The following is a 95045-nucleotide window of genomic DNA, read 5'->3' on the forward strand; positions in this document are numbered from 1 at the left end:
AACAGGGCGTAGTCGGCAGCCGTCGTCCACAATCCCGCCGCGGCCTGTTCAGGGTAAACGTGCCACCGCGCCCCGAGGCTCTTTCCATCTGCGCCGTGGGCGCGCGCTGTCTTGTGCTGCAAGGCCTCTGGCAAAGGCTGCTCGAAACTTGAGTGGCGCATCCCGATCGGCGCCAGAACCCAGTCGTCCATGATTTTCGCAAAGGGCAGTCCGACGGCGTCCGTCAGCGCGAGTTGCTCGATCTGGACCGCGCCACCCGAGTAATGCGAGGCCGTCAACGGCGGCCGAACCAGCCTCACGGGACCGCGCACTGACGGCTCCCTGCCATCAAGGATCTGTTGCTGGGTTGGTAGTGCCGCGCCGGGCAGGTAACCAGGAAAGCCGAAACCGTCGCCTGTCCCGGAGCTATGACTCGTCAGCATTCGAGGGGTCACCGGCAGTCCGCCGCCGAACGCCCCCAGCGGCAGCTTCCAGCTCTTGAGAACAGTATTGATGTCTTGATCGAGACCAAATTTGCCGAGTTGCACCGCCTTGAGCGAGGCCATCGCCGCCACCGGTTTGCTCATCGATCCTGCCTGGAACAACGTGTCTTCATTGATAGTGGCGCCGGTCTCGACGTCAGCAACGCCATAAGATTTGGTCCAGTGAATCTTGAAATCCTGAATGACGGTAACGCTGATACCAGGAACCTTGAAGCGCTCAATCAGCTGCTGGATCGTGAATGCGTCGGTGCCCTGGCGGTTGGGCGATTGGGGTCCTTCCACGCGCGCTATTTGATCGCTGATTGCGTCAGCACTGGCTGGCACACCGTGGGCCAAAATCACGGCAAGAACAAAGCACGTTGATGTTCGGATCATTGCTTACCCCCCCGGGTGTAGCCGCCAACGGTAGTTGCAAACCTCTGAGATGTCTAATGGTCGCCCAGAGGCTCACTTATCCCTTCGCTTTATCGGGTCCCTTGGGTTGCCTCCCCAACAAGTGAATGGCTGGTTTTGTCAGGAGCAGACGTGCGGGCCGACATCGCGGAACGGCTTGAAGTGGGTCGACAGCGGCCGTGATGACAACGGCTAAGACAGCGGCAGCTATCCTCAAATTTCATTCCGAAAGCGGTCAGTCGGCTGACGGCCCAATTGTCGCTGTCTAATCGGCCCGCGAGTTCGCTGCTATGACATAGAAAACTCAAGTGATTGCGACTGAATAATTTCTTTCTCTCAACAGTTGCAAAGAGATAGGAGCCGTAGCTGAATGGCGCCTGCCTTCCCATGGGAGCGAGAGCGTGATGCGGTGGAACTGTTGTCAGATGGCAACGTCGTAAAGAATGTATTGTCGGAACAAGGTGAACTGGCTTACCTTGTGGCATGGTCGAGCAGTGGGTTTCAGCTCAGAGAGCATATGAATTGTTCTCGAATCCCCCTGTTTTGTACAGCCGCCTTAGCGCTTCCTTGATTGCTGCCCGTGCCCGGCTGTTTCAGTCAGATACGGAAGTTGTGCATGATTGCGAGGTGCCCAATTGGTTCTGGTTGCCTGAAGGGCATGTGGCCCTACAGGCTGATTGGACTACAGGTGACTTTTCCAAATGGATCGAGCCAGGGGTTCAATGCCAAGCGTTCGGTGTTGAGTTTGGCTTGAACGGATTGCTTGAAATGTTGCCTGCAGAACGACGTGCAGGCGTCATTCGTGAGTTTTCGGTCGCAGGTAACCCTGATTGGATCAGCGCGAAGGACGCGCGCCTTTTGGCGTACACCGATTTGCGATTTCAGCCGGCAGTAGCGGGAGACGCTCTGATTGAGCTTGGTCGCCAAGGCCTCATAACGGCGCGGGCTGTCTTGGCCGAAGGGCAGACGGAACAGCTGCCTGCCGGCGGTGCGAAGTGGGATAAACGCGAATGGGATATCCCGACTTGGTTCTGGACCAACTTCACCGGGCATGGGACGAGCCGTCAGGACTGGGAACTTGGAAAGTTTGCAGGTAAGGGCTTCGCGCAGCAGCGGCCCCAAAAGATCACGCTATCGGGGGTCTACTTCCTGCGGAGTTCACTTCTGCCGATTCCCGCGCTCGAAGCTATGACCTTAACGGGAGCCGAGGACAAAGGTACCCGGGGCCGTAAACCGTCTTATGATTGGGAAGCCTTGGTGAATGCTATCTGGGGCGCAATCTACCGTGGCGACTTCGACCCGGGCAGCCAGGCTGAGATCGAGCGTGAGATGCAGCGGCGCTTGACCAAGGGTGAAAAAGAGCCGGCTGAAAGCACCGTTCGCCCACACGCTAGCCGTGTCTGGAACGAATTTTTGAAGGACTGAAATTCGCCCCAGTTGAATTGCCGGCCTATTTTCGGCCTTTTCGTCCGACACGCAGACCGGATTCGCTGATGCTTCTCCGCGCTCGCTGGTGCTCACCAGCCGCACAGGAGAAGCCGAAATGGAACGCCTCGCCTATTCCATCAATGATACTGCCAAGGCGCTGAGCCTTGGCCGCACGTCCATCTATGCCATGATCGCCGATGGCCGGCTGGAGGCCTTCAAGCTGGGTCGCCGGACCCTGATCAAGGCTGAGTCCATCCGCCGTATCGTCGAGGGCAAGGCGTAATACCGATGCCGCGCCGCCGCGCCTCTGCCTGTGGGGTGAAAATCCATCGCAGCTATATCATTGCCGAACTGGCGACATGCTGCGGGGTGCATCGCAACACGGTGCGCCACTGGATGAAGCTTGGCCTCGAGCCGCTGGATGATAGCCGCCCCCTCTTATTCCACGGTGCCACCGTGAAGGCATTTCTGGGCAAGCAGCGCGCCAGCCGCAAACGTCCGAGCCCGCATGGCATGTTCTACTGCCTGCGGTGCCGCGAGCCGCGCAAGCCGGCGCTGGGCATGGTCGATTTCGTGCCGATCACCGAACTCAGCGGCAACCTGCGCGCGCTGTGCGAGGTGTGCGAGACGGTGATCTACCGCCGCGCTCGCCAGACCGATCTGCCTCGCATCATGCCCGATTGCACCATCCAGATTGTGGAGGAGTAGCCACACTTAAGTGGGCGTCCTCCTCCCTCCCTGCATTGTGATACGGAAAGGCAAACCAGATCATGGCTAAGCACAACGCCGCGAACGAGCGGATCAAGCGCGAATATCTGCATTATCTGAAGGAGGCCAAGGGCCGCGATGAGGCAACGCTCGACGGGGTGGCCAAGTCGCTTGCCCGCTTTGAGGAGTCGACTGGCTGGAAGGCCTTCAAGCGCTTTCACCGCGAGCAGGCGGTGGCCTTCAAGAAGCGGTTGGCCGATGCCCTCAGCGTCCGCACCGGCGAACGGCTGGCCAAGGCGACGGTGCAATCGACCATGCGCGACTTGAAGGCCTTCTTCTTCTGGCTGGCGCACCAGCCTGGCTACAAATCGGTTATCACCTATGGCGATGCCGACTACTTCAACCTCTCGGAGCGGGACGCTGCCATCGCCCGCGGCAGGCGTGAAAAGGCGGTTCCGTCACTGGAGCAGGTGCATCATGTCCTTGCCACCATGCCCGCCAACACGGTCTTGGAGCGGCGGGATCGCGCATTGATCGCTTTCACCGCGCTCACCGCCGCGCGCGTTGGCGCGCTGGCGACGTTCCAGCTGCAGCATGTCAATGTTGTCGAAGGGTATGTGGAGCAGGATGCCCGCGTGGTTGCCACCAAGTTCGGCAAGACATTCCGCACCTATTTCATGCCGGTGGTCGGTGACGCGCTTGCCATCTTTGGGGCGTGGATTGCTGAACTGCGTCACGAACATCTTTGGGCGCCGACCGATCCGCTTTTCCCCGCCACGCGCATGGGACTCAATGATGCCGGCGTGTTCTCTCCGCTGGGACTGGAGCGTAGGGCCTGGGCCACGACCCAGCCGATCCGCGACGTTTTCCGCCGGGCCTTCACCGCCGCCGGCCTGCCTTATTTCAACCCGCACAGCTTCCGCGACATGCTGGTGCATCATGCCATGAAGCTGAACCCGGCGCCTGAAGAGATGAAGGCCTGGAGCCAGAACCTCGGCCATGCCGATGTGCTGACCACGTTCACCAGCTATGGGCAGGTGCCCACCCATCGGCAGGGCGAACTGATCCGTGCGGCAGGCTACGCGCACGCGAATGAACCGCTTGATGATCCGGACATCCTTGAACTTATCAAGCGCATCAAATCCCGGCGCTGAGGCCCGGCTCCCGGCAATCGTCTGTTGGTTCGCATGGACCTGCAGGCTGGAGCACGGTAACAAGAGCCAGACTATGAACCTCATCAAATCCAAGCAACGGGTAGCCGACCATGGCGAGGTGTTCACGCCGCCTTGGCTGGTGGAGAAGATGCTTGATCTGGTGAAGGGTGAAACGGAGCGGATCGATTCCCGTTTTCTTGAACCCGCCTGCGGCAGCGGCAATTTCCTTGTGCCGATCCTCCAGCGCAAGCTGGCGGCTGTGGAAGCCAAGTACGGCAAGACCGATTTCGAGAGGCGCCACTACGCGCTCGTTGCGCTCGCCAGCCTCTACGGAATTGAGCTGCTGGCAGACAACATTGCGGAATGCCGGGTCAATATGCTCGATGTTTTCGCGCAATATCTCGGCGTGACCGAGGAGGATGACCTCTACCGCACAGCCAGCCACTTTCTTTCGACCAATCTCATCCACGGCGATGCGATGACGATGAAAGACGCGGTCGGCGGGCCGATCACCGTTGTCGAGTGGAGTTACATCGGGAAGGGCAAGTTCAACCGCCGGGACTTTCGCCTTGATGTGCTCACGGGGATGGCCAGCTTGCGCGAGGAACGGTCGCTGTTTGCCGGGCTTGGCCATCATGAGATTTTCCAGCCGACTAAGAGCTATCCGCCCATGACGGTGCGCGAACTGGCGGCGCTCGATCGCGAGGAGGTGCAGGGATGAACGACCAGGTGGCTTTCACCCTCAAGGGCCGCAATCCGGACGTGTTGAGCTGTATCGCCAACCTGTCGAACGATGAAGTCTTCACCCCGCCGGAGTTTGCCAACCGGATGCTCGACACCTTGGAACAGGCCTGGGCGTCCAGCAATGACGGGGCAAGCATCTGGGCGGACAAGACGGTTACCTTCCTCGATCCCTTCACCAAGTCGGGTGTGTTTCTGCGCGAGATCACCAAGCGGCTGATCAAAGGGTTAGAGCCGGAAATCTCCGACTTGCAGGACCGCGTCGACCATATCCTGACCAAGCAGGTGTTCGGCATCGCCATCACCCAGATCACCGCGCTGCTGGCGCGGCGGAGCTTGTATTGCTCGAAGCAGGCCACCGGTCCGCATAGCGTTGCCTGCAGTTTCGGCGACAATGATCACGGGAATATCTGGTTTGAACGGACTGAACATGTCCGGGAAGGAGATCGTTGTCGATTTTGTGGTGCGGGTGGAGAGTTGCTTGAGCGCGGCCCGGACGAGGAAAACTACGCATATGCGTTTATCCATACCATAGACAGTAAGGCTCGGGTTGCCGAGTTCTTCGGAGGCAAGATGCAGTTCGACGTTATCATCGGTAACCCGCCCTATCAGCTCACTGATGGCGGGGGAGGCACATCCGCGGTCCCGATTTATCAACACTTTGTGGAACGCGCCAAAGAGCTTGAACCCCGGTTCGTGTCGATGGTCATCCCATCGAGGTGGTTTACTGGCGGCAAAGGCCTCGACGATTTCCGAGAGGCAATGCTTAAGGATGATCGATGCCGCCGTATCGAAGATTTTCTAAGCGCATCCGAGGTGTTTCCGGGTGTCGGTCTCAAAGGTGGGATATGCTATTTTTTGTGGGACCGAGATAATCAAGGTGATTGCGAGGTAAGCACACACTTTCAGGCGTGGCCCTCTTCTACTGCTGTTCGACCACTTCTAGAAAAAGGGAACGATGTATTTATCAGATTCAATGAGGCTGTAGCGATCTTGCATAAGGTGATGGCCCATTCCTTGCCTAGAGCGCCTACATTTGAAACGCTAGTAAGCTCGCGCCGACCTTTTGGGTTCGACTCAACCTTCCGAGGCAAAGCAGTTCGCTCTGAAGGCGATGTTGAGATTCTACAAAAAGGCGGAAAGGGCTATGTAGCATTGAACAAAATTGAAAATGGTAAGGAATTGATCAAGAGCTGGAAACTCTTTGTAGGATTTGCTGCGCCCGGAACGGGCAATAAAGATAGCTACCCCCACAAAGTAATTAGCACCCCATTCTTGGGTTATCCGGGGCAGATTTCAACAGAAACTTATTTGGCGATAGGTCCATTTGAATCCGAATCTGAGGCGCTTAACGCGCTTTCTTATTTGCACTGCAGATTTACAAGATTTCTCATTCAACTCCGGAAGGCTTCGCAAAACACAACTCGAAAGGTTTATGGATTCGTCCCAATCCAAGACTGGTCGAAGGCGTGGACTGACGACGAGTTATACAAGAAATACGGGATCACTGACGAGGAGGTGGCCTTCATAGAGCGACTCGTTCGACCGATGGGTGATGTTGATGATTAAACCCACTATCGACGAAATTCTGCTTCCCAAGCCCGAGAGCCGTCTGCGTATCTATGCGTGGACACCCAATGAGCCGCCGCCCGCCTATACCGGACTGATAAAGGTCGGGCAGACCACGCAGGCCGACGTCAATGACCGCATCCGCCAGTCGCAGGGGCAGATGCAGCAGGCCTACACGCTCCACGTCAACGAAGTGGCCGAACGCGAGGACGGTTCCATCTTTCGCGACAGCGATATGCGCTCTCGCCTGATCGAGAAGGGTTTCGAGAACGTCACCATCGGCTCTTCACGCGAATGGATGCGCTGCTCGCCGGCGGACGTGAAGAGTGCCATCACCGAATTGCGCAAGGGTCTGCGCTTCGAGCCCGCGCGGCACGAAAACTTCCCCATGCGCCGCGAACAGGCCGAGGCGGTCGAGGTCACTCACGACTACTTCCTGTCCCGCTGGGCAGAAGACCCCAAGTCCGTCCCCCGCTTCCTCTGGAACGCGAAGATGCGCTTCGGCAAAACCTTCACCGGCTATCAACTGGCGAAGAAGCTTGGGGCAAAGCGCGTGCTGGTCGTCACCTTCAAGCCCGCCGTTGAGGATGCTTGGGAGGCGGACCTCAAGAACCACGTCGATTTCGACGGCTGGCAGTACATTTCCCGCAATGCCGGAGGCAGCCCGCTCGATGTCCCCAAGGATACGCCGCTGGTTTATTTCGGCTCGTTCCAGGATCTGCTCGGCACCGATCGCTATGGCAACATCAAGGCCCGCAACGAGTGGATTCACGCCATCAACTGGGACCTGGTTATCTTCGACGAATACCATTTCGGTGCATGGCGCGATAACGCGAAGGAGTTGTTCGAGGGCGAGGACACCGAGGTGGCGAAGAAGGAACTCGCCTACGTCTCCGGTCTGGAGACCGTGAACGAGGACCTTGAAGACCTATCGGAAACCGAGGCCGAATTCCTGCCGATCACGACGCGGGCGTATCTCTATCTGTCCGGCACGCCGTTCAAGGCGCTGGCCACGGGCGAGTTCATCGAAGAGCAGATTTTCAACTGGACCTACACCGACGAACAGCGAGCCAAGGCCGATTTCGCGGTGGATCATCCCGGGGAGCGTAACCCCTATGGCGCGCTGCCCCAGATGCGCCTGCTAACCTACCAAATGCCTGACGAACTACTCGCCATCGCCAGCGGCGGGGAGTTCGACGAGTTCGATCTTGGCGAGTTCTTCGCGGCGAGCGGCAAGGGCGTGATGGCGACCTTCAAGCACAAAAATGAGGTGCAGAAGTGGCTCGACATCATTCGGGGGAGCTACGCGCCGCAGACACTTGATGCGCTGCGCGCCGGGGGCAAGCCGCCCTTTCCCTATTCCGATGTGCGGCTGCTACCCTATCTCAACCACGCCTTCTGGTTCCTGCCCAGCGTTGCCGCCTGTGAGGCGATGAAGAATCTGCTGGAGGAGAAGCAGAACGTCTTCTGGCAGAAATACCGGGTCATTGTCGCGGCGGGGGCAAATGCTGGCCTCGGGCTCAATGCGCTCCCGCCTGTGCGCAAGGCAATTGGCTCCGGGCACGATACCCAGTCGATCACCCTATCCTGCGGCAAGCTCACCACCGGGGTGACGGTGCCGCAATGGTCTTCGATCCTGATGCTGCGCAACCTGAAGTCGCCTGAGACCTATTTCCAGGCAGCGTTCCGCGTCCAATCGCCGTGGTCGATCAAGAACCCGGACGGGGATGATCCGAACCGCGAGGACGTGCTGAAGCCCGTCTGCTTCGTGTTCGATTTCGCCCCGACACGGGCGCTGCGACAGATTTCCGAATACGGCATCGGCCTGTCTCCCGGGGAAGCGAACCCGGAAAAGGCCGTGGCCGACCTTGTCTCATTCCTGCCGGTGCTCGCCTATGACGGCGCAAATATGGTGCAGATTGATGCGGGCGGCATTCTGGACATGGCAATGGCGGGCACATCCGCCACGCTCTTGGCGCGCAAGTGGGAATCGGCGATGCTGGTCAACGTCGACAACGATACCCTTCGCCGGGTTCTCGCGAGCGAAGAGGCCATGGCGGCAGTCGAGCGGATCGAAGGCTGGCGTGCTCTTGGCGACAACGTGATCGAGACGATCATCAACAAGAGCGAGAAGATAAAGGATATCAAGAAGAAGGCCAAGGAGGCCGACCTCTCCGAGAAGGAGAAGCGAGAGTTGACCGCCGAGGAGAAGGAACACAAATCGCTCCGCAAGGAGGTTCAAAAGAAGCTGATCAAGTTCGCTACCCGCATCCCGGCCTTCATGTATCTGACCGACTTCCGCGAAAACACCCTGGTGGACGTTATCACCAAGATCGAGCCGGACCTGTTCCGCACTGTTACCGGGCTAACGGTCGGCGACTTTAACTTGCTGGTCGATCTTAAGGTGTTCAACACGGAGCGGATGAACGCTGCCGTGTTCGCCTTCCGAAGGTACGAGGATGCGTCGCTTCGCTATACAGGGATCGACAGCCATGTGGGGCTGACCCGAATTGGCGGTTATGACACGGTGGTAGCGAAGGAATGATGCGGGTCCAACAGCGCCAGTTGCGCAAAAAAAATCTGAGGCGGAAGCGCAGGGTGGGGGCCTATTTGGGGGCCTTTGTAGAAGAGAAAACATAATATTATTGTTTATCAATTACTTACATGATTGCTTCGAGTCCTCTTCTGGCACCATCACCCCGGCCGCCAGCGGCCGCCGGGGATTGAAAAAACCCTGAAAATCAGCGAGTTTAGCCACAGTAAGCACCTGTGTTCGCCGTGATCCGTCGGCAACCGCAGTTTTCCGGGGGTCTCTTTCCGGGCGGTCTTGCAGCCAGGCTGCGAGTGTGAACCAATGGCGCTGACAGATACCATGATCAAGTTGGCCAAGTCCGGCGATGCCGATCGCAAGCTGGCTGACGACAAGGGGCTTTATCTGCTGGTCACGACCAGCGGTTCGAAGCTGTGGCGATGAAAGTATGGGATCGATGGCAAGGAAAGGAAGCTGGCGCTGGGCAGCCATCCTGATGTTGGCTTGAAAGAGGCGGCGCCCGTCGCGACGCTGCCCGCACGGCGGCAGAAGCCGGCAATGATCCAGCAGCAGCCAGGCGCGAGGCGCGCATCGCCCGGAAATTTGCTTCGGCCAATAACTTTGGCGCGCTCTTGCGGGCGGTCGATGCACATGCCGGTCAGCCGGTAACACAGCTGGCGCTGCGCTTTACGGCTCATATGTTTCAGCGGCCTGGCGAAATCCGCAAAGCAGAATGGGCGGAGATCGATTTCGACAAGGCGGTCTGGACAATCCCGGCGGCGCGCATTGGGCGGAGCGGGTGGAGATGGCGCAATGGCGGACGGACCATCTCGATGTCGTCCGCAATAGGGCGGAAGTGATGCCAATGAGGGCGCTCAGTTCGCAACGGGTGACATCGTACCCCCTGCTAATCCTTCCGCATCGCGCCCTCATTGTCGCCATACAGCGGTGAAGGTTACGGTGCCATATTTGGTCTCGAACAAATTAAGCCAATGCAGGTCGGTGTTGGGCGTTCCAGCACTTGATCGCTGTTCGTTGATTGCCGACCGCCAGCGAGTGCGGGACTCGCCAGCGGTCGGACATCTTCAGCCTCGGCCGGAAATCAGAAGCGGTACGACGCGCCCAGCAGCACTTGCTGGCGTTCGAAGGTGGCGCCCTTGCTGGCTGCGTCGATGTAGCGATATTCCAGCCGGGCGTTGATGTTCCTGGTCACGGCATATTCGATGCCGCCTCCAGCCAGCCAGGCATCGAGATTGTCGCTCGACGCTGCCGCCGCCGTGCTGGTGCGAACGCGGACATTGGCATAGCCGCCGCGCACATAGAGCAGCGCCTTTTCCGTCACCAGATAACCGGCGCGGGCCGAAACTTCGAAGGCGTGCTTCGGATCGATGCTCACCGCGGTGGTGCCGCGCGTACCGGCAAGCGTGTCGTCGGCGCCGATGCTGAAGGCAGCTTCGGCACCAATCACGAAGCGGCGGGCGATCAATTTGTCGTAACCGGCATTGATGCCGAACACAGCGGCATCCTGATCGGTGCTGCGATTGAGCGGGGCGGCGCCTTCGAGGCCGGGGCCGACCTTGTCGTGATTATAGCCAGCGGTGATGCCGACGAAGGGGCCGTTGAAGCTTTCGGCAGCGGCCGGCGCGGCGATGGCGGTGGTGGCAACGGCAAGCGCCAGCAGCGCGGAACGGAACTTGGTGGTCATGGTGCAGTTCCTTTGGTTGGCTCCGGGGGATCCGGATGCCGTCCAAATGAACCCGCCGATCTTTTATGATAATCGGGCAAACACGGAAGATACTGTTCCATTTCGCGAAATGGTGGGGACGACGCTCCGTTCCGCCTGCCGGAACAATCCATTTCGAATTTCGGCCATTAATCCGTCGGGCATCAAGGCCTAGTTGTTGGGGGTGCCGGACGAGCTGGCACCCACAGACCAACGGCTCGCCACTCTTCCCGATCCCCTCACGGCGAACCCCAAAGGAGACAATGACATGAACACGAGGACCATCCTGACCGCACTGGCCGCCATCGGCCTCAGCGTTGGCGCCATGAGCGCCGCCACCTCGCCGGCTTTCGCCCTGGTGCCCACCTCCGCTTCCGCGGTGAACACAGATACCGCCGGCATCGCCGTCCATGGTTATGACGTGGTGGCCTATTTCACCGAAGGCAAGCCGCGCGTCGGCAATGCCAGCCACACCACCACCTATGAAGGCGCACGTTACCAGTTCGCCAGCGCCGCCAATCTGAAGGCCTTCCAGGCCAATCCCGCCGCCTATGCGCCGGGCTTCGGCGGCTTCTGCGCCATGGGCGTGGCGCTGGAAAAGAAGCTCGATGGCGATCCCAAGGTCTGGAAGATCGTCGACGGCAAGCTCTACCTCAACGTCAACAAGGAGGTTTCGGTCGCCTGGCAGCGCGACATCCCCGGCAACCTGGTGAAGGCCAACGAAAACTGGCCGGCGATCAAGGACAAGGCCCCGGAGGCGCTGAACTGAGGCGCTGAACTGATCGCCAACTGACCTCTCCCCCTGGCGGCCGGCGCAAGCCGGCCGCCACCCCCAAGGAAAATCCGATGGATATCTCCCGTTCCGCCTTCCTGGCCGGCGCGCTGGCCACAGCGGTAACTGGCCTTGCCACCACCGCTGCCGCTGCCGACAAGCCCGCCCGCGAAAAATGCTTTGGCGTGTCGCTGGCAGGCTACAATGATTGCGCCGCCGGGCCCGGCACGTCCTGCTCCGGCACGTCCAAGGTCGATTACCAGGGCAACGCCTGGAAACTGGTGCCGGCCGGCACCTGCACCACCATGGTGTCGAAGACCTCCCCCACCGGTCACGGTCAGCTGGCGGCCTATACCCACGCCAAGCGCCGCTGATCCAATGACGGCCGCCGCCTCTTCCCCGCTGCGTTTGCCGCCTGCGGCTGAATTGGGCCTGCCGCCGTCTGCGGGGCTCGGCCTGCACCGCGAACATCTCGATGAGGTGCTTGGCCGTGCAGGCCGGCTCGGCTTCATCGAGATTCACGCCGAAAATTTCATGAGCGAAGGCGGCCCGACGCTGGCCCTGCTCGACCAGCTGGCGAGCCAATATCCGATCTCCCTGCACGGCGTCGCGCTGTCGCTGGGCGGTGAGGAACCGCTGGACCCGGCGCATCTGCAGCGCCTGCGCCGCATCATCGATCGCACCCGGCCCGCCAGTTTTTCCGAACATCTGGCTTGGGCCAGCCACGACGGCATCTATTTCAACGATCTGCTGCCGATCGCCTATGACGCGACGACATTGTCGCGCGTCGCCGATCATGTCGATGAAGCGCAATCGGCGCTGGGCATGCGGCTGCTGCTCGAAAACCCGTCCACCTATGTCAGCCACGCGGCAAGCGACTGGGATGAAATCGATTTCCTGGCAGAGATCGCCCGCCGCACAGGCTGCGGCCTGCTGCTCGACATCAACAATGCCGTCGTTTCATCGGTCAATCACGGCTGGGACCCGCAGGCCTATCTGCAGCGTTTCCCACTGGCGCTGGTCGGCGAGATCCATCTTGCTGGCCACAGTGAAACCCGCGACGACGCCGGGCAACGCCTGCTGATCGACAGCCATGGCGAAGCCATCGCCGAGCCAGTGTGGTTGCATTATGCCGACGTGATCGCCCGCGCCGGCCCGCTGCCGACCCTGATCGAGCGCGACAACGACATTCCCGCCTTTGCCGTAGTCGCCGCCGAAGTGGCGCAGGCCGCCGCCATTCTTGCCCGCCACGCCAGAAAGGCCGCGTGATGACGCCGCTGAAATCCTTTTCCATCGCCGTGCGCACCCCCGATGGCGTGCAGCCGATGTTCGTCAGCGCCGCAGGCGGCCGTTTCACCATCTACCAGCGCAACCATGTCGCCAGCCTCACCGCCGCGTTGGCCAAGACCTTCCCGGTGGTCCAGCGCCTGGTGGGGGAGCCCTTCTTTGCCGCGATGGCCGCGCGCTTCATTTTCCAGTCGCCGCCGCGTGTCCCCATGCTGGCCGACTATGGCGCCGATCTGGCCGATTTCATCGCCGCCTTCGAACCGGCGGAGAGCCTGCCGTTCCTGGCCGATGTCGCGCGGCTGGAATATGCCCGCGTGCGCGCCTGGCACGCCGCCGATCACGCATCGCCGCCACTGGACGGTGCCGACGCCGTGGCCGCGCTGCTGCCGCACCGTATTGTGCTGCACCCATCCGCCACCCTGATCCAGTCCGATCATCCTGTGCTGGCGATCTGGGCGGCCAACCAGCCGGAAACGGCAGTGCCGGTGGAAGACTGGCAACCGGAAACTGCGCTGGTGCACCGCTCCGGCGATGTCGTGCTGAACACGCCAATCGATGCCGACACAAACACGTTTCTGGCGGCGCTGCTGACCGCCGAAAGCCTTGAATCCGCACTGCTCGCCCTGCCCGACCCTGACACCGCCGGCGCTGCCCTGCTGCACGTCCTGCAGCTTCTGCAGGCTGGCGCATTGATCACAACTTGCCACGAAGGAACCCTGCCATGACCACCGCTCCCGCTCTCTTCCGCACCCTGCCCACACTGCTGGACCGCGTGCCATCCAGCCTGGCGCAACTTGTGTTGCGCTTCGGTCTCGCCGGCATCTTCTGGTCATCGGGCCGTACCAAGATCGAAGGGCTGCTGACCATTTCAGACGACACCTATTTCCTGTTCGAAGAAGAATATCAGCTGCCGTTGCTGTCCGCCCAACTGGCGGCGCAGCTTGGCACTTATGCCGAACATCTGTTCCCGATCCTGCTGGTGGTCGGCCTTGCCACCCGCCTGTCAGCACTGGCGCTGTTCGGAATGACGCTGGTCATCCAGATCTTTGTCTATCCCGATGCGCTGTTCGCCACCCATCTCGGCTGGTTCGCGCTGGCGCTGGCGGTGGCGACAGGCGGGCCGGGCACGTTGTCGCTGGATCACCTGCTGTTCCGCAAGCGGGACTAATTGATGTGCCGATCGGCGCGCAGCCGTTCGACGACGAGATCGACAAAGGCCCGCACCTTGGCCGACGCCCGCCGGCCTTCCGGGTGGACGACGTGGACGGGCAGGGGCTCGAGCTCGTAATCCGACAGCACGGTCTGCAAGGAACCCGATTCAAGCTGGGCGGCAATCTGGTACGACAAGGGCCGCGCCAGCCCCCAGCCTTGCGCGGCCGCCGCCACGATCGCTTCATAGGTGCTGCACGACAGCCGCGGCGTGACGGTCACGCCGATCTTCTCATCCTTGCCGAACCGCCAGTCCAGCGACGACCAGGAACCAGTCGAGGCAATGATGCGGTGGCCCGCCAGATCGGCTGGGTGCTGCGGCACGCCGTGACGATCGAAATAGGCCGGCGATCCGCACACCACCCGGCGCACCGTGCCAACTCTGATGGCACTGTAGCTTGAATCGGGCAGATGGCCGATGCGGATGGCCACATCGATGCCTTCATCGACGATGTTGACGACCCGATCGACAAAGATGGCGCGGCCGCTCACCTGCGGATTGGCATCCAGAAACTCGCGCAGGATCGGCATGATGTAATTGTTGCCGAACAACACCGACGCGGTGACGCTGAGCGTGCCGGTGGGCGTGGTGTAGGAACCCGATGCGGCGGCTTCGGCTTCGGCAATGTCGGCCAGGATGCGGCGGCAATCCTCGAAATAGCGTGCGCCCGGCTCGGTCAGCTTCACGGTGCGGGTGGTGCGGGTCAGAAGCCGGCTGCCGATCAGTTCCTCCAGGCTGGCCACCGCGCGGGTGACGGCGGGCGGGCTCATGTTCAGCTGGCGCGCGGCCTCGGCAAAGCCGCCGGTTTCGGCGACGCGCACAAACACCTGCATGGCGTGCAATCGTGACATTGTTCATTCCCCCAAACGGAACAATCCATTTCCGATTATCGCAATTCTGCCGCCTGGCAAATGAAATTACCAAGTGGGCCATGATCCACGCCCTCACCCACCAGCTGCATAGCGATGGCGCCCCTGCCTCCCTCCACCGGGTCTGGCAGCTGGCGACCCACATTCAGGCCATCATCATCACCGCTGCCGCCGGCGGCTCGGTTTCCACTGCGATTCCGCCGCTGGCGGCGCTGGCCATCAACGTTGTCCGCCATCGCGGGCCGGGATCATTCCACATAACGCAATAGTCACTTGTCGCGTTCGAAGCTTCTGCCCGCCGGGCTTTCCCCCCACTCTTCTCCCCGTTCGGCACGCCCCACTGAAGCTGAACCAATCCCTCGCAAAGGACCCATGATCATGAAGCTCCACTACCACCCGCTTTCCGGCCACGCCCACCGCGCCCGGCTGTTCCTGTCGCTGATCGGTGCCGATTTCGAACTGGTCGAAGTCGACCTGGCCAAGGGTGCCCACAAGGCGCCGGCCTTCCTCGCCCTCAACCGCTTCGGCCAGGTACCGGTGCTGGAAGATGATGGCGTGATCATCGCCGATGCCAACGCCATCCTGATCTATCTCGCCAAGAAGTTCGGCAAGAGTGATTGGCTGCCGGCCGATCCCGTTGGCGGTGCTGCCGTGCAACGCTGGCTTTCGGTTGCCGCCGGCCAGATCGCCTTTGGTCCGGCCGCGGCCCGCCTGATCACCGTGTTCGGCGCCGGCTTCAACGCCGACGAAGTCATCGCCCGCGCCCATGCCATCCTGAAGATCCTGGAAGCCGAACTCGTGAGCCGCGACTGGATCGCCGCCAGCCACCCGACCATCGCCGATGTCGCGCTCTACAGCTACATCGCGCGCGCGCCGGAAGGCAATGTCAGCCTCGATGCCTATCCGGCCGTGCAGGGCTGGCTGAAGCGCATCGAAGCGCTGCCGGGCTTCGTGCCCTTCGTCAGCACACCGGTTGGCCTGTCGGCCGCCGCCTGAACCCCCATCCCCCGGGGCTGGCCATGCCGGCCCCGGGGCTCTGCTGAAAGGCGCGCGTGATGGCCGGCCATGGTTCGATCGAAATGCCCTCCCCCTGGCACGCCGGCGAAATCACGCTCCAGCAAGGCCTGGGCGTTGCCGAACGCATGGCGATTGCCGGCCAGAAGGTCATCCGCGATCACATGCCCGATCAGCACCGCACCTTCTTCGCGCAGCTGCCGTTCCTGGTCGCCGGCGCCGTCGATGCGGCCGGTGATGTCTGGGCCACGCTGCTCACCGGCGCGCCGGGCTTTGCACAGTCACCCGATCCGCGCACCCTGGCCTTCGCGCTGCCACGCGACGCCGCCGATCCGGCCAACGCTGGCCTGAATAATGGCGATGCCATCGGCCTGCTCGGCATCGAACTGCACAGCCGCCGCCGCAACCGCATGAACGGCCATGTGCGCCGCACGGGCGAAGCCGGCTTTGCCGTCCATGTCGAACATAGTTTCGGCAATTGCCCGCAATATATCCAGCTGCGCGACTGGCAGATGCTCGATCAGCCCGCCACGGCGCCGGGCATGGTGGAGCGGCAGGATCATCTCGACGCCGCCGCGCGCGCCATGATTGCCGCGGCCGATACCTTCTTCGTCGCCTCCTATCTGGATGGCGACGCCGGCCGCCAGGTTGATGCCTCGCATCGCGGCGGCAAGCCCGGCTTCGTGCGCATCGATGCCGATGGCGCGCTCACCATTCCGGATTTCGCCGGCAATCTGCACTTCAACACGCTGGGCAATTTCCTGCTCAATCCGCGCGCCGGGCTGACCTTCGTTGATTTCGCCAGCGGCGACCTGCTCCAAATGACCGGCGAAGCCGAGGTGATCCTTCAATCCCCCGAAATCGCCGCCTTCCAGGGCGCCGAGCGGCTGTGGCGCTTCCGGCCGCGCATCGTCGTGCGTCGCCCGGCGGCGCTGCCGCTGCGCTGGACGTTCCGCGACTGGTCGGCCAATTCGTTGATGACCGGTTCCTGGGAAGACGCGGCGTCGCGGCTGCAGGCGCAGGCGCTGGCAACGCAGTGGCGGCCGTTTCGCGTCGCCCGCATTGTCGAGGAAAGCGCGGTGATCCGCTCCTTCCACCTCGAACCCGCCGATGGCGCCGGCATCACCCCGCACCGCGCCGGCCAGCATCTGCCCATCCGCCTTGCCATAGCGGGCGAAGCCAGGCCCGTCATACGCACCTACACGCTGTCAACCGCGCCGTCCGACGGCGGTTATCGCATCAGTGTGCGACGGCAGGGCCTGGCTTCGGCATTTCTGCACGACCAGATTGGCGTTGGGGATCTGATCGAGGCGCGCGCGCCTGCCGGCGATTTCACCATTGATGCCGCCGAACGCCGGCCCGCCGTGCTGATCGGTGCCGGGGTCGGGGTGACGCCGATGCTCGCGATGCTGCGTCACGTGGTTTATGAAGGGCTGCGCACGCGGCGGGTGCGGCCCACTATGTTCATCCAGGCGGCGCGCACCCGCAGCGAACGTGGCTTCGATGCGGAAATTGCCGAACTGGTGGCGCGCGCCGAAGGCAAGGTGCGACTGGTCCGCACGCTCGATGACACGACCGACGGCGCGCAGGCCGGGGTGGATTATGACGTCGCCGGCCGGGTCGACATGGCGCTGCTGCGCCAGCTGCTCGGCTTTGACGATCATGATTTCTACCTGTGCGGCCCACCGCCGTTCATGCAGGCGCTGTATGACGGGCTGCGCGATCTCAACATCGCCGATGGCCGCATCCATGCCGAAGCCTTTGGCCCGGCCTCCATGCGCCGCCGTGTCGATGCCGCTGCCGCGCCCGCCGCCCAGCCTTCGGCAACCCCGGTGCCCGTGGCCTTCGCCGCCTCGGCCAAGGAAGCGCGCTGGGCTCCGGGCAGCGGCAGCCTGCTCGATCTGGCCGAAGCCCGCGGCCTGGCACCGGAATATAGCTGCCGTGGCGGCAGTTGCGGCACCTGTCGCACCCGCATCATCGCCGGCGCCGTGGCCTATGAAACCCCACCATCGGCCAGCGTTGGCGCCGATGAAGCCCTGATCTGCTGCGCCATGCCGGCGGACAGCGCCAGCGGTGGCAGCGACCGCCTGATCCTCGATCTCTGAAAGACCTTCCGATGACCAAACGTGTCTTGCTGCTCCTCGCCGACGGGTTCGAACCGATGGAGGCCGCCGGTTTCACCGACGTGCTGGGCTGGGCCAATATCGATGGCGACGAACCGATCGAACTGGTGTCGGCCGGCCTGCGCTCGCCGTTGAAGGCGACATTCGGCTTTTCGGTCATCCCTGATGCGCTGGTCACCGATCTTGATCTCGACAGTTTCGATGCGCTGGCGGTGCCGGGCGGCTTTGGCAGCGCCGGCTTCTACACCGATGCCCTGTCCGAACCGTTCCTCGCCGTCATCCGCCACTTTGCCGGGCGCCAGCAGGCGGTGGCATCGGTGTGCGTCGCCGCGCTGGCGCTGGGCGCAGCCGGCGTGCTCGAAGGCCGCGTTGCCACCACCTATCATCAGGCCGGCGGCAAGCGCCGCGCCCAGCTCGAATCCCATGGCGCCCACTTCATCGATGAAGCCGTGGTGGTGGATGGCAATCTGATCAGCTCCACCGGGCCGGGCACCGCGGTCGAGGTCGCCTTCACCCTGCTCGCCGACCTGACCTCGGAACGCAACAGCGCGCGCATCCGCGATCTGATGCGGGTGCCATGGCCGGCGCCGTCGTGGTGGACGAGCCCGCAGGTGCCGCCAACATGAGCCCGACCGATGTTGCCTTCACGCCGGCGGTCAAGGCCGTGCAGGCGCGCAAGGGTTCGCGCGCCATCTATGCCGGCATGGAAATGGCGTGCGCCATCGACGAAGACCTGGCCGCCTTCATCGCCGCGCGCGACAGTTTCTACCTCGCCAGCGCCAGCGCCGATGGCCAGCCCTATATCCAGCATCGCGGCGGCCCCAAGGGCTTCCTGCACGTGATCGACGAACACACGCTGGGCTTCGCCGATCTGCGCGGCAATCGCCAATATGTCTCCACTGGGAATTTCGCCGAAAACCCCAAGGCCTTCATTTTCGTGATGGATTATGCCCGGCGGCAGCGCGTCAAGATCTGGGGCACGCTGCGGGTGGTGGAGGATGATCCGGCGCTGATCGCTTCGCTGCTGCCGGCCGGCGCAAAGCTGCGGGCGGAATCAGCCATGCTGTTCACCGTCACCGCCTGGGATCCGAACTGCCCGGCCCACATCCCGCAGCTGTTCCCCGCCGCCGATGTGGCCGCTGCGCTGGCCGCGAAAGACGCCCGCATCGCAGCGCTCGAAGCCGAACTGGCCGCACGCCGCTGAATTCCGCAAAATGGAATAATATATTCCGTTTTTCCGCCATTCTGCCGCAGCCCGCGCCGGTGCATAGCCACTTCATCGGGCCCGCCGCGGTGGTGGGCCCCAAACACCAACAGCCTGAACGAGGTTCCGGGCACCATGATCGGCTTCCCCGGGCCCATCATGCACTGCCGGACGTCGTGGCGGGCGGGGCGACCCTCCATAGCCCCGCCCGCCCTTCACCTGGAGACACATGATGACCCGCCCGCCTCTGCCCCCCTTCACGCTCGCCAGTGCCGCCGAAAAGGTCCGGCTGGCCGAAGATGGCTGGAACAGCCGCGATCCCGCACGTGTCGCGCTGGCCTACACGCCGGATTGCAGCTGGCGCAACCGCGCCGAATTCGTCACGGGCCGCGCCGAGATCGAGGCCCTGCTCACCCGCAAATGGGCGCGCGAGCTGGATTACCGCCTGATCAAGCAACTCTGGGCCCACGATGGCAATCGCATCGCGGTGCGCTTTGCCTATGAATATCACGACGACAGCGGGCAATGGTTCCGCGCTTACGGCAACGAGAATTGGGAGTTCGACGGCGATGGCCTGATGCGACGCCGCATCGCCAGCATCAATGAACACCCGATCAGTGCCGCGGATCGCAAGTTCCACTGGCCGCTGGGTCGCCGCCCCGATGATCATCCGGGCCTGAGCGACTTCGGCTTCTGACGCCCCTTTCTGCCGGAGACTCCCCATGAAGATGCGTTCAACCTGTCTGGCCGACGACAAGCCCTGGCTGCTGCGTTATGCGCTCGCCTTTGCCGCCATCCTTGGCTTTGGCGGCTTTGCCTTCAGCCTTGGTGATGGCGTCGCGGCCTTCCGGCTTCAGGCTGTCTTCTTCGTTCTGCTGTTCAGCGCCATCCTGCTGCCGCTGTTGGAAATCTGGTGGCGGGATTGCCCGACCAGGCTGCACCGGTGACCGAAATGCCCACGCCAATCCTGCTGGATGATCGCATCCGTATCCAGGTCGAACTGGCGCTGACCAGTGCGGCTGGCTGTGCCCAGGTGCGGGCGACGCAGGAATGCACGGCTCGCGCCGCCGGGCTTTCAGGCGCCGAGATTGATGCCGCGCGCGGCCGCCGCTGCTTTGACCGGCGCGCCCAGGCCGCCGTGGCGCTGGCCTGCACCCTGGGCTCGGCACTCACGCCGATCAAGGAGCTGCTCGCCTCGCCGTTCGCCGCCAAGGCGCGCCGCGATGGCCTTGCCGACGATGAGATCGAAGCCATCCACGCCATGGCCGCCCTGGCCTGCACCGCAACGGAGATCCCATGATGACCATCGCTCCGCTCACCACGCTTGCTGCCCGCCTGCTGGCACCGCGGCGGGCGCCGGCTGCGCCCTGCCCGCCGCAGGACGCTGGCCCGACCGACGATTGGGCGGCATCGGTGCTGCAATCCATCCGCTGCGAACTGCCGCTGATGGAATCGATCATGCGGATGATGTGATCCCCGCCTCACCAAAGGAACATGCCATGATCGAAGTCTTCACCGCCAACACCCCCAATGGCATCAAGGTGCCGATCGCGCTGGAGGAACTGGGCGTTCCCTAAACGATCCGGAAAATGGCCCTGGGTTCGCCCGATCTGCGTTCGGCCGATTATCTGCAGATCAATCCCAACGCCCGGATCCCGGCCATCCGGCACCATGATGGCGGGAACCAGCCTGTCACCATCTTCGAATCCGGTGCGGTCCTGCTCTATCTCGCCCAGACCTATGGCGGCCTGCTGGGCACCACGCCGGCGGCGCGCGGGCAAACACTCAGCTGGCTGTTTCTGCAAGTGGCGGGGCTGGGGCCGATGATGGGCAACGCCGGGCATTTCCGGTCGCTGCCGTCGCCTGATCCTTACGCCCTTGGTCGCTTCGTTGGTGAGGCTGGCCGTTATCTCGGGCTGGTCGAAGCGCGCTTGCACGAAGCGGACTGGCTCAATGGCGAATCCTACTCGATTGCCGACATCGCGCATTTCTCGTGGATCCGCAGTGCCGGTTATGCGGGCTTTGACCTCAAGGATTTTCCCGCCTTGCGCGCCTGGGTCGATCGGATCGCCCAGCGCCCCGCCACCGTGCGTGGGCTGCAGAGCCTCGCCTGAGCCGGCACCCGGGTGCTGCCAGAGCGGCCGTTCACACCTGCGCGCCGTGAAACCAGGCGGGATCAGGGGTCGGCACGCGCATGCGCAGGCGCAGCTCCTGCGCAAACGCCGGTGAAGACAGGCGTTCCAGAAGCTTCAAGGCCAGTTCGATGCCGGTGCCTGGCCCGGTTGATGTCATCAGATGGCCGTCAATGACCAGCGGCTCGTCCACGAAAATGGCGCCATAGCCTTCCAGCTCGGCCTTCCGCGTGCCGCCGATCTGATGATAGACGGTTGCGCGCTTGCCGCTGAGCACGCCGGCCGCGCCGAGCGACAAGCCACTCACGCAGACCGCCGCAATCGGCGCCTGCCGCTTGTCGAAATTCCGGATGATCTCGAGGAAGGGTTCGGACAGCGCCTCTTCATAGAAGCCGGCATCACCAAAGCCGCCCGGAATGACCAGGGCGTCGAAATCCTCGGCCTGAATGTCACCCAACAGCGCTTCGGGGATCACGTCGAACCCGAAGGTGGACCTGACCGGGCTGCGTAGCCCGACCGAAAGCTGGTCAAAACGAACATCGCCGTAGATCGAGGCCCAGCCGAAGACCTCGGTGAAACAGCCCGCCTCCATGACTTCAAAGCCATTGGACAGCAGGATCAGCACCAGCTTTTGCATCAGCACCCCCACTGACAGACACGAACGTCTGCCCCCCTGCGCTGATGTCAAGCTACAACCAAAACATGACAGTTGGCCAATGCCACCGGACAGCGCACGATTCCGATCTGGTCGTGAAGCTGCCAACCGATCATTTGCGGGGCGTACGTCACCCCCGGCCCTTGCCGGCCTGCTACTTCGCGGCGTCGAAGGTGCCAGCCTTCACCGCGACAGGCTTCGCCGTGGGATAGAACTGCACGAAGGTCGTATCGACGGCACCACTGGCCTTGTGACAGGAATAGCACTCTGCATCGCCGGGGATCATTTGTGCGGGCTGGCCGTCGCTGTGGACGAAGAAGGCCCATCCATCCTTGAAGCGCTTGGAATCCTTCACGTGAACTTCAAGGCCAAACACCTCCTCGGTCTGGAACGTGCCCCCCTTGCTGATCGAACCCTCGTGCGCACCCATGCGCGGTTCCTTGATCAACATGGTGCCTTCGGGCCACTTGCCGGTTTTCTTGAACGCCTGCCACGAAACCGGGTCCACGAAGACATTATCGACCATATCATGGTTCATTCCGCTGGCCTGCTCGCTGTAGGTCATGTTCACGCCCGACGTCAGGAAGACCCATTCGCGATAGTCTTTCGGGAAGATCAGATCGCCTGATGCCGTGTATCGTGCCGCGGCTTCCGGCAATGAATTCGTATAGGCAGCTGCCCCGAAACCGGCGACGATCAGAGTAGCCGCGCCAATGAGAATTGGGCCATATTTCATGGTATTTTCCTGATTGTTGTTCGACAATGATCGATCTTCTAGCGATCTGTTTGAATCTGATTGCTTCACGCCTTGATCTTCTTGTCCAAGACCAGGATCGTGGATTAATTGTTGCGGCAAATCCGGTAAATAAGCGTATTTGGAAATGGTGAATTCCGTTTTCCGGAATAGTAGCCGTCCACCCGGGAGGGGAGTTTGGCGTCTATTATTCCGATTTCCGGCACAGAGTGTTTCATCTTTGTGCGATTGTTGATATTTTCCTGAAGGCCTAGTTCTCGCCCATCAACTGATCGAGCGAGAGTGTCATGCCACAGACCAGGTCCATCAAAGCCGACGTCGTCATCATTGGTGCGGGTAGCGCGGGCATGTCCGCCTACAAATCGGCACGCCAATTCACGGACTCGATCCTGGTGATCGAGGAGGGGCATTACGGGACGACCTGTGCCCGCGTTGGCTGCATGCCGTCGAAGTTGCTGATCGCGGCGGCCGAAGCGGCGCATCACGTCCAGCACGCGGGCCGGTTCGGCATCAAGGTCGCGCAGCCAGAAGTCGACGGCAAGGCCGTGATGGCCCGGCTTCGCGCCGAGCGCGACCGGTTCGTCGGCTTCGTTGTGGAGGACGTCGAAGGCTGGCCAGAGGCGCACAAGATCCGGGGTTCGGCGCGCTTCGTTGCGCCTGGCCGTCTGATTCTGGACGATGGAACCGAAATCGAAGCCGGGCGCGTGGTGATTGCGACCGGCTCGCGCTCGGTCTGGCCGTCGGCGTGGAATGCGCTGGGGGATCGGCTCATCATCAACGACGACGTGTTTTATTGGGATGATCTGCCATCATCCGTCGCGGTCTTTGGCAATGGCGTCATCGGGCTGGAACTTGCCCAGGCGCTCCACCGGTTGGGCGTGCGGGTCAAGCTGTTCGGGCGGAGCGGCCGCGTTGGTCCGCTGACGGACCCTGATGTCGCGGCGGCGGCGCTTGCTGCCTACGCCGCGGAGTATCGCTTCTCGCCTGCAGCGCAGGTTGCTGCTGTCGAGCGCCAGGGAGACCAAGTGGTCGTGGCCGAACGCATTGATGGCCAGGACGTGGAGGAACGCTTCGACTATCTGATCGCCGCCACCGGCCGCCAGCCCAACCTCGATCGGCTCGGTCTGGAACATGCCGGCATAAAGCTAGACGAGCGCGGCACCCCGGTGGGCTGGGATCGTCGCACCGCCCGGATCGGCGAGAGCCGCATCTTCCTGGCCGGCGATGCCGCGCCCGATGCGCCGCTGCTGCATGAAGCGTCGGATGCCGGGCGGATCGCCGGGGAGAATGCCGCACGCTTTCCCGACGTGGCGCCCCGCCATCGCCGCACGCCAATCGGCGTTGTCTTTTCCGACCCGCAGATCGCCATGGTCGGGCAAAGCCACGCCCAGCTGACCAAGGCCGGGGCACGATTCATCACGGGCACGGTCGATTTCACCGGGCAAGGTCGCGCCCGGGTGGCGGGGCGCAACATCGGAAAGCTCGCACTCTATGCGCACCCCGAAACCGGAAAATTCCTCGGAGCAGAAATGGCCGGCCCTGCCGCTGAACATATTGCACATTTGCTGGCCTGGGCGATCGAAGCAGATCGTTCAGTCCAGCAGATGCTCGACAGCCCGTTCTATCACCCGGTCATCGAGGAAGGGGTTCGCACCGCGCTGCGGGCAGCGCGCGATGCGATGCACGAAAAGTCCCCGGCCCATCGCCCTTGTCTCGACTGCCGAGCAGCGGCCTGATCGACTACGAACCTGAGCGCGATTGCCTGCTCCCGAAGAGGCATATGTTCGTGCAGAACCCGAGCCATGGACGTCCCAGGGCCGGTTGCGGACGGGCTGATCTGGCAAGTCCGGGGCGCGAGCGCTGCCATCGTGGGCCAGCGCCTGTGGCAAGGGCGCGACTATGCGGCAGGATGCGATTCACCCATCCGGGCGCAGCCCGCGCACAGATGGCAGCGTCTTGGCGATCACGGCTGCTTCGGTGCGGTTGGCAGCGCCCAGTTGATCCAGAAGCTGCGCCACATAGGTTTTCACTGTTTCCGGCCCGATGCCCAGTTCGCGGGCCATTTCCTTGTTGGTCATCCCGTCGCCAAGCAGGCGCGCGATGTCGGCAAGACGGCCCGTCAGCGGCACAGGCGATGCGGCTGGCGATGACGGGCTGGACGCCAGATAATCGGGGCAATAGCGCCCACCCGCCAGCACATGATCCACGGCCGACAGCATCATGGCCGGCGCCGATGTCTTGTGCAGGAAGCCGGCGGCACCCGCCGCCATCAGCTCTGCCACCAATTCCGCATCGCGCATGCCGCTGACGACGACAAGGCGCGTGGATGGCGCCGCCTGCATGATCGCCGCGATGCCGGCTACGGGCGCGGCGCCCGGCATGTCCGCATCGATCAGCGCCAGATCAGGCGGGCTTTCGGCGGCGGCGGCGATGGCGCCTGGAAAATCGCAGGCCAGGCGCATGCGCGCTGCGGGAAATCGCGATCGAAACAAGGTTGCCAGCGCTTCCGCCACCAGTGGATGATCATCGGCAATCAGCAATTGCTGCGGTTCCGGCAGGGGGGTGATCATGCCGCCACCGCCTGCACTGCCGTGTCTGCCGGGGGCAGCCACAGACGGAAAGCCGCGCCCTTTTGCCAGCGCGGATCAAGGCTGGCCTTGCCGTGCATCAGGGCCAGCAACCGCCGAACCGAAGCCAGCCCGATGCCGAAGCCGCCGCGCCCGGCGTTGCTGCCCTGGGCATAATCCTCGAAAATCTCGTCCTGATCGGCCGGTGCCACGCCGCAGCCATCGTCAATCGCCCAGATGGCGATGCCGCCGGCAGCGCGGCGGGCGCCCAGCAGCAGCCGCTTGCCGCCGGAATGGCGGATGGCATTGGCCACCAGATTGTCGATGGCGCGGCGCAGCAGGGCGGGATCGGCGGCGGCAACAAGGCGGCTGGGCACGACCCGGATCGCAAGACCGATCTCGGCGGCGGCCGGCGCGCTGGTTTCGGCGGCGGCCAGCAGGATCGGGCCAACCGGCACGCCGCCGATGCGCGCCACTTCCGCGCCGGCTTCCAGCCGCATGTGATCGATCATCGAATCCACCAGGCCGATGGCCGCGGAGAAGGCCTGATCGGCCTTGGCCGTTGCCTGCAACTGGGCCGGACCAGGTGGCGTATCCTGGCTGATGCGCGACCACAGCCGTGCGGCAGCCAATGGCTGCTTCAGATCATGGCTGGCACTGGCGATGAAACGTGCCTTGGCCTGGCGTTCGGCCGCCGCCACGGCCAGCGCCTGGCGCACATCGGCCGCCGCGGCTTCCACGGCCAGTTGCCGGGTCACGGCATCGATCACGTTGCGACGCGCTTCGCTGCGCAGAGCCACCATCGAAGCACAGGCAACGAGCAGGAACAAAGCCCACAACAGCCCGTGCGGCATGCCACTGTAGAGCGCGAAGGCAGCGCCGGAGAGCGCCACCGAGGCAAGACCAATGGCCGGCACCGGCTGGGCGGCGCTGGTGGTCAGCACGCTCACCGCCAGGCTCCAGGGGATCAGCGCAATGCCGAGCATCTGCGCGGCCGGCGGTGCGCCGCGCATCAACACCCAGGGGCCAAGCACCAGCATCAAGGTCATCATCGGATAGAGGATCAGCATCGGCAGCAGCCACTTGCTGTTCACTTCGGTATCGGAAGGGCGCTCGCGCAGGAAAATCCGGATCAGCACGAGCAGCGTGGCATTCTGGATCAAGACGGCCGCCAGCCACACATCGGCCAGCCAGCGCGGGCTGGCAGTGGCGCGGAAGGACAGCCACAGCCCCGTCGCCGTCACCGTCCAGATCAACAGGCCGATCAGTCCCAATGGCGCCTGGGCGCGCATTTCCGACGCGACCACCGCCTGATTGGTACCCTCGGCTGGCAACAAAAGTGCCACGCGACTCCCTCAGTCATCCCCCGATTGGGGGATACAATAACGGCGGTAACAGGCGATACAATAAGGGAGTTTGGGGACTTTGTTGGCAATCTTCAAAATTTCTTAATCATTCTCGGGTTAAAAAATGTTTCTGGGGCGTTCGCTCGGCCACCGTGCCGCGCGTTTTGATGGTCGGGGGTAAGCCATGAGCAGTTCCAAGGGCGTGTTCCGTTCGGAAATCATGCGCGCCTCCTCGATATTTGCTGTCTCGGCAGCCATGGCATTGGCGCCGCTGGCGCCACTGACGGCGGCCACCGTGCTGTGGGTGCCCGATGCCGATGGCTTCTGGGATGTGCCCGGCAACTGGAACTTGGGCCTGCCTGGTTCCGGCGATGATGTCGTCATCAGCGTGGGCGGTGCCGCCGTTCGCACCATTACCTTCCGCACCGGCACAGTCACCATCAACTCGCTGGCCAGCGACGAGGACTTTCTCGTCACCGGCGGCGAACTCATCATCAACAACGCCTACACCAACACCCAGGCCACCCGCATCCAGGGCGGCACGCTGCAACTGAACGGCACTTCCACGCTGGCCAGCCTGAACCACACCGGCGGCACGCTCACCGGCAGCGGCATCGTCACCGTCACCGGCAACGCCAGCCTTTCCGGCGCCAACCTGCGCGGAACCGGTCAGACGATCATCCAGGGCAGCACCAGCTTTGGCACTGGCGGCGTCAACATCGATGATGGCCGCGTGCTCGAACTGCGTGGCGGCGCCACCACCGGAACGAGCTTGAGCATCAACCTCGATGCGTTCAGCCCCCTGAACGGCGGCACGCTGCGCAACGCTGCCGGCTCCACCTTCGTCGACAGCACGTCTTCATTCGCCAACATCGCCAGCAGCTTCACGGGCGGCAGCTTCGATAATCTTGGCACGTTCCAGAAGACCGGCGCCAGCACCACCACCATTTCGGTCGCCTTCACCAACAGCGGCAGCCTGCAGATCGATGCCGGCGTGCTGGCACTTGGTGCCAGCAGCACGCAGAATGGCACCATCAGCCTGGCCAATGGCGCTATCCTGTCGCTCACCGCTGGTACGCACAGCATTGCCGGCGCCAATTTCACCGGGGCGTCCGGCGGCATCGTGCGCGTGGCTGGCGGAACGGTGGCCTTCACCGGCGCCACCAGCCTGCCGATCCTGCAGTTGCAATCCGGCACGCTCACGCTCGATTCGGCGACCAGCGTGGAGAGCTTCAGTCATTCTGGCGGCACGCTGCTGGGCACCGGCGTGGTGACGGTTGCGGGCGCGGGCGTGCTCAACAACGCCAGTTTGCGGGGCAGTGGGCAGCTCATCATCCAGGGTGCAACCAGCCTGGGCGCCAGCGGCATCAACATCGATGATGGCCGGGCGGTCGAGCTGCGTGGCGGTGCCACCACGACCACCAGCTTCAGCATCAACATGGATGCGTTCAGTCCGCAGAACGGCGGCACGCTGCGCAACGCGGCCGGCTCCACCTTCGTGGACAGCACCAGCTCGTTCGGGAGCATCAGCACCAGCTTTGGCAACGGGTCGTTCGAGAACCTCGGCACGTATCAAAAGACTGGCGCCGCCACGACCACCATCTCCACCGCCTTCATCAACAGCGGCAATTTGCAGATCGACGCCGGCACGCTGGCGCTGAATGGTGCCACCACCCACAATGGCACCATCAGCCTGGCCAACGGCGCCACCCTGACCTTTGGCGGCGGCACCCACACGCTGGCCAGCGCCAACATCACCGTTGCGCCGGGCGCAACCGTGCGAACCACCGGCGGCACTGTCAGCTTCAACGGCGCGATCACGATACCGGTTCTGCAGGTGCAGGGCGGCAGCATGGCCTTCGATGCCGCCACCAGTTTCACCAGTGTGGCGCTCAGCAGCGGCACGTTGCAGCTCGACGGCGCATCTACGGTCGGGTCGCTCAGCCAAACCGGCGGCACCCTGACCGGCAGTGGCGTCGTCACGATTGCCGGCGCCGCCAGCTTCAACAGCGCCAACGTTCGCGGCACTGGCCAGGCCATCGTGCAGGGCGCCGGCTCCATCGGGGCCAGCGGCATCAATATCGACGATGGCCGCGTGCTGGAGTTCCGGGGCGGCCTCACCTCAACCGGCACCAGCTACAGCATCAATCTCGATGCGTTCAGCCCGCAGAACGGCGGCATCCTGCGCAATGCCGCTGGCTCCACCTTCGTTGATGGCACCACCTCCTTCGCCAATATCGCCAGCAGCTTCGGCAATGGCACATTCGAAAATCTGGGTACCTATCAGAAGACCGGCGCAGCGCAGACCAGCATCTCCACCGCCTTCGTCAACAGCGGCGCCTTGTTGATCGACGCCGGCACGCTGGCCTTGAGCAACAACGGCACCCACAGCGGCACCATCACCCTGGCCAATGGTGCTACTCTGACGTTCGGCGGCGGCACTCACAATCTGACCGGCAGCAATTTCACCAGCGCGGCCGGCGGCATCGTGCGCGTCACCAGTGGTACGGTGGGCTTCAATGGCGCCACCTCCATGGCGATCCTGCAGATGCAGGGCGGCACGCTGACGCTGGATTCGGCGACAAGCGTTGCCACGTTGAGTCATACGGGCGGGACCATGAACGGTTCCGGCATCGTCACGGTGTCCGGCGCAGCCACGTTCAACAGCGCCAATCAACGTGGCACCGGGCAGACCATCGTGCAAGGTGCGACAAGCTTCGGCGCCAGCAGCATCAACATCGATGATGGCCGCGTGCTCGAACTGCGCGGTGGTGCCACGACCGGCACCAGCCTGTCCATCAACCTCGATGCGTTCAGCCCGCAGAACGGTGGCATCCTGCGTAACGCGGTGGGCTCCACCTTCGTCGACAGCACCACCAGCTCGGCCAATATCGCGACCAGTTTCGGCAACGGCACGTTCGAAAACCTGGGCACCTATCAGAAGACCGGCGCGGGCACGACCAGCATCTCTTCCGAATTCATCAACAGCGGCAGCGTGCAGATCGATGTCGGCACACTGGCATTGTCGGGCAACGGCACGCACGCCGGAACGTTCACCTTGGCCAATGGCACGGTGTTGGCCTTCAATGGCGGCGTGCACAGCCTGGCCGGCAACAGTGTCACGGGCTCGGCTGATGGTATCGTGCGCATCACCAGCGGCTCAGTCGGCTTCACCGGCACAACCGGGCTGCCAATCCTGCAATTGCAGGGCGGTACGCTCACGCTCGATTCGACGACGAGCGTTGTCAGCCTCAGTCAAACCGGCGGCACGCTCACCGGCACGGGCATTGTCACCGTCGCGGGTGCGGCCACGCTCAACAACGCGACCATGCGCGGGACGGGCCAGACCATCGTCCAGGGCGCGACCGGCATCGGCACGAGCAGCCTCAACATCGATGATGGCCGCGTGCTCGAACTGCGTGGCGGCGCCACGACGGGCACCAGCTTCAACATCAACCTTGATACGTTCAGCCCGGTCAATGGCGGCACGCTGCGCAATGCAGCGGGTTCCACCTTCCTCGACAGCACCACCAGCAGCGGCAATTTTTCCAGCAGTTTTGGTGGCGGCACGTTCGAGAACCTGGGCACCTACCAGAAGACCGGCGCCACCACGACCACGGTGGATGTGGCCTTCACCAACAGCGGCCTCATCGATCTCGATTCCGGGGTCATGAACCACACGCGCAATTCGACCATCGGCGGCACCGTCGATCTGGCCAGCGGCGCGGTGCTGCTGTTCAACAGCAATACGCACACGATCAACGGCGCCACCTTCATCGGATCGCCGGGCGGCATCGTGCGCATCGGTTCGGGCACGCTCAGCTTTGCCACCAACACCAGCCTGCCGACGCTGGAAGTCGTCAATGGTGGGCGGCTGGAAGGGCCGGGCACGGTCACCGCCAGCAGTGCCTTCCTCAGTTCCGCGACGCTGATCGGTGCTGGCACCGTCATCGTCACCGGCAACACCAATTTCGGCGTCAGCCAGGTGCTGATCGAGGATGGTCGCGTGCTGGAACTGCGCGGTGGTGCCACCACCGGCGCCAGTTTCAACATCAACCTCGATCCGTTCAACCCGACCGGCGGCGGCACGCTCCGCAATGCGGTTGGGTCAACCTTCCTCGACAGCACCAGCTCGTCGGGCACGTTCGCCCGCAACGTGAATGGCGGCCTGCTCGAGAATCTGGGCCTCTATCAGAAGACCGGTGCCGGCACGACCACGGTGGATGCGGCCTTCACCAATAGTGGAACGGTGCAGGTGGAAGCCGGCATCTTCCGCATGCTGGGGCCCGTCACCGGTGCGTCAGGCACCACGCTGACCGGCGGCACCTGGAACGTGATCGGCTCGGCGGGCGGTTCGACGATCGATTTCGACGCCGGCACCGGCCTGACCAGCCTGGTCACCAACGCCGCCGATCTGCGGCTGGCGGGGGCCAACAGCAACATTGTTTCGGGCCCTGGCAACACCGGGATCGAGGCAACACTGACCACCAACGCCGCTGCCGGCGCGCTGCGCATCGGCAGTGGCCGCAGCTATGTCGCGACGGCGGGCGGCGGGGCGTTCAGCAATGCCGGCCTGCTTGATCTGATCGGCGGCAGCTTTGGCGCGACTTCGCTCACCAACAGCGGCACCGTGCAGGGCTTTGGCAGCGTCACCGTCGCGATCAGCAACTCGGGCACCGTGCGTGCCAACGGCGGCACGCTGGCCACGCGCGCCATCACCGGCAGCGGCGCGATCCAGATCGACAGCGGCGCCACGCTCGACGCCAGCGCCGCGGTGGCCGATCTGTCGGCCGGCAGCCTCACCCAGAATGGCGCGTCGCTGAACCTGGGCACACGCACCATCCTGATCAGCAATGATTATCAGAATGCCGGCTTCGGCAGCGGCAACAGCTTCAACGCCCGCGCCAATGTCGCCGGTACGGGCCTGATCAACGCGGTCAGCGCCACACAGGACCTTTCGGCGACGGGGCTCACCGGCAACACGCTCAATGTCGGCAATATCCGCATCGGCGGCAGCACCCAGATCGCGCTGACCATCACCAACAACGGCACCGCCACAACCCTGCGCGGCGCCGTGCAGAACGGCAATGCGCCGGGCGTTTCGCTGGCCAACGCGGATTTCGTTGCCGGCCCGAATGGCGGCAGCGCCGTCACCACGATCAGCTTCACCAGTGGCACCGCCGGCTCACTGGCCGGGCAGAGCATCATCGTCGCCAACAATTTCGACAATGTCGCCGATGCCACGATCAATCTGGCCGGCGCCGCCTTCAACCGCGCGGTGGGCAGCGTCACGCCGACTCCGATCAACCTCGGCAACGTCCGCGTCGGCAGCACCGCATCGGGTGCTGTCACCATCGCCAACACGGCGCCCGCCGGCGCCTTCAGCGAAGGCCTGCGCGTGACCGGCACCGATACCAGCGGCGATGCCGGGGTAAGCGGCGTGCCCACGGGCATCATCGCGGCCGGCAGCAGCGCGGGCGCCACGGTCTCGATCTCCACCGCAGCGGCGGGCGCACGGTCCGGCACGGTCAACTTCATCCTGGCCACCAACGGCACTGGCACCAGTGGTCTCGCCGAAGAAGCCATCGCCGGTGGCAGCGTGGCCGTGAGCGCCAATGTGTTCGCGCTGGCCAATGCCGGCGTCACGTCGTCGCTCAACTTCGGCAACGTGCGCGTGGGCGCTACCGCCAACCGCACGGTCACGGTCACCAACGCCGCCCTCGCCGGCGTGCCACAAGGCTTCCAGGAAGGGCTGGACGCCAGCATCGGCAGCACGCCGGCCGGTTACAGCGGCAGTGGCAGCGTGACCAATCTTGCGGTCGGCGGTGAAGGCTTGCTCACCATCACCCTCGATACCGCCACGGCCGGGGCCCGCAACGGCCAGGCGGTGATCGCGCTGGCCAGCAATGGCACCGGCACCTCCGGTCTGGCCAATCAGGCACTGCCCGATGCCAATGTCGCGCTCACCGGCGCGGTGTTCAACCGCGCGGTCGGCAGCGTCACGCCAACGCCGGTCAACCTCGGCAATTTCCGCATCGGCAGCACGGCTTCGGGCACCGTCACCATCGCCAACACCGCTCCGGCCGGCGCCTTCAGCGAAGGCTTGCGGGTGACGGGCACCGGCACCACTGGCGATGCCGGCGTGAGCGGCGTGACGGCAAGCGTCATCGCCGCGGGCGGCAGCGGCGGCGCTACTGTGTCCGTGGCCACGGGCACGGCCGGCGCCAAGTCGGGCACGGTCAACTTCAATTTTGCCACCAACGGCACTGGCACCAGCGGCCTGGCCGAAGAAGCCATCGACGGCGGCAACGTAACCGTGAATGCCAATGTGTTTGCGCTGGCCAATGCGGGGGTCACGTCGTCGCTCAACTTCGGCAATGTCCGCGTTGGCACCACGGCCAGCCGCACGGTGACGGTCACCAACGCTGCCATCGGCGGGGTGCCGCTGGGCTTCCAGGAAGGGCTGGATGCCAGCATCGGCAGCACGCCGGCGGGCTTCAGCGGCAGCGGCAACATCACCAACCTCGCTGCAGATGGCAGCGGCGCGCTCACCATCAATCTTGATACCGCCACCGCCGGCGCCCGCAGCGGCCAGGCGGTGATCACGCTGGCCAGCAATGGCGCGGGCACCTCGGGCCTCGGCACGCTCGCCTTGCCGGATGCCAATGTCGCGCTCAGCGGCGCGGTGTTCAACCGCGCGGTCGGTTCGGTCACACCCACGCCGGTCAACCTCGGCAATTTCCGCGTTGGCAGCACGGCTTCGGGCGCAGTGACGATCGCCAACACCGCACCGGCCGGCGCCTTCAGCGAAGGGCTGCGCGTCACCGGCACCGGCACCACCGGCGATGCCAGCGTGAGCGGCGTGCCGGCCGGCGTGATCGCGGCGGGCAGCAGCGGCGGCGCCACCGTTTCAGTGGACACCAGCAGCGCCGGCGCCAAGTCGGGCGGCGTCAATTTCGGCTTTGCCACCAACGGCACCGGCACCAGCGGCCTCGCCGAAGAAGCCATCGCGGGCGGCAGCGTGACCGTGAACGCCAATGTGTTCGCGCTGGCCAATCCGATCATTTCGGGCCTGCTGCAGTTCGGCAATGTCCAGCAGGGCAGCACGCAGATCCGCAGCATCACGGTGGAGAACCGCCTGCTCGCCGGCGTGCTGGCGCAGTTCCAGGAAGGCCTGAACGCCAATTTCGGCAGTGTTGCCGGCGATGTCCAGTCGGTGGCCGGCAGCATCCTCAATCTTGGTGCCGGCGCGAGCGACACCAGCACGCTCACCGTCCGGCTCAACACCGCGACAGCCGGCGCCAAGAGCGGTTCGGTGGAAATCCTGCTGCAATCCAATGGCACCGGCACCTCCGGCCTCGGCAATCTCGACCTGCCGTCGCAGAATGTCACCGTTCTGGGCCAGGTGGACGCAGAAGGATCGGTGTTCCGCCTGGCGCAAGCCACGCTCGACCCCACCTCGGTGGCCTTTGGCAGCCGCCGCGTCGGCGATGCAGCGCCCACCCAGGTGCTGACCATCACCAACAGCGCGCTGAACGATGGCTTCTCCGAACGGCTCGACGCCGCGGTCGGGGCGACCACGGGCCGGGCTACCGGCAGCGGCGGGCCGGTCAGCCTGTTGGCGGCGGGGGCCAGCTCGACCGACATTTCGGTGAGCATCGATACCTCGGTGGCCGGCGCCAATGGCAGTGTCACCATCAACTTTGCCTCCAACGGTGCCGGCACCTCCGGCGCCGGCATCACGCCGCTGGCATCGCAGGTCGTCACGCTGGGCGGAGCGGTGTTCCAGGCCGCGATCGCCGGCAGCCAGCCGGCCGAAATCACGCTGGCCTCGCGCCGCATTGGCGATGCGGCCGCCACGGCAAACCTCACGATCAGCAACATCGCACCCGGCACCGGCGGCTTCACCGAATCCCTGTCGGCCACCGCAACCGGCAGCAATGGCTTCACCGTCAACGGTGCCGGCCAGGCGACCACGGGTGATCTGGGCGTGGGCGGCGCGCAAGGGCTGACCATCGCGCGCGGCACCGGCGCGGCAGGCGCCTTCACCGGCAGCATCAGCATCGCCAACACCTCGCTGGCAGCGGCCGGCAGCGGCCTCAGCAACCTCACCCTCGCCAGCCAATCGGTGACGGTGAACAGCAGTGTGTTCCAGGCTGCCATCGCGGGTAGCCAGCCGGCCGAAATCACGCTGGCCTCGCGCCGCGTCGGTGATGCAGCGGCCACTTCGGTGCTGACGATCAGCAACGTGGCGCCCGGTACCGGCGGTTTCACCGAAGCCCTGTCGGCAACGGCAACCGGCAGCAATGGTATCACCGTCAATGGCGCCGGCCAGGCCAGCACTGGCCCGCTGGGTGTCGGCGGCTCGCAGGGGCTGACCATCGCGCGCGGCACCGGCACCGCCGGCAGCTTCACCGGCGCGGTCAACATTGCCAACACTTCGCTGGCCATCGCCGGCAGCGGCCTTTCCGATCTGGCGCTGGCCAGCCAGGCGGTGACGGTGAACAGCACCGTCTATCAGGCCGCCATCGCCGGCAGCCAGCCAGCATCGATCACGCTGGCGGCCCGCCGCGTTGGCGATGCGGCCGCCACGGCAAACCTCACGATCAGCAACGCGGCGCCTGGCACCGGCGGCTTCACCGAATCCCTGTCGGCCACCGCAACCGGCAGCAACGGCGTCACCGTCAACGGCGCCGGCCAGGCCAGCACCGGCGCGCTGGGTGTCGGCGGCTCGCAGGCGCTGAACATCGCGCGCGGCACCGGCACCGCCGGCAGCTTCACCGGCGCGGTCAACATCGCCAACACCTCGCTGGCCATCGCCGGCAGCGGCTTGAGCGATCTGGAACTGGCTGGCCAGTCGGTAACGGTGAACAGCAATGTCTATGCTGCTGCCGTGGCACAGCTTGCCACCGCCACGGTCGATTTCGGCACCGTGCGTCAGGGCGCAGATGCCCCGGTGGTCAATGTCGGCATCAGCAACGCGGCCGTCGGCGCGCTGGCTGACAGCCTGGCGACCAGCATCGGCGCCACGCCGGCCGGGGTCACCGCGAACGGGCCGGGCCAACTCGCCGCGGGCGCATCGGGTGATGCCAGCTTCACCCTGTCCACGGCCACGGCGGGCGTGATCACGGGCAACGCCAGCCTTGGCTTCACCTCGGTGAACCCGGAAATGGCCGATCTGACGCTGGCCTCCCAGCAGGTCAGCTTTACCGGCACCGTCACCCAGCTGGCCCTGGCGCAATTGTTCAAGGCCGGTGGCCAGGGCAGTTTCAGCGGCAGCGGCAGCGCCTTTACGCTGGATTTCGGCAGCCTGAGCGCCGGCATCGGCACCATCTCCGCTGATCTGGGCATATTGAACGGCAATAGCGGCAGCGCCTTTGCCGAAACGCTGGGCGGCAGCTTCGTGCTGGCCCCGGCGAGTGGATTTGGCTTCAACGGCAGCAGCTTTGCCGGCCTCATCGGCGGCGGCAGCCGCACCGGCAACCTGCTCAGCCTCGATTTCACGGGCTTGTCGGCCGGTGTCTATTCCACCACTCTCACATTCAACGGCTTCAGCCGCTTTGATGGTCTGGCAGATCAGTCTCTGGATCCGATCACACTGACCGTGCGAACCCGGATCACGGCGACCGGAGCCGTTCCGGAACCCGCCGTCTGGGCCCAGATGCTGTTTGGCTTTGGCCTGGTTGGCAGCTTTGTGCGGCGTCGGCGCGCGCGCACTGAAAGGGAATATCAGTGTCGGACATGACCGAGGTGAAGCTGGGCAGTGACGAAGGCAAGGGAGGGCGCACAGGCGCGTTGGCAAGAGACGGCCTCGCCGTGCTGGCCCTGGTGCTGGCGCTGCTGAATGTGGCCGGTGCCCAGCGCAACCGCGCGCTGCAATCCGAAGTTGAGGAAGGCCAGCAGGCGCTGGTGCGCGGCCAGACCTTTGCCAACGTCAACAACAGCCTGATCCAGTTGCTGGCCAAGACGGCGGCCGAACGCAATGATCCGGCCCTGCGGGAACTGCTGGCCCGCAACGGCATCACCTTCCAGGTTTCGGCCCCGGCGCAGCCCGCTGCCGCCACCCCCACCCGCTGATTGCACGATCGGAGAGGCTCATGAAGTTCCCCATGACCAACCTGGCCGGCATCTGCACGGCGGCCGCCCTTGTCCTCATGCTTGGCTCGAATCTTGTCGATATCGGCCGGGTGCATGATGCGTTGCTGAAGGCCCGGGGCCAACAGCAGGTCAATCTGGAGGTGAGCAAGCGGGCCGAGACCCAGCTTGATGCCCTGGCCAAGGGCACCAAGGCGCTGGCCGATGCCGGCAACCCCAACGCCCGCACCATCCTGGCCGTGTTGAAGCAGAATGGCGTCCAGGTGAATGCCGAGGCCGCGCCGGCCGCGCCCTGAGCCTGTCGACCGAACGCCACCGTTGCGGCCATTCCAGGCGCAGCGGTCGGCTTTCGCGGGAATGACACCAACGCCGCTGTTCAACCCCGGGCGTCACCAGGCCCGGCCGCCGCCGTTCGGCGCAGAAAATCATCCACTGCGGCAAACAGCGCGTCCTGCCGGCCGATCCAGATATGACCACCGGTGGGATAGATGATCAGTTCTGCCCGCTGCACGCTGGCGGCGATGTGGCGGGCGGCCGCAGCGGTTTCGAACCGGTCATCCTCCATCGAGATCGCCAGCGTCGGCACCGTGATGCGTTCCAGCGCCTGCGGCAACGGATCGCCAGCGAAGCGTGCATCATGGCCAAAGCCGCGCGCGCGGTCACTCACCGGCAGGATATCACGCAGGATGGCGCGGGCGCGGGCCTGTTCGGCGGGCGCTGCGGCGCGCACCAGCGCCGGATCGGTGGCGAGCAGCGCGCCGATCATCGCGTCCTGCGCCACGGACATCCCGGCCCAGAACAGGAAATCGGATTGCAGGCCATGATCGATGATGGCCCGGGCCAACGGTGTGGGCGGGCGCACCGGCGGTCGGCCGGGGGCAAAGGCCGCCGGCACCAGCGCCACCAGCGCGGAACAGCGATCGGGGTGACGGATGGCAAATTCGATCGCCGGCTGTGCGCCGGCCGAACCGCCGATGATGGGCACGCGATCAATCGCCAGCGCATCGAGGAGTTCGGCAAAGCCATCCGCTTCCGTGGCCGGGGTGGCACCCTTCGGATAATCGCTGCGCAGATAGCCGATACGGGACGGCGCGATCAGCCGCCAGCCGAGCGGCAACAGGGGCCCCGCCATGGCCAGCGCCTGATCAAAGCCGCCACCGGTGCCATGCACCATCAACACCGGCGGGCCGTCGCCGGCTTCGGCCACTTCCATCTGGCCAAAGCGCGTGCGGACCAGCCGGCTGCGGCCGGCCAGCCGTTGGCGCGCAGCATCCAGATCGTTGCTGAAGGCACGCCCCGTCACCGCGGCGCCGGCAGCCGCCGCCAGGGAGAGCGCGAGAAAGGCACGGCGGCGCATCATGCCGCCATCCATCATGGCGAGGGTCGCCGCCCTTCACCATGCGGGCAAACCCGCATCACCTGCCCCTGGTCTTTTTCGTTGCGCTCCGCCGTGGCGGCGGCAATGTCTCCGGCAGGAACGCAATGGGGAGCTTGCCGAAATGATGTTGCGCACGATGGCGGTTGCCGCCCTGCTCACCGCCGCCAGCGCCGCCGCGCCGGCGGTGACCGAAGCCGATTTCGTGGCACGCGATTTCCGTTTTTCCGATGGCAACACCCTGCCCGCGCTGAAGCAGCATTACCGCACGCTCGGCACGCCGGTCCGCGATGCGCAGGGCAATATCATCAACGCCGTGATGGTCGGCCACGGCACCGGCGGCACCGGCGCGCAGTTCCTCGTCCCGCAGTTCGCCCGCCTGTTCGAACCGGGCGGCACGCTGGATGCGGCGAAATATTTCATCATCCTGCCCGATGCCATCGGCCACGGCGGATCATCGAAGCCCAGCGACGGCCTGAAGATGGGTTTCCCGGCCTATGACTATGCCGACATGGTGCGCGCGCAGGGCCTGTTGCTCGATCATCTGAAGGTGAAGCAGCTGCGGCTGCTGATGGGCACATCGATGGGCTGCATGATGGGCTTCCAGTTCGGCACCGATCTGCCTGGCCGTGCCGCGGCCATCATGCCGCTGGCCTGCAACGTGATCGAGATCGCCGGGCGCAACCGGCAATGGCGGGCAATGGCGATCCAGGCGATCAAGGCCGATCCGGCGTGGAATGGTGGCAACTACAGCGCGCAGCCCGAGCAGGGCCTGAAACTGGGCATGGCGCTGCAGGCAATGGCCAGTTCCGCCCCGGTGCGCCAGCAGGCCGATTGGCCAACGCGCGCTGCTGCCGATGCCGCCGCCATGGCGGTACTGTCACGGCCGGGTGCCAGCATCGGCGATGCCAATGATCGCATCTACCAGCTCGAAGCGAGCCGCAATTACAACCCGGCCCCCAATCTGGCGCGCATCACCGTGCCCGTCACCTGGGTGAACAGCGCCGATGATTTCATCAACCCACCCGGCGTGGGTGAACCCGAACGCCATGTGCGGGCGATGCCGCAGGCACGTTACGTGCTGATTCCCGAAAGCACCGAAACGCGCGGCCACAGCACCCACACGTGGAGCATCTTCTGGGAAGGCGAGCTGAAGGCATTGCTGGCGCGGAGCCAGTAAGGGGCCAACTCTCCACAAGCCCCGGTCATGCTGGCCTGCGCCAGCATGACCGGGAAAAGCCGATTCTACGCCGGGCACTTCCCCGTCCCCGGCCCCTTCAGCGCCCGCCCCGCCGCCGCGCCGGTTGGCTCACCGCCCTTCAGCACCTGCACCCCGTTCACCCACACGCTGGACACGCCGGTGGCATATTGTGCCGGTTTGGCGAAGGTGGCGTGATCGCTGATGGTGGCCGGATCGAACACCACGACGTCGGCGAAATAGCCGGCTTTGAGCAAGCCGCGCTCCTTGATGCCCAGATTGGTCACCGGCAGATGGCTCAGCCGCCGCACGGCGTCCTGCAGCGTTGTCGTCTTGTCCTCCCGCACATATTTGCCCAGCAGGCGGGCGACATTGCCATAGGCGCGCGGATGATCCTGGCTGAGCAGGAACACGCCCTCGGCACTCGGCGCACCGGCGTCGGATCCAAAGCTCATCCAAGGCAGCGCCGTCTGGCGCTTCACATTGGCCTCATCCATCAGGAAATAGGCGGTGCCCACCCGGCTGCCATCCTCGATCACCAGGTCGATGGCGGTATCCTCCGGGCTGGTGCCGCGCATCCGTGAAACCTCACCCAGCGTCTTGCCGGTCAGCGGCTTCAGCTTGGGGTTCTTGAAGCCGAGCAGCAGCACATTTTCCGGTGTCCCCGCACGTTTGGCGAGATTCTCCCACGGCGCGTTATCGTCGGCCATCTCGGCCTTCACGCGAGCGCGCAGGGCCGGGTCCTTCAGCCGCTCGATCCATTGTTCCAGCCCGCCCGATTGCACCCACAGGGGCATGGCGGCGTCCAGCCCAGTGGCGCCAGCGGTGTAATTATACATGTTGGCAGTGATGCGAAGGCCCTGGGCGCGCGCTGCTTCGACCTTGGCGATGATCGTGTCGAGTTTGCCCCAATTCTTCTTGCCCGACATTTTCATGTGCCAGATCTCGGCGGGTCCGCCGGATTGGCGGGCGATCTCGATCAGTTCATCCACCGCCTGCTCAATCCGGTCACCTTCGGATCGCATGTGGCTGATGTACATGCCGCCGCACGCCGCACTCGCCTTGGCCAGCGCGATCAGTTCCGGCGTTTCGGCATAGGCCGCCGGCGCATAGATCATCGAGGTGCCCAGCCCCAGCGCGCCTTCATTCATGGCGGCGCGCACCAGCCCCTGCATGCGCGCCAACTGTTCCGGTGTGGGATCAACATCGCTTTCACCCACTTCGTGCACGCGCACCGTGGTGTGGCCGACAAAGCTGGCGACATTGGGCGCGATGCCCTTCTTTTCCAGCGTGGCCAGATATTCGCCCAGCGTCGTCCAGGTGATCGGGTACTTGATATCGTCCTGCCGCATCGCGCCCAGCCGCTTCATCTCCGGGTTGAGCGGCCCCATCGACGTGCCTTCGCCCATGATTTCCAGCGTCACGCCCTGGCGGATATCGCTCTGCGCGCGGCCATCGATCAGCAGGCTTTCGGTGGCCCAGCTCAGCATGTTGACGAAGCCCGGCGAAATGGCCTGGCCCTTCACATCCGTGACGACCGCGCCCGTGGTGATGCTGGCAGGCGCAGCGCCCTTGCCGATGCCGGTGATGCGATCCCCGTCCATGGCCAGCCAGCCGGCATAGGGCGTTTCGCCCGAGCCATCGACGATCAGGCCATTGGTGAGGACCACAGGCTTTGCGAGTGCAGACGAGGCCAGCAAGACAGCAGCAACAGCCAACAGGCGCATGATCATTCCCCCCATGTGAGTGGGGGCAAGCTTATGGCGCTAATCCGCCGGCAACAAGGCGGCAATGCCGGCCAGCAAGGGCGCCAGTTCGCCGCCGCGGCTTCCCGCCATCGGCGCCAGCACGGCGGCCAGTCGCGCTGGGCGACGGCTCTCGTCCAGCGCCAGCAGCAGCCGCTGCTCATCCTCGGCCACCGCGCCATGGCAGGGCAGGTGCAGCCGCACCGGTCGCACGGCGCGGCGCGCCAGTCCAACGATCAGGCAGCGCAGCAGATGTTCCAGCCCCATTCCCTGTTCGCCGAACCGCCGCTGCAGCAATGCATGGACATGCGCATCGCGCGCACTGCCCAGCGGGCGGACCATCGCCAGCCGGCGAAGGCACCAGAGCAATTCGCGCTGGACGGCGGTAAGCCCGGCCGGATCGTCCCGGCGTGGTGGCACCGATGGCCCGCCCTCTGGCCCGCTTTCCTCATGCCGCACGAACATCGGACACCTCCATGGCCGGAAGCATGGACAAATTGCGAACGCGTCGCAATAGCAATTATGACGGCGTTGCGACGAGTTGCTGTGTGGGTCTTGCAATACACCCGCTCAAGATATATCTTAAGTGCTCCAAGCCCCAACCGGAGTCTTCCCCCATGCACTTCCGTTTCCACTTCGATCGCGATGGCTTCCACAAGGAATTTGGTGGCCGCTGGTCTGGTCGCAGCAGCCGCTGGGCTGCCTTTGCGCAGCGCTTTGCCGATGAATTTGGTGATGGCGGCGATGGTCCGCGTCCCCGCCGCCGCCGCTTTGGCGCAGAGGCGCTGAAGATCGTCATCCTCCACCTGCTGAAGGAAGAGCCGCGCCACGGTTACGACCTGATCAAGGCCATCGAGGACAAGTCCGGCGGACTTTATTCACCCTCGCCAGGCATGATCTACCCCATGCTCGCCATGCTCGCCGATGAAGGGCTGATCAGCGAAGTGGCCGGCGAGGAAGGCCGCCGCCGCTATGCCATCACCGACGCCGGCCGCGCCGCCCTGGAAGACGCCGAAGCGCAGCTGAAAGACGCGCTGCAACGCCTGGCCGACATGGCGCGTTGCAACACGGACGATGGCCGCGAACCGCTGCGCGAGGCCATGCACGATCTGCGCGCCGCCGCGCGCGAGAGCGTTCGTGATGCGGAAAGCCGCGCCGAACGCGCCGAGGCCATCGCCGCCATCCTGCGCGACGCGGCGGAGAAGATCGGCAAGCTCTGACGGAAAGACGGGAGCCTCCGGCGGGCAGGGGCTGAGCCCCTGCACCCGCTTTCGTTTGGCTTGCGCCTAACCCCTTGGGGCGGCGGCGCGGGTGAGCCGGTCGTTGATGGCAAGGCCGAGCCCGTGCCGCGGCACTGGCGCCACTGCAATGCCGGCGCGGCCCGAGGCCTGCGCAACGTGCAGCAGATCGAACAGCCGGGCGGCGGCTTCGGTGAGGTCGCCGCTCGCCGACAGCGTGGCATCGCCGGCCACCGCGCCGAAACCGATGTGATATTCGTCCGACCCAGCCGTAACGGCCTCAAGCCGCACCGGCTGCTGCGGGGCATAGTGCGATTCCATCATGCCCGGCGCGATGACCCTGTCCCTTGACCCCTCTCCCGGGCCGGCGTCGCCGTCTCTCGACCTCTCCCCGGCGGGGAGAGGTGAAGGAGAATCACCTCTCCCCGCCGGGGAGAGGTCGACTCGCGCGAAGCGCGGCGGGAGAGGGGCTCCCGCTGCGCCGACAATTGCCTCAACCGCAACAGCGCCCGGCCGCAGCAAACGCCAGCCGTCGCCTTCAATCGCAACAATCGTCGATTCCACCCCCGCCGCGCACGGCCCGGCATCGATCACCGGCACATCCGCCAACGACTCCAGCACATGCCCCGCCCGGGTGGGTGAAATCCGGCCCGAAGCATTGGCCGACGGCGCCGCCAACGGACCCACGCTGCGCACAAGCGCCTGCATGACGGCGTGCGCCGGGCAGCGCAGGGCGATCGTGTCCAGCCCCGCCGTCACCAGACTGGCCACCGGCGCATCGGCGCGGCGCGGCAGCACCAGCGTCAGCGGGCCCGGCCAGAGCATATCTGCCAGCGCATGCGCCAAGGGCGAAAACACCGCCAGCGTCTCGGCCTGCGCCACATCGGCGACATGCACGATCAGCGGGTTGAAGCTTGGCCGGCCCTTCGCCGCATAGATGCCCGCCACTGCCGCACCATCGTCCGCCCGCGCCGCCAGCCCATAGACCGTCTCCGTCGGCACGGCGACCAGGCCGCCAGCCCGCAGCACAGCCGCCGCTGCGGCAATGCCGGCGGGATCGGGCGTCAACAGGCGGCTTTCGGGCGGCATTGCGCGCGTCTATACGGTCAAGGAACCGAAAACGGAAACAGCACGGAATTCTGGCCATGCCCTACACCGCCCCCACCACCGAACAGCGTTTCGTGCTCGACGTGATCGCCGATCTGCCCGGCCTTGCCGCACTGCCGGCCTATGCCAACGCCACGCCGGACATGGTGGACGCGATCCTGGGTGAATCGGGCAAGCTGGCTGCGAATGTCTTCGCGCCGCTGAACAAGTCCGGCGACAAGGAACATGCGCGGGTGAATGACGGCGTGGTGACACTGCCCGCCGGCTTCGTGGAGGCCTATGGCCAATATGTGCAAGCCGGCTGGGCAGGCCTTGGCGTGCCGGAAGCGCATGGCGGCCAGGGCCTGCCGTTTGCCGTTGCGGTCGCCGTGCAGGAGCAGTTGACCAGCGCCAACATGGCCTTTGCCCTGTGCATGATGCTGAGCCAGGGCGCGATCGAGGCGCTCGCCGCCCACGCCTCGCCGGAACTGCAGGAGCGTTACCTCTCCAAGCTCGTCACCGGCGAATGGACCGGCACCATGAACCTCACCGAGCCGACCGCTGGCAGCGACGTCGGCGCGCTGAAATCCCGCGCCGAACCCAACCCGGACGGATCATGGCGCATCAAGGGCACCAAGATCTTCATCACCTGGGGCGAGCATGACGCGGCCGAGAATATTGTCCATCTCGTGCTGGCCCGCACGCCCGACAGCCCGCCGGGCACCAAGGGGATCAGCCTGTTCCTGGTGCCGAAAATCCTGCCCGATGGCACCCGCAACGACCTGAAGTGCGTCGGTGTCGAGCACAAGCTCGGTATCCACGCCTCCCCCACCTGCACGATGAGCTTTGGCGATTCCGACCAGTGCATCGGCTGGATGGTCGGGAGCGAAGGCGGCGGTATGCGGGCCATGTTCACCATGATGAACAACGCCCGCGTGCAGGTGGGCCTGCAGGGCGTCGCCATTGCCGAAGGCGCCATGCAGCACGCGCTGGATTATGCCCGCACCCGTGTCCAGAGCGCGAAATTTGGCGGCGGGCGGGAGCCGGTGCGCATCATCGAGCATGCCGACGTGCGCCGCACGATCATGACCATGCGCGCGCTCACCGAAGCCAGCCGCGCTTTGGTGTATCTGAACGCCGCCGCCGTTGACCGGGCGCATACCGGCGACAAGGCCGGGCAAGGCCTCGCCGATCTGCTCACCCCCATCTCGAAAAGCTGGGCCACCGATATCGGCGTCGAAGTCGCTTCACTGGGCGTGCAGATCTTCGGCGGCATGGGCTATGTCGAGGAGACGGGCGCGGCCCAATATCTGCGCGATGCCCGCATCGCGCCGATCTATGAAGGCACCAACGGCATCCAGGCCATGGATCTTGTCGGCCGCAAGCTGGGCATGGACGGCGGCCAGCACTGGAAGGACCTGTTGGGCGAAGTCCGCGCCACGCTGTCTGATCTCGACGAGGATGAGGAGTTGAAGCTCATCACCCCGTGGCTGCAGGACGCGCTGGATTCGGCGCAGACGAGCTCGATCTGGCTGGCCGGCGCCAACAATCCCGATGATGTCGCTGCCGGCGCCACGCCCTATCTGCGGCTGATGGGCCTCACGCTTGGCGGCTGGCTGCTCGCCAAGCAGGCGCTGGCCAGCCGCACCCACCCCGATCCGCAGTTCGCCGCCGCCAAGCGCGCCACCGCGCGCTTCTTCGCCGAACAATTGCTGCCGCAAGTGCAGGCGCTCTCGGCCAGCGCCATGCGCGGCGCGGCGCTGCTCTATGCCATTCCAGAGGATGGTCTGGCGGCGGCCTAAACTCCCCACCTCACCCGCCCGTTACCCCCTCCAGATGGAGGCGGCGCAATGGGGGCAGAAGAGGCTTGGCAGGAACGATCGTCACCACGGGGCAGCCCGTTGCGGCGACAGCGCGCGCGCCATGATCGCAGTGACCGGTGGGCCAACCGCTCACGCCTGATGCTGATCAGCGGTGCGGCCTTGCTGGTAATTGCCACCATCGTGGCCCGCTTTCTGCCGCAGGGCCGCACGGCCGGCGCCGTGCGGCCCGCGGTTGCCATGCGGCCGGCGGTGGTGGCCGCCGCGGCCATCGGCTTCGGTGAGAAGCTCACGCCGGACAAGCTCAAGCTGGTCGATGTGCCGGCGCAGACGCTGCCATCCGGCCATTTCGCGCGCATCGATTCGCTGGTCGTTGATCAGGGCCGCACCGCCATCCGGCCCATTGCCGCCAACGAACTGGTGATCGAAGCCGCGCTGGTGGCGGGTGCCCGCAGACTGTCGACAGCGCCGTTGCTGACACCTGGCCAGCGCGCCCTGGCGGTGCAGGTGGATGAAACCGCTGGCCTGTCTGGCCTGGTGTTCCCCGGTGACCGGGTCGACGTGCTGATGACCCGGCAGCCCGAGGAAGCCATGCCCTATGCCGAGATACTGGCCCAGAATCTGCGGGTATTGGCGGTCGGCAACGACATGAATGTTGGCCGCGAGAAGCCCAAGCTGGAAAAGACGGTCACGCTGGAAGTCAGCCCGTTGCAGGCGCAGAAACTCACGCTGGCCATGGCCAACGGCACGATCAGCCTGGCCCTGCGCCAGTTCAGCAACGAAGCACGGGTGCGCCTCAACACCCTGCAGGTGAGCGACCTCACCGACGGCACCACCACCAGGCTGGTCCGCAAACCCGGCAGCGAACCGGTCGTCGCCGCCCCTGCTCGCCCGGCCGCAAACCAGCGCCCGGTCCCCAGCGTTACCGTGATGCGCGGCGGCGCCGCCAGCGCGGCCGGGATTCTGCCCTGATTGGCGTTGAACAACGTCGGAAATCCACCCATCAGAACCTGCACCGGATCATGATGATCCGGCCCGACCTTGACTTTGCCATAAATCACGCCCACATCAGGGTTGCTAATCGTCGCCTGCGACGGAAATTGACGCCTGAAAAACGGCTCCTTCTCCTTTCTCGCGCTACCAGCTCCGGCCGTGCATTTGCGGCCGGGTTTCTTGTTTTCGCGAAAGGAAAACATCACATGATCACCGGAACCGTAAAATTCTTCAATGCCGACAAGGGCTATGGTTTCATCTCGCCGGAAAATGGTGGCGATGACAACTTCGTGCACATCAGCGCCGTTGAGCGCGCCGGCATGAGCACCCTCAACAAGGAACAGCGCGTTTCCTATGAACTGGAAACCGATCGCCGCGGCAAGACCTCGGCTGTGAACCTTCAGGCTGCGTAAGCGACAGGGCCGGGCAGCGTCGCAAGGCTGCTGCCCGGCCTTCGAGCCGCACCCTTGCGCGGCGCCCAAGGACGGCAGTTGTTCCAGCCTTCGGGCCGGGAAACACCCGCGCACAGGATGCAGCCCTTCTGTTCACACCACCCAACCACGACCAGACAGCAGGCGCACAGCAGCGCCAGGACCTTGATGACCATTACCACCCTTGAAAACACAAGCCGGCCGCAGACTGCGCGCCGCACGCTCACTCCCTATTACGGCAATCGTGAACATCGCCGTTCACCCGTCCTCACCCGCAGCGAACTGCGCCAGCTGGTGCTCGATCAACTGGGTTGACCAGCCCCAAGGCCCGCCATTGTGCCGTGGCCGTTCCGCAAAGGATCACAGCATGCGCGCCACCAGCCTGTTCTATGCCACACAGATCGATCAATGCGCGCGCAATGCCGCCGATGCCGTGCTGGACAATCAACGCACCATGTTCCTCCGTGCCCAGGCGGCCTGGCAGACGCTGGCCGACAAGGAAAACGCCGCCCAGGCCGAGCGCGAAAAGCGCCTGCCGGCCTGACAACAGCGCCGATCAGGGCGCCGGATGCATCGCCCGATCAACCCAGTGCGCGCACAGCGCCCCCGCCATTTGCGCGGCCAGGAACGCCGGCACGCTGGCCGGTGCGATGCCGTCGAAGGTGTCGGTGAGGCTGCGGGCAAAGGTGAGCGTGGGATTGGCAAAGCTGGTTGACGACGTGAACCAGCAGGCCGCCGTGATATAGAGCGCCACGCAGACCGGCACCGAGTCCGGCCGATGCCGCCCGCTGAGCAGCACGGTGAGCAGCAGGCCGAAAGTGGCGATGAATTCGCCCAGCCATTGCCCGGCGCCGTCGCGCACATGGCTGGAAAACTGCAGGATCGGCAGATCGAACATGGCGTGCGCGCACCACACGCCGGCAACACCGGCGACCAGCTGCACCGCCATCATCGCGGCGCCGCTGGCCCACGTGCCTTCGCCGCGCAGCCGCGTGACGATGGTGACGGCCGGATTGAAATGCGCGCCCGAGATCGGCCCGAGCATGGCGATCAGCACATAGAGCATCGCCGCAATCGCGCCGACATTGCCGATCAGCGCCACCGCGACATTGCCGCCGGCCAGCCGCTCCGCCATCACGCCCGAACCCACCACGCAGGCAAACAGCAGGAAACTGCCCAGCGCCTCGCCCACCAATATCGCCCGCATGCTGCCCCCCGCTTTCGCTGTTTTGGCCATCATCGGGGCACTGGCGCGGCTGTCAACCGCCCTGCTCACCGCATCGGGAAGGGCAGGCCGCGCTCCGCCACCGGCGGCAGCACGTCATCCACATCGATCACCCGCGCTTCATTGCTGCTGCCGGGCAGGGCGGCCAGCGTGGCGACGGCGCGATCCAGCACCACATCCCACGCCGCCGCCATGGCCGGTGTGAAGCCATCCCCGCAGCCATCACGGATCACGGCGGCCACGATGGGCAGGAAATCGGCGAACACGGCGCGCGGGATGCCATAGGCATCATGGGTAATGGCCTCCGTGCCCAGAAACGCCCCGCCCCAGCCGCCATCGGGCGCATGGGGAGCGGCCAGATCCAGCACCATTTCCAGGCTGCGGCTCAGCATCTCGCCACGGATGCGGCCCGAAGTATCGCGCCAGAATTCGGCTTCCATGGCCGGGTGCAACGCGAACAGCCGGGCATAGACCGCCGGCTGCGGATCGCCGATTCGGGCAACGGCCAGTTCCAGGCTGGCTTCAACGGCGGCGCGATCATCCATCAGCCCATGCTGCGCTGCGACCGCGTCGCCCACAAGTAGCGGTTTTGCAGAGGGCAGCGCCACCATGACAGCGTTAACCCTTTATTGTCGCGCCAGCCATTGACAAATTGGTGACGATATTTAACAAAGGCTTTCTAGTGTTGTTGCGTTGGTGTGTTTGCGTAAGGCCAGCGCCGAGTTGGGGGATGTTCCGATGTCCGATGCGCGGCCCTTTGTTGATTATTATGCGATCCTGCGGGTTCATCCCGAGTGCGATCACCGCACGCTGGAGATCGCTTATCGCAGCCTCGCGAAAATCTATCACCCCGATCATCCGGACACCGCCGACGTTGACATGTTCAATGCGGTGATCGAGGCCTATCGCGCGCTCAAGGATCACGGCAAGCGCCTCGCCTATGACGCGCAATACAGCAGCCACACCGGCTTCGTGTTTTCCGCCGACGATGACATCCTGGCCGAAGAGCGCACCGCGCTGTCCGATGCCGATGTCCATGCCGAAGTGCTGCTCTATCTGTACAAGCGCCGCCGCGAACGCGCGCAGGAGCCGGGCGTGGGCCAGTATGAACTGCAGCGCCTGCTGGGCTGCAGCAACGAGGCCTTTGATTTCCACGCCTGGTATCTGAAGGCCAAGGGCCTGATCGAAACCACCGACGCCGGCACGCTGGCCATCACCATCGCCGGGGTGGACCATGTGATCAGCACGTCGCGCGCCACCGCGCAGGAAAAGCTGCGCATTACCACCCAGTTCGGCGCCAGCCACGGCCCCAATGCGGGCCCACGCGCCTGGCCGCACGCCGCCGCCGCCTGAACCGGGCCGGCTTGCGCCCGGCCTGTCTGGCAGCGATCCGGTCAGGGCCCCAAGCTGATGGACGCACGCGCCGCTTGGCGTTAGGGAACGGGCAACCCCGTTTCTTCTTGCAAAGCCTGATCCTGTGAACCTGTTTACCGACTATGCCGCGATTCTGAAAGCGGCACTGGCTGAACTGACCGAAGCTGGCACGCTGCCGGCTGGCCTGTCGCTTGCCAATGTGACGGTCGAGCCGCCACGCGATGCCTCCCACGGCGATCTGGCCACCAATGCCGCGATGGTGCTGGCCAAGCCGGCCGGCCTGAACCCGCGCGCGCTCGCCGAAGCGCTGGTTTCCGCCCTGCGCACCAAGCCGGGCATCGCCGCCGCCGAAGTCGCCGGGCCGGGCTTCATCAACCTGAAACTGGCCGACAACGTGTGGCACGCACAGATCAACGCGATGCTGACCGCCGGCGCCGATTATGGCCGTTCCACCGCGGGCCAGGCCAAGCGCATCAATGTCGAATATGTCTCCGCCAATCCCACCGGGCCGATGCACATGGGCCATTGCCGGGGTGCCGTGGTGGGCGATGCGCTGGCCGGCTTGCTGGAATATGCCGGCTGGCAGGTGACGCGCGAATATTACATCAACGATGCCGGCGGCCAGGTCGATACGCTCGCCCGCTCCGCCCACCTGCGGTATCGCGAGGCGCTGGGCGAAAGCATCGAGATCCCGGAAGGCTTCTACCCCGGCGACTATCTGGTGCCGGTGGGTCAGGCGCTTGCCGCCGAGTTTGGCGACGCGCATGTGGGGGCACCCGAATCCGCCTGGCTGGCCCTGTTCCGCACGCGCACCGTGGCGCTGATGATGGAGCGTATCCGCGCCGATCTCGCCCTGCTCGGCATCGCACAGTCGGTGTTCTTCTCCGAAGCCTCGCTCGGCCCCAAGGTGAGGCAAGCGCTTGAAACGCTGAAGGCCAAGGGCCTGATCTATGAAGGCGTGCTGGAAAAGCCGAAGGGCGAAGCCGCCGATGATTGGGAACCGCGCCCGCAGACATTGTTTCGCTCGACCGATTTCGGCGACGATCAGGACCGGGCGATGATGAAATCGAACGGCAGCTGGACCTATTTTGCCGGCGACGTCGCCTATCATTGGGACAAGCTGACCCGGGGCTATGACGCGCTGGTCAACATCTTTGGCGCCGATCACGCCGGCTATGTGAAGCGGATGACGGCGGCGGTGAAGGCGCTGTCGGACGGCCGGGTGCCGCTCGACATCAAGATCGTGAACCTGGTGAAATTGCTGCGTGCTGGCGAGCCGGTGAAGATGTCCAAGCGGGCCGGCACCTTCGTGACACTGGGCGAAGTGGTGGAGGAAGTGGGCAAGGATGTCGTCCGCTTCGTGATGCTCACCAAGCGGCCGGAATCGATGATGGATTTCGATTTCGCCAAGGTGGTGGAGCAGAGCCGCGACAATCCGGTGTTCTATGTGCAGTACGCCCACGCCCGCATTGCTTCCTTGGGCCGCAAGGTCGCCGAAGCCGGATTGGTGCTGCCGGAGCCTGACCTGACGTTGCTCGACTCCGACGAACTGAATGTGGTGAAGATGGCCGCCAACTTCCCGCGCATCGTCGAACAGGCCGCCGATGCCCGCGAACCGCACCGCATCGCCTTCTACCTCGGCGATCTCGCGGCGGCCTTCCACAGCCAGTGGAACGCCGGCAATGATGATGCGACCCGTCGCTTCGTGCTGGCGGATCGGCCTGACTTGACGGCAGCGCGGCTGGCAATGGCGCGCGCGGTCGGGCAAGTGATCAGGAACGGCCTCGCCGTCATCGGCGTCGCCGCAGCGGAGGAGCTGCACTGATGGCCGGTCGCGACGAGGATGCCCCCTGGCTGGCCGAAGCCGCGCCGCTGCGGGCGGAGCCGAAGAAGCGCCCGCTCCTCAATATCATCATCGCCGTGCTGGCGTTGGGCGCGGTGGCGGCAGTGGCGTTGCTGATGCTGCTCGGGCGCCGCGATGGTGGGTCGTCCCAGGGCTATATGGAAGCCGATCAGGCGCCGCTGATCGAAGCCGATGCCGGCCCCTACAAGGTGCCACCCGCGGATCGCCAGGGCATGGATGTGCAGGGCGACGGCGAAGTGATTCACGAAGCGGTGCGCGGCGAGAATCCCGGCGCAGTGATCGACATGGGCGCCCTGCCCGAAGAGCCGATCGGCCGCCCGCGCGATCTGCTGCCGCCCGATGGCGCCGCGCCGCCGGCTGGCCCGCAAAGCGCAATGCCGCCAGCCGCCGCCGGGCAACCCGTGCAGGTGCAGGTGATGCCGGCCGGACCGCCGCCTGCTGCTGTTCGCACGGTGCCAGCGCGTCCGCCGGTTGCAGCGCCGGCGGCGGCCAAGCCGGCCGCTGCGCCGCCCGTCGCCGTGAAGCCGGCACCAGTGGTGACCAAGGCGGCCGCTGCGCCCGCCGCCAAGGCCGCAACGGTGCAGATTGGCGCCTTTTCCAGCGAGGCCAAGGCCGAGGAAGAATGGGCCCGCGTCGCCGGCAAGGGCAGCCTGACCGGCAAACGCATCGAAAAGCTCACCTCGTCCACCGGCAAGACACTGTGGCGGGTGCGCGGCACGGCAGCCGATCCCGATGCCGCCTGCAAGGCGATCCTGGCCGCGAAGGGTGCCTGCGAGGTGAAGAAGTGATGCAGCCGCTGTTCCTCGGTCTCGCCGGGCTTACCCTGAATGACGAGGAACGCGCACTGTTCCGCGCGGCGGGCCCTGCCGGCTATATCCTGTTCAAGCGCAACATCGATTCGCCCGACCAGGTGCGCGCGCTGACCCAGTCGCTGCGCGATCTGGCTGGCCGTGATGTGCCGATCCTGATCGATCAGGAAGGCGGCCGCGTCGCCCGGCTGCGCCCGCCGCATTGGCCGGAGTTCCCGACCGGCGAACGGTTCGGCCTGCTTTATGACAAGGCGCCGATCACCGCGATCGAGGCCTGCCGGCTGAACGCGCTGGCGCTCGCGGCACTGCTGAGGGAACTGGGCATCAACGTCGATTGCCTGCCCCTTCTCGATGTGCGCGACCCTGGCGGCCACGACATCATCGGCGATCGCGCGTTCGGTGCCGAACCGATGGTGGTTTCAGCGCTCGGCAAGGCGGTGCTCGATGGCTTTCAGGCCGGCGGCATCTGCGGCGTCGTCAAGCATATCCCCGGCCATGGCCGTGCCCGCGCCGACAGCCATCTCGAACTGCCTGTGGTCACCACCAGCCGCGACGAACTGGAACGCGATTTCGAACCCTTCCGCCGCCTTGCTGACGCGCCGATGGCGATGACCGCACATATCACCTACACCGCGCTCGACGCCCATCGCTGCGCCACGCTGTCGCCAACGGTGATCGACTTCATCCGCAATGGTATCGGCTTTGGCGGCCTGCTGATGTCCGACGATCTCGGCATGCATGCGCTCGGCAATCCGCAATCGGGCGGCCACCCGCCGGGCAGCAATGCGCTTTCCGATTTCGGCGCCCGGGCCTTGGCCTGCCTTGATGCCGGCTGCGATATTGCGCTGCACTGTTCCGGTGATTTCGCCGAAATGCGCAGCATTGTCGAAGCCGCGCCGGTGATGAGCGACGCCGCTGCGACCCGCCTCGCTGCCGCCATGGCCTGGATGGGGCCGGGTGATTCGACCCCGGTGGCCGAATGGGCCGCCGCCCGCGACACGCTGCTGGCGCTGGCGTGACCGAGGCGGACGCGCAATTCGATCTGCCGGTGCGGGCTGCGCCGGAAACGGCCACGCTGATCCTGCAACTGGGCAGCTGGGAAGGCCCGCTCGATCTTCTGCTCACCCTGGCGCGGGCGCAAAAGGTGGATCTGGCCCAGATTTCCATCCTGGCGCTGGTCGATCAATATCTGGATTTCATCCGGGATGCGAAAGCGCTCAGCCTCGAATTGGCCGCCGATTACCTCGTGATGGCGGCCTGGCTGGCCTATCTGAAATCCCTGCTGCTGCTGCCGAAGGACCCGGAGGCCGAGCCCGATCCGGCCGAGCTGGCGCTGAAACTGCAGTTCCAGCTGCAACGGCTCGAAGCGATGCGCGAGGCCGGCCAGCGCCTGCTCGCCCGCCCGCAACTGGGCTGGGACCTGTTCCGCCGCCCCAATCCCGAAGGCCTCGCCGAAGACAGGCGCGCCATCTACGACTGCAGCTATTATGATCTGCTGTCGGCTTATGGTGCGATCACGGCGCGACGCTCGCGCTCTGTCCATGTCGTCCGCCGCCGGCCGGTGATGGCGCTCGATGAAGCCATTGAACGGCTTGAACATTTGTTGGGCCGCAGCATCGACTGGACGGAGCTTGTACGCTTCCTGCCCGCCGATCTGGCCGATGAATCCTATGCCCGCTCGGTGCTGGCCTCCAGCTTTGTCGCCGCGCTCGAACTCACCCGCCAGGGCAAGGCGACGCTGAGCCAGGGCGCTGCCTTTGCCCCGATCCTGCTGAAAGCCCGTCATGAGTGAAGATTTCGCCCTGACCCGTGCCCTGGAAGCGATCCTGTTTGCCGCCGAAGCGCCGCTGTCGCTGACCGAGCTGACCCGCCATGTCGGCGAGCGTGGTGACCTGCTGCCCACATTGCGTGCATTGGCGGCCAGCTATGAACCGCGCGGCATCAACCTCGTCGAGCGCGGCGGCAAGTGGCAGTTCCAGACCGCGCCCGACTTGGGCCATTTCCTGCGCACCAGCCGCGAGACCGTGAAGAAGCTGAGCCGCGCCGGCGTCGAGACGCTGGCGGTGATTGCCTATCACGAGCCGGTGACCCGCCCGGAAATCGAGGAAATCCGCGGCGTTGCGGTTTCGGGTGGCACCATCGACGTGCTGATGGAAGCTGGCTGGGTGCGCCCCGCCGGCCGCCGCGAAACCCCGGGACGGCCGCTGCAATATGCGACGACGCCGGAATTCCTCGCCCACTTCAACCTCGCCAGCCGCCGCGATCTGCCCGGCATGGCTGATCTGAAAGCCGCCGGCCTGCTCGATCGCGAACCACCGCGCGAATTGCCATTGCCGCTGGGCGGGCGGGAGGAATGAAAGAGCCCGCTCACGCCTTGGGCATGAGCGGGCTTTGAGGCTTCAGCGGGACAGCAGAATCAACGGCGGAACAGCGCCTCGCCCTGCTCCAGCGCGGTGCCGGGCGTGGTCGAAACCGGGGTTTCCGGCGCATTGGCCGCCGCGTGGCGTTCGGCCTGCAGCTGGTTGATCAGCGCGGCGCGATCGGCTTCCACCTTCTCCGGATCCACGGTCGTGTCGATACCGGCCTTCTTGGCAGCAGCGGCCACCAGCGCATCCATTTCGCGCTGGCTGGTCAGGCCCAGGGTCACCGGATCACGCGCCTGCAGGTTGGCGTAATTCCAGTGGCTCTTGTCGCGGATGGCGGCGATCGTTGTCTTGGTGGTGCCGATCAGCTTGGAAATCTGGCCGTCGGTGATTTCCGGGTGATTCTTGATGATCCACAAGATGCCATCCGGCTTGTCCTGGCGCTTGGAAACCGGCGTGTAGCGCGGGCCGGACGTGCGGCGCGCCTGTTCCGGCATCCGCGAAATCTTGATGGCATAGTCCGGGTTGGCTTCGCCCTTGTCCAGCTCTTCGCGGGTCAATTCGCCAGCGCGGATCGGATCGCGACCCTTCAGCTTGGTGGCGGCGGTATCATCGGCGATGGCCTGGATTTCCAGAATGTGGAGCCCGCAGAAATCGGCGATCTGCGAAAAGGTCAGCGCGCTGTTGTCCACCAGCCAGGCGGCGGTGGCATGCTGCATCAGGGGCAGGGTGGTGGCCATAGGGGGCTTCCTTCTCGAACATGAAAACAGCCGCCCCTTGGGGGACGGCTGGACGCACCGGCTTGTAATGGAGCCACGCCTGTGGCGCAAGGGCAGGTGATGATGCCTTCTGCCGCCCAACTGGCCGCCCTTGATGCGGCCGATCCGCTTTCCCACGCCCGCGACCGCTTCCGGTTGCCACCGGGCGTCGTCTATCTCGACGGCAACTCGTTGGGGCCATTGCCCGCCGCCCTGCCGGATCGCCTGGCGCAGACGGTGGCGGGCGAGTGGGGCGAGGGCCTGATCCGCAGCTGGAACGATGCCGGCTGGATCGATCTGCCGGTCACGCTAGGTGCCGCCATCGCGCCGATCGTCGGCGCCGAGCCGGAATCGGTGGTCGCCTGCGATTCGGTCAGCCTCAACCTGTTCAAGCTGGCCAGCGCCGCGCTGGCAATGCGCCCCGGCCGTCGCACGATCCTGATGGAAGCCAGCGATTTCCCCACCGATGCCTATGTGATGCAGGGCCTGGCGCAGCTGGCGGGTGCGAAGCTGAAGCGGGTGCCGCGGGCCGAATTGGGGGCGGCGCTCGATGATGATGTCGGGCTGCTGCTGCTGACCCACGCACATTATGTCACCTCGCAAGTGCACGACATGGCCGCGATGAGTGCTGCCGCCCACGCCGCTGGCGCGCTGACCTTGTGGGATCTGTCGCATTCCGCCGGCGCGCTTGTGGTCAATCTCGATGCCGACGGCGCCGATTTCGCCGTCGGCTGCGGCTACAAGTTCCTCAACGGCGGCCCCGGCGCGCCGGCCTTCGCCTATCTGGCCCGCCGCCACTGGGACGCGGCGCTGCCGGCGCTGACCGGCTGGATGGGCCACGCCGCCCCGTTCGATTTCGCGGCCGACTATGCACCTGCATCAGGCGCACGCCGCCTGCTCACCGGCACCCCGCCGATCCTCGCCATGCGCGCGCTGGAAGCCGGGGTGGCGACGTTCGACGGCATCGATCTGGCGCAGGCCGAGGCCAAATCCCGCCACCTCGTTCAGCTGTTCGCGGCGGGCGCCGCGACGCTGCCCGGCGTCACCGTGGACGCACCTCCTGCTGGCCGCCACGGTGCCCATGTCATCATCCGCCATCCGGAAGCCCGTCGCGTGATGAGCGCCCTGATCGCCCGCGGCGTCATCGGCGACATGCGTCCGCCCGACGCCATGCGCTTCGGCTTCCCGGCGCTCACCACGCGTTTTGCCGATGTGGGCCTGGCGCTGGAAACCCTGCGCGCGGTGCTGACCAGCGGCGAATGGCAGGAAGAGCGTTTCGCGCCAAAGGGTATGGTCAGCTGACCGCCAGCACGATCTTGCCCACATGCGCGCCGGCCTCCATCCGCTGATGCGCCGCGCCGGCTTCGGCGAGCGGAAACACCCTATCCGTCACCGGCGTCAGCCGCCCCGCCTCGAACGCCGGCCAGATCACGCCTTCCAGCGTTTCGGCGATCGCCGTCTTGAAGGCGACGGGGCGCGGGCGCAGCATCGAACCGGTCAGCACCAGCCGCTTGCGCATGACAAGCGCCAGATTCACCTCGGCGGTCGGCCCGCGCTGGAAGGCGATGCTCACATGGCGGCCATCGTCGGCCATGCAGGCGATGTTCTTCGGCACATAATCGCCGCCCACCATGTCGAGCACGAGATCGACGCCCTTGCCGCCGGTCAGCGCCAGCACCTCGGCCGAAAAATCCTGCGTCTTGTAATTGATCGCGTGCGCCGCACCATGTGCCACAGCCGCCGCGCATTTTTCATCGCTGCCGCAGGTGGCAATCGCCGTCAGCCCGACTTCCCTGGCCAATTGCAGCGCGGTGATGCCGATGCCGCTGGTGCCGCCGTGGATCAGGATCGTCTCGCCCGGCCGCGCCCGGCCACGGTCCATCACGTTGGACCAGACGGTGAACCAGGTTTCCGGCAAGCCAGCGGCGTCCGTCATCGCCATGCCGGCCGGCACCGGCAGGCACTGGCCGGCTGGTGCGACGCAATATTCGGCATAGCCGCCGCCCGCCACCAGCGCGCACACCGCGTCTCCAGGCCGCCAGCGCGCCACATCTTCGCCCGCCGCCACCACGGTACCGGAAATTTCCAGGCCCATGATGGTGGGCGTGCCGGGCGGCATCGGATAGAGGCCCAGCCTTTGCAGCACATCGGGCCGGTTCACGCCGGCCGCCGCCACCTTCACCAGCACTTCGCCCGGCCCGGGCTGCGGCACGGGGCGGGAGACGGGCTGCAACACCTCCGGCCCTCCCGGGGCGGCGGGGTCGATGGCGGTCATGGTGCTGGGGATGGTCATGCACCGGATATTGACTCAGGCCAGCGCGCGGTCAACCGTTGGACCATGTTCGACGAAGCCGACCTGCCCAAGAAGAAGAGTGACAGCCTTGCCGATCTGGCGCGGGAAGACCTCGATCGCCTCTCCATCGCCGATCTCGACGAGCGCATCGCTGGCCTCGAAGCCGAGCTGGCGCGCACCAGGGCCAAGCGCGAGGGTGCCGCGCAATTCCGTGCCGCTGCCGACAGCCTGTTCAAGAAATGACCACCGCACTTGGCACCCATGATTTCGTTGCCGACCCCCGCAACGAAACGATCCTGATCAATGTGGACGGCCAGTTGCTGCCGCGCGCCCAGGCGATGGTGAGCGTGTTTGATTCGGGCTTCATGCTGGGCGACGGCGTGTGGGAAGGCCTGCGCGTCCACGCTGGCCGCATCGCCTTCCTGGATCAGCACCTCGACCGGCTGTGGGAAGGCGCCAAGGCCATCTTCATGGATATCGGCATCAGCCGCGCGGAGCTGGAGCAGCGGATCTACGCCACCATCGACGCCAATCAGATGACCGCCTGCCACATCCGCCTGATGGTGACGCGCGGCCTGCGCTCGACGCCCTATCAGGATCCGCGCGTCGTGGTCTCACCCGCCACCATCGTCATCATCGCCGAGCACAAGGACCCGCTGCCCTCGACCATCGAGAAGGGCATCCGCCTCGCCACCGTCCACGTCCGCCGCGGCCATCCCGATGTGCAGGACCCCAAGTTGAACAGTCATTCGAAGCTCAATTGCATCACCGCCTGCATCCAGGCGACGCAGGCCGGGGCGGACGAGGCGTTGATGCTTGATCCGCACGGCTTTGTCGCGACCTGCAACTCCACCCACTTCTTCATCGTGAAGCGGAACCGGAAGGGCCAGGAGGAGGTGTGGACCTCCACCGGCGATTATTGCCTGGCCGGCATCACGCGCGGCAACGTCATCGCGCTGTGCGAGGACAATGGCATCCCCGTCTTCCAGAAGAATTTCTCGCTCACCGATGTCTATTCGGCCAGCGAAGCCTTCGTCACCGGCACCTTCGCCGGCGTCGTGCCGGTCACCAGCATCGATGGCCGCAAATTGACCGATGCGCGCGGGCCGATGGTGGAACGGCTGCAGGGGCTTTACCGCGCGCTCATTGAAGCGGACGTGGCGGCGCGCGGGCGGCCATGACCGTTCGCATCGCCATGTGGTCGGGGCCGCGCAACCTCTCGACCGCGATGATGCGCAGCTTTGGCGCGCGCGGTGATTGCCATGTCAGCGACGAGCCTTTCTATGGCGCCTATCTGAAGCAGACCGGCGATGATCACCCGATGGCGGACGCGGTGATCGCCGCCATGGACTGCGACTGGCACAGCGTCACCGATGCGCTGTCCGGCCCGTGCGCGCAGCCGGTCTGGTATCAGAAGCACATGGTGCACCACATGGTCGGGCCGGTGCAGATGCATGACCTCAAAGGCTTCAAGCACGCCTTTCTGATCCGCTCACCGGAACGGGTGATCGCCTCCTACGCCGAAAAGCGCGAGGTGGTGACGGCGGAAGGGCTGGGTTTTGCGAAGCAACGCGCCTGGTTCGAGGCCGAAGCGGACCGGCTGGGCCACGCGCCGCCGGTGGTCGATTCGGCCGATGTGCTGGCCGATCCCGCCGGCACGCTGTCGCGCCTGTGTGCGGCGCTGGACATCGGCTGGGATGCCGCCATGCTGCACTGGCCGCCCGGCCCGCGCGACACCGATGGCGTGTGGGCGCCGCACTGGTACAACAGGGTGCTGGCCTCCACCGGCTTCGAGGGCGAGGAAGGGCCGTTGCCGGAACTGGCGGGCGAGGCGGCGCGGGTGGGCGACGAATGCCAGCCGCACTATGCCTTCATGGCCGCCCACAGGCTGTAACCCCAAATCAAAAGCGACAGGTTGCCTGTGGTTGACGCGCGCGTAATCTGCGTGGCGGTCCGATTTTGGGGAGACACCCGGTGAATTTCGATTTTTCCGACGAAGCCAAGGAACTCGGCGAACAGGCGCGCAAACTGCTCGCGGAAAAGGCCGGCACTGGCCCGGCGCGCAAGGCCATGGCTGATGGCGCGCCGGCCATGGACGCCGGCCTGTGGAAGGAGATCAGCGAACTGGGCTGGACCGCTGCGCGCGTGCCGGAAGCCCATGGCGGGCTGGGCCTCTCCGTCGAGGAAGTCGCCCAGCTGGCCGAAGCCGCCGGTGGCAGCCTTGCCACCGTGCCGCTCGTTTCCACCCTGCTCGCCACTGAAGCGCTGGTGCTGGCCGGCACGGAGGCCCAGCAGGCCAAGTGGCTGCCCGGCATCGCCAGCGGTGAGGTGATCGCCACCGTCGCCTGGAGCGAGCCGGGCGCGGTCAACCCCGCCAACGTCAAGACCGTGGCCAAGGGCGGTGCGCTCTCCGGCGTGAAGCAGCCGGTAGCCGATCTGCCCGTGGCCCATGTCGCCATCGTGGCGGCAGCCGGTGCCGATGGCCCGCAGCTGTACATCGTCGATCTGAAGGGGGCCGACACGGCTACCGTGGAAACCGTCGATCTCGTCCGCCGCCATGGCAAGCTGACGCTGAACAACACGCCGGCCGAAGCGCTGGGCGATGCTGGCGATTATCAGGACTGGCTCGACCGCGCCGCCATCATCCTCGCCTATGAGGCCATTGGCACCGCCCAGGCCGCCATGGCGATGAGCGTCGATTACGCCAAGACCCGCGTCGCCTTCGGCCAGAAGATCGGCCGTTACCAGTCGGTCAAGCACAAGTGTGCCGACATGTACATCAAGCTGGAACTGGCCCGCGCCCATGCCCTGCACGGCGTGGCCATGATCGGCACCAACGGCGCCGAACTGCGCCAGGCCGCCGCCGCTGCCCGCGTCGCCAGCCTGGATGCGCTGGCCTTCTGCGCGGAAGAAAATGTGCAGCTGCACGGCGGGATCGGCTTCACCTGGGAAAGCGATTGCCAATTCTATTACCGCCGCAACCGGGCGCTGGTCGCCGCGCTCGGCCCGCGCGGCTGGTGGGCAGATCGGCTGGTGCGCGCGCTGGAACAACGCAACCGCGCCGCAGCGTGACGAAATGCGCCTCGACAGGCTTGGCCGTCGAGGGTGAAACAGACTTCGGGAGACGAACCATGGATTTCAACGACACCCCGCAGGAAGCCGAATATCGCGCCACGGTGCGCGCCTGGCTGGAAGACAATGCCAGCGAATATCGCGACCCGCCGGCCGAAAGCTGGAAACTGCCGGAATTCATCGCGCGATCGAAGGCCTGGCAGGCCAAGAAGCACGCCGCCGGCTATACCGGCATCACCTGGCCCAAGATGTTCGGCGGCCAGGGCCTGACGCCGATGCACAGCATCATCTATGGCCAGGAAGAAGGCCGCTGGCATGTGCCGCAGGGCCTTTATTCCATCGGCCTTGGCATGTGCATCCCCACCGTCTTCACCCACGGCAACCCGGAGGTGATCCAGCGCTATGTGCCCAAGGCGCTGCTGGGCGAGGAAGTCTGGTGCCAGCTCTTCTCCGAACCGGCGGCGGGTTCCGATCTTGCCGGCATCCGCACCAAGGCGGTGAAGGATGGCGATGAATGGGTGATCGACGGCCAGAAAGTGTGGACCAGCTTCGCCCACGCCTCCGATTTCGGCATTGTCGTCTGCCGCACCGATCCGAACATGCCCAAGCACAAGGGCCTCACCATGTTCATCGTGAACATGAAGGCACCGGGCGTGACGGTGAAGGGCATCAAGCAGATGTCCGGCGGCAGCGATTTCAACGAAGTGTTTTTCGATGGCGTGCGGGTGCAGGATTCGCACCGCCTCGGCGAGGTCGGCAACGGCTGGAAGGTGGCGCTCACCACGCTGATGCACGAGCGTCTCGCCGTTGGCGGCAAGCCGCGGTACGCGCCCGGCTATGAAACGCTGATGAAGCTGGCCAAGGGCGTGGAAGCGCCGGACGGCAGCCCGGCCATCGGCGCCAGCGACGTGCGCCAGAAGATCGCCCAGACCTATATCAACGATCAGGGCATCAAGCTCACCCAGATGCGCGCGCTCTCCGCCCTGTCCAAGGGCCAGGTGCCGGGGCCGGAGCAGTCCATCTCCAAGGTGGTGGTGGCGAAAACCATGCAGGATCTGGCCAGCTTCGCGCTTGATCTGTCGGGCGGTGACGGCTTTGTGGCCGGCAGCGACGCCGATCCGGAACTGGCCAAGCTGCAGGGGAGCTACCTCGGCTCGGCTGGCCTGCGCATTGCCGGCGGCACCGACGAAATCCTGCGCAACATCATCGCGGAACGCGTGCTGGGCCTGCCCGGCGACATGCGGCCGGACAAGGACACGCCGTTCAACCAGGCCGTGCCGGTTTGATCGGCAGACTATTGCAAGGGGGGCGCTGGCCGGCTGGCCGGCGCCCCTTTTCGCGTCAGCTGACCGGGCAGCCTTCCGGCACCGGCGCCAGGCTCAGTTCCGCCTTGGCCTTTAGCAGATCGGCCTTGTAATCGGCGGTGTCCTCGATCTGCTGATAGAGCGCAGTGGCAAGCAGGCGGCCGTTCGTCACATCCGACGCCCAGTGCACGCGGCAGGCGATGCGCAGATCGCCGGTGGCCTTGCCGAACTTCAGCAGCGCGGCGCTGCGTTCCGGCCGCGCGTCCGACAGGATCAGGCCCCACAGCCAGCCCACCGCCGCATGGCCCGACGGATAGGCGAAACCGAGCGCCTTGCCGCCGTCCTTCGCGGCATCCGGGTCGCAGGCCTTGCCGTTATCGGTGCTGAACGGGCGCGGACGCTTGTAATAATCCTTGGCCAGGAACACGGCGCGGCCCAGATCGGTGCCGGCGCGGCGCAGCAGCGTCATGGTGGCCGGCGTCGTCTGCGGGGTTAGGTTGGCGCCCAGCGCACAGCTCACCGCCTTCACGAAACTCGGGCTGGTCACGCTCAGCTGGCCGATGGCGCTCTGCCACAGCGGCCCGCCAATGCCGCGCTTGCTCTGGCGATAGAGGAATTTGTCGGCCTGATCATCAGTGCTGCCGGCTTCGGGCGGCGGCGGCAACAGGCGCATCAGCGCCAGCGGCGGCCGGTCGGCGACATAGCCCGGCGCCGGCGCGGCAGCGGGCGCGGTCATTGTAGGCTGGGCCGCCAGCGGCGTGGGAATCAGCAAAAGGGCAGTCAGCATCAGGCGCATTTCGGTGTCTCCACGATTGAAGATCATCATGGCGCGCCGTTGCCCGGCTGGCCAGAGGTTCGCAAACATCACTGCGACATTACAAACATGTGGCACTGGGCCGTTTGCCCCTTGATATCTGCCTGCACCGGGCAGACATTGGCTGCAGGCCCTCCATACGGCCGGGCCGGCCAACGGCGCTCCTTTCCCCCGAACGGCGCGCCACGGAGATGTTGATGCCCTCGTTCACCCGCGAACTTGAAAAGACCCTGCACAACGCGCTGGCCGAAGCCGCGCGCCGCACCCACGAATATGCCACGCTCGAACATCTCTTGCTGGCGCTCACCACCGATACCCACGCCGCCCAGGTCATGAAGGCCTGCAATGTCGATCTTGAGGAACTGCAGGGCCAGCTGATCCGCTATCTCGATACCGAACTGCAGGCGCTCAAAGCCGATGCCAGTGTTGATCCGTCGCCCACCGCCGGGTTCCAGCGCGTGGTGCAGCGCGCCATCCTGCATGTGCAGTCGAGCGGCCGCGAGGAAGTGACTGGCGCCAACGTGCTGGTCGCGCTGTTTTCCGAACGCGAAAGCCACGCCGTGTTCTTCCTGCAGCAGCAGGACATGACGCGCCTCGATGCCGTCTCCTTCATCAGCCACGGCATTGCCAAGTCCGGCCAGTCCGAAGCCAAGCCGCCCAAGGGAACGGCCGATCGGGAAGAGCCGGAGGAAAAGCCGGCCAAGACCGAAAAGAGCGACAAGAAGGGCGGCGAAAGCGCGCTCAAGCAGTTCACCGTCAACCTCAACGAGAAGGCCAGGATCGGCAAGGTCGACCCATTGATCGGCCGCCATGCCGAGGTCGATCGCACCATCCAGATCCTGTGCCGCCGGTCCAAGAACAATCCGCTGTATGTCGGTGATCCCGGCGTCGGCAAGACGGCGATTGCCGAGGGCCTCGCGCGCAAGATCGTCGAGGGCCAGGTGCCCGATGTGCTGAAGCCCGCCGTGATCTACAGCCTCGACATGGGCGCGCTGCTCGCCGGCACCCGCTATCGCGGCGATTTCGAGGAGCGGCTGAAGAATGTCGTGAACGAGCTGGAAAAGCTGCCGCACGCCGTGCTGTTCATCGATGAGATCCACACGGTGATCGGCGCCGGTGCCACCAGCGGCGGCGCGATGGATGCCTCGAACCTGCTCAAGCCCGCGCTGTCTTCCGGCGCCATCCGCTGCATCGGTTCGACCACCTACAAGGAGTTCCGCAACCACTTCGAGAAGGACCGCGCCCTGCTGCGCCGCTTCCAGAAGATCGACGTGAACGAGCCGAGCATCGAGGATTCGATCAAGATCCTGATGGGGCTGCGGCCGTCCTATGAAGAGCATCACAAGCTTCGCTACACCGCCGATGCCATCAAGGCGGCGGTGGAGCTTTCGGCCCGTTACATCAACGATCGCAAGCTGCCGGACAAGGCCATCGACGTGATCGACGAGACCGGCGCGTCGCAGATGCTGCTGCCTGAAAGCAAGCGCAAGAAGAGCATCGGCGTGAAGGAAGTGGAAGCGGTGATCGCCACCATGGCGCGCATCCCGCCGAAGAGCGTTTCCACCGACGACAAGGCGCAGCTGCAGACGCTGGATGCCGATCTGAAGCGCGTGGTGTTCGGCCAGGATGCCGCCATCGAGAAATTGTCCAGCGCGATCAAGCTGGCGCGTGCGGGCTTGCGCGAACCCAACAAGCCGATTGGCTGCTATCTCTTCTCCGGCCCCACCGGCGTCGGCAAGACCGAAGTCGCCAAGCAGCTGGCCAGCATCCTGGGCATCCCGCTCACCCGGTTCGACATGTCGGAATATATGGAACGCCACTCGGTCAGCCGGCTGATCGGTGCGCCTCCCGGCTATGTCGGCTTCGATCAGGGCGGTCTGCTCACCGATGCCGTCGATCAGCAGCCGCACTCGGTGCTGCTGCTGGACGAGATCGAGAAGGCCCACCCCGATCTGTTCAACATCCTGTTGCAGGTCATGGACAACGGCAAATTGACCGATCACCACGGCAAGACGGTGGATTTCCGCAACATCATCCTGATCATGACGACCAACGCCGGCGCTGCCGACATGGCGCGGGAAGGCATTGGTTTCGGCGCCACCAGCCGCATCGGTGAGGATGAAGAGGCCATCAAGAAGATGTTCTCGCCGGAATTCCGCAACCGCCTCGATGCCACCGTGCCGTTCGGTTACCTGCCGCCATCGGTGGTTGCCATGGTGATCGACAAGTTCGTGCTGCAGCTGGAAATGCAGCTGGCCGATCGGGAAGTGCACATCAGCCTGACCGAAGAAGCCAAGGCCTGGCTGATCGCCCGCGGCTACGACAAGCTCTATGGTGCGCGCCCGATGGGCCGCCTCATTCAGGAGAAGATCAAGCAGCCGCTGGCCGAAGAACTGTTGTTCGGCAAGCTGGTGAACGGCGGCGAAGTGCGCGTGCACGTGAAGGACGATGATCTGTCGTTCGAGATCGTGCCGGCGATCAAGAAGCTGAAAGCGAAGAAGGCACCGAAAGCGCTGCCGGCGCCGGCCACGGAGGCCTGAGCGGTCGCATCAGTGGCCTGCCGCCGATGATGCAACCTTACCACCGATCCATCCGGCAAGCTTGAGGGCCACTGCCAGAACGAGGAGCCAGCCTAAGGCTTCTCGTTCAGCATGGCGATTCTTGGTCGGCATGTGATACAGATTGACGATGAGCATGACTCCCGCGAACAACGTCATGTTCAGGAAAAAGGCATCTAGGTGCAGTGATCGGGCTTTGGCCAGCATGGCTTCCATAGCCGGCTTGAAATAATAGGCAACGGGAATGACCGACACCCGCTCTGCGGTATGGAGCAGGCCGACCTGCGCCCTCGCGGCCTCGTTGAGCGCCAGTGTCTGGGCCGTCTGTTCCTCCGCCAGATTTTTCTGTGCATCAGCCGCGAGGCGCAGTTGCACTGCTTGAGCGAGATTGGAAAGATAATCCAGCCGCTTCGCGAGCTTCTCATGGCGCAGGCCAATGCGGTCGATGCGGTCCCAAGTCGCGCCATAGCGGCGGCGCACGAAGTCCGGGTAGGACTGGAAGCCCGGCACGCGCTTGTCGTGCAGATCCCTCACCAGCCGCGTGAAGGCGTCCACGTAGAAGCGTGAGCGGTCTACCCGGAACGACACGGTTTCGCCGTTGGCGGGAGACAGTCGGTTGAACGCGTTGAACTGATCGGTGAACGTCTTTTGCAGGGCGTCGCCATCCGTCAGATCAAGCTCCTTGCCCAGCGTTTCGCCAATGGCTTCCAGCGTGTCGCCGATCTCATTCAACGCTTTCAAATGGCGGAGCGATGCAAGCCGATAAGTACCCAGCGTGTTCAACCGTTCGATAAGCCGCCCCATCTGCCAACTGCAGACATTGTCGGCGTACATCAGATAGCGCACTGGCGGGATCGCCGGTGCGCTGTCCTTGTCGGCGAGATGGTGGGTGCCAAGTGAGGACACGTAAACCACCCGCTCATCGAGAAACAGGGAACCCATCAGTTCCGGCAGCGCCGTGTTGAAGCCGTTGAATACGCCGGCCATGGCATCCAGGATCGGCCCAGGCCTTTTGAGCTTGCTGTCGATCGTTGCCACATCACTGCCGAGCAGTGGCTCCGAAGGCAGGATGACGGACCGGAAGTCGGCGAACATTGTGCTGCCGCCAAAATCTGAACTGCCGGCTTCTGGCGGAAACAGGGCCAAGAACAGATCGTCGTTGTGCGTATCATAAAGGGCGGTTGCGGCTTCGCTGGTGGCTTCCTTCTTGCGCGAGACGGTCGCGGCGAAGCTTGGGTGCAATCTCTTGTTGTGCGCACTGAGCAATGGCCGCCACAGCTTTGCGAGGTGGGGCTTTAATTCGCCTGATACGCACGGCACGCGCACCGCGTTCGGATTGTTGAAATCATTCTCATCCTGCTTGCGGGTGAAGAGCGTCCACAGGCTGATGGTGAAATATTCGCTGTGGACGGCCATGTGCAGCCTGACCCGCATGTCCCGCCAGCCGAGCCACAGGGTAAAGCGGTCTACATCCAGCAGATTGGCCTTGATCTGCGCGGTTGCACCTCCGCTGGCGTCAAGTGAGGCCGCATGACCCATGAAGGTGAAGGGAAAGGCTTGCCCCTTCACTGGGCGTCCGATCTCCCCGTTGACGCTCAGGATCTCGATGCCGTTCCTTGCATCCAGCGACCGCTCCAGCAGCGCCTTCACCTTGCCCAGCAGCATCTGCTTGGTGGGGGCAGAACCACGCTCAGTGCCAGCATCGGCAAACCACCAGGCGCGGTGGAAATTGAGGGCTGGCAGCGGCAGCCGGGGTGGCGACAGCGGATGCGGATTATGCGCAACTATGTATTCGCCGTCCGCCGCCGCCATTGCCCGCGCTCCCCCAAGTTTCAGGCGGCAGCTTTTATTAACAAGCGCCTGAAATCACCACGAATCCTGCAAGTAAAACTGCCGGTGGGTAGCGAAAGCGTCAAGTCATCTTCATTCTTCAGTAACGAATTGTCACACCGCCCTGCACCATCAGCGGCTGGCCCGGCAGCGCGCCGCGGGCGCGATCGATCACGAACAGCCGATCAAACAGGTTGCGCGCCGAAACGAACACTTCCCAATTGCCCTTGGGCGGGCCGTAGGAGGCGGCGATATTCACCTGCGCCCAGCCACCGATGCGGCCACGCTGGCCATCGGGGGTGACGGCCACCAAGTTCACATCATCGGCGAACATGGCGGACTGGCCCACCACTTCCACCTGGCCGGTGAAGCCCTTGTGCTCGATGCCCAGCGCGCCCGAAATCAGCCATTCCGGCGCATAGGGCAGGCGATTGCCCTTCACGTCGCGGGCCACACCGCACGGCACCGCGCCGGCACCGGTGGCAACCAGCGTGCCGGTGGTGGCACCATCGAAACAGGGAACATTGGCGATCCTTGTGCTGCTGTAGCGCGCGGTCGCCACCCAGGTGCTGGCCAGGCGGGCAAACATGTCTGTCTCCGCATCCGTCCAGCCGGCATCTCGTGACGACAGGGTGAGCGACAATTCCCCGCCCCGGTGCAGCGTGCGCCCGGCAGAAGTGAGCGTGGCACCAACACCGCCGGCCACGGATTGCGGGATGATCTGGTTGGCAAAATCCATCACGAAGAAGGTGGCATCACCCCTGATGCCCTTGACGATGCTGCCGCGCACGCCGGCTTCCCAGTTCCAGCTGAGTTCCGCATCGAGATCCACCGAGCCGCCGGCAGGCGTGATGATGTCTTCCACGCGCGGCGGGGCAAAGCCGCGATGGACGCCGCCGTAAAGCGTGACATCATCCGCCACGCGCCAGGTCATGCCGATGCCGGGCAGCAACTTGTCCAGCGTCTGCTGGCCCTGGGTTTCCGCGGTCTTGGCGCCAGTGGGGCGGCCGCCGGCGATCACGTCCACCGGCAGGTTGCGACGGGCATAGTCGATGAACTCGCCGCGCACGCCCGGGATGATGGCGAAATCGCCGAATTGCAGGCGGGACTGGATGAAGGCCGAGAAGGCCGAGGCGTCGCGCTCATTGTTCTCACGCACGCCGGCGTTCACGCCCACACCGGGGGTGCGCGCGGTGGGCGTATCGCCATTCCACTGGCGGCGGCGCTGGCGTTCCTCGTGGAAGCGGATGCCCAACTCGGTCTCACCGCCAAAGCCGAGGCCAAGATCATCATGATCCAGGCTGAGCCGGCTTTCGACGCCCCAGGTATCATAATCGCGCAGCCGCCCTTCGTTGCCGCAGCCGCCATTGAGATTGGCCACACTGCCGCAGGCCGGATCGCTGGCATCGTTCGGGCGCTGGCCGCTGTTCGAAGATTGCCGCCACCAGTCACGGGCGAAATGGTGATAATAGGCCGTGGTCTTCAGCGTCGCCGCGTTCGACAGCGTCCAGCGGTGCGCGAAAGTGGCATTCCAGCGTTCGGTCTGGAAATCATCGTTCACGAAGATGTTGCCGCGCGGATTGGCGGCGAATTCGGCGCGGGTAAGGCCGGAATAGGTCAGCTGGCTGTCTTCACGGAAACGGCTCACCTTCAGCGTGATGCCGTGATCGGCGCCCAGATCCCAGCTGCCCTTCACGAAGATATCGGTGAAACGCAGATGCTGGTTGTCGCGGTTGCCGTCGGTCTGCTTGTGATTCACGTGCAGCAGCAGCCCGCCGCCCAGCGCCTGCCCGCCGACCATGCCATCGAGGTTGACCGTATCGCGATTGCCCACGCTGCCGGTGAAGCGCGCGGTCAGCTGCTCCGGCGCGGCGGGGGTGATATAGTTGATGGCGCCACCAATGGTCTGCGGGCCGAAACGCACCTGCGCGGCGCCTTTCAGCACCTCCAGACTGGTGAACCGTTCGATCGGCGGGTGATAGTAACTGGCATTGTCGCCATAGGGGGCATAACCCAGCGGCACACCATCTTCGAGCAGCAGCACCTTGGTCGACCGCACCGGATTGAGCCCGCGGATGCCGATATTGGGGCGGGCGCCGGCGCCTTCCTCGTCACGCGGGAACAGGCCAGCGACCTGGCGCAGCGCATCGTTCACGGTGAACACGCGGCTGCGCTTGAGGTCCGTCTCGGTCACCAGCGCGGTCGATCCGGCGATCTGGCCGGCGCGAATGGCATCACCCACCACGATGATTTCGGTATCGGGGGCGGAATCGCCCGCCGCAGCCGTCACCGCCAGTGCTTCATCCGCCGGGGCCGCCAGCGCCGGGCCGGCCAGCATCAGGGCGGCCGTGGCAAGCCACAATGTGCGGGAGGCGCTGGGCTGGAAACTGCGATGACGCATGACGAAAACCCTCTTATTGCAACTCATTCTCAATCGCCTTAGCGGCGGCGGCCGGGCAAGGCAATAATGATAATCAGTCGCAACAAAGATTTTCCGCCGTCGCCGTTCATCGCCGGTCAAGCCAGCCGGCGGCATTTCCGAACGCTCTTACGGGGAGGGAAACCATGGTACGCGCGCTGGCGTCCCGCATCGGGCTGGTCATATTGGCGGTCATGGCGCTGGTTGCGGCCGAACCCCGCCTCACCCTGGCTTTCGAACAGACGGACGATCCACGGCCGAAGCGTTTTGCCCTCACCGGCGAGGTGATGGGCAAGGTGCTGGGTGTGGTGATCAGCTGGTCGGGCGGTGGCCGTCAACTGCGCTGATCAATCCCCGCCCAACAACGCTTCCGCTTCCGCCACGCTGCGCGCCGCCAGGATCGGCCGCGCCACCCCCATCGCGTGCCCGGCCCGCAACATGGCCGACAGCGCCTTCTGCCGCGTGGCCGGATCATCGCTGCGTTCGCGCGCAAACGGCCCCAGCCGCTTCCTGCGGGCAAAGGCCAGCGCCGTGGCCAGCGCCGCCTGCGCATCGGGCGCCTCACCGCGATCAGCCTCGCCGACTCCGGCCGCGTGCAATTGCTCCGTCACCCGGCGATGCCCCAGGCCGCGCGCCGCCATCGCCCGGCTTTTCATCGCCGCAAAGGCAGCATCATTGACATAGCCGAGCTCGGCCAGCCGGTCCGCCAGCGCCTCCAGCGCCGCCGGCTGCGTCCCGGCCCAGCCGCGCTCCTTCAGCTTCCGGGCCAGATAGCGCAGCAATTTCAACCGGGTGGTGGCGAAACGCGCTGCATAGTGCAGGGCCAGATCGCGCAAGCCAGCCTCGTCCAGCGGCGGCGGGACGCGGCGCTGGCGGCGCCCATTTCCTTGCTTTTCGTCAACCATGCCACTTTCCTGCCACTTTCGGGCCGGAATTTGAACGCCCCCGTGTGGCAGGGCGATCCTGAGAAAAAATCATATTGCGTCGCAGGCCGGGTCGGGCCGCAGCGGCGCGGCAAGGGAGACGATGATGGCCGATACCCCCCAGGCCGAGCTGAAGCCAACCGCCACCAGCGATGCGCTGCCGCAGCGCCGCTCTGATTTCGCCACGCTGGGTGATGCGCTGGATTATGCGGCGCAGGGTAAAAAAGGCTATAATTTCCACGATGCCCGCGCCGATCTGGTGCGCGCCTACCCCTTTTCCGAACTCGCCGCCGATGCCCGCCGCCACGCGGCGCACTTCATTGCCGAAGGTGTGCAGCCCGGTGACCGCATTGCCCTGATCGCCGAAACCGGCCCCGGCTTTGCCGCCGCCTTCTTTGGCGCCATCTATGCCGGCGCGCTGCCGGTGCCGCTGCCGCTGCCGACCAGCTTTGGCGGCCGCGAAGCCTATGTCGATCAGATCCGCGTGCAGCTCACCAGCTGCGATCCGCTGATGCTGCTCTCCCCGCCCGGCCTGCACGATATCGTGAAGGATGCGGCCACCGGCCTGTGTGCCGCGCATGATTGGGAGCAATGGTTCGCGGGAGACGCACCCGCCGTGACGCTGCCCAGGGCCAAGCCGACCGACATCGCCTATCTGCAATATTCGTCGGGCTCCACCCGCTTCCCGCATGGCGTTGCCGTTACCCACGAAGCGCTGCTGGCCAATCTTTCGGCCCATGCCAGCTGCACCCACGCCGCCGAAGGCGATCGGGTGGTGAGCTGGCTGCCCTGGTATCACGACATGGGCCTGGTGGGTTGCATGCTCGCCCCGATGTCCAACCAGATCTCGGTCGATTATCTCGCCACCGAGGATTTCGCCCGCCGCCCGCTGTCGTGGCTGACGCTGATCAGCCGCAACCCGGATGCTTCGCTCAGCTATTCGCCCACCTTTGGCTACGATATCTGCGCCCGCCGCATTTCGCCGTCGATCCCGGTGGCCGAACGTTTTGACCTGTCGCGCTGGCGCGTCGCCGGTAACGGGGCGGACATGATCCGCCCGGAAGTGATGCAGGCCTTTGTCGACACGTTCGCGCCGGCCGGCTTCAAGGCCAGCGCCTTCCTGCCCAGCTATGGCCTTGCCGAAGCGACGCTCGCCGTCACCATCATGCCGGTGGGTGAAGGCATCCAGTGCGACCTGATCGACGAACGCACCCTGTCGGGCGCCACCGAGCCGCGCGCCGATCACCGCCTGCCCACCCGCTACCGCGCCATTGTCAATTGCGGCAAGGCCGTGCCCGGCCTCACCATCGAAGTGCGCGATGAAAACGGCCAGCTGCTGCCCGACCGCAAGATCGGCCGCGTGTTCGTGAAGGGCCTTGGCATCATGGCCGGCTATTTCCGCGATCCGGAAGCCACCGCCGCCTGCATGAAGGATGGCTGGCTCGACACCGGCGACATGGCCTACATGAAGGACGGCTCGCTCTATATCGTCGGCCGCGCCAAGGACATGATCATCATCAACGGCAAGAATCACTGGCCGCAGGATATCGAATGGGCGATCGAGCAGCTGCCCGGCTTCAAGGCTGGCGACATCGCCGCCTTCTCGGTCACCACCCCATCGGGCGAAGAAGCCCCGGCCGTGCTGGTGCAGTGCCGCACCAGCTGCAACGACGAGCGGCTCAAGCTGCGCGACGCGATTCGGACCAAGGTGAAAGCCATCACCGGCATGAGCTGCGTGGTCGAACTGGTGCCGCCGCGCACCCTGCCGCGCACCTCGTCGGGCAAGCTGAGCCGGTCGAAGGCGCGGTTGCAATATCTGTCGGGCGAGATTCAGCCGTTCGAAGTGGCGGCCTGACCTTCGGCCCCCCGGAAAAGACCAGACCCGCTCATGCCGAGCTAGTCGAGGCACGCACCACCGCCGGCGCGGTGCCTCGACAAGCTTGGCATGAGCGGGTCTGGGTTTGTTGAACGATGACCGAGCAGACGACCCCTCCCCTCGCCGTCACCGGCGCCACCGGCTTCGTCGGCCGCCGCGTGCTGGCCTTGGCCAATCGCCCCGTCCGTGCCCTCACCCGCCGGCCGCAGCCGCCACAGCCCGGCGTGGAATGGGTGCTGGGCGATCTCGGCGACACCCACGCGCTGGCCCGTCTGTGCGAGGGCGCGGCGGCCGTGCTGCACATTGCCGGCGTCGTCAACGCGGCCGATGAAGCCGGCTTCACGGCGGGCAATGTCACCGGCACCGCCAATGTGCTGGCCGCCGCTGCCGGCGTGCCGCGCTTCGTCCACGTCTCCAGCCTCGCTGCACGCGAGCCACGGCTATCGATGTATGGCGCGTCCAAGGCGCAGGGTGACGCCCTGGCGATGGCCAGTGACCGCGACTGGGTGATCGTGCGCCCGCCCGGCGTCTATGGCCCTGGCGACGCCGAAATGCGCGATCTGTTCCGCCTCGCCCGCTTTGGCCTGGGCCTCGCCCCCGGCGGGCCAAACGCGCGCATCAGCCTGATCCATGTCGACGATCTGGCCCGAGCCCTGCTGGCACTGACCCACGGCGGCCCGTCGCGCGAGATCCTGGAAATCGATGATGGTTCGGGCGGTTATGCCCACGCCGATCACGCTGCCGCCATTGGCCGGGCGCTGGGCAAGGCCAATGTGCGCATGATTCCCATCGGCAGCCGCCTGATCAGCACCGCCGCCGCCATCGCCACGCGGCTGGCCGGCTGGAAGGGCGAACTGCCCAAGTTGAGCCGCGACCGCGCCCGCTATCTCGCCCACCCCGATTGGGTGGCGCGCGGCGGCAATCAGCGGCTGGCCGGCCTCTGGCAGCCGCAGATCGGGCTGGATGAAGGCATGGCCGATACAGTGCGCGACTATCGCGCCAGAGGTTGGCTGTAACGGCTGGTCAGGCGCCCAGCGCCGTCTGCAACAGGAACACCGCCAGCGTGGTGACAAGGCCGCCGATGAACACGCGATAGCCCCAGCCGAGATATTTATACTTCTTGTTCGCCAGCACCTGGCCCAGTTGGTAGACATCGCGCGCCATGGCCTGCTGGATGGCGTGATCATCCGCATTGGTATGCTCCAGCCAGTGGATCCACTCCGCCTCGCTCAGCCGGGTGAAACCGGCAAAGAACAACAGGTTGGGTGGCGGAGGCGGCCCCTTGGCCGCGCTGCCAAGCGCCGGCAGCACCGCCAGCATGCACAGCACCGCGGCCAGCCCCGAAGACGCCGCCAGCACCAGCAGTGCCGGATTGGTGGCGGCCTCCTTCACCACCAGCGCAAAGATCACCGAATTGACGCCGATGATGATGCTCGCCTTCTGATCTGCCATGGCTGACAGCGTCACGTGATGTTGCTGCATGGTGCGGATCAGGTGGATGGCGTTTGCGTGACTGGGGGCATGGCTGGCACCCGGCGGCGGCCCACCCTCGGTCAATGTATCGCTGCTGATATCGAATATGTCATCCATGTGACACATGATGGCACCAACGCAAGCGCTCCGCAATTTGGCCATGATGTAAGGGCAAAGGGCCTTCAAAGCCTGATATTGGAGCCTTCATGACCGACCGCGCCACTGTTTACGCCCGCATCATCGAACTGATCGAGCCGCTGAACCTGAAAAAGGTGGCGTTGACCGAAGCCACCACCTTTGCCGGCGACATGGAAATGGATTCGCTCACCGTGATGGATCTTGTCGCCAGCATGGAAGACGAGTGGGACATCATGATCCCGCTGAACATGCTGCCCGATCTGGAAACCATCGGCCAGGTGGCGGATGCCGTGGCCGGGCTGGTGGCGAAGAAGGGCTGACTCCCATGACCGTTGATCTTCTCGCCAAATATGATCCGCTGATCGCCGAACATGCCGGGCTGCTTTCCACCGGCATCCGCGATCCGTTCGGGATCGTGATGGAAAAGGTGCTTTCCCCCACCGAAGCCATCATCAAGGGCAAGCACACCATCCTGCTCGGTACCTATAATTACATGGGGATGACCTTCGATGCCGACGTGGTGGCCGCCGGCCGCCAGGCGCTCACCGATTATGGCGCCGGCACCACCGGCAGCCGCGTGCTGAACGGCACCTATCAGACCCACGCCGCCTGCGAGGACGCGCTGAAGGACTTCTATGGCATGAGCCACGCCATGGTGTTCTCCACCGGCTATCAGGCCAATCTTGGCATGGTGTCGACGCTGGCCGGCAAGGGCGATTTCATCATCCTCGATGCCGACAGCCACGCCAGCATCTATGATGGCTGCAAGATGTCGAACGCCGATATCGTGCGCTTCCGCCACAATGATGTCGCCGATCTGGAAAAGCGCCTGAAGCGCCTGCCGCCCGAAGCCGGCAAGCTGGTCGTGCTGGAAGGCGTCTATTCGATGCTGGGCGATGTCGCGCCGCTGCCCGAACTGGTGGCGGTGGCCAAGGCGCACGGCGCCATGGTGCTGGTCGACGAAGCCCACGGCATGGGCTTCTTTGGCGAACATGGCCGCGGCGTTTATGAAGAGCAAGGCGTTGCCGATCAGGTCGATTTCGTCGTCGGCACCTTCTCCAAATCGGTCGGCACGGTGGGCGGCTTCTGTGTCTCCAACCATCCCAAGTTCGAAATCCTGCGCCTTGTCTGCCGGCCCTACACCTTCACCGCCTCGCTGCCGCCGGCCGTTGTCGCCAGCGCCGCCACCTCCATCCGCAAGCTGATGACTGCCCACGACAAGCGCGCCCGGTTGTGGGAAGCGACGCGCCGCCTGCACGGCGGCCTGCGCGCCCGCGGCTTCAAGCTGGCCACCGAGACGCCGGAAAGCGCCATCGTTTCCGTGCTGATGCCGGATCAGGAAACCACCGCGCTGATGTGGTCCACCCTGATCGAGCTGGGCGTCTATGTGAACATGAGCCGTCCGCCGGCGACGCCCGCCGGCGTGTTCCTGCTGCGCTGCTCGATCTGCGCGCTGCATTCGGACGAGCAGATCGATATCGTGCTCGGCAAGTTCGAACAGGCGGCGCAAATGGCCCAACTGGCGCTGCACGAACACGCCTGAATTGTTCATGACGGGGCCATCACGGGCGGCTATAGCTTGGCCGTCCGGTCGCCGTCGCGCCCGGTAAGGGACCCTGTGCGGCGTGACCAAGCGGATTGATCGCTATCTGTTCGGCCTGATCATCGTGCCCCTGTTCGGCACGCTGGTGGTGGCCGCCATGCTGCTGGTGCTCGATCGCATGCTGCGGCTGTTCGATTTCGTCATCAACGAAGGCGGCCCGGTTTCGGTGGTCTGGCGCATGCTGGGCAATCTGCTGCCCGAATATCTGTCGCTGGGCATCCCGATCGGCGTGATGCTGGGCATATTGCTCGCCTTCCGCCGGCTCGCCATGTCGTCGGAACTCGATACGCTGCTGGCCGTGGGTGTGTCGTACAAGCGGCTGCTGCGCGTGCCCTTCCTGTTTGCCTGCGTGTTTGCCGTCGTCAATTTCGGCATCGTTGGCTGGCTGCAGCCGGTGACGCGCTATGCCTATGAAAATCTGCGTTTCGAGCTGCGTTCCGGCGCACTCGGCGCGTCGATCAAGGTCGGCGAATTTGCCGATCTGGGCGGCGGGCTGACGCTGCGCGTTGAAGAATCGCGCAACCAGGGCGCCGATCTGCGCGGGCTGTTCGTTCGTGCGGCCGGCGCGGCCAAGGATGGGAGGGATGGCCAGATCGTCGCCGCCACCGCCGCGCGCGGCACCTTCCTCGCCACCGACGATCCCGAGTTCATCCTGCTGCGGCTGCAGGATGGCACGCTGGTGCACAGCCCCAGCGCAGACGCGACGCCGCGCGTGCTTGGCTTTGCCCAGCATGATCTGCCCATTCGCCTGCCCGAAATGGCCACCTTCCGCAAACGCGGTGAAGGCAATCTGGAAGCCACGCTGCCGGAACTGCTGCGCACCATGGTCACCGCCACCGACGCGACCGAGCAGCGCAGCGCTTCGGCCAGTTTCAACCGCCGCATCGTGCAGTGTGTGATCATGTTCCTGCTGCCGTTCCTGGCCGTGCCGATGGCGGTGCCGCCAAAGCGCTCGACCTCGGCGCTGGGCGTGTTCCTGTCGATCATCGCGCTCGTCACCTTCCACAAGCTCACCGAATATGGCGAGCGCATGGGCACGCTGGGCCGGATTGATCCGGTGCTGGCGCAATGGGTGCCCTTTGCCCTGTTCCTCGGCCTCGCCCTGTGGCTGTTCCGCGTGCTGGAACGGCCGGGCGGCCAGCCGATCGGCGCGCTCGATCGCTGGTTCGGCAAGATCACCGGCTTTGTTTCGGGCCTCGCCGGCAAATTGGTGCGGCGCCAGAAATGGTCCGACGACGTGCTGTCGGCCGGGTAAGCCCAGATGGCGATCTTCCCTTCGAAAACCATCGCCTGGTACACGGCGCGCATGTTCCTGGTGCGGGTCGCGGCCTTCATCATCGGCCTCACCGTGATCCTGCAGTCGCTCGATCTCCTGTCGGAATCGGGCAAGGTGCTGGCGGCGGCGGGCAACACCGAATCCGATCTGTGGGTCTATGTCAGCTTGCGCAGCCCCCAGATCGTGCAGCTGTTCCTGCCCTTCTCGGTGCTGCTGGCGACGCTGGTGACACTGGCGACGCTCAATCAGAACAGCGAGGTGGTGATCTTCAAGGGCGCCGGCCTTTCGGCCCATCATATCCTGGCGCCGCTGCTGGTGGCGGCGCTTGGCGTGGCTGCCGCCAATTTCGTCTGGAACGAGCGCATCGCCACACGGGCCAGCGCCACGCTGAAGGCCTGGCAGGAACAGGAATACCGAAAGCTGCCGACCGCCGCGCCGAAAAGCACGCAAAGCTGGGTGCGCGGCGGCGATGATCTGTTCCACGCCGATGCCGTGGCCGGGCGCGGCGCGCTGACCAGGCTGAGCGGCGTCACCATCTATGACAGACGCGACAATGGCCTCGTGCAGGTGGTGATGGCCGAAAGTGCCACGCCGATCAGCGACGGCTGGCGGCTCAGCAAGGTGCGCCTGTTCGATGTGGCTTCGGGCGGTCTCGAAACCCGCGCCACGCTGGACTTTCCGACCGAGGTCGTACCGCGCCAGTTCAACACCACCAGCATCAATCCCAATTTCGTGCCGCTATGGGATCTATGGCCGCAGATCGGCGAACAGCGCGCCGCCGGCAAGCCGACCGACGTGCTGGAAGCCGCCGCCTGGCACAAGATTAGCGGACCACTTTCGGCGGTGCTGATGCCGCTGCTCGGCGCCGTCGCCGCCTTTGGCCTGGCGCGATCGGGCAAATTGTTCGTGCGCGCCGTGATCGGCATGGCGCTGGGCTTCGCCTTCTTCGTGGCCGACAATTTCATGCTGGCGATGGGCAATTTCGGCACGGTGCCGCCCTTGATGGCGGCGTGGGCGCCGTTCCTGCTCTTCCTGCTGATCGGCGAGGCCGTGCTGATCCGCACCGAAGAATGATCCGGCGCAAATTTGCCTTGATTGCTGCGTATCACGGCAGCCGATGAGCAAGATCACCCTCAAGCGCGCCCAAAGCGCTGCCGACCGCAAGGCCTTCGTCGATCTGGTGTGGAAACTCTACGCCAACGATCCGCACTGGGTGCCGCCGCTGAAATCCGAAATGCTCGGCCTGATTGGTGGCATCAAGTCCAACCCCTGGTTTGGCCATGCCGAAGCCGCCTTCTGGCTGGCGCTGAAGGATGGCGAGGTGGTTGGCCGCATTTCGGCGCAGGTCGATCAACTGGTGATCGCCCCCGGCGCGCCCGGCGCTGGCCCCGGCACCGGCCATTTCGGCATGTTCGAGTGCATCGACGATGCCGCCGTGGCCGAAGCGCTGTTCGATGCGGCCGAAGACTGGCTGCGCCAAAAGGGCATGACCCGCGCGATGGGCCCGTTCAGCCTTTCCGTGTGGGATGAGCCTGGCCTGCTGGTGCAGGGTTTCGAAGGACCGCCCACGGTGATGATGGGGCATCATCTGCCCTTTTACGAGCGGATGGTAACGGCGCGCGGCTATCAGGGCGTCAAGGATCTGCACTGCTGGTCGCTGCCGATCGCCGGGCCCTTCCCGGAAATGGTGCAGCGCATCGTCGCCTTTTCCGAACGCAACGCCAAGCTGGTGACGCGGCCGGTGAACAAATCGAAGTTCGACCAGGAAGCCGCGCTGATCCTCGATATCCTCAACGATGCCTGGTCGGATAACTGGGGTTTCGTGCCGCTCACCCCGGCCGAAATCGCCTATGTCGGCAAGAAGCTGAAACCGATCATCTTCGAAGGTCTGGTGCGCGTCGCCGAATATGAAGGCGTGCCCGTCGGCTTCATGATCACCCTGCCCGACATCAACGAGCTGACCCGCGATCTCAATGGCAATCTCTTCCCGTTCGGTTGGGCGAAACTGCTGTGGCGCCTGCGCGCGCCCAAGGTGAAACGCATGCGCGTGCCGCTGATGGGCATCAGGAAATCGCTGCAGGGCCACCGCGTCGCCAGCCTGATGGCGTTCCAGATGATCGAATATATCCGCCGCACCGCCGTTGCGGAATTCGGCGCATCCGAAGGCGAAATCGGCTGGATCCTGGACGACAACGGCCCGATGCGCTCCATCGCGGATGCCATCGACAGCCACGTGACCCGCACCTACCGGATCTTTGAGAAACCCCTGTAACGAAAAAAGGGGAGCGGTCACCCGCTCCCCCTCTCGTTTCTGGCTTCAGCCTCAGCCCTTGGCCGGGATCAGCTTCACGCCCGTATAGCGCGCCGGCGTGTTGCCGCGCTGGACCAGCATCAGCACAGTGTCCTTGCCGGCCTTGCGTTCGACCTCAACCGCGGCGGCAGCTTCGGCCGGCGTTGTCACCGGCTTCTGACCGATCTTCAGGATGATGTCGCCGCGCTGCAGGCCCTTGGTGGCCGCATCCGACGACGGGCTGATGCCGGCGATCACCACGCCCTGCACCTTTTCATCCAGGCGCAGCTGCTGGCGCAGCACCGGGGTGAGCGGTTGCAGCGTGATGCCCAGGCTGGCGCGGGCGGCTTCGATGCCGGGCGCCTTGCTGCTGTCGTCTGCTGCCGGCTCATCATCGTTCGACGGCATGCCGGCGCGCTGCGCCACCACGGCTTCGGACGGACGCTGTGCGATGATGGCGTTGACCTTCAGGCGCTTGCCTTCACGGATCAGTTCCAGCGGAATGGTGGTGCCGATCGGCGTGGTGGCGACGATGTACGACAGGCTGTTGTCGTAATTCACTTCGCGGCCGCCCACGGTCAGGATCACGTCGCCCTGGCGCACGCCGGCGCGCGCCGCCGGGCCATTGGGTTCGACGCTGGCGACGATCTCGCCCTTGTCCTTGGGCAGGCCCAGGCCGGCGGCGATGTCGGTCGAAAGCCGCTGGATGGCAACGCCCAGATAACCGCGCTTGACGGCACCGGTGGCCTTCAGCTGATCAACCACCGGCTTGGCCAGTTCGGCCGGGATGGAGAAGCCCAGGCCAACATTGCCGCCAGTGGGCGAGAAGATCGCCGTATTGACGCCGATCACATTGCCATTGAGATCGAACAGCGGCCCGCCGCTGTTGCCCTGGTTGATGCTGGCATCGGTCTGGATATAGCGATCATACTGGCCCGAACCGATGTCGCGGTGCAGGGCCGAAATGATGCCGGCCGTCACGGTGCCGCCCAGGCCGAACGGGTTGCCGATGGCGATGGACCAATCACCCACGCGCACCTGTTCGCTGTTGCCGAACTGCACGAAGGGCAGGCCGGTGGCTTCGATCTTCAGCACGGCCAGATCGGTGAGCGGATCGCGACCCACCACGCGCGCCCGATACTCGCGGCGATCGGACAGGGTGACGGTGATCGATTCCACCGGCTTGTCGCGGCCTTCGCCCGCGGAAATCACGTGGTTGTTGGTGACGATATAGCCATCAGCGGCGATGATGAAGCCGGAACCCAGGCTGGTCGCCTCGCGGGTGACGGGTTCGCCGCCATCCTGTTGTTCCTGGAAACGGCGGAAGAATTCTTCCAGCGGGTTGCCGGGCTGGCCCTGGCCGCCGGGGCCGCGGCGCATGCGGCCGATTTCCACCTTCTGCGTGGTCGATACGTTCACCACCGCCGGGGCCAGGCGCGCGGTCAGATCGGCAAAGCTGCGCGGGGCGCCGCCGGGGGGCGAAATGGCGACGGCGGGCGGCACGGCATTTTGCGCGGCCTGCGGCGCCGGGGCCTGCGCCACGGCAATGGCAGCAAGGCCGGTGGCCAGAACGGCAACGGGAATCAGAGTGCGGGAAATCTTTGACGTCATGTCTGTCTTTCTGGTTGCAATGCGGTTGCTGATGAGCCCGTCTGGCTTATGCGAACAACACGCCTAACCGTGCATGAACGAGGTTGAAGCGATACGCCCGTCTATCGATTGCCCTTCCGGCCCTCGAATTCCCGCAGGAACTCGTTGTTCGGGCCCAGCACCACGGTGGCGGTGCCATCTTCGAAGGTGGTGCGATAGGCCTGCATGGCGCGATAGAAGGCGTAAAACTCCGGATCCTTGCCGAAACTGTCGGCATAGATGCGCGCCGCGCTGGCATCGGCTTCGGCCTGCACCAGTTGCGCCTGCTTGTTGCCCTGGGCGCGGATGGTCGCCGCTTCCTGCTGCCGGGCCGAGGCCATGCGTGCATAGGCGGCTTCCAGCGGCGGGCCCGACGGCAGATCGGCGCGCTTGATGCGCACGTCCACGATTTCGGCGCCATATTGCTTGGCCTGGCTGTTCACGCTCGATTGGATATCATCCATCAGCGCGCCGCGTTCGGGTGACAGCAGCGCGGCAAACGGCTGCTTGCCCAGTTCGTTGCGCAGTTTCGATGCCAGGATCCGCTTCAGGGCGTCGGCCGCATTCTGTTCGGTGCCCACGGTTTCCACCATGCGCTGCGGGTTGACGATGCGGAAGCGGGCAAAGGCATCCACCACCAGCCGCAGCTGATCGGTGGAAAGCACCGTCTGCGCATCGATATCCAGATCCATGATGCGCTTGTCGATGAAGCGCACGTCTTCGATGAAGGGCACCTTCATCGTCAGGCCGGCGCCGGTTTCGCCCAGCTTCGCCTTGGGATCATATTCGTTCACGATCCGCTCCGGCTTGCCCAGGCGCAGCACCACGGCCTGCTTGGTTTCGGGAACGGTGTAGAAACTGCTCATCGCCAGCACGACGACGGCAAAGCCGAGGCCGGCGAGAAGGGCGGGATTGCGGGTGATGCTTGCCATTGTCCGTCCCTCCCTCAACGCTGCGCCGGGGCCGGTTCGGCCGGCGCGATCGCTGCACGGCGGCGCACTTCGGGCAGCGGCAGATAGGGCGCCACACCGGGGGCATCCACCACGGTCTTTTCCACCTTCGAAAGCACCTTTTCCATGGTTTCCAGATACATGCGCTTGCGCGTCACTTCCGGGGCGAGGCGATACTGGGCATAGACGGCATCAAAGCCGGCGGCATCGCCCTGCGCCTTGGCGACCAGCGCCTGGGCATAGGTGCGCGCGCGGTTCAGATATTGCTGTGCATCCTGCTGGGCGGCCGAAACATCCTTGAATGCGCCGTCGATGGCGGCGGGCGGATCGGCCTGCTTGATATCGACGCCGCGCACTTCAACGCCGCTGCGATAGCTATCGAGCAGTTCCTGCATGCGTTCGCGCACCTGATCGGCGATCTGGGCGCGCTGCGGGCCCAACGCGTCGTTCAGCGAAGCGCGGCTGATTTCGGCACGCATCGCCGATTCGGCCACTTCGCGCACGGTCTTTTCCGGATCGGAAAGCTCATACAGATAATTCTCGGGGTTCCGGATCTTCCAGCGCACCGTGTAGGCGAGATTGATGATGTTCTGATCGCCGGTGAGCATCAGATTCTCGTTGGCGCCCTCGCTCGACGAGATGTCGATGATGTTGATCTGCTCCACCTTGCGCAGTTCCACCGCATCGATCGGCCACGGCAACTTGAAATGCACGCCCGGCCCCGTGGTGCCCACATAGGCGCCAAAGCGCTGCACCACCGCGGCCGACTGCGCGTCCACCGAATAGAAGCTGGAAAGCACCACCCAGGCGGCAATGATGGCCCCGCCACCCCAGACCAGCCAGCGGCTGTTCTCAAGGTCGAACCCGCTGCCGAAATTGCCGCCGCCACCGCCGCCGCTGCCGCCGAACTGCGTCTTCAGCCGTTCCTGGCTGCGCCGGATCAGATCATCGAAATCGCCACCACGACCCTGGCCGGGCTTGCCCATCGGGCGGCGCGGCGGGCCTTCGCCCCACGGATTCACGGGTCGGTTTTCAGGCTTCTTGGCCGGCGGCTCTTCGCCATCGGCACCGGACGGGCTGTCGCCGCCACCTTCACCATTGTTCTGCCACGGCATGGACTGGATGAAACCTTATCGAAGAACGTTAAAACCACTATATACGAACCCCGAACGGGGATTGCGAGGCCCACGACAAACGTGCGTCACCACAACAGGCTTTGCGGCTTGTTGTCGGCGGTTATGGCCTCGACTGCAAGGAAGAACAGGCTGATGGCCGTGAAGGATGATGTGATGACCGCGCTGACCGCGGTGGCCGATCCGGCCGGCGGCGGCACGGTGGTGGAAACCGGCCGCGCCGCTGGCGTCGTGGTGAAGCAGGATGGCACCGTGGGCCTGGTGCTGGCGGTGGACGGCCTCGACAAGACCATGGCCGAGCGCCTGCAGGCCGCCGTTGAAGCCGCGGTGAAGCGCGTGCCCGGCGTGAGCGTGGCGCGCATCATCCTCACCGCCGACAGGGCCGCCACCCCCACGGCCGCGCCAAAGGCCAGCACCGTGCCCGGCATCCGCAAGCTGGTCGCGGTCGCCAGCGGCAAGGGCGGCGTCGGCAAATCCACCGTGGCGGCCAACCTCGCCTTCGCGCTCGCCCGCGCCGGGCAGAGCGTTGGCCTGCTCGATGCTGATATCTATGGCCCGTCGGTGCCCACGTTGCTCGGCATCGAGGGCCGCGCCCGGGTGGAGAACGACAAGCTGCAACCCGAAACCCGCCATGGCATCAAGGCGCTTTCGATGGGGATGATGACCGATCCCAACAAGGCGATCGTCTGGCGCGGGCCGATGGCCTCCTCCGCGCTCGTCCAGATGGTCGAACAATGCGATTGGGGCGCATTGGATGTGCTGGTCATCGATCTGCCGCCCGGCACCGGCGACGTGCAACTGACGCTGGCACAGAAACTCAAGCCCGATGGCGCGCTCATCGTCTCCACCCCGCAGGATCTCGCCCTCATCGACGCACGCCGCGCCGTCGCCATGTTCGGCGAAGTGAATGTGCGCGTATTGGGCGTGGTGGAGAACATGGCCGGTTACTGCTGCCCCAATTGCGGCCATGTCTCCGATCCGTTCGGCCACGGCGGCGCTGAAGCCGAAGCAGAGGCAATGGGCGTGCCCTTCCTTGGCCGCATCCCGCTGCAGATGGCGGTGCGCACCGCATCCGAATCCGCCCAGCCGGTGCGCGGCGACACCGCCGCCATCTTCGACGAGATCGCCCGCGGCGTCATCGTGACTGTGGGATTGTAACGCCGTGCTGACCGACGATGCCGATATCGCCCGCCTTCTGGAGCAAACCCGCACCATCGCCCTCGTCGGCGCCAGCGACCGCCCGGACCGCGCGGCGCATGAAGTGTTTGGGATGATGCTCGCCCACGGCTATCACGTCATCCCCGTCAACCCGGCCCTGGCCGGCCAAGTCATCCACGGCCAGACCGTGGTCGCAACGCTGGCCGACGTCGCCAAACCCATCGACATGGTCGACGTGTTCCGCCGCAGCGAATTCGTGTCCGGCGTGGTGGACGAGGCGATCGCGGTGGGCGCGCGCGCCGTCTGGACGCAGCTTGGCGTGATCGACCCCGTGGCCGCCGCCCGCGCCGAAGCAGCGGGGCTGGATGTGGTGATGGATCGCTGCCCGAAAATCGAGATCCGGCGGCTGGGGCTGAAGAAGAGATAAGCGGGCCTCCTGCGGGCAGGGCCTGAGGCCCTGCACCCACTTTCGCTTTCGGGCAGCCCCTCATCAAAAATCACACGTCATGCTGGCGCAGGCCAGCATCCACCGCGCCGCCAGCACCTGCACGGCCACCATTGGCCCCGGTCCCACCATGGATGCTGGCCTGCGCCAGCATGACGGGCACACTGTGTTGAACCGCCCACAACATGGCGCATTTGCAACTGGCTCCGACCCCCACGGGAGCGCACACAGTCCCCAACCACAGGGGACTCAAAATATGCGCACCACCCTCATCGCCGCCCTCCTCCTCGCCTCTCCCGCGGCAGCCGAAACCATCGCCATCAGGGCCGGCCGCGTCATAACCGATGCCGCCAAACCCGCCCTCGGCCCCAGCACCATCATCGTCACCGATGGCCGCATCACCGCCATCACCCCGGCCAGCGCGCCCATCCCGGCCGGCGCGCGCTTGATCGATCAATCCAGCCGCACGCTCGCCCCCGGCCTCATCGATTCCCACGTCCATCTCACTGGCGACCCCGGCCTGCCGTTCTGGCGCGAGGCGGTGGACAGTGCCGAACTGTCGGTGGCCTATGGCCTGAAGAACGCCCGCATCACGGCAAAGGCCGGCTTCACCACCGTGCGCGATCTCGGCAGCGCGCGGCTCTCTGCCTTCGCCGTGCGCGACGCCATCAATTCGGGGATGTTCCCCGGCCCGCGCATCCTCGCCGCCGGCGCCGCCCTCTCCATCGTCGGCGGCCACGGCGACGTCTCCGGCTTCAGCCCGGCCGTGAACGACGCGCTTGACCAGGGCAACACCTGCACCGGCGCCATCGAATGCGCCGCCCGTGTCCGCGAAGCCAGCCAGCGCGGGGCCGACGTGATCAAGTTCACCGCCACCGGCGGCGTGCTCAGCCAGCAGGGCCGCGGCCTCGATCAGCATTTCACCGACGAGGAAATGCGCGCCATCGTCACCACCGCCCACAGCCTCGGCCTGAAAGTCGCCGCCCACGCCCACGGCCCGCGCGGCATCGAAGCCGCCGCCCGCGCCGGAGTCGATTCGGTGGAACACGGCAGCTTCACCGATGACGCCGGCGCCAGGGCGCTGGCCGCCACGAAAGGCTGGCTGGTCCCCACCCTGCTGCCCTTCCGCGCCACCGCCGAACGGCTCGGCACCGGCGCCTACACACAAGTCGTCGAAGCCAAGGTGCGCGCCATCCTCGAACGCCGCGGCAAACAGATCATCGCCGCCCGCGCCGCCGGCGCCCGCATCGCCTTCGGCACCGATGCCGGCGTGTTCGAACACGGCCGCAACGGCCAGGAAGCCAGCGACATGGTGGAATTTGGCGGCATGACCGCGCGCGACGTGCTGATCAGCGCCACCACCGGCGCCGCCGAACTGTTGGGGCTCTCCGCGGAAATCGGCACACTGGAACCCGGCAAAGCCGCCGACATCATCGCCACCGACGGCGATCCGGCCGCGGATGCCAAGCAGCTGGCGCAGGTGAAATGGGTGATGGCACGCGGCAAGGTGGTGGAGTGAGTTGAAGGAGGAGATAGCGGGCCTCCGGCGGGCAGGGTCGCAGACCCTGCACCCATTTTTTCCCGGCCGGCGCGCTACGCTGGCTTTTGGTCTATTGTGGCCACATTTCCCCTCAACGCACGCGAAGACGTACGGGTGCAGGGTCTGCGACCCTGCCCGCCGGAGGCCCGTGCTGCCTGCTTCAAAGCCGATTGACTGAGCCGCCCAGCGTCTTATGGGGGCAATACGCCTCTCATCTTCGGAGTATCCCCATGCGCGTTGCCGCCCTGCTGATTGCTGCCAGCCTGTTTGCTGTCACCCCGGCGCTGGCCCAGACCACGGCCCCAGCACCGGCTCAAACGGCGGAAAGCCCATCCGCCCGGCTGGCGGCGTTGTTTGCGCAGAGTGATGCGGACAATCTGAAGCGCAATCCGCTGAACCGGCTGTTCCGGGGCGACACGTCGGCGGCGGATCAGATGGGGGAATTGATCACCGATGCGGCCTATGCGGCGGAGAAGCGGGCGGCGGAGAATGAGTTGAAGGCGCTGGCGGCGATCGATCGCGCGGCGCTGACGCCTGATGAGCAGGTGAGTTACGACACGTTCAAGTGGAGCCGGGAGAATGACCTGGCCGGGCTGCAGCCGGCGTTGCTGGATGCCACGGTGCCGCGGCCGATCGATCACTTCTTCGGCTTCCACAATTTCCTCGCCGAACTGCAGTCGGGCGAGAGCGCGGCGCCGTTCAAGACGCTGAAGGATTACGAGGATGCGCTGAAGCGCCATGAGCAGTTCGCGCTGCTGCTCGACCTGTCGGTGCTGCGCTTCCGCCAGGGCATGAAATCGGGCGTGGTGCAGCCCAGGCTGGTGGTGAACAACATCATCGACCAGCTGAACAATCTCACCGCGGGCAGCACGGACACCTCGATCATGATGAAGCCGGTGCAGAAATTCCCGGAAGGGTTCGGCGCCGAGGACCAGGCGCGGCTGAAGGCGGCCTATGCCAGGATGGTGGGTGGGCGGGTCAATCCGGCGCTGATCCGCCTGCGGGATTTCCTGAAGAATGAATATCTGCCGGTCGCCCGCGAGCAGCCGGGCCTGGTGGCCATGCCGGGCGGGCCGGATCTGTATCGCTATCTGGTCGCCAGCAGCACCACCACCAACCTGACGCCGGACGAGATCCACAACATCGGCCTGTCCGAAGTCGCCCGCATCCTGAACGGCATGGACGAGGTGAAGGCGCGCGTCGGCTTCCAGGGCGACCGCGCCGCCTTCTTCACCTATCTGCGCACTGATCCGCGTTTCAAGTTCGCCACGGCCCAGGCCATGGGCGATGCCTTCCGCGCCACCGGCAAGCGCGTTGATCTGGTGGTCGGCAAGCTGTTCGACACCATCCCGAAATCGCCGCTGGAGATCAAACCGGTGCCGGCGCACCGCGAGAAGACCGATGCCGCCGGCAGCTACCAGGGCGGCACGCCCGACGGAAAGCGCCCCGGCATCTTCTATTACAACGCCTATGACCTGCCCTCGCGCAGCAATTATGGCGTGGAGACGCTCTATCTGCACGAGGCCGTGCCGGGCCACCATTTCCAGATCAGCCTGGCGCAGGAGAATGAGAAGCTGCCGGCGTTCCAGCGCTTTGGCGGCAACACCGCCTTTGCCGAAGGCTGGGGCCTTTATGCCGAGAGCCTGGGGCCGGAGCTGGGCATGTTCACCGATCCCTATCAGCTGCAGGGCCGTTATGAGGACGAGATGCTGCGCGCGCTGCGGCTGGTCGTCGATACCGGCATCCATGCCAAGGGCTGGGGCCGCGACCAGGCCATCGAATATATGCTGACCAACAGCAGCATGAGCCGCACCGACGCCACCGCCGAAGTGGAACGCTATATTGCCATCCCGAGCCAGGCGCTGGCCTACAAGATCGGCCAGCTCACCATCAGCCGCCTGCGCGCCAAGGCCGAAAAGGCACTGGGGCCGAAGTTCGACATCAGGGGTTTCCATGCCCAGGTGCTGATGACCGGTGCGCTGCCGATGGCAGTCCTGGAGGCGAAGATCGATCGCTGGATTGCGGCGCAGGGCGGGCGGTAAGCCGAAGGGCGAGGAACAAGAAGACAGAGCCTCCGGCGGGCAGGCCTGAGGCCTGCACCCATTTGTCTTGCTTGCTCTTCATGCCCAATTTCCGCCGCCGGGCTGGCGCCCACGAAAGTGGGTCCAGGGCCTCAGGCCCTGGCCGCCGGAGGCATCCTTGCCCTTTCTTGCTTTCAGGCCTTCACTAACTCCTTCTCGATCAGGCTGCGGGCGCAATCGAGGATGGTCGTCGTCTCGTCGCGCGTTTTCCAGCCAAGCCGCTGCAGCGCATGCGCCGCGCTGGCCTCGCGGCGGCGGCCGAGTTCGGGGACGACCATCTTCACCGTCGCATCGAAATTGGCGAGCAGCTTCAGAAGCCAGTCCGGCAGGCCCCTTGTCGGCACCCGCCTTGCCTGCGGGCCAAGCCCGGCCTTCAGCACTTCGGCCACCTCGCGCATCCAGATGAACCGCCCTTGCGCGATGAAGCGCTCGCCATCGAGGCCGGGGGTGGTCATCGCCAGCACATGCAGGCTGGCGACATCGCGCACGTCGACGACGCCAAAGCCCAGCCGCGGCAGGCCGGGCAGTGCACCATCGAGCAGCTTCTTCACCACTTCCAGACTGGTGGAAAAATCCGGGCCGAGCACCGGGCCGAGCACGGCGGCCGGGTTGATCGAGACATATTCCATGCCGGCCCCATTGGCCGCCATCCATTCGCGCGCCGCACGCTCGGCCAGCGTCTTGGACTTGATATAGGCATAGGCGTCGAGGCTGTTGACGTTGGACCAGTCGGCCTCCGTGAACGGGGCCCGGCCCGTCTCATGGCCATAGGCGATGGCGGCCATGCTGCTGGTCATCACCACGCGCTTGACGCCGGCAGCATGGGCAAAGCGCAACGCCCGCAAGGCACCTTCGCGGGCCGGAACGATCAGATCATCGGGGTTCTTCGGCTCGCCGGCCGGGATGGGGGAGGCGATGTGCTGCACATATTCAATGCCGTCCATCGCTTCGGCCCAGCCAGCGTCACTCATCAGATCGCAGGCCACCAGCTCCAGATCGGGCAGGCCCAGCGTGGCCCGAACTTCAGCAGCGCGCGCAAGATTGCGGATGGTGCCGCGCACCGGCCAGCCATCGGCGACCAGCGCCTTGATGATGAAGCCGGCGATATAGCCCGACGCGCCGGTGACCAGCACCTTGCCCTTGTTCACCATTTTGACCCTCCAATTTTGCTGCACCACCATGGTGGGGGGCAACTGCCGGCTTGGCAAGCGCGGCAGCGCGGCCCATTAGCGGGGTGTGCAGACGCCCAATCCTTTCGCCGGCCTGGCGGCTGGTTCGCTCCCCCGTCGTGAATTCGCAGTGGTGTTCGCAGCGCTGCTCACCGTTGCGGCCGGCAATACGGCGCTGCAAACCGTGCTGCCGGCCATCGCCCGGGTGATCCACCTGCCCGACATGCTGGTGGCGGTGATCTTCTCCTTTTCGGCGCTGCTGTGGACGTTCAGTGCCCCCTATTGGGCACGGCAGAGCGATATCCGGGGCCGTCGCCGGCTGATGCTGGTGGGATCATTGGGCTTCATGGTGTCGATGGCCGGCTGCGGCATCGCCATCTATGCCGGCCTCAATGGCTGGTTGGCGCCGATTGCCACCTTTGCGCTGTTCGCAACATTGCGCAGCCTGTTCGGCATTTTCGGTTCGGCCGCCAATCCCGCCGCGCAGGCCTATGTGGCGGGGCGCACCAACGAACAGGATCGCACCGCCGCCCTGTCCAGCCTGTCGTCGGCATTCGGGCTGGGCACCATCATCGGGCCCGCGATTGCGCCGCTGTTCATCCTGGCGCCCTTTGGCCTGTCGGGACCCATGTTCGCCTTTGCCGCCATCGCTGCCGTCGTGATGATTGCGGTGGCAAAGGTGCTGCCCGACGATGATCCCACCCACCAGCCGGGCCATGTGCAAAGCGGCAGCGGTGCGCCATCATCCGAACCCAATCTGGCCGGCGCCACCACGGGTGCCAGCGTCAAGGCAGCGGCCGCCGGCCGGCCGAAACGGCTGAGCATCAAGGACAGCCGCATCCTGCCCTTCATGATCTTCGGCTTCGTATCGGGCTCCATCCAGGCCGCCACCGGCCAGGCGCTGGGCTTTCTGGTCATCGACACGCTGGGCGGCGACGCGATGGATTCACAGCAATCGATCGCCCTGATCTTTATGGCCGGCGCGTTTTCGACCCTGTTGGCGCAGTGGGTACTGATCCCGCAGCTGGGCCTGACCCCGCCGGCGCTGATGCGCTGGGGCACGTTGCTGGCCGCCGCCGGCACGGCCGGCATCGCGGTTTCCAGCAGCCTTTATGCGCTGGTGATCGCCTTTGCGCTGATGAGCATGGGTTATGGTCTGGCACGGCCGGGCTTCACCGCCGGCGCCAGCATCGCCGTTTCCCGCGCCGAACAGGGCGGCGTGGCCGGCGCGGTCACCTCGGTCAACGGCAGCTGCTTCGTGTTTGCCCCGGCGGTCGGCATCGGCCTCTATCAGATCGGCCCTTCGGTCACCTATTGGCTCGGTGCAGCGGCACTTGTGGCGCTGGCCGTCTATGCCTTCACCAAGCCCGAACTCGCCCGCGAGCCGAGCGAATATCACGAGGACTGATCAGCGCCACGGATGGACGAACTGCCGCCACCAACCAGGCGGCATGGGTTCGGCGATGCCATAGGCGGAAGGCCAGCGCCCTGCGGGAAGATGGAACGTGCCGAACAATTTGTCGATCAGCGGGAAGTGAATGGCAAAGTTGCGATCCACGGCCTCGGAGTCGCTGGCGTGGTGCCAATGGTGATAGCGCGGGGTGGCAATCCAGTGGCCCCACCAATCCCGCTCGCCGCCCAGGTTGGCGTGGATCAGGGCGCTGTGCACATAGACGATGGCGACATAGGCTTGCACCGCTTCGGGCGCGAAGCCCAGCGTGAACATCGGCAGCGTCGTCAGCCCGCGCACCACCGCGATCTCCAGAAAATGCAGGCGCGATCCGGCCAGCCAGTCCATTGCGCGGGCGCTGTGGTGGATGGCGTGAAAGCGCCACAGCACGGGCACGCGGTGAAAGGCGCGGTGCAGCCAATATTGCAGCAGATCGGTAAACAGCATGATCGCCAACACCTGCACCACAAAGGGCAGAGCGGCGACGGCGGCGCGCACGCCGGCCAGACCGTCACTGTGCGCCAGCACCAGCCGTGATGGCCCGAAGGTGACAAAGGCCACCACCTGGACCAGCATCGAACTGATCAGGAAATAGGCCAGGTCCACCTGCCATTCCGGGCGGAACAGCCGCTGTTCGCGGATATGCGGCCACAGCCGCTCCAGCGGTGCCAGCATCAGGCCCGAGAGCGCCAGATTGAGGATGAAGAAATCGAGACCGAAGAACAGCCCGCCGCGACCGGCCGGCCCGGCTCCCGGCGCACCGGTGCCGATCAGGCTGGCCGCCAGGGCCAGCGCCAGCGCCGCCAGCCCCATGGCGCGGTAACGGCCCAGCCACAACGAGATCATCGCCAGTGCAAAACTGGCCAGTACGATGAGATGCACCGCCGGGCGGAAGAATGAGGATTGATAGACCGGCACCAGGTCCGGCGTGGCGAGTTCACCTGGAAAGCGCAGCGCCAGCGCCAGTCCCAATCCGGCAATGCCCAGCAAAAGCGCGAACAAGCCGGCATACCAGCCGCTGCCGAACCGGCGCAGCCTACGCGGCGCTTCCAGTTCGGCAATCAGCGGCTCATGCACCATGGGGCGGTCAGGCCCCGGCGGGCGCCTCGCCAAGGCCGGTGCCACGACGGCCAGCCTTCGGGATCGCCGAAGCGCCCGACGCCGGACGTGCCACCGGGGTGGTGGTGGCGCTGCCGCGATCGACAGTGCCGCCATCCATCACCTTCTTGATCTCGTCACCGGTGAGCGTTTCATATTCCAGCAGGGCGCCGGCGATGGCGTGCAGCTGATCGATATGGTCGGTCAGCACCTGCCGGGCGCGATCATAGCCAGCCGTCACGATGGCGCGCACTTCGCTGTCGATCATCTGCGCGGTTTCTTCCGACATGTTCTGCGCCTTGGTCACGCTGTGGCCGAGAAACACTTCTTCCTGGTTCTCGACATATTTCAGCGGACCCAGCTTGTCGGACATGCCCCACTGCGTCGCCATCGAGCGTGCCAGATCGGTGGCATAGCTGATGTCGGACGACGCGCCGGAGCTGACCTTGTCATAGCCGAAGATCACTTCCTCGGCGACGCGGCCACCCATGGCGACAGCGAGGTTGGCGTACATCTTGTCGCGGTGATAGCTGTACTGATCGCGTTCCGGCAGGCGCATCACCATGCCGAGCGCGCGGCCACGCGGAATGATCGTGGCCTTGTGGATCGGATCAGACGCCTGCTCATGCAGCGAGACGAGCGCGTGGCCGGCCTCGTGATAGGCGGTCATCTTCTTCTCGTCCTCGGTCATCGCCATGGTCTTGCGCTCGGTGCCCATCAGCACCTTGTCCTTGGCGTCCTCGAACTCGCGCATCGATACCAGCCGCTTGCCGCGACGGGCGGCCAGCAGCGCGGCTTCGTTGACCAGGTTGGCCAGATCGGCGCCAGCAAAGCCCGGGGTGCCGCGCGCGATGGTGCGGGCGTTCACGTCGGGCGCCAGCGGCACCTTCTTCATGTGGACGGCGAGAATCTTTTCGCGCCCGTCGATATCGGGGCGGCCCACCACCACCTGACGGTCGAACCGGCCGGGGCGCAGCAGGGCGGGATCGAGCACGTCGGGCCGGTTGGTGGCGGCGATGATGATGATGCCTTCATTGGCATCGAAACCATCCATTTCCACCAGCAGCTGGTTCAGCGTCTGCTCGCGTTCGTCGTTGCCGCCGCCCAGGCCAGCGCCGCGGCTGCGGCCGACAGCGTCGATTTCATCGATGAAGATGATGCACGGCGCCGACTTCTTGCCCTGTTCGAACATGTCGCGCACGCGACTGGCGCCAACACCGACAAACATCTCGACGAAATCCGAGCCGGAGATGGAGAAGAACGGCACATTGGCTTCGCCAGCGATGGCGCGGGCCAGCAGCGTCTTGCCGGTGCCGGGCGGGCCGACAAGCAGGGCGCCCTTCGGAATCTTGCCGCCGAGGCGGCTGAAACGGCCCGGATCCTTCAGGAAGTCGACGATTTCCTGCAGTTCCTCACGGGCTTCGTCGATGCCGGCCACATCGTCGAAGGTCACGCGGCCTTCCTTCTGCACCAGCAGCTTGGCGCGGCTCTTGCCAAAGCCCATGGCGCCACGGCCGGCACCATTCTGCATCTGGCGCATCACGAAGATCCAGATGCCGATCATCAGGATGAAGGGCAACATGTTGAGGAACAGCTGCGCGATCACCGAGCGGCTTTCTTCCGGCTTGGCATCAAAGCGCACGCCCTTGCTGCGCAGCCGTTCGATCAGCTGGGTATCGCCGGGGTTGAAGGTGCGGAATTCCTCGTCGCCGCTGGTGCGGCCCACGATTTCGTCGCCGCGAATCTCCACGGATTTCACCGCGCCATCATCCACCCGCGCCAGAAAGTCCGAATAGACCAGCGTGTCGCCACTGCGCGACGAACTGCCGCCCTGCATCACGTTCACCGCAACGGCGAGGCCGAGCAGGATGACGACCCACAGACCCAGATTCTTCATCCAGGGGCTGGGCGAGCGGTTGTTGGGGCCTTCGGACATCGACTGTTCCCGATCAGATACGGACGCGCGTGCACCAAAACGGCAATCCGTTCAGTGCATACCGGCCCAAGATAGGGCGGAATGACCGCGTTGCAATCCGCCTGTGCTGTTCTGCCCCGTTTCAGGCCGGCTTTTGTGGCCTTTTGCCGCCCTTCTGTGGCGGCCGGGTGACGGAAAGCTGCCAGATCGGGCCGGGGCGTGCGACAATGCCGGCCAATGTGCCGCTGGCGCCACCCCCGAGTCGCGCCGCCAGCCGGGCGATGTCGCTGCCCCGCGATGGGCGGCCTGCCAGCGTTTCCACCGCCCGCGCCAGCAGGCGCTGCACCAACGCCGATGGCAACCCGGCGGCATCCACCAGCAAGGCGCCATCGGCGGCGCGCACCCGCCCGGCCCAGGCCAGATCGGCGGCCCAGGCCAGTGCTTCGGCGTCGGCGGCCAGGTGCGCGGCGCTGGCCGCCAGCGCGCCGACATCAAGCGCCGGATTGGTGGCCAGCAGGGCCCGCACCGCCGTGCGGTCATGCCGGGGGTCGCGGTTGGCAGGATCATCCACCGCCTGCCAGCCATCGGCCGAAGCAAGGGCGGCCAGATCCACCTTGCAGCAATCCAGCAGCGGCCGCACCAATGTCACGCCGGGCCGCAACAGCCGCGCCGCGCGGATGCCGGCCAGCCCCTCGCTGCCGCTGGCGCGGTTCAACCGCATCAACAGGGTTTCGGCCTGATCATCGGCATGATGGGCCGTGATCAGCAGGCCATGGCAGTGCTGCACGCACCATTCACCCAGAAGATCATAGCGCGCCGCCCGGGCCCGGGCCTGCACATTGCTGGCAAAGCCCGGGCCGTCACGCACCAATATGTGATGCGCAATGGCGCGCGCCGCGCACTGGGCGGCAACGCCGGCAGCTTCTGCGGCCGCAGCCGGGCGCAGGCGGTGATCGACAGTGAGCGCCGTCACCCGGCCGGGAAAGGCAGCGGCCGCCAGCGACAGCAGCGCCAGGCTGTCCGGCCCGCCCGAGGTCGCCACGGCAAGATGTTCATCGGGCGCCACCGGGCGGCCCAACGCCGCAGCCATAAGCGCGGCCAGATCAGGCCGCACAGTTTGCCCGCTCACGCAGTGCACTTGGCCCTTGTGCGCTGGCGCCCGGCATCGGTCTTCTGCGTTTCGGTCAGCTTGGCGCCATAGACGGACTCAAGCTCGCCCAGCACCTGGCAGGCATCTTTGGGCTTGGTCATGGCGTTGAGCGCGCCGGCCAGCGCGATCAGCGCATCGGGCGCCGGGGTGGAACGCGGTGCCGACTGATAGACATCCAGAAACGCCTTGGCCGCCTGCGGATACTGGCTGCGCGCGGCATAGCTGCGGCCCAGGAAGAACTTGGCTTGCGGCACCCGCGTCGATTTCGGCCAATCGGCGATGAACTGGGTCATGGCGGCTTCCACCCCCGGCCAGTCGCGGGCGCTGACCTTGGCATAGGCCAGCGGCCAGGCAGCGGCATCGCTGGCCGGCTTGGCCGCAGGCTTGGCCGGCGCGGGGGCCGCCACCGTTGCCGGCGGCTTG

At 65.2% G+C, this 95045-nt stretch carries 87 protein-coding genes and 1 pseudogene (1 of these 88 only partly in view); 60 read left to right on the forward strand and 28 right to left on the reverse strand.

The window, feature by feature from the left end:
* Nucleotides 1-857, reverse strand: the 5' portion of a protein-coding gene (locus tag D619_RS0108635) for a serine hydrolase domain-containing protein (protein ID WP_020480434.1). 322 nt of this gene lie to the left of the window's left edge; only the first 857 of its 1179 coding nucleotides appear in the window; its start codon is at nt 855-857; its stop codon lies beyond the left edge, outside the window.
* Nucleotides 858-1358: 501 nt separating this feature from the next.
* Here D619_RS0108635 and D619_RS0108640 point away from each other — a divergent pair.
* From D619_RS0108640 to D619_RS18430, 8 genes are all read left to right on the forward strand, one after another.
* Nucleotides 1359-2300 carry a hypothetical protein gene (locus tag D619_RS0108640; protein WP_017668184.1) on the forward strand — a complete coding sequence of 314 codons (942 nt, stop codon included), beginning with the start codon at nt 1359-1361 and terminating at the stop codon, nt 2298-2300.
* Nucleotides 2301-2418: 118 nt separating this feature from the next.
* On the forward strand, nt 2419-2586 hold the full coding sequence (locus tag D619_RS0108645) for a helix-turn-helix domain-containing protein (protein ID WP_017668185.1): 168 nt from the start codon (nt 2419-2421) through the stop codon (nt 2584-2586).
* Nucleotides 2587-2591: 5 nt separating this feature from the next.
* The gene (locus D619_RS16170) at nt 2592-3011 is read left to right on the forward strand and encodes a hypothetical protein (RefSeq protein ID WP_017668186.1); all 420 of its coding nucleotides are present in this window, start codon (nt 2592-2594) and stop codon (nt 3009-3011) included.
* A gap of 62 nt (nt 3012-3073) precedes the next feature.
* The gene (locus D619_RS0108655) at nt 3074-4165 is read left to right on the forward strand and encodes a tyrosine-type recombinase/integrase (RefSeq protein ID WP_017668187.1); all 1092 of its coding nucleotides are present in this window, start codon (nt 3074-3076) and stop codon (nt 4163-4165) included.
* Nucleotides 4166-4238: 73 nt separating this feature from the next.
* Complete coding sequence (locus D619_RS0108660; RefSeq protein WP_017668188.1) at nt 4239-4886, forward strand: DNA methyltransferase; 648 nt, start codon at nt 4239-4241, stop codon at nt 4884-4886.
* Nucleotides 4883-6475: an Eco57I restriction-modification methylase domain-containing protein gene (locus D619_RS0108665; RefSeq protein WP_017668189.1), complete on the forward strand. Its 1593-nt coding sequence runs from the start codon at nt 4883-4885 to the stop codon at nt 6473-6475. Before D619_RS0108660 ends, D619_RS0108665 begins: the two co-directional genes overlap by 4 nt.
* The gene (locus tag D619_RS0108670) at nt 6462-9020 is read left to right on the forward strand and encodes a restriction endonuclease (protein WP_243442627.1); all 2559 of its coding nucleotides are present in this window, start codon (nt 6462-6464) and stop codon (nt 9018-9020) included. Before D619_RS0108665 ends, D619_RS0108670 begins: the two co-directional genes overlap by 14 nt.
* A gap of 309 nt (nt 9021-9329) precedes the next feature.
* Nucleotides 9330-9449 carry an Arm DNA-binding domain-containing protein gene (locus tag D619_RS18430; protein WP_017668191.1) on the forward strand — a complete coding sequence of 40 codons (120 nt, stop codon included), beginning with the start codon at nt 9330-9332 and terminating at the stop codon, nt 9447-9449.
* 658 nt (nt 9450-10107) lie between these two features.
* Here the strand turns inward: D619_RS18430 and D619_RS0108685 are convergent.
* The gene (locus D619_RS0108685) at nt 10108-10710 is read right to left on the reverse strand and encodes an outer membrane beta-barrel protein (RefSeq protein WP_017668193.1); all 603 of its coding nucleotides are present in this window, start codon (nt 10708-10710) and stop codon (nt 10108-10110) included.
* Between the two features lie 286 nt (nt 10711-10996).
* Here D619_RS0108685 and D619_RS0108690 point away from each other — a divergent pair, with 286 nt between their 5' ends.
* The 5 genes from D619_RS0108690 (at nt 10997) to D619_RS0108710 (ending at nt 13955) form a co-directional block, all read left to right on the forward strand.
* The gene (locus D619_RS0108690) at nt 10997-11497 is read left to right on the forward strand and encodes a YHS domain-containing (seleno)protein (RefSeq protein ID WP_017668194.1); all 501 of its coding nucleotides are present in this window, start codon (nt 10997-10999) and stop codon (nt 11495-11497) included.
* A gap of 77 nt (nt 11498-11574) precedes the next feature.
* Complete coding sequence (locus D619_RS0108695) at nt 11575-11874, forward strand: DUF2282 domain-containing protein (protein ID WP_017668195.1); 300 nt, start codon at nt 11575-11577, stop codon at nt 11872-11874.
* Nucleotides 11875-11878: 4 nt separating this feature from the next.
* Complete coding sequence (locus D619_RS0108700) at nt 11879-12769, forward strand: DUF692 domain-containing protein (protein WP_017668196.1); 891 nt, start codon at nt 11879-11881, stop codon at nt 12767-12769.
* Complete coding sequence (locus D619_RS16175) at nt 12769-13512, forward strand: DNA-binding domain-containing protein (RefSeq protein WP_017668197.1); 744 nt, start codon at nt 12769-12771, stop codon at nt 13510-13512. Before D619_RS0108700 ends, D619_RS16175 begins: the two co-directional genes overlap by 1 nt.
* Nucleotides 13509-13955, forward strand: coding sequence for a DoxX family protein (locus D619_RS0108710; RefSeq protein ID WP_017668198.1), 447 nt, complete (start codon nt 13509-13511; stop codon nt 13953-13955). The genes D619_RS16175 and D619_RS0108710 overlap by 4 nt, the downstream gene beginning before the upstream one ends.
* Here D619_RS0108710 and D619_RS0108715 read toward each other — a convergent pair.
* Nucleotides 13952-14848 (reverse strand): LysR family transcriptional regulator, encoded by an 897-nt coding sequence (locus D619_RS0108715; RefSeq protein WP_026090871.1) that lies wholly within the window; start codon nt 14846-14848, stop codon nt 13952-13954. The genes D619_RS0108710 and D619_RS0108715 overlap by 4 nt on opposite strands.
* 80 nt (nt 14849-14928) lie before the next feature.
* On the opposite strand from D619_RS0108715, the gene D619_RS0108720 reads away from it, so the two are divergent.
* The 10 genes from D619_RS0108720 (at nt 14929) to D619_RS16950 (ending at nt 21321) form a co-directional block, all read left to right on the forward strand.
* Nucleotides 14929-15135 (forward strand): hypothetical protein, encoded by a 207-nt coding sequence (locus D619_RS0108720; RefSeq protein WP_017668200.1) that lies wholly within the window; start codon nt 14929-14931, stop codon nt 15133-15135.
* Nucleotides 15136-15244: 109 nt separating this feature from the next.
* On the forward strand, nt 15245-15862 hold the full coding sequence (locus D619_RS0108725) for a glutathione S-transferase (RefSeq protein WP_026090872.1): 618 nt from the start codon (nt 15245-15247) through the stop codon (nt 15860-15862).
* A gap of 59 nt (nt 15863-15921) precedes the next feature.
* Nucleotides 15922-17985 (forward strand): pyridoxamine 5'-phosphate oxidase family protein, encoded by a 2064-nt coding sequence (locus D619_RS0108730; RefSeq protein WP_017668202.1) that lies wholly within the window; start codon nt 15922-15924, stop codon nt 17983-17985.
* 11 nt (nt 17986-17996) lie between these two features.
* On the forward strand, nt 17997-18629 hold the full coding sequence (locus tag D619_RS0108735; RefSeq protein ID WP_017668203.1) for a DJ-1/PfpI family protein: 633 nt from the start codon (nt 17997-17999) through the stop codon (nt 18627-18629).
* A complete protein-coding gene (locus D619_RS0108740) occupies nt 18626-19207 on the forward strand; it encodes a pyridoxamine 5'-phosphate oxidase family protein (protein ID WP_026090873.1) in 582 nt (193 codons plus the stop codon). The genes D619_RS0108735 and D619_RS0108740 overlap by 4 nt, the downstream gene beginning before the upstream one ends.
* Before the next feature lie 232 nt (nt 19208-19439).
* The gene (locus D619_RS0108745; RefSeq protein ID WP_026090874.1) at nt 19440-19904 is read left to right on the forward strand and encodes a nuclear transport factor 2 family protein; all 465 of its coding nucleotides are present in this window, start codon (nt 19440-19442) and stop codon (nt 19902-19904) included.
* 25 nt (nt 19905-19929) lie between these two features.
* Nucleotides 19930-20154 carry a hypothetical protein gene (locus D619_RS0108750; RefSeq protein WP_017668206.1) on the forward strand — a complete coding sequence of 75 codons (225 nt, stop codon included), beginning with the start codon at nt 19930-19932 and terminating at the stop codon, nt 20152-20154.
* 5 nt (nt 20155-20159) lie between these two features.
* The gene (locus tag D619_RS16180) at nt 20160-20507 is read left to right on the forward strand and encodes a hypothetical protein (protein WP_193743280.1); all 348 of its coding nucleotides are present in this window, start codon (nt 20160-20162) and stop codon (nt 20505-20507) included.
* A complete protein-coding gene (locus D619_RS18075) occupies nt 20504-20680 on the forward strand; it encodes a hypothetical protein (protein WP_020480437.1) in 177 nt (58 codons plus the stop codon). Before D619_RS16180 ends, D619_RS18075 begins: the two co-directional genes overlap by 4 nt.
* A gap of 116 nt (nt 20681-20796) precedes the next feature.
* Nucleotides 20797-21321, forward strand: coding sequence for a glutathione binding-like protein (locus tag D619_RS16950; RefSeq protein ID WP_017668210.1), 525 nt, complete (start codon nt 20797-20799; stop codon nt 21319-21321).
* 31 nt (nt 21322-21352) lie between these two features.
* Here the strand turns inward: D619_RS16950 and D619_RS0108770 are convergent, their stop codons facing one another.
* Complete coding sequence (locus D619_RS0108770; RefSeq protein ID WP_033373305.1) at nt 21353-21976, reverse strand: DJ-1/PfpI family protein; 624 nt, start codon at nt 21974-21976, stop codon at nt 21353-21355.
* A gap of 172 nt (nt 21977-22148) precedes the next feature.
* Nucleotides 22149-22757: a cytochrome P460 family protein gene (locus tag D619_RS0108775; RefSeq protein WP_017668212.1), complete on the reverse strand. Its 609-nt coding sequence runs from the start codon at nt 22755-22757 to the stop codon at nt 22149-22151.
* Nucleotides 22758-23035: 278 nt separating this feature from the next.
* Between D619_RS0108775 and D619_RS0108780 the strand changes: the two genes are divergently transcribed.
* Nucleotides 23036-24484 (forward strand): dihydrolipoyl dehydrogenase, encoded by a 1449-nt coding sequence (locus tag D619_RS0108780; protein ID WP_026090875.1) that lies wholly within the window; start codon nt 23036-23038, stop codon nt 24482-24484.
* Between the two features lie 180 nt (nt 24485-24664).
* Here D619_RS0108780 and D619_RS0108785 read toward each other — a convergent pair whose 3' ends face one another.
* Together D619_RS0108785 and D619_RS0108790 are read right to left on the reverse strand one after the other, a co-directional pair.
* The gene (locus tag D619_RS0108785; protein ID WP_017668215.1) at nt 24665-25318 is read right to left on the reverse strand and encodes a response regulator transcription factor; all 654 of its coding nucleotides are present in this window, start codon (nt 25316-25318) and stop codon (nt 24665-24667) included.
* On the reverse strand, nt 25315-26661 hold the full coding sequence (locus D619_RS0108790) for a HAMP domain-containing sensor histidine kinase (protein WP_017668216.1): 1347 nt from the start codon (nt 26659-26661) through the stop codon (nt 25315-25317). The genes D619_RS0108785 and D619_RS0108790 overlap by 4 nt, the downstream gene beginning before the upstream one ends.
* Nucleotides 26662-26845: 184 nt before the next feature.
* Between D619_RS0108790 and D619_RS0108795 the strand changes: the two genes are divergently transcribed.
* Genes D619_RS0108795 through D619_RS0108805 form a run of 3 tightly spaced genes read left to right on the forward strand, consistent with a single transcriptional unit; the run spans nt 26846 to nt 37052 of the window.
* On the forward strand, nt 26846-36406 hold the full coding sequence (locus tag D619_RS0108795) for a choice-of-anchor D domain-containing protein (protein ID WP_026090876.1): 9561 nt from the start codon (nt 26846-26848) through the stop codon (nt 36404-36406).
* Nucleotides 36394-36738 carry a hypothetical protein gene (locus D619_RS0108800; RefSeq protein ID WP_152417373.1) on the forward strand — a complete coding sequence of 115 codons (345 nt, stop codon included), beginning with the start codon at nt 36394-36396 and terminating at the stop codon, nt 36736-36738. The genes D619_RS0108795 and D619_RS0108800 overlap by 13 nt, the downstream gene beginning before the upstream one ends.
* Nucleotides 36739-36758: 20 nt before the next feature.
* On the forward strand, nt 36759-37052 hold the full coding sequence (locus D619_RS0108805; RefSeq protein WP_017668218.1) for a hypothetical protein: 294 nt from the start codon (nt 36759-36761) through the stop codon (nt 37050-37052).
* 80 nt (nt 37053-37132) lie between these two features.
* Here D619_RS0108805 and D619_RS16190 read toward each other — a convergent pair whose 3' ends face one another.
* The gene (locus D619_RS16190) at nt 37133-38116 is read right to left on the reverse strand and encodes an alpha/beta hydrolase (protein ID WP_193743281.1); all 984 of its coding nucleotides are present in this window, start codon (nt 38114-38116) and stop codon (nt 37133-37135) included.
* A 139-nt stretch (nt 38117-38255) separates the two neighbouring features.
* Here D619_RS16190 and D619_RS0108815 point away from each other — a divergent pair, with 139 nt between their 5' ends.
* Entirely contained in the window at nt 38256-39311 is a 1056-nt protein-coding gene (locus D619_RS0108815) for an alpha/beta fold hydrolase (protein WP_017668220.1), read from the forward strand.
* 65 nt (nt 39312-39376) lie between these two features.
* On the opposite strand, the gene D619_RS0108820 is transcribed toward D619_RS0108815, so the two are convergent.
* Nucleotides 39377-41056, reverse strand: coding sequence for a D-aminoacylase (locus D619_RS0108820; protein ID WP_243442628.1), 1680 nt, complete (start codon nt 41054-41056; stop codon nt 39377-39379).
* A gap of 39 nt (nt 41057-41095) precedes the next feature.
* Complete coding sequence (locus D619_RS0108825; RefSeq protein ID WP_017668222.1) at nt 41096-41539, reverse strand: hypothetical protein; 444 nt, start codon at nt 41537-41539, stop codon at nt 41096-41098.
* A 152-nt stretch (nt 41540-41691) separates the two neighbouring features.
* Between D619_RS0108825 and D619_RS0108830 the strand changes: the two genes are divergently transcribed.
* Nucleotides 41692-42294: a PadR family transcriptional regulator gene (locus D619_RS0108830; RefSeq protein WP_017668223.1), complete on the forward strand. Its 603-nt coding sequence runs from the start codon at nt 41692-41694 to the stop codon at nt 42292-42294.
* 66 nt (nt 42295-42360) lie between these two features.
* Here D619_RS0108830 and D619_RS0108835 read toward each other — a convergent pair whose 3' ends face one another.
* Complete coding sequence (locus D619_RS0108835; RefSeq protein WP_017668224.1) at nt 42361-43401, reverse strand: L-threonylcarbamoyladenylate synthase; 1041 nt, start codon at nt 43399-43401, stop codon at nt 42361-42363.
* A gap of 56 nt (nt 43402-43457) precedes the next feature.
* On the opposite strand from D619_RS0108835, the gene D619_RS0108840 reads away from it, so the two are divergent.
* From D619_RS0108840 to D619_RS18085, 5 genes are all read left to right on the forward strand, one after another.
* The gene (locus D619_RS0108840; protein ID WP_017668225.1) at nt 43458-45200 is read left to right on the forward strand and encodes an acyl-CoA dehydrogenase; all 1743 of its coding nucleotides are present in this window, start codon (nt 43458-43460) and stop codon (nt 45198-45200) included.
* 159 nt (nt 45201-45359) lie between these two features.
* A complete protein-coding gene (cpaB, locus tag D619_RS0108845) occupies nt 45360-46190 on the forward strand; it encodes a Flp pilus assembly protein CpaB (protein WP_020480439.1) in 831 nt (276 codons plus the stop codon).
* Between the two features lie 227 nt (nt 46191-46417).
* Nucleotides 46418-46624, forward strand: a complete 207-nt coding sequence (locus D619_RS0108850) for a cold-shock protein (RefSeq protein WP_017668227.1) — start codon at nt 46418-46420, stop codon at nt 46622-46624.
* 186 nt (nt 46625-46810) lie between these two features.
* Entirely contained in the window at nt 46811-46957 is a 147-nt protein-coding gene (locus D619_RS18080) for a hypothetical protein (RefSeq protein WP_017668228.1), read from the forward strand.
* A 52-nt stretch (nt 46958-47009) separates the two neighbouring features.
* Nucleotides 47010-47186: a hypothetical protein gene (locus tag D619_RS18085; protein WP_017668229.1), complete on the forward strand. Its 177-nt coding sequence runs from the start codon at nt 47010-47012 to the stop codon at nt 47184-47186.
* Nucleotides 47187-47198: 12 nt separating this feature from the next.
* Here the strand turns inward: D619_RS18085 and D619_RS0108860 are convergent, their stop codons facing one another.
* Both D619_RS0108860 and D619_RS17295 read right to left on the reverse strand, forming a co-directional pair.
* Complete coding sequence (locus tag D619_RS0108860) at nt 47199-47849, reverse strand: MIP/aquaporin family protein (protein WP_026090877.1); 651 nt, start codon at nt 47847-47849, stop codon at nt 47199-47201.
* A 65-nt stretch (nt 47850-47914) separates the two neighbouring features.
* The gene (locus D619_RS17295) at nt 47915-48478 is read right to left on the reverse strand and encodes a globin (protein ID WP_020480441.1); all 564 of its coding nucleotides are present in this window, start codon (nt 48476-48478) and stop codon (nt 47915-47917) included.
* A 127-nt stretch (nt 48479-48605) separates the two neighbouring features.
* Here D619_RS17295 and D619_RS16200 point away from each other — a divergent pair, with 127 nt between their 5' ends.
* The 6 genes from D619_RS16200 (at nt 48606) to scpB (ending at nt 54271) form a co-directional block, all read left to right on the forward strand.
* The gene (locus D619_RS16200) at nt 48606-49220 is read left to right on the forward strand and encodes a J domain-containing protein (protein WP_017668232.1); all 615 of its coding nucleotides are present in this window, start codon (nt 48606-48608) and stop codon (nt 49218-49220) included.
* 124 nt (nt 49221-49344) lie between these two features.
* The gene (gene argS, locus D619_RS0108875; RefSeq protein ID WP_017668233.1) at nt 49345-51066 is read left to right on the forward strand and encodes an arginine--tRNA ligase; all 1722 of its coding nucleotides are present in this window, start codon (nt 49345-49347) and stop codon (nt 51064-51066) included.
* Nucleotides 51066-51893 carry an SPOR domain-containing protein gene (locus D619_RS18090; RefSeq protein ID WP_017668234.1) on the forward strand — a complete coding sequence of 276 codons (828 nt, stop codon included), beginning with the start codon at nt 51066-51068 and terminating at the stop codon, nt 51891-51893. The genes argS and D619_RS18090 overlap by 1 nt, the downstream gene beginning before the upstream one ends.
* Nucleotides 51893-52933 carry a beta-N-acetylhexosaminidase gene (gene nagZ, locus D619_RS0108885; protein WP_017668235.1) on the forward strand — a complete coding sequence of 347 codons (1041 nt, stop codon included), beginning with the start codon at nt 51893-51895 and terminating at the stop codon, nt 52931-52933. The genes D619_RS18090 and nagZ overlap by 1 nt, the downstream gene beginning before the upstream one ends.
* Nucleotides 52930-53706: a ScpA family protein gene (locus tag D619_RS0108890; protein WP_026090878.1), complete on the forward strand. Its 777-nt coding sequence runs from the start codon at nt 52930-52932 to the stop codon at nt 53704-53706. The genes nagZ and D619_RS0108890 overlap by 4 nt, the downstream gene beginning before the upstream one ends.
* Entirely contained in the window at nt 53699-54271 is a 573-nt protein-coding gene (gene scpB, locus D619_RS0108895; RefSeq protein ID WP_017668237.1) for an SMC-Scp complex subunit ScpB, read from the forward strand. Before D619_RS0108890 ends, scpB begins: the two co-directional genes overlap by 8 nt.
* Before the next feature lie 59 nt (nt 54272-54330).
* On the opposite strand, the gene D619_RS0108900 is transcribed toward scpB, so the two are convergent.
* Nucleotides 54331-55017: a DUF1013 domain-containing protein gene (locus D619_RS0108900; RefSeq protein ID WP_017668238.1), complete on the reverse strand. Its 687-nt coding sequence runs from the start codon at nt 55015-55017 to the stop codon at nt 54331-54333.
* Between the two features lie 99 nt (nt 55018-55116).
* On the opposite strand from D619_RS0108900, the gene D619_RS0108905 reads away from it, so the two are divergent.
* The gene (locus D619_RS0108905) at nt 55117-56337 is read left to right on the forward strand and encodes an aminotransferase class V-fold PLP-dependent enzyme (RefSeq protein WP_017668239.1); all 1221 of its coding nucleotides are present in this window, start codon (nt 55117-55119) and stop codon (nt 56335-56337) included.
* On the opposite strand, the gene D619_RS0108910 is transcribed toward D619_RS0108905, so the two are convergent.
* Nucleotides 56330-57328 (reverse strand): NAD(P)H-quinone oxidoreductase, encoded by a 999-nt coding sequence (locus tag D619_RS0108910; protein ID WP_017668240.1) that lies wholly within the window; start codon nt 57326-57328, stop codon nt 56330-56332. The genes D619_RS0108905 and D619_RS0108910 overlap by 8 nt on opposite strands.
* A gap of 45 nt (nt 57329-57373) precedes the next feature.
* On the opposite strand from D619_RS0108910, the gene D619_RS0108915 reads away from it, so the two are divergent.
* From D619_RS0108915 to D619_RS0108935, 5 genes are all read left to right on the forward strand, one after another.
* Complete coding sequence (locus D619_RS0108915) at nt 57374-57571, forward strand: DUF1192 domain-containing protein (protein ID WP_017668241.1); 198 nt, start codon at nt 57374-57376, stop codon at nt 57569-57571.
* The gene (locus tag D619_RS0108920; RefSeq protein ID WP_017668242.1) at nt 57568-58509 is read left to right on the forward strand and encodes an aminotransferase class IV; all 942 of its coding nucleotides are present in this window, start codon (nt 57568-57570) and stop codon (nt 58507-58509) included. Before D619_RS0108915 ends, D619_RS0108920 begins: the two co-directional genes overlap by 4 nt.
* Entirely contained in the window at nt 58506-59222 is a 717-nt protein-coding gene (locus tag D619_RS0108925) for a hypothetical protein (protein ID WP_017668243.1), read from the forward strand. The genes D619_RS0108920 and D619_RS0108925 overlap by 4 nt, the downstream gene beginning before the upstream one ends.
* Before the next feature lie 80 nt (nt 59223-59302).
* A complete protein-coding gene (locus D619_RS0108930) occupies nt 59303-60400 on the forward strand; it encodes an acyl-CoA dehydrogenase family protein (RefSeq protein ID WP_017668244.1) in 1098 nt (365 codons plus the stop codon).
* A gap of 59 nt (nt 60401-60459) precedes the next feature.
* Entirely contained in the window at nt 60460-61686 is a 1227-nt protein-coding gene (locus tag D619_RS0108935; RefSeq protein ID WP_017668245.1) for an acyl-CoA dehydrogenase family protein, read from the forward strand.
* Between the two features lie 55 nt (nt 61687-61741).
* Here the strand turns inward: D619_RS0108935 and D619_RS16205 are convergent, their stop codons facing one another.
* On the reverse strand, nt 61742-62530 hold the full coding sequence (locus tag D619_RS16205; RefSeq protein WP_017668246.1) for a phosphatase PAP2 family protein: 789 nt from the start codon (nt 62528-62530) through the stop codon (nt 61742-61744).
* Nucleotides 62531-62715: 185 nt separating this feature from the next.
* Here D619_RS16205 and clpA point away from each other — a divergent pair, with 185 nt between their 5' ends.
* Entirely contained in the window at nt 62716-65058 is a 2343-nt protein-coding gene (clpA, locus tag D619_RS0108945) for an ATP-dependent Clp protease ATP-binding subunit ClpA (RefSeq protein ID WP_026090880.1), read from the forward strand.
* Between the two features lie 9 nt (nt 65059-65067).
* Here the strand turns inward: clpA and D619_RS0108950 are convergent, their stop codons facing one another.
* Both D619_RS0108950 and D619_RS16210 read right to left on the reverse strand, forming a co-directional pair.
* On the reverse strand, nt 65068-66888 hold the full coding sequence (locus tag D619_RS0108950) for a DUF3422 family protein (protein ID WP_017668248.1): 1821 nt from the start codon (nt 66886-66888) through the stop codon (nt 65068-65070).
* A 118-nt stretch (nt 66889-67006) separates the two neighbouring features.
* Nucleotides 67007-69307 (reverse strand): TonB-dependent receptor, encoded by a 2301-nt coding sequence (locus tag D619_RS16210; protein ID WP_017668249.1) that lies wholly within the window; start codon nt 69305-69307, stop codon nt 67007-67009.
* Nucleotides 69308-69471: 164 nt separating this feature from the next.
* Here D619_RS16210 and D619_RS0108960 point away from each other — a divergent pair, with 164 nt between their 5' ends.
* Nucleotides 69472-69672 (forward strand): hypothetical protein, encoded by a 201-nt coding sequence (locus D619_RS0108960; RefSeq protein WP_017668250.1) that lies wholly within the window; start codon nt 69472-69474, stop codon nt 69670-69672.
* Here D619_RS0108960 and D619_RS0108965 read toward each other — a convergent pair whose 3' ends face one another.
* Complete coding sequence (locus tag D619_RS0108965; protein ID WP_017668251.1) at nt 69673-70230, reverse strand: RecX family transcriptional regulator; 558 nt, start codon at nt 70228-70230, stop codon at nt 69673-69675.
* Between the two features lie 124 nt (nt 70231-70354).
* Between D619_RS0108965 and D619_RS0108975 the strand changes: the two genes are divergently transcribed.
* The gene (locus tag D619_RS0108975) at nt 70355-72103 is read left to right on the forward strand and encodes a fatty acyl-AMP ligase (RefSeq protein WP_152417375.1); all 1749 of its coding nucleotides are present in this window, start codon (nt 70355-70357) and stop codon (nt 72101-72103) included.
* A 116-nt stretch (nt 72104-72219) separates the two neighbouring features.
* A complete protein-coding gene (locus D619_RS0108980) occupies nt 72220-73140 on the forward strand; it encodes an NAD-dependent epimerase/dehydratase family protein (protein ID WP_017668253.1) in 921 nt (306 codons plus the stop codon).
* Between the two features lie 7 nt (nt 73141-73147).
* On the opposite strand, the gene D619_RS18095 is transcribed toward D619_RS0108980, so the two are convergent.
* Complete coding sequence (locus tag D619_RS18095; protein WP_017668254.1) at nt 73148-73714, reverse strand: Pycsar system effector family protein; 567 nt, start codon at nt 73712-73714, stop codon at nt 73148-73150.
* Nucleotides 73715-73803: 89 nt separating this feature from the next.
* Between D619_RS18095 and D619_RS0108990 the strand changes: the two genes are divergently transcribed.
* The 5 genes from D619_RS0108990 (at nt 73804) to D619_RS0109010 (ending at nt 78886) form a co-directional block, all read left to right on the forward strand.
* A complete protein-coding gene (locus tag D619_RS0108990) occupies nt 73804-74055 on the forward strand; it encodes an acyl carrier protein (RefSeq protein ID WP_017668255.1) in 252 nt (83 codons plus the stop codon).
* Nucleotides 74056-74060: 5 nt separating this feature from the next.
* Complete coding sequence (locus D619_RS0108995) at nt 74061-75278, forward strand: aminotransferase class I/II-fold pyridoxal phosphate-dependent enzyme (RefSeq protein ID WP_017668256.1); 1218 nt, start codon at nt 74061-74063, stop codon at nt 75276-75278.
* Between the two features lie 82 nt (nt 75279-75360).
* Nucleotides 75361-76593, forward strand: coding sequence for an LptF/LptG family permease (locus D619_RS0109000; RefSeq protein WP_017668257.1), 1233 nt, complete (start codon nt 75361-75363; stop codon nt 76591-76593).
* A 6-nt stretch (nt 76594-76599) separates the two neighbouring features.
* Nucleotides 76600-77688: an LPS export ABC transporter permease LptG gene (gene lptG, locus D619_RS0109005; protein WP_017668258.1), complete on the forward strand. Its 1089-nt coding sequence runs from the start codon at nt 76600-76602 to the stop codon at nt 77686-77688.
* A 43-nt stretch (nt 77689-77731) separates the two neighbouring features.
* A complete protein-coding gene (locus D619_RS0109010) occupies nt 77732-78886 on the forward strand; it encodes a hypothetical protein (RefSeq protein WP_017668259.1) in 1155 nt (384 codons plus the stop codon).
* Between the two features lie 51 nt (nt 78887-78937).
* Here the strand turns inward: D619_RS0109010 and D619_RS0109015 are convergent, their stop codons facing one another.
* The 3 genes from D619_RS0109015 to hflK form a co-directional block, all read right to left on the reverse strand.
* Nucleotides 78938-80515: a Do family serine endopeptidase gene (locus D619_RS0109015; RefSeq protein WP_017668260.1), complete on the reverse strand. Its 1578-nt coding sequence runs from the start codon at nt 80513-80515 to the stop codon at nt 78938-78940.
* 101 nt (nt 80516-80616) lie between these two features.
* Nucleotides 80617-81465 carry a protease modulator HflC gene (locus D619_RS0109020; protein WP_017668261.1) on the reverse strand — a complete coding sequence of 283 codons (849 nt, stop codon included), beginning with the start codon at nt 81463-81465 and terminating at the stop codon, nt 80617-80619.
* A gap of 14 nt (nt 81466-81479) precedes the next feature.
* Nucleotides 81480-82598 (reverse strand): FtsH protease activity modulator HflK, encoded by a 1119-nt coding sequence (hflK, locus tag D619_RS0109025; RefSeq protein ID WP_017668262.1) that lies wholly within the window; start codon nt 82596-82598, stop codon nt 81480-81482.
* 153 nt (nt 82599-82751) lie between these two features.
* On the opposite strand from hflK, the gene D619_RS0109030 reads away from it, so the two are divergent.
* The 4 genes from D619_RS0109030 (at nt 82752) to D619_RS0109050 (ending at nt 87801) form a co-directional block, all read left to right on the forward strand.
* Nucleotides 82752-83774 (forward strand): Mrp/NBP35 family ATP-binding protein, encoded by a 1023-nt coding sequence (locus D619_RS0109030; protein ID WP_017668263.1) that lies wholly within the window; start codon nt 82752-82754, stop codon nt 83772-83774.
* Nucleotides 83775-83778: 4 nt separating this feature from the next.
* Nucleotides 83779-84201 carry a CoA-binding protein gene (locus D619_RS0109035; RefSeq protein ID WP_017668264.1) on the forward strand — a complete coding sequence of 141 codons (423 nt, stop codon included), beginning with the start codon at nt 83779-83781 and terminating at the stop codon, nt 84199-84201.
* A 274-nt stretch (nt 84202-84475) separates the two neighbouring features.
* A complete protein-coding gene (locus D619_RS0109045) occupies nt 84476-85738 on the forward strand; it encodes an amidohydrolase family protein (RefSeq protein WP_017668266.1) in 1263 nt (420 codons plus the stop codon).
* A gap of 251 nt (nt 85739-85989) precedes the next feature.
* Nucleotides 85990-87801, forward strand: coding sequence for a DUF885 domain-containing protein (locus D619_RS0109050; RefSeq protein WP_017668267.1), 1812 nt, complete (start codon nt 85990-85992; stop codon nt 87799-87801).
* A gap of 173 nt (nt 87802-87974) precedes the next feature.
* On the opposite strand, the gene D619_RS0109055 is transcribed toward D619_RS0109050, so the two are convergent.
* On the reverse strand, nt 87975-88991 hold the full coding sequence (locus D619_RS0109055; RefSeq protein ID WP_026090885.1) for an aldehyde reductase: 1017 nt from the start codon (nt 88989-88991) through the stop codon (nt 87975-87977).
* A 148-nt stretch (nt 88992-89139) separates the two neighbouring features.
* On the opposite strand from D619_RS0109055, the gene D619_RS0109060 reads away from it, so the two are divergent.
* The gene (locus D619_RS0109060; protein ID WP_243442629.1) at nt 89140-90417 is read left to right on the forward strand and encodes an MFS transporter; all 1278 of its coding nucleotides are present in this window, start codon (nt 89140-89142) and stop codon (nt 90415-90417) included.
* On the opposite strand, the gene D619_RS0109065 is transcribed toward D619_RS0109060, so the two are convergent.
* From D619_RS0109065 to D619_RS18100, 4 genes and pseudogenes are all read right to left on the reverse strand, one after another.
* Nucleotides 90418-91539, reverse strand: a complete 1122-nt coding sequence (locus D619_RS0109065) for a sterol desaturase family protein (protein WP_017668270.1) — start codon at nt 91537-91539, stop codon at nt 90418-90420.
* Nucleotides 91540-91546: 7 nt separating this feature from the next.
* Entirely contained in the window at nt 91547-93493 is a 1947-nt protein-coding gene (gene ftsH, locus D619_RS0109070) for an ATP-dependent zinc metalloprotease FtsH (protein ID WP_017668271.1), read from the reverse strand.
* A 121-nt stretch (nt 93494-93614) separates the two neighbouring features.
* The gene (gene tilS / locus D619_RS16215) at nt 93615-94601 is read right to left on the reverse strand and encodes a tRNA lysidine(34) synthetase TilS (RefSeq protein WP_020480443.1); all 987 of its coding nucleotides are present in this window, start codon (nt 94599-94601) and stop codon (nt 93615-93617) included.
* Nucleotides 94598-95045: pseudogene (locus D619_RS18100) on the reverse strand (hypothetical protein); the annotation flags it as partial. The gene tilS and the pseudogene D619_RS18100, both read right to left, overlap by 4 nt.

Source organism: Sandarakinorhabdus sp. AAP62 (assembly GCF_000331225.1).
In the GTDB taxonomy this organism is placed as follows: domain Bacteria; phylum Pseudomonadota; class Alphaproteobacteria; order Sphingomonadales; family Sphingomonadaceae; genus Sandarakinorhabdus.

Bases quoted from the DNA above. Each gene is read 5' to 3' on its own strand.
- D619_RS0108640 (WP_017668184.1), top strand. From the start codon at position 1,359: ATGGTCGAGCAGTGGGTTTCAGCTCAGAGAGCATATGAATTGTTCTCG.
- D619_RS0108645 (WP_017668185.1), top strand. From the start codon at position 2,419: ATGGAACGCCTCGCCTATTCCATCAATGATACTGCCAAGGCGCTGAGC.
- D619_RS16170 (WP_017668186.1), top strand. From the start codon at position 2,592: ATGCCGCGCCGCCGCGCCTCTGCCTGTGGGGTGAAAATCCATCGCAGC.
- D619_RS0108655 (WP_017668187.1), top strand. From the start codon at position 3,074: ATGGCTAAGCACAACGCCGCGAACGAGCGGATCAAGCGCGAATATCTG.
- D619_RS0108660 (WP_017668188.1), top strand. From the start codon at position 4,239: ATGAACCTCATCAAATCCAAGCAACGGGTAGCCGACCATGGCGAGGTG.
- D619_RS0108665 (WP_017668189.1), top strand. From the start codon at position 4,883: ATGAACGACCAGGTGGCTTTCACCCTCAAGGGCCGCAATCCGGACGTG.
- D619_RS0108670 (WP_243442627.1), top strand. From the start codon at position 6,462: ATGTTGATGATTAAACCCACTATCGACGAAATTCTGCTTCCCAAGCCC.
- D619_RS18430 (WP_017668191.1), top strand. From the start codon at position 9,330: ATGGCGCTGACAGATACCATGATCAAGTTGGCCAAGTCCGGCGATGCC.
- D619_RS0108685 (WP_017668193.1), bottom strand. From the start codon at position 10,710: ATGACCACCAAGTTCCGTTCCGCGCTGCTGGCGCTTGCCGTTGCCACC.
- D619_RS0108690 (WP_017668194.1), top strand. From the start codon at position 10,997: ATGAACACGAGGACCATCCTGACCGCACTGGCCGCCATCGGCCTCAGC.
- D619_RS0108695 (WP_017668195.1), top strand. From the start codon at position 11,575: ATGGATATCTCCCGTTCCGCCTTCCTGGCCGGCGCGCTGGCCACAGCG.
- D619_RS0108700 (WP_017668196.1), top strand. From the start codon at position 11,879: ATGACGGCCGCCGCCTCTTCCCCGCTGCGTTTGCCGCCTGCGGCTGAA.
- D619_RS16175 (WP_017668197.1), top strand. From the start codon at position 12,769: ATGACGCCGCTGAAATCCTTTTCCATCGCCGTGCGCACCCCCGATGGC.
- D619_RS0108710 (WP_017668198.1), top strand. From the start codon at position 13,509: ATGACCACCGCTCCCGCTCTCTTCCGCACCCTGCCCACACTGCTGGAC.
- D619_RS0108715 (WP_026090871.1), bottom strand. From the start codon at position 14,848: ATGTCACGATTGCACGCCATGCAGGTGTTTGTGCGCGTCGCCGAAACC.
- D619_RS0108720 (WP_017668200.1), top strand. From the start codon at position 14,929: ATGATCCACGCCCTCACCCACCAGCTGCATAGCGATGGCGCCCCTGCC.
- D619_RS0108725 (WP_026090872.1), top strand. From the start codon at position 15,245: ATGAAGCTCCACTACCACCCGCTTTCCGGCCACGCCCACCGCGCCCGG.
- D619_RS0108730 (WP_017668202.1), top strand. From the start codon at position 15,922: ATGGCCGGCCATGGTTCGATCGAAATGCCCTCCCCCTGGCACGCCGGC.
- D619_RS0108735 (WP_017668203.1), top strand. From the start codon at position 17,997: ATGACCAAACGTGTCTTGCTGCTCCTCGCCGACGGGTTCGAACCGATG.
- D619_RS0108740 (WP_026090873.1), top strand. From the start codon at position 18,626: ATGAGCCCGACCGATGTTGCCTTCACGCCGGCGGTCAAGGCCGTGCAG.
- D619_RS0108745 (WP_026090874.1), top strand. From the start codon at position 19,440: ATGACCCGCCCGCCTCTGCCCCCCTTCACGCTCGCCAGTGCCGCCGAA.
- D619_RS0108750 (WP_017668206.1), top strand. From the start codon at position 19,930: ATGAAGATGCGTTCAACCTGTCTGGCCGACGACAAGCCCTGGCTGCTG.
- D619_RS16180 (WP_193743280.1), top strand. From the start codon at position 20,160: ATGCCCACGCCAATCCTGCTGGATGATCGCATCCGTATCCAGGTCGAA.
- D619_RS18075 (WP_020480437.1), top strand. From the start codon at position 20,504: ATGATGACCATCGCTCCGCTCACCACGCTTGCTGCCCGCCTGCTGGCA.
- D619_RS16950 (WP_017668210.1), top strand. From the start codon at position 20,797: ATGGCCCTGGGTTCGCCCGATCTGCGTTCGGCCGATTATCTGCAGATC.
- D619_RS0108770 (WP_033373305.1), bottom strand. From the start codon at position 21,976: ATGCAAAAGCTGGTGCTGATCCTGCTGTCCAATGGCTTTGAAGTCATG.
- D619_RS0108780 (WP_026090875.1), top strand. From the start codon at position 23,036: ATGCCACAGACCAGGTCCATCAAAGCCGACGTCGTCATCATTGGTGCG.
- D619_RS0108785 (WP_017668215.1), bottom strand. From the start codon at position 25,318: ATGATCACCCCCCTGCCGGAACCGCAGCAATTGCTGATTGCCGATGAT.
- D619_RS0108795 (WP_026090876.1), top strand. From the start codon at position 26,846: ATGAGCAGTTCCAAGGGCGTGTTCCGTTCGGAAATCATGCGCGCCTCC.
- D619_RS0108805 (WP_017668218.1), top strand. From the start codon at position 36,759: ATGAAGTTCCCCATGACCAACCTGGCCGGCATCTGCACGGCGGCCGCC.
- D619_RS16190 (WP_193743281.1), bottom strand. From the start codon at position 38,116: ATGATGCGCCGCCGTGCCTTTCTCGCGCTCTCCCTGGCGGCGGCTGCC.
- D619_RS0108815 (WP_017668220.1), top strand. From the start codon at position 38,256: ATGATGTTGCGCACGATGGCGGTTGCCGCCCTGCTCACCGCCGCCAGC.
- D619_RS0108820 (WP_243442628.1), bottom strand. From the start codon at position 41,056: ATGCGCCTGTTGGCTGTTGCTGCTGTCTTGCTGGCCTCGTCTGCACTC.
- D619_RS0108825 (WP_017668222.1), bottom strand. From the start codon at position 41,539: ATGTTCGTGCGGCATGAGGAAAGCGGGCCAGAGGGCGGGCCATCGGTG.
- D619_RS0108830 (WP_017668223.1), top strand. From the start codon at position 41,692: ATGCACTTCCGTTTCCACTTCGATCGCGATGGCTTCCACAAGGAATTT.
- D619_RS0108835 (WP_017668224.1), bottom strand. From the start codon at position 43,401: ATGCCGCCCGAAAGCCGCCTGTTGACGCCCGATCCCGCCGGCATTGCC.
- D619_RS0108840 (WP_017668225.1), top strand. From the start codon at position 43,458: ATGCCCTACACCGCCCCCACCACCGAACAGCGTTTCGTGCTCGACGTG.
- cpaB (WP_020480439.1), top strand. From the start codon at position 45,360: ATGCTGATCAGCGGTGCGGCCTTGCTGGTAATTGCCACCATCGTGGCC.
- D619_RS0108850 (WP_017668227.1), top strand. From the start codon at position 46,418: ATGATCACCGGAACCGTAAAATTCTTCAATGCCGACAAGGGCTATGGT.
- D619_RS18080 (WP_017668228.1), top strand. From the start codon at position 46,811: ATGACCATTACCACCCTTGAAAACACAAGCCGGCCGCAGACTGCGCGC.
- D619_RS18085 (WP_017668229.1), top strand. From the start codon at position 47,010: ATGCGCGCCACCAGCCTGTTCTATGCCACACAGATCGATCAATGCGCG.
- D619_RS0108860 (WP_026090877.1), bottom strand. From the start codon at position 47,849: ATGCGGGCGATATTGGTGGGCGAGGCGCTGGGCAGTTTCCTGCTGTTT.
- D619_RS17295 (WP_020480441.1), bottom strand. From the start codon at position 48,478: ATGGTGGCGCTGCCCTCTGCAAAACCGCTACTTGTGGGCGACGCGGTC.
- D619_RS16200 (WP_017668232.1), top strand. From the start codon at position 48,606: ATGTCCGATGCGCGGCCCTTTGTTGATTATTATGCGATCCTGCGGGTT.
- D619_RS18090 (WP_017668234.1), top strand. From the start codon at position 51,066: ATGGCCGGTCGCGACGAGGATGCCCCCTGGCTGGCCGAAGCCGCGCCG.
- nagZ (WP_017668235.1), top strand. From the start codon at position 51,893: ATGCAGCCGCTGTTCCTCGGTCTCGCCGGGCTTACCCTGAATGACGAG.
- scpB (WP_017668237.1), top strand. From the start codon at position 53,699: ATGAGTGAAGATTTCGCCCTGACCCGTGCCCTGGAAGCGATCCTGTTT.
- D619_RS0108900 (WP_017668238.1), bottom strand. From the start codon at position 55,017: ATGGCCACCACCCTGCCCCTGATGCAGCATGCCACCGCCGCCTGGCTG.
- D619_RS0108905 (WP_017668239.1), top strand. From the start codon at position 55,117: ATGATGCCTTCTGCCGCCCAACTGGCCGCCCTTGATGCGGCCGATCCG.
- D619_RS0108910 (WP_017668240.1), bottom strand. From the start codon at position 57,328: ATGACCATCCCCAGCACCATGACCGCCATCGACCCCGCCGCCCCGGGA.
- D619_RS0108915 (WP_017668241.1), top strand. From the start codon at position 57,374: ATGTTCGACGAAGCCGACCTGCCCAAGAAGAAGAGTGACAGCCTTGCC.
- D619_RS0108920 (WP_017668242.1), top strand. From the start codon at position 57,568: ATGACCACCGCACTTGGCACCCATGATTTCGTTGCCGACCCCCGCAAC.
- D619_RS0108925 (WP_017668243.1), top strand. From the start codon at position 58,506: ATGACCGTTCGCATCGCCATGTGGTCGGGGCCGCGCAACCTCTCGACC.
- D619_RS0108935 (WP_017668245.1), top strand. From the start codon at position 60,460: ATGGATTTCAACGACACCCCGCAGGAAGCCGAATATCGCGCCACGGTG.
- D619_RS16205 (WP_017668246.1), bottom strand. From the start codon at position 62,530: ATGATGATCTTCAATCGTGGAGACACCGAAATGCGCCTGATGCTGACT.
- clpA (WP_026090880.1), top strand. From the start codon at position 62,716: ATGCCCTCGTTCACCCGCGAACTTGAAAAGACCCTGCACAACGCGCTG.
- D619_RS0108950 (WP_017668248.1), bottom strand. From the start codon at position 66,888: ATGGCGGCGGCGGACGGCGAATACATAGTTGCGCATAATCCGCATCCG.
- D619_RS16210 (WP_017668249.1), bottom strand. From the start codon at position 69,307: ATGCGTCATCGCAGTTTCCAGCCCAGCGCCTCCCGCACATTGTGGCTT.
- D619_RS0108960 (WP_017668250.1), top strand. From the start codon at position 69,472: ATGGTACGCGCGCTGGCGTCCCGCATCGGGCTGGTCATATTGGCGGTC.
- D619_RS0108965 (WP_017668251.1), bottom strand. From the start codon at position 70,230: ATGGTTGACGAAAAGCAAGGAAATGGGCGCCGCCAGCGCCGCGTCCCG.
- D619_RS0108975 (WP_152417375.1), top strand. From the start codon at position 70,355: ATGGCCGATACCCCCCAGGCCGAGCTGAAGCCAACCGCCACCAGCGAT.
- D619_RS0108980 (WP_017668253.1), top strand. From the start codon at position 72,220: ATGACCGAGCAGACGACCCCTCCCCTCGCCGTCACCGGCGCCACCGGC.
- D619_RS18095 (WP_017668254.1), bottom strand. From the start codon at position 73,714: ATGGATGACATATTCGATATCAGCAGCGATACATTGACCGAGGGTGGG.
- D619_RS0108990 (WP_017668255.1), top strand. From the start codon at position 73,804: ATGACCGACCGCGCCACTGTTTACGCCCGCATCATCGAACTGATCGAG.
- D619_RS0108995 (WP_017668256.1), top strand. From the start codon at position 74,061: ATGACCGTTGATCTTCTCGCCAAATATGATCCGCTGATCGCCGAACAT.
- lptG (WP_017668258.1), top strand. From the start codon at position 76,600: ATGGCGATCTTCCCTTCGAAAACCATCGCCTGGTACACGGCGCGCATG.
- D619_RS0109010 (WP_017668259.1), top strand. From the start codon at position 77,732: ATGAGCAAGATCACCCTCAAGCGCGCCCAAAGCGCTGCCGACCGCAAG.
- D619_RS0109015 (WP_017668260.1), bottom strand. From the start codon at position 80,515: ATGACGTCAAAGATTTCCCGCACTCTGATTCCCGTTGCCGTTCTGGCC.
- D619_RS0109020 (WP_017668261.1), bottom strand. From the start codon at position 81,465: ATGGCAAGCATCACCCGCAATCCCGCCCTTCTCGCCGGCCTCGGCTTT.
- hflK (WP_017668262.1), bottom strand. From the start codon at position 82,598: ATGCCGTGGCAGAACAATGGTGAAGGTGGCGGCGACAGCCCGTCCGGT.
- D619_RS0109030 (WP_017668263.1), top strand. From the start codon at position 82,752: ATGGCCGTGAAGGATGATGTGATGACCGCGCTGACCGCGGTGGCCGAT.
- D619_RS0109045 (WP_017668266.1), top strand. From the start codon at position 84,476: ATGCGCACCACCCTCATCGCCGCCCTCCTCCTCGCCTCTCCCGCGGCA.
- D619_RS0109050 (WP_017668267.1), top strand. From the start codon at position 85,990: ATGCGCGTTGCCGCCCTGCTGATTGCTGCCAGCCTGTTTGCTGTCACC.
- D619_RS0109055 (WP_026090885.1), bottom strand. From the start codon at position 88,991: ATGGTGAACAAGGGCAAGGTGCTGGTCACCGGCGCGTCGGGCTATATC.
- D619_RS0109065 (WP_017668270.1), bottom strand. From the start codon at position 91,539: ATGGTGCATGAGCCGCTGATTGCCGAACTGGAAGCGCCGCGTAGGCTG.
- ftsH (WP_017668271.1), bottom strand. From the start codon at position 93,493: ATGTCCGAAGGCCCCAACAACCGCTCGCCCAGCCCCTGGATGAAGAAT.